Source organism: Streptomyces sp. NPDC007863, assembly GCF_040633895.1.
In the GTDB taxonomy this organism is placed as follows: Bacteria; Actinomycetota; Actinomycetes; order Streptomycetales; family Streptomycetaceae; genus Streptomyces.
This window is the reverse complement of record NZ_JBEYEI010000027.1, coordinates 1-108,930: the sequence shown is the minus strand read 5'-3', so window position 1 is coordinate 108,930 and position 108,930 is coordinate 1. Positions and strand designations below refer to the sequence as shown.

Genomic DNA, 108,930 nt, shown 5'->3' with positions numbered 1-108,930 from the left:
GACGCGGAGAGAACACGGGCGACCAGGACACCCAAAACCGTTCGGGATGTCCGCAGTGAACAGGCACGGGCCCAGGACCCACTCCTGCTCACTGACTAGGAACGGTCCATCACGCCGGCGGTGACGCTGTAGCCCAGGACGGCGAGCCGCTGCCATGGGTGGTGGCGGAGCAGTTCGGCGGCGGTGTCCGGGGGCACGCAGTACGGGTCGGACGACTCGGCGGTGAAGTCGGGGCGGTCGGGGCGGTCGGCCGGCGGGTCCTGGACGGGGGTCCGGTCCGGCTGCGGGGTCATCGCGGGTCTCCTTCGGGGACGCGAGGGGCGGGCGCGGACGCGGGCTGCGAAGGGGGCTGGGGCTCCGGCTGCGGCTTGGCGCGCAGGGCGAGGGCGCCGAGCGCTGCGGCCACGTTGACGGCGGCGGCGAACCAGTACACGGCCGCGTACGGCTCCGCTCCCGTGCCCGGGACCTCCGCGATGATCACGGCCGTGGCGGCGATGCCGAGGCCGCCGCCGACCTGACGGGCCGCCATGACCATGCCGGTGGCGGCGGCGAAGTGCTGCGGCGCCACGGAGAGGGCGGCGGCGCTGGAGACGCCGACGGTGACCAGTCCGACGCCGACCCCCATCACCGCTCCGGCCGGGAGCCACAGCGTCCAGAAGCGGGGCTCGGTGCCGATCAGCAGGGCCAGTACGGCCGTCGTGGCGGCGACCACGGCCGAGCCGGCCACCACCATCGCGCGCGGGGTGAGGGGGAGCGAGAGCCGTCCGACGCCGACGCCGACCACGGCGGTGACGAGCGCCGCCGGGCTCATCGCGAGGCCCGCCTCCAGGGCGGAGTACTTCCAGGCGTCGGTCATGAAGAGGACGCCGAGCAGCATCGTGGAGAAGAGGGCGGCGCCGTAGGCGACGGAGACGGCGCTCGCGACGGCGAAGGGGCGGCTGCGGAAGAGGTCGAGCCGGAGGGCCGGCCGCGGGTGCCGGAGCGAGCGCGTCACGGCGGCCGCCGCCGCGAGCACGGTGACCCCGGCTGCGACCAGGACGTGCGCCGAGGACCAGCCGTGCTCGGGGCCCTGCGTCAGCCCGTACACCGCCGCGCCGACGCAGAGGGCGAGCAGCACGCTGCCCGCGAGGTCGGGCGCCCGGCCGGTGCGGGACTCGCCGGTGAGCAGCTTCCTGCCGGCGATCAGCACCGCGACGCCGACGGGCAGGTTGAGGCAGAACAGCGCGCGCCAGTCGAGGACGTCGACGACGACGCCGCCGAGCGCGGGCCCGGCGGCGGCGGCCAGGGCGCCCGCGGCGCTCCACAGGCCGATCGCGGCGCGCCTGCGTTCGGCGGGGATCTCCGTGAGCACCAGACCCAGCGAGGCGGGCACCAGCAGGGCCGCCGCCAGGCCCTGGACGGCTCGGGCGCCGAGCAGGACGGGCAGGTTCGGGGCCACGGCGATCAGCAGGGACGACGCCGTGAAGGCGGCGACGCCGATCAGGAAGAGGCGGGCGCGGCCGACGGCGTCGGCCAGCGGGCCGGCCGGGGCGAGGAGCGCGGCGAAGGGGATGACATAGGCGGTGGCGACCCAGGAGACGGTGGTCAGCGAGGCGTCGAAGGTGTCGGCGATCGGCGGCACGGCCAGGTTGGTCACGGTGGCGTCGAGGAAGCTCAGGAAGGTGCCGGCGCCGGCGAGTAACAGGGCGAGGCGGGCTCGGCGGGGGTCAGCGACAGGCGTCATGGCGAGGAGTTAAGAGTACGATCGTTCGTACGTCAATAGCGTACGGTCGTTTGCTAAACTCCCTGGCATGGCAGGACGAACCTCGGCTCAGGCAGCCCTCGAAACCCGGCGGTCGGTACTGCGCGCCGCCGCCGACCTCGCGTCCCTGGAGGGCCTGGACAGCGTCACGATCGGACGGCTCGCCGACCGGCTGGGGATGAGCAAGGCCGGGGTCATCGGCCAGTTCCGCAGCAAGGAGAAGCTGCAGCTGGAGACCGTGGAGCTGGTCCTGGAGGACTTTCGCACCCGGGTCTGGCTGCCGGTGCGCCACCTCGACGCGGGGCTGCCGCGCCTGCTGGCCGTCTGCGCGGCCTGGGTGAGGTACGCCGCCGACCCCGGCTACTCCGGCGGATGCCTGCTCACCCAGGTGACGTACGACTACGACGGGCGCACCGGCTCCGTGCACGACCGGATCGCCGAGGGGCGCGCCCGCTGGCGGGAGGTCCTGCGCCACGACATCGACGCCGCCGTCGCCGCCGGGGAGCTGCCGCCCGCGACGGACACCCCCCGGGTCGTCTACGGCCTGGAGTCCCTGGCCGCGGGGATCACTCCCGCGCGGCTCCTCCACGGCGACGACCAGGCGGACGGCTGGGCGCTGCACGGCATGCGCACGATCCTCGGCGTCCCCACGGCGGACTGACCGCCGGCGGCCCGTTCCCTCCGGTGCCGTCCCCTGCGCCGGAGGGTGGGACGCCCCGGTCCCGCGTCACCCTCCGGCGAGCAGCTCCGGGAGCCGGCGCATGTCGTCGAAGACGACGGTGCCCGGCCCTTCGAGGCGTCCGGCGGGCGTGGGGCCTCCGGCGTACCCGAAGGCACGCATCCCGGCGGCCCGCGCGGCCTCGACGCCGGGCCCGCTGTCCTCGACGACCGCGCACGCCGCCGGGTCGACGCCCATGCGACGGGCGGCGTACAGGAAGAGGTCGGGCGCGGGCTTGCCCCGGGCCACGTCGCTCGCGCTGTGGATCCGGCCCTCGAAGTGGGCGTACAGCCCGGTGCGGCCCAGGGTGTGACGCATCTTCTCGTGGGACCCGCTGGACGCGACACAGGTCGGCAGGGTGAGGGCGGCGAGCGCCTCGGGCAGCCCGTCCACCGGGTCGAGGCCGATGTCGACCGCGTCCCGGTGGCGCCGGACGAGCAGGCTCCACCACAGCGCGGCCGTCTCCGCGCCGAGCCGCTCGGCGATCTGCCCGACGATCGACTCCCTGGAGCGGCCGATGAACCGTTCGACCACCTCGTCGGCGGTGAGGGGCCAGCCCAACTCGGCGCCGAGCGCGACCTGGAGGCGGACGGCCAGGCGTTCGGTGTCGACGAGGACGCCGTCGCAGTCGAAGATCACGAGTTCGACCGGCCTCCTCGATCCCTCCGCGCTCACGTCGCGTCGTCCGTCAGCGGTGACAGGGGCCGCTCGAAGAAGGTCTCCAGGACGACGGTGGCCTGGGTGCCGCTGACCCCGTCGATGGCGTAGATCCGCCGCAGCACGTCCTGGAGTTGCTCGGTGGTCGCGGTCCTGACCTTGACCAGGACCGAGGCGCTGCCGGCGATGACGTGCGCCTCCAGGATCTCGGGGAGCGCGGCGAAGTCCCTCGCCGAATCGCCCATCCAGGACGTGGAGTCGACCATCACGTAGGCGAGGACGGCGCTGCCCACGGCGGCCGGGTCCACGTCGACGGTGGTACGCCGGATGACGCCGCGCTCCCTCAGTTTGCGCACCCGCTCGTGGGCGGCGCCGGCGGACAGGCCGACGGCCTGGCCGAGGGCGGCGTACGGCTGGGTGGCGTCCTGCTGGAGCAGGGCCAGCAGTGCGCGATCAATGTGATCCACAACTCTCCGTTCGTCGACTTATGGCGATGACCGTATCTCATCCTGCAGTATCGGGTTCAGGCCGACTGACATTCAGTCATCGGCCTGGATGCGACAGGTGATGTCTCTCGTGAGGAGTGGACCCTATGAGCAGCGAGCGCCCGGGACTGTACGAGATGCTCGACGAGCGGTTCCGGACCGGCCGGTGCATGAACGGCGACGAGGCGCTGGAGGTCCTCTTCACCGGCTGCCGCTGGGCCGAGGGGCCGGTCTACGTGCCCGCCTGGCGGCAGGTGGTCTGGAGCGACATCCCCAACGACAGGATGCTGCGGTGGGACGAGGAGACCGGCGCGGTCGCCGTCTTCCGCCGCTCCGCCGGCCACACCAACGGCAACACCCTCGACCGCGAGGGCCGGTTGATCACCTGTGAGCAGGGCAACCGCCGCGTGACCAGGACCGAGCACGACGGCACCGTCACCGTGCTGGCCGACCGGTGGCGGGGCAGGCGGCTGAACAGCCCGAACGACGCCGCCGTGAAGTCCGACGGCTCGATCTGGTTCTCCGACCCGGACTTCGGCATCACCAGCGACTACGAGGGGTACCGCGCCGAGAGCGAGATCGGCTCCAACAACGTCTACCGGATCGACCCGGCCACCGGTGAGGTGCGGCTGGTCGCGGACGGCTTCGGCGCGCCGAACGGGCTGGTCTTCTCGCCCGACGAGCGGCTGCTGTTCGTCTCCGACACCCGCGCCGGCGTCATCCGGGTCTTCGACGTCCGCGAGGACGGCACCCTCTCCGAGGGCACGGTCTTCGCGAAGGCCGCGGACCGCGCGAAGGCCCGCTTCGACAACCTCCGCTTCGACGACGGCGGCAGGCTCTGGGTCGCCGCGATGGACGACGGCGTGCACTGCTACGACCCCGACGGCACCCTGATCGGCCGGCTGAACGTCCCCGAGGCGGTCGCCAACGTCTCCTGGGGCGGCGCCAAGCGCAACCGCCTCTTCATCACCGCGGAGACCAGCCTGTACTCGGTGGTCATGGGGGTCACCGGCACGCACCCGACGGGGCCGGGCCGCCGCCCCTGGCTGTAGCCGGGCCCTCCCGAGGCCGGAACCCTCCCGAGGCCCGGGCCCTCCCGAGGCCGGGGCCCGCGCTCATCCCGTCGGCGCCGACGCCCCCCGGAAGGTGCGGCGGTACGCCATCGGCGAGACGCCGATGGCCGCGTGGAGGTGCTCGCGCAGGGAGGTGCCGGTGGCGAAGCCGACCTGGCCGGCGATGTCGTCGACGGCCAGGTCGGTGGTCTCCAGGAGGTGCTGCGCCCGGGACACCCGCTGCTGGATCAGCCAGCGCCCCGGGCTCGTCCCGACCTCCTCGCCGAAGCGCCGCGCGAAGGTGCGCAGGCTCATCCGCGCGTGCCGGGCGAGTTCGCTCAGCGTCAGCGGCTCGTGGAGGTTCTCCAGCGCCCACTGGCGGGTGGCCGAGGTGCCGCTGTCGGCCGCCGGGGGCACGGGGTGCTCGATGTACTGGGCCTGCCCGCCGTCCCGCCACGGCGGTACGACGCAGACGCGCGCCACGTGGTTGGCGACCGCCGCGCCGTGGTCCCGTCGTACGAGGTGGAGACAGACGTCGACGCCGGACGCGGCGCCCGCCGAGGTCAGCACCGTGCCGTCGTCCACGAAGAGCACGTCCGGGTCCATCGCGACCTCGGGGTACCAGGTCCGGAAGAGGTCGGCGACGGCCCAGTGGGTGGTGGCCGGGCGGCCGTCGAGGAGCCCCGCCGCCGCCAGGACGAAGGCGCCCGTGCAGATGGACACGATCCGGGCGCCGGGGCGGATCGCCGCGAGGGCCTCGCCGACCGCCGGCGGCAGTTCGCGCGAGAGACGGGAAAGGTCGAACGGCGGGAGCAGGACGGTGTCCGCCGTCGCCAGGACCTCCGGGCCGTGCCCCACCGTCACCGAGAAGTCGGCGTTGGTGGCGACGGGCCCGCCGTCGACCGAGCAGGTCAGGACCTCGTAGCGGTCCTGGAGCGCGCCGAAGATCCGGCTGGGGATGCCGAGCTCGAAGGGGTACACGCCGTCCAGGGCGAGGACGACGACGCGGTGGACAGTCATGGCACGATCCCGTCGGAAGTTGGCATTCATGCCATGGTACCGGGGCGTGCTCCACGGCGAGGCTGGACGGCATGACGAACACCACCGCCCCCACCATGCGCGCCATCAGCCAGCACACCCACGGCACCCCCGAGGTCCTGGAGCAGGTCCTCCTCCCCCGTCCCGTCCCCGGCCCGGGCCAGCTCCTGGTCGCCGTCCGCGCCGCCGGCGTCAACCCGACCGACTGGAAGCACCGCGCCGCGGGCCTCTTCCTCGACCGGCTGCCGCTCGTCCTCGGCTGGGACGTGTCCGGCGTGGTCGAGGCCGTCGGCTTCGGCGTCACGCTGTTCAAGCCGGGCGACGAGGTCTTCGGGATGCTGCCCTACCCGCACGGTGTGGGCTCCCACGCCGAGTACGTGACGGGACCGGCCCGCGCCTTCGCCGCCAAGCCCGCCGGCATCGACCACGTGCAGGCCGGCGCCCTGCCACTCGCCGCCCTCACCGCGTACCAGGCGATCGTCGACACCGCCGGCGTGCGCTCCGGGCAGCGCGTCCTGATCCACGCCGCCGCCGGCGGGGTCGGCCACCTCGCCGTCCAGATCGCGAAGGCCCGCGGCGCGTACGTCATCGGCACCGCCAGCGCGCCCAAGCACGCGTTCGTCCGCTCGATCGGCGCGGACGAGGTGATCGACTACCGCACCACCGACTTCCGCGACGCCGTCCAGGACGTCGACATGGTGCTCGACCCGCTCTCCGGCGACACCCGCGCCCGCTCCCTCGACGTCCTGCGCCCCGGCGGCGTCCTCGTCTCGATCCTGCCGGGCGGCGACCCCGACGAGGCCGCGAAGGCCGCGGCCCGCGGGGTCCGCGTGGAGTCCCTCCTCGTCGAGGCGGACCACACCGGCATGAACGCCGTCGCGGAGCTGGCCGCCTCCGGCGCCCTGCGCGCCCACATCGAGGCCGTCTTCCCGCTCGCCGAGGCGGCCAAGGCGCACGCCCTCGGCGAGACGGACCGCACGACCGGCAAGATCGTGCTGACCGTCCCGTAGCGGACCGCCCGTGGCGCGCCGGCCGGTCCCCGCACTCCGGGGACCGGCCGCCCGCCTCCACGGGGATCTTCTAGGCTGGGGCCCATGCGGGTACTTGTCGCGGGCGCCACCGGCGCCGTGGGCCGTCAGCTCGTCCCTCGCCTGGAGGCGGCGGGGCACGAGGTCGTGGGCATCTCCCGGCGCGGTCCGCGCCCGGTGGACGTCCTGGACGCCGGAGCCCTGTCGCGGGCGGTGGCCGAGGCCGCGCCCGACGCGGTGGTGCACCAGCTCACCGATCTCGGCGGGGCGGACGGGGCCGCGAACAACCGGGTGCGCGTCGAGGGGACGCGCAACCTCGTGGACGCGGCCCGGGCGGCGGGCGTCGGCCGGATCGTCGCGCAGTCGATCAGCTGGGCGTACGCGCCCGGCGACGCGCCCGCCGACGAGTCCGTACCGCTCGACGGGACGGAGGAACCGCCCCGGGCCCGGATCGTCGCCGGCGTGCGGGCGCTGGAGGCCACGGTGGCCGAACTCCCGACGGCCGTCGTCCTGCGGTACGGGATCCTCTACGGTCCCGGCACCTGGTACGCGCCCGGTGGCGCGGTCGCGGCCGCCCTCGCCGGCGACCCCGGGGCCCGCTTCCTGGGCAGCACGGCCGCCGACGCGTCGGTGAGCTCCTTCGTGCACGTCGCGGACGCGGCGGACGCCGCCGTACGAGCCCTGTCCTGGCCCTCCGGGACGTACAACGTCGTGGACGACGAGCCGGCCCCCGCGCACGCCTGGCTGCCGCTGCTCGCGGAGTCGCTGGGAGTGCACGCGCCGGAACGGACCGAAGGGCGGACGCCCTGGGCCCGAGGGGCGCTCAACACCCGGGCCCGCGGTCTCGGCTGGGCTCCGGCCCGGCCGTCCTGGCGGACCGGCTTCGCGGATCAGGGCGACGCGTAGGCCTCACCCCTCAGGCGCCCACGGCTCCGGATGCTCGGGCCCCTCCATGACGGCGGCGCGCAGTCTCTCCTTCATGGACTCCGGCGGAGCCCGCGCCTCCTCGCGCTCGTGCACGAGACGGGCCGTGCTCCCCGTATGCGGCACTCGCGGTGATGCTGCCTCACCCGGACCACCCGGTCCCCGCCCGTGGTCCGGAACGCCCACCGGGCCGGTACCGGAGCCGGAGCCGGTACGGGAGTCGGAGCCGGAATCGGAGTCGGATCACTCCGTGACGGGCAGGCACTCGGCGAGCAGGGCGACGATGTCGCCCCAGGCCCGCTGGGCGTGCCTCGGGTGGTAGCCGACGCCGGGACGCACGGTGTGGTCGACCGTCGGGTGGTGGAAGGCGTGCAGGGCCCCTCCGTAGACCACGAGGCGCCAGTCGACGCCCGCGGCCTCCATCTCCGCGGCGAACGCGTCCCGTTGGGCGGGCGGCATGATCGGGTCCTCCGACCCGACCCCGGCCCAAACCGGGCAGCGAATGCGGGCCGCCTCACCCGGCCGGCCCGTGATCAGTCCGTTGACCGTCGCGATCGCGCGCAGGTCGACGCCGTCACGGCCGAGTTCCAGGGCGACCGCGCCGCCGGTGCCGTAGCCGACGGCGGCGATCCGGTCGGGGTCCGTCCGTGGTTCGGCACGCAACACGTCGAGCGCGGCGTGACCGATGTCCCGCATCCGGTCGGGGTCGCCGAGCAGCGGCAGGCACCGGGCCAGCATCTCCTCCGGATCGCCCAGATAGCGTCCACCGTGGAGGTCGAAGGCCAGCGCCACGTACCCCAGTTCGGCCAGGGCCTCGGCGCGGCGGCGCTCGACATCGCCGAGCCCCACCCCCTCGGGTCCGATCAGGACCGCGGGCCTGCGCCCGGCACCGGCCGGGAGCGCGAGGTGTCCGATCATCGTCAGGTCGTCGGCCGGGTAGGTGACCGTGCGTGTGGTGACCGTCGTCATGTGGCTTGACGGTAATGACCGTTGGGCCCGTTCGGGGTCGTGTTCACCGATGGCAGACAGCGGTCCGCCGGGGTCGCGCCCGCCGTGCCGCCCGGGCGGCACGGCGGACCTCGTGACCGGCGGGTGGCTCATATCACGTTCCACGGGCCGGACTTCCGCCGACGGCCGGCGGGGCGGACCCGTAGGGTGGCCGGTGCAGCTGGTTCGCCCCGCACGCCATGCGGGAGCGTCGTAAGAGGGAACCCGGTGGGAATCCGGGACTGCCCCGCAGCGGTGAGCGGGAACGACCGCCGTCATACGCACTGGACGTGACGTACTACGTCTGGGAAGCGACGGCCAGTAGGTGGCCTCCACGAGGAGGACGTGCCCGCGAGTCCGAAGACCTGCCCGTTGCCCGCACGCGGACCGTTCCGCGCGCGGCCATCCGGTGACCTCGAGGGCGGGTCGGCGCACATATCGGACGGGCGGCCGTGCCATGCCGCACACGCCTGCCGTCCGGTCCGTCGCCCCTTCGCGTCCTCGTCCGGTCCCCGGACCTCAGGGATTCATCTCGCGAAGGAGATCTCCGTGACCACGAAGTCCGCAGTCGCGGCGGCACGCGCCACCGTGTACGGCTACCCCCGTCAGGGACGGAACCGCGAACTCAAGAAGGCGATCGAGGGCTACTGGAAGGGCCGGGTCACCGCCGACGCCCTCCGTGCCACCGCCGCCGAGCTCAGGAGCGCGCACTGGCGGCAGCTGGCCGGAGCCGGCATCCACGAAGTGCCCACCGGCGACTTCTCGTTCTACGACCACGTCCTCGACACCACGGTCATGGTCGGCGCCGTCCCCGCGCGCCACCGGGAGGCCGTCCACGCCGACGCCCTCGCCGGCTACTTCGCGATGGCCCGCGGCACGCAGGACGTCGCCCCGCTGGAGATGACCAAGTGGTTCGACACGAACTACCACTACCTCGTGCCGGAGCTGGGCCCCGACACGGTCTTCGCGGCGGACTCGTCCCGGCAGGTCACCGAGCTGAAGGAGGCCCTCTCCCTCGGGCTGACCGCCCGCCCCGTGCTGGTCGGTCCGGTCACGTACCTGCTGCTGGCCAAGCCCGCCCCCGGTGTGGCGGCGGACTTCGAGCCCCTGACCCTGCTGGACCGTCTGCTGCCCGTCTACGCCGAGGTCCTCGCCGACCTGAGGGCCGCCGGCGCCGAATGGGTCCAGCTCGACGAGCCCGCCCTGGTCCAGGACCGCACGCCCGCCGACCTGAACGCCGCCGCCCGCGCCTACCGCGACCTCGGCGCCCTCACCGACCGGCCCAAGCTGCTCGTCGCCTCCTACTTCGACCGGCTCGGCGACGCCCTCCCCGTCCTCGCCAAGGCACCGGTCGACGGCCTCGCCCTGGACTTCACCGGGCCGGCCGCCGCCAACCTCGACGCGCTGGCCGCCGTGGGCGGCCTTCCCGGCAAGCGGCTGGTCGCCGGCGTGGTCGACGGCCGCAACATCTGGATCAACGACCTGCACCGGTCCCTCACCACCCTGGGCACCCTCCTCGGCCTCGCCGGCCAGGTCGACGTCGCGGCCTCGTGCTCCCTGCTCCACGTACCGCTCGACGCGGCGGCCGAGAAGGACGTCGACCCGCAGATCCGGCGCTGGCTGGCCTTCGCGAAGCAGAAGACCGGCGAGATCACGACGCTCGCCACGGGCCTGGCCCGGGGCACCGACGCGATCACCGGCGAACTGGCCGCCAACCGCGCCGCCCTCGCCTCCCGTGCCAACTCCCCGATCACCCGGGACCCGGTCGTACGCGCCCGCGCCGAGGCCGTCACCGACGCGGACGCCCGCCGTCCCCAGCCGTACGCGGAGCGGGCCGCCGCCCAGCGGGCCCACCTCGACCTGCCCCTGCTGCCGACCACCACCATCGGCTCCTTCCCGCAGACCGCCGAACTGCGCGCCGCCCGCGCCGACCTGCGCGCCGGACGCATCGACGCCACCGGCTACGAGGAGCGCATCCGGGCGGAGATCCGGGAAGTGATCTCCTTCCAGGAGAAGACCGGGCTCGACGTCCTGGTGCACGGCGAGCCCGAACGCAACGACATGGTGCAGTACTTCGCCGAGCGGCTGGACGGCTACCTCGCCACGCGGCACGGCTGGGTCCAGTCGTACGGCACCCGCTACGTCCGCCCGCCGATCCTCGCCGGCGACGTCTCCCGCCCGGCGCCGATGACGGTGCGCTGGACCACCTACGCCCAGTCCCTCACCGGCAGGCCGGTCAAGGGCATGCTCACCGGCCCGGTCACCATGCTCGCCTGGTCGTTCGTCCGCGACGACCAGCCCCTCGCCGACACCGCGCGGCAGGTGGCCCTCGCCCTGCGCGACGAGGTGCACGACCTGGAGGCCGCCGGGACGTCGGTGATCCAGGTCGACGAACCCGCGCTGCGCGAGACCCTGCCGCTGCGCCGCGCCGACCACCCCGACTACCTCGCCTGGGCCACCGGGGCGTTCCGCCTCAGCACCGGCGGCGTGCGGCCGGACACCCAGATCCACACCCACATGTGCTACGCCGAGTTCGGCGACATCGTCCAGGCCATCGACGACCTCGACGCCGACGTCATCAGCCTGGAGGCCGCCCGCTCCCACATGCGGGTGGCCCACGAGCTCGCCGCCCACGGCTATCCGCGCGAGGCCGGTCCCGGCGTCTGGGACATCCACTCCCCGCGCGTCCCCTCGGCGGAGGAGGCCACGGCCCTCCTCCAGGAGGGACTCGGAGCCATCCCCGCCGAGCGGCTGTGGGTCAACCCCGACTGCGGCCTGAAGACCCGCGGCTGGGCCGAGACCCGCGCCTCGCTGGAGCACCTCGTGGCCGCGGCCCGCACGGTCCGCGACCGGCTGTCGCCTTCCTGACCCGCAGCCGGTTCGCCGCCGCGACTCGCGAAGGAGAGATCACGTGGCCGATCCCACCGTCACCGGCCCCGCCCCCGTGTCCCGTCCGGTCAAGACGCCGGACGACTCCCGGGTGGCCCTCGCCCACATCATGAGCGAGCACGACACCAACCTCTACGGCACCATCCACGGGGGTGTGGTGATGAAGCTCATCGACGACGCCGCCGCGGCGGCGGCCGGACGTCACGCCGACGGCCCCGCCGTCACCGTCTCGGTCGACCGCATGACCTTCCTCGCCCCCGTCCGGGCCGGGGACCTCCTCAGCGTCCAGGCGGGACTCGAACGGGCCGGGCGCACGTCCATGACGGTCGGCGTCCGGGTCACCGCCGAGCGGTGGAACAGCGCCGGCCCCGCCACCGAGGTCGCCACGGCGTTCCTGACCTTCGTCGCCGTCGGCGCCGACGGGTCCCCGCGTCCCGTCCCCGCGCTCGACGTGTCCCTGCCCGGCGTGAGCTGACGCCCGTCAGCCCTGGCCGGCCGGACGCAGTTCGCGTTCGAGCGCGGCCAGGGCGAACGCGTGCGGGGAGGCCTGCTGCCAGCGGGAACGTCCGAACATCACGTCCTCGGAGAGCCCGCTCAGCATGGCCACCGCCCGGACGGTGAACTCGGGGAGGTCCACGTCGGCGAAGTGCCCGAGGTCACGGCCCTCGCGCACGATCGCCTCCAGGCGCTCGTCCCAGCCGTCAAGGAGTTCGGTGAGGACGCGCCGGCCCGCTTCGTCGTGGCGCTGCGCGAGCACCTGCGTCCACAGCGCGTACCGTTCGTCGGCCGCGTCGCGGGGCAGGTAGAAGCGGACGAACAGGTCCAGCTTCTCGGCGGGAGTAGCGGCCTGGTCGAGGGCCTGCCGGAGCCGGTCCCAGAGGTCCGCCTGGCTCCAGGCGAGGACTTCGAGCAGGAGCCGGTCCTTCTTGCCGAAGTGGTACAGGATGTGCCCGGTGCTCATGCCGGCCCGCTCGGCGATGTCCGACATGCGCAGGGCCGCCGTGCCCTTCTCGGCGATGACGCCGATGGCGGCCCGCATGGCCCGCCCCCGTGCCTCGTCCCCGCTGGGCTGACGCTTCCTGTCGGTCGGGACCCGGGCCGCGGGCCGCGAGGGCCCGGTCTCTGACGTCGGCATGAGCTCACTTTCCAGGTCCGGAGATCCAGGTGCCCAGTCTAGGTTCCGAAAACCTAGACTCATAGTCTAGATTGAAAATCTAGTCAGTGCGATGGGGTGTGTGACGGCCGGCTGTGCCCGGTCGCCCCGACGGCCACCGGGCCCGCCTGCCCTACTCACCACCCGGGAGACACCCTCATGACGCGCGGATTCGATGTCGTGGAGACCTGTATCGCCGACCTTCGCGCGGCGCTGGAGCAGGGCAGGACGACGGCGGTCGAGCTGCTCGACGCCTACCTCGCGCGCATCGACGCGTACGACCGGCCCGGTACGGCCACCGCCCTGAACGCGATGGTCGTGATGAATCCGCACGCCCGGGCGGAGGCCGAGGCCTCCGACGCCCGCCGCGCCCGCGGCGAGACGCTGGGCCCGCTGGACGGCATCCCGTACACCGCCAAGGACAGCTACCTCGCCAAGGGGCTCACCGCCGCGTCCGGCTCCCCCGCCTTCGAGCACCTCGTCGCCCAGCGCGACGCCTTCGCCATCGAGCGGCTGCGCGCGGGCGGCGCGGTCCTCATCGGCCTGACCAACATGCCGCCGATGGCGAACGGGGGCATGCAGCGCGGCGTGTACGGCCGCGCCGAGAGCCCGTACAACGCCGACTGGCTCACCAGCGCCTACGGCTCCGGCTCCTCCAACGGCTCCGGCACGGCGACGGCCGCCTCCTTCGGCGCGTTCGGCCTCGGCGAGGAGACCTGGTCCTCGGGCCGCGCACCCGCCTCCAACAACGCGCTGTGCGCCTACACCCCCAGCCGGGGCGTGATCTCGGTCCGCGGCAACTGGCCGCTCGTACCGACCATGGACGTCGTGGTCCCGCACACCCGCACCATGGCCGACCTGCTCGAACTGCTCGACGTCATCGTCGCCGACGACCCCGAGACGCGCGGGGACCTGTGGCGCGCCCAGCCGTGGCTGGAGCTGCCCTCGGCGTCGCGGGTGCGCCCCGCCTCCTACCCGGCGCTCGCGCCCGCCGACGCCGGGTCCGCGTCCGCGGCGCTCGCCGGCAAGCGCGTCGGCGTGCCCCGGATGTACATCAACGCCGACCCCGCCGCCGGCACGAACCCCGACGGAGGCATCGGCGGCCAGACCGGGCAGCGCGTCGACACCCGCCCCTCGGTGATCGCCCTGTGGGAAGCCGCGCGCCGCGACCTGGAGGCCGCCGGCGCCGAGGTGGTCGAGGTCGACTTCCCCGTGGTGTCCCACTACGAGTCCGACCGCCCCGGAGCGCCGTCGCTGCTCACCCGCGGACTCGTCGGCCGCGCCTACCTGACCTTCGAGATCGAGGACCTGTCCGCCTGGGCCTGGGACGACTTCCTGCGCGCCAACGGCGACCCGGCGCTCTCCACCCTGGCCGACGTCGACGGCGACCTGATCTGGCCCAAGCGGGAGGGCGAGCTGCCGGACCGGTACGACGGCTTCGACGACACGATCGGCGAGTACCCGCGCTTCGTGCGCGAGCGCCCGTACGCGTCCCTCGCCGACATGCCGCTCCTGGAGGAGGGGCTGCGCGGCCTCGAGGAGACGCGCCGCGTCGATCTGGAGCTGTGGATGGACGGACTGGGCCTGGACGCGGTGGTCTTCCCCGCGGTGGCGGACGTGGGCCCCGCCGACATGGACGTGAACCCGGCCTCCGCCGACCTCGGCTGGCGCAACGGCGTCTGGGTCGCCAACGGCAACCTCGTCCCCCGCCACCTCGGCATCCCGACCGTGACCGTGCCCATGGGCACCATGACGGACACCGGGATGCCCGTCGGGCTGACCTTCGCGGGCCGCGCCTACGACGACAACGCCCTGCTGTCCCTGGCGGCGGCCTTCGAGAAGACCGGCAGCCGGCGCACGGCACCGCCGCGCACCCCGCGCCTGCCGGCCGAGTAGCCCGACGCGCCGCGCGACCCGCACCGGAGGACCCCGGCCGGCCTCGGCCCGGCCGCCGTGCCCGCTATGCGGGTGCGGCCGCCCTGGCGGCCCGCTCGATCATCGCGCGGTGGGCGGCCCGGGCGTCCTCGTCGATCCGCTTCTCGTGTTCGGCGCGCAGCCCGGTCCGGCCGTCGAGGCCCTCGCGCAGGATGTCGGCGTGCCCGGCGTGCCGGACGGTCTCGCCGAGGACGTGGACCATGACGGCGAACAGGTTGGTGTCGGCATGAGGCTCCGGCCACCACGGCACGTGGCCGGGGGCGTCGAGGGGAAGCGCGTCGATCGTCGCGTCCGCGTGCTCCCACGTGCGCCGGCAGAACCCGGTGATCCGCTCGCGGGTCTCGTCCCCGGCCGCCCACAGATCGCTGCCGTCGGAGTCCTGCCACCGGGGCAGCGCCTCCGGGGAAGGGCGGCCGAAGACCTCGCCGAAGTACCTGGCCTCGACGGTGGCCACGTGCTTGACCAGGCCGAGGAGGTTGGTCCCGGTCACCGTGAGCGGCCGGCGGGCGTCGTACTCGGACAGGCCGTCGAGCTTCCAGAGCAGCGCCTCGCGGTCCCGCCGCAGCCTGCCGTGCAGATGGTCCTTGGCGAAGTCGTCGATCATGCGGCATGCACCTTCCGTGGGCCGGTCATGGGCCGGTCGCCCCGTGCGGGTCCGGCGGTCGCGGTCGTGGCGCTCAGCCTCGCCGTGCGCCTGCGCCGCCCACCAATGATTCGTCGCTGCACGAATCCGAGGGGGAGGCCCGCGGGTAGCATCACGGCGTGCTCCGCTTCGAAGTCTCCGTCGAGGACCTGCTGCGCAGCCGCTTCGCCCTGTCGCCCGCGCTGGACCTCTGCCTGCTGCTGCGCTCGCTCGCCGGCCTCGGCCGGCCGCTGCCGCGCGCCTGGGCCGCCCGGCTCGCGCCGGCCTTCGAACGGCTCCGCCGCGAGACCGAACTGGACGCCGCCCTCGCCCTGCAGGCCCCGCGGGGCGGACCGAACTTCGTCGCCCCGCCGCCGCGCGGCCTCGGCCAGACCTGGGCGGACGACCTGGCCACGATCCGGGCCACGCCGCCGGAAGCGGCCCGCCACGAGTTCGCCGCCACCGCGACCGGCCCGTCCGCCCGTGATCCCCGCGTCCGCGCGGTGCTGGACGCGCCGGACGCCGTCTCCAGGATCGCCGCGGCGATGGACCGGGCGTGGCACGAGCTGCTCGCCCCGGACTGGCCGCACCTGCGCGCGATCTGCGAGCGCGACGTCGTGCACCGGGTGGGCCTGATCGGCGAGCACGGATGGGCCACGACCATCGAGAGCCTGCACCCGGGCATCGCCTGCCGCGACGGCGGTATCGAGATCGGCTCCTTCCGGGGCGGAACGGTCCGCCTCGCCGGCGACGGGCTCCTGCTGATCCCCTCGGTCTTCGTCGGGCACATCGCCGCCCACCTGGAAGACCCCTGGCCCAGGACCCTGGTCTACGGTGCCCGCGGCACCGCCGCCCTGTGGGACGAACCGGCGACCGTCCCCCGGCCGGACACGCTGACCGCCCTGGTCGGCCGGGCCAGGGCCCGGCTGCTGATGGCGCTGGACGCCCCGGCCAGCACCAGCCACCTCGCCCGAACCCTCGCCATGGCACCCGGCGCGGTGGGAGACCACCTCGCCGTCCTGCGAGGCGCGGGACTCCTCGTCCGCGCCCGGTCCGGACGGTCGGTGCTCTACCGGCGCACCCCGCTCGGCGAGGCCCTGGTCGCCGGTTCGGGCTGAGGACAGGCCCTCGTCCCCCGGCAGCCGCTCCCTGCGTGCCGACCGGCCATGGAGGGACGCGACGACGGCACGGCCCGGGTCACCAGGGGACGAAGAAGTCCTTGAGTGCCGTGAAGGAGGAGCAGCTCGTGATCAGCCTGTGCGACCGGGGAGCGTAGGTTCCCGCCAGGTTGCCCATGCTGTTCTCGGGGCTGCAGCCGGTACGTTGCGCCAGTCGGCGCCGGTCCGCGTCGGCGGGCTGGTAGTCGGCGCCCCGGAAGTAGGCCACGGCGCTTCGTTCGCCGCCGAGGTTGTTGAAGATCGACCGCACGGGGTGGGTGGAGGCCCAGGAGCAGACGTCCTCGCCGGCCTGCCAGTCGGGGTCGTCCCCGAACCAGACGCACAGGTCACCGGTGCCGTTGTGCCCGCCGAAGAAGCAGAGGGCGTCCTCGGGGCAGCGGTGGTAGCCGTAGAGGACCTTTCCGTCGGGCCCGGTGGGGAAGGCCTCGTCGCGGGGCAGGGCCGCGTACACGGGCGTGCCGTCGTGGCGCGTCACATGGCGATGGGCGCTGAAGGCTGTCGCCGTGGTGAGGAGGAGGGTGACGGCGAGCAGCGCCGCGGCGGCCGGGTGCCGCTGGACGAGGCTGGGGCGCAGGCGTGGCAGACGGACGGACCGGGCGGTGCCCGCGGCCTCCTCCACGTCGCGGAGCAGTGCCTTCGCGGTGCCCCGCCGGTTCTGGGCGCGGGCCAGACACCTTGTGATGATCTTCCGCCAGAGCGGCGGCAGTTCAGGGGCCAGCCTCAGTTCCTCCGCGCCCCGGGCGTAGCGTTCCGCGGCCTCGCCGCGCGCTTGGGGAGTCGTGCCGGGCAGCGGGTGGCAGCCGGTGAGCACCTGGTGCGCCAGGACGCCGAAGGCCCAGATGTCACTGGTCGGCCGGATCAGCGTTCCCCGTTCGGTGAGCTCGGGCCAGAGCAGTTCGGGCGGGGCGTAGTCGGGCGTGGCGAAGGCAGGGGCGTAGGCGTGCGTCCCCTCCATCTCGGCGGCCATGTTGAAGTCGGCCAGCCTGACCGATCCGTCGTCCATCAACAGCACGTTCGCCGGCTTCAGATCGCCGTGCACCCAACCCGCGTGATGGAGCTGGTGCAGCCCTTCGCAGATCTGGGCGAGGAGGGCGGGGCCCGCGGCCGGGACGGGGGTGCGTTCCAGGAGCGCGGCCAGGGACGTGTCGGCCCGTTCGAGCACGAGGACGGTCGCGCCGTCCAGTTCGGGACGGTCCGCGTCGTCGACGGTCAGCGCGTCGAACATGCGGATCAGCCGGGGGGTGCGGAGTCGCTTGAGGACGTCGAGCTCGCGATCGGCCAGTTCGCGCAGGTGGCGCAGTTGACGCGGCGTACGGGTGCCGGTGGGCAGGATCTTCAGCGCCACCTGTCGCGGAAGGTCGGCCGTGTCCGGCGCGTCCGGTGCGCCCCCCATGGTCCGGCGGGCCGCGTAGACGGTGGCGAAGGCTCCGGACGCCAGTCGTTCGCGCACCTGCCAGGGCCCGATGCGGTAGCCCTTGTCGACGGTCACCGGGTCCGCGCCGTCGGGGTGTCCGGTCATCGGGCCGACCTCGTGGGGGCCGCGGCGAGGACCACGAGATCGTCTTCACGGACCAGGTCGAACCGGAGCGCCAGCGACACCAGCGTTTCCTTCTTGCCGTTGGTTCTGCGCCCGGCTTCCGTCTCGTGCGGACCGGGCCGCAGCCGCAGCTTGACGGCGAGGTAGTCGATGTTCCAGTAGACGGCCGAACGGGTGACGCCCGGCCAGACGGGGCCCAGCCGTTCCACGAGCTGCTCGACCGCGGGCAGGGCGGCGTGAGGTTCGCCGCGCAGGCGGGGTTCGCAGAGGGCGACCAGTACCGCGAAGTAGCGCTTGGTGTGGTCGAGGGCGAAGGCCGGCGCGGTGGCGGCGCCGGACAGTCCGTCCCGGCCGGCGTTGCGGAAGGTGTGGCGTGGTGCCCACACGTCGAACGCGAGCAGGTCGCCGGCGGCGGGCAGCACGATGCGGGAGAACTCGAACGGCACCGGCGCCTCGACGCGACCGGGCGCGACCTTGATGTGTTCGCCCGCGCCCTCCGGGTTCTCCACCACGTACGTCTGGTCGTCGCTGAGGTTGCTCAGCAGCCAATAGGCCGGGAACGCCGTGATCTCACCGGCGACCCTGGGGACGCCCTCGTGGGCGATGACGAGGTCGCGGCCGTCCGGGTCGCCCGACCGTCCGAACCGCAGACGTTCGCCCGGCGCGAGCCGGACCTGTTCGTCCTGTGCTGTCCCTGGTGGTGGCACGACGACGATGCTGTACATGAGCCGGTCCCCCCTGCCCTGATGCCGCTCTCGCTTGATCGATCAGTCGAAGAGTAGTGACATCGCCGAGCGGGTTCGAACCGTTGTGCATGCGGCGTGGCCTCCGAAGGGCCTTGGGCGGGGGGCCGTTCGAGAACGGGCAGAGCTCCGGAACCGCCCGCCGGGCGGTTCCGGAGCTCTGCCCGGTGGTCCTGGGGATCACGCCCTGGCGCATCCGTTGCGCAGGTACGGCCAGCTCTTCGGACCGATCAGTCCGTCCACGACGAGACCCGCGCGGCACCTGGAGTTGGCGGCCTCCTGAGCTTCCCTCGCCGCGGCCCGGGACTTGCTGCCGAAGATCCCGTCGACGGTGCCCGGGTCGTGGCCGAAGTACTTGAGCAGGCACTGCGCTTCCTTGCCTGCTGCTGTCACCTGGGTCGACGACGGCTGAACGGTGTCGCCGGTGTAGTAGTTGCTGTAGTGCCGGCCGGCGTCGTCGACGCCGATGGGGCACGGGTACGTCGCCGCCTCGGCTTCACCGGTGGCGGTGACGGTGCCGCTCAGGGCGATGAGCGAGGCGATCGCGATTCCGACGGCCCGTCGTCGTGCGGTGGCGAGTCTCATGGGTGTCCCTTTCCGCTGGACGTCACGCATGGGTGAGGTAGACGTACTCGCCGGAGCCGCAGTAGTCGTAGAAACGCCAGAGGCCGGTCGAGTGGTTGTAGGAGAGGCTCATCTTCCTGCCGGCCCCGTAGGTCGCGCTCGCGCTGAAGCTGTACGTGTACTCGTTCGAGGTGGTTCCAGAGGAGACCAGCACCAGGCGGTTCCTGACGGCGGACCACGTCTTCGGGCCCACGATGCCGTCGTCGTCGACACCGAGCATCCTCTGGGCCCTCTTGGTCCAGTCACGGGTGTTCGGCCCGAAGGAGCCGTCCACGAAAGAGCAGTTCATGCCGTAGTAGGGCCCGTAGTAGTGGGCCATGACGATGGTCTGCCAGGCCCTGACGAGGTTCCCCTCGTTCACGGTGCAGCCCGAGCAGATCGTGTGGAAGTCGGCCCAGTTGCCCTTGGCCGCGTGCGCGCGCGCCGGCGGCGCCGTGGACAGCAGCGTGAACGCGAGTGCCAGTGCGGTGAGCACGGCGAGCACGGCTGAGCGTGATCTGGAAGGGGCGGACGATGTCATGGTGTGAGTCCTTCCGGCCCGGCGGAGCGATCAGTGCGCTGGTCACCCCGCCGGGCAGAGCGAATCGATGGAAAAGGGATGTTCCGGGTGGTGCATCGAGCAGGGCGGGCAGGGATGCCCCTGGGAGAGCCTCCGAAGGACCTCCCTCTCAGGAAGGGTCCGCGTCCCTGATGGTCAGGAGTTCAGTCCGTTCTCCAGCGCCCGTGCGAAGAGGGCCGCCCCCGCGGTCTTGGGGTGGAACGACTTCATCAGGGGCGTGCTGTCCGCCCGCGCCGCGCCTTCGCTGAGCACCTCCAGGCCCCAGATCGCCTGGTCGGTGTCACAGATGCGACGGCCCGTGAAATACGAGTCGGGGTCGATGAACTCCGCTCCGGCGTCCTGCGCGGCCTGGCGCATGCGGTCGGTGAGCCGGGGGGCGAGCGTGTTGTTCAGCCAGTCCTGCTCATCGCCGTGCAGGCCCAGCTGGATGGGGACGAAGATGCCCAGTGCCGGGTTCCACACCTCCACGGTTCCGCCGTCCATGCAGGTCTTGTCGCTCTGGGAGAGCAGGGCGGGGTAGCCCATGAGAACGACCCTGGCGTTCGGGGCGCGCTCCTTGATCTGCCGCAGGACCTCCGTGACGCGCGGTCCGACCGAGTCGTCGATCCAGGCCGGAACGTAGGTCTCCAGGTTCGAGGTCGGGACCGTGTCCCCGGCATCCGTTTCGATCGGCTTCCCGTTGTCCGGGTTGATCGAGTCGAGCTCTCCGTCCTTGCAGTGCCACGCCGATTCCGGATCGAAACCGTCTTCGAACCACTCCACGGGGGTACCGCCGGTGACGCACTTCGTGAACAGATCGGAGAACCGGGCGTCGTTGCCGCCGATGGACAAGGTGACCAGGTCGGTGTTCTGGTCGAGGTAGCCGAGGTCCACCTGGGGAAGCGAGGTGCCCTGCCAGAGGCCGCCCGTCTTCACGTGGTAGGTGCGGGCACCGGAGCAGGCGACGAAGGACAGCTCGACGGAGCCGTGGGCGTCGGTGATCTCGCCGACGCTCTGCGACCTGCCCGGGAGCTTCGCCTCCCGGACCCAGGCGTTCTTCGAGCGGTGGCAGGTGTTGCGCAGCTTGCCCGACCCCCACTCCTCCTCGTAGTCCGTCTCCGGGAGGTAGGTCAACCCACCGTCCACCGAGGCGCCCTCTCCGGAGGCGTAGGAGTCGCCCATGCCGACCACGTGGTACGGCTCGGCGCCGAGCGGCTGGAAGGCGACGGCGTCCCAGGCGATGGGGACGTTCTTCTCGGGGCCCTCGAAGGTCACGTTCGACAGGGACACCTGCGCGCGGGAGGTGAAGTTGAACGCGCCCAGGGAACGCCACTCGTTGCGCTTGACGGGCTGTGGTGCCACCCGTTGCGGCGAGCTGCTGTCCGTCCCGGAGACGGTGTACTTCGCCTGCTGGGAGCGGGCGGAGACGCTCGGCATGTGCACCAGGACCCGGTACCAGCCCCGCACGCTGTCCGGTGCGGTCCAGGTGCCGGTCACCGCCGTGGGCCAACTGTGCGACGGGGCCGTGTGGGAGAACCACATGTGGTTCAGATGGCCCCCGGACAGCTGGTGCACGTCCATCCGGGCGGAGTCGGTGCCGCCGGCGAAGGAGAAGGAGAACTGCCCGGCGGAGGAGGCGCTGCCCTGGCAGAAGCGTTCGGGTGTGGACGCGATCGGCTGTCCGGCGTCGAGGTTGTCGACGACGACCGTGCCGCTGGGCAGGCCGGCGGTGCAGCGGTTGGGGTGCGCGACGCCGTTCGGCTGCGGTGCGTAGCCCGGGTCGAACCGCAGCAGCTCATAGCCGCACTCACTCTTGGAGCAGTCCTTCCACCGCACGTCCTTCGTCCACCAGCAGCGGAAGTCGGAGCGGCGCAGACAGGGTGAGGTGGAGTCGTCGTGCTCGTCCGCCGACACGATCAGGGCCGGGTCGCAGGAGTTCGAGGCATCGCAGAAGGCGTCCACCGGCGGCTTCGCCCTGGACCGGTTCTCGCTGGTGGTCCACCACGCGGGGCGATAGCCGGCGACGTACTCGCCGGGCGCGTCCATGGCGGAGAGCGGGCGGGCGGCCCAGCCGATCACCTTCTCCTGGTACGGCCAGTCCTGCGGATGCGCGGCGTGCGAGTAGTCGTCGCTGTAGGCGGTGGAGCACGACATGGTGCCGCAGACCAGCTCCTGCTTCTCCAGGAACGGCAGCCGGTTCGCCTTGTACCAGGGCATCGCCGGGTTGTTGGTCCAGCCCAGCCCCCACTGGCCGGCGTTGTCGCCCGCGTCCGACTCCGGATGGAAGCCGCTGTTGTACGCCCACAGCGCCATGGTCCAGTTCTCGATGTTCAGCGGGTCACCGTCGTTGACCTGCATCCCGGCGGCGTAGACCTGGTTCCACTTCTCGGCGAGGATGTTGACGCCGAAGGCGATGTTCGCGGCGTAGTCGAGCGCGATCGCCTTCTGCGCCAGCGGAGCCTTGGCCGTCTCGCCCGGCTTCTCCTTCCCGGCGAGCCGCATGCCGTCGGTGACCTGGGTGACGCCGTAACCGCAGTCGGCCTTCGTCCAGTCGATGAACCAGACGTGCTCGGTCGCACCGCTCGGGTCGTACTCGACGCCGTAGTAGTTGCCGATCAGCGGGTTGCCCATCATGCCCGGTGCGGCGAACCGGCTGGCCTGCCACATGTTCGACTCCTGCGCGGTGATCCCGAGCATGATCTGCGAGGGGATGCGCCGGTTGGCGAACGGCGAGCGGATCGCGGTGAGCCCGCCGGCGAGGGCCTGTGGGCTGTACGCGGGCAGACCGGTGTTGTTCCAGTCGGCCGGGCGCGAGGCGCCCTGGTCGAGCGTGCCGGTGATGGCCTGGTCGACCGCCCACTCCACCTGCCGGGGCCGGGGCTGCATCGCCTGGAGTTCCGGATTCCCGCGCTCGACCGCGCAGGTGCGGACCGACTCGGGTTCGCCGATCGACAGGGTCTGGGCAGCCGTCGTCGACGACGATGCCGTCGCCGAGGCCGTTCTGGCTTGCGGCTGAGACAGGACGGGCGACGGGGCCGAAGCGCCCTGCGGCTTTGCCTGCGCCTCCTCCTCCGTTTCCGGCGTCACCTCGAACACCGTCTTCTCGCCCGTGACGAGGTGGGTCATGTCGATCCGGGCGGGGCGGGAGCCGAGCTCCTCCGGGGACTTGCCGCGCGGGTCCACGGCATCGGCCCACACCGCGTTCACCGCGGCGTGCCCATGGGTGGAGACGCGGGCGTCCTTGTCGATACCGCCGGGGTTCTTCAGCGCGGCCGGGAGCTCGGCCTTGCTCTCCGCGCGGCCGGTGACGACGACGGTGCCGGTCGCGGTGCGGGAGAGGTCGAGGGCGGTCAGATCGCCCTCGACCAGCGTCGGCGCCGCGCTCCCGGCCCGGGACCTTCCGCTGATCCGGTCCGCGGTGACCCGCTTCACCTGGCCCTTCGCTGTCTGCTTGCCGGCGGCCCGGGTGCGGTCGAGGAAGGTCACGCCGCCGTCGGAGTCGGCGGTGAGCTGGAAGGGGGTCTGACCGGTGACGGCCACCGTCCGCCGCTGCCCCCTTTGGTCGATCTTCACGAGCCGGTTGCCGTCGGCCGCGACCCACCCGTCGTCGACCGGCACGGCGGACGTCACCTGTCCCGCGAGGGTGAGCGGCTTGCCCACCTTGCCGGTGCGGACGTCGACCGGGATGAGTCGGGTCTCGTTCTTCTTCGACGTCGTCTCGTCGGAGAACTGCGACAGCACCGCCCGGCCGTCGGCTCCGCAGCCGGGAGAGAAGTACGCCAGGGACGCGGTGTGGCCGAGTTTGGTGACCTTGCCGGTGGTCAGGTCGACGGTGGCGGCGAAGGCACCCCGGGCCATCAGCCGCGGCTCGTTGGTGAACGTGCGCGGCGCGTAGGTGACCACGGCGTGCCCGGCGTCGGCCAGACAGGCGTTGCCGATCCACATGTCCGTCTCGATGCCGGGTTCGGACAGGGAGGCGGCGGTCCGCCAGGCGTACCCGCTCTTCTCGTCCGCCACGAGGAGGTGGAATCCGGCGGCGTCGGACGAGGTGTCCCAGGCCAGGTCGGGCGACGTGGTGTAGTCGTCACCGAGGACGGAGCTCCGCTGGGACGCGGGTATGCGGTCCGGCCCCGCCTTCTCGCCGGTGCTCCGCGCCGGGCCCGCTTCACCGGAGGCGGCGGCCTTCGGTGGCTTCGGGCTCGGCGGCGGCGCCGCTGCGGCGTGTTCGATGAGCGGTCCGGCCGCGAGCAGACTCGCGGCGACCAGGACGGCCCCTCTCGCCCGTCTTGTCAACCAGTGTCTCACCGTCAATCCCCTTTCCATCGGCTTGGCTTCGAGAGCGAGTGGTCCCTGGGGGACAGCCGTGAGCCGTCCCCCAGGGACCAGTGATCGGCGATCGGCGATCGGTCAGGCGAAGCCGCGCTTCGACTCGCCGAAGGAGGACGAGTCCGCTTCGTCGCTGAACCACAACTCGATGTAATTTCCCTCGGGGATGTCGAGGTCGAGGACCCGGTAGTCGACCTCGTCGGAGGTACCAGGAGGCGCGTACGTGCCGACGAGCTCGACCCCCTTGGAGGCGGGCGTGCGCTGGACCCAGACGTCGACGTAGAAGGTGTCCCCGTCATTGGCCGTGTCGTAGATCCACAGCTTCTCGCCGTACGGGTGGAACTCGACCTTCCCGACGAGCTTTCCGTCGTGGTAGACGAGGCTGCGCAGCCCGGCGCCGCCGACGTCCTTCTGGAAGTACGTGCCGTCCACGTCGTCGTGGTGCGTGCAGGGGCAGTTGTCGGTGTACTGCAGGAGGTTGTACACCTCCGGATCGGGGCTGTAGGCCTGGGCCGTGCCGGTCGACGCGATCAGAGCCAGCCCGGCCCCGGCGGCCAGGGCCGAGAAGAGTCCGCGGAGTTTCATGACGGCACCCTCGCTCGGCGGAGGAGACGAGGGAACCTCGAACATTGCAGGTAGCGGTGGGCCGCCCCCGGCACGAAGGTGGTGCCCCTGACCGAGGAACCGTGTTCGACGGCAGTGCGCCGGCGACACCCTGGGCATCAAGGGCTCGTCCATGACGTCACGACCCGCACGAAAGGAAACACCCCTCGCCATGCGCAAGCGCAGCATCATCGGCACCGTTCTGGCCGCCGCCACCCTCGCCCTCGGCCTCACGTCCTCCGCCCAGGCCGGCAGCAGCACGGTATGGGGCTGCAAGCCGGGGAACGTGTGCGTGTACTACTACACGTCCATCCCCAGCGCGGAAACCCCCCGCTACCAGACCGGCTCCGGCTTCGACCAGACCATGCGGATCCAGCGGCTCCTCAACAACGGCCGCACCCACCACATCACCTACAGCGGCTCCTACTCCGGCGGCCACAGCTTCCGGGGATGCCTGCCCTACAACACCGCCAGCGGGTCCCCCACCTCCGCGTCGTACGTCAACCTGACCGGCTACCTCGGCCAGGACGTGTGGATCAACGAAGCCTGGTTCGGATCCGGCAGCTGCGGCCTGCCCAAGCTGCAGATCCACCGCGTGGCGCAGGACACCAACCCCTATTGGGTCACCCTCGTCAAGTAGGTCACGCCGGCAAGGCGATAAGGAGTCGTGCGAAGCCCCAGGTCAGCGACCTGGGGCTTCGTCGTTGTCTGCCTCGTACGGTGCCGTCCTCCGGTGGTGCGTCAGCTCTGTGCGGTGTCGTCGTCGTCCGTCTGCCCGGCGCCCTCAACCGCGTGCGTCTTCTCGCGCATCTTGCGCACCAGCTCCGCCTTCCGGTCGGCAGCACCCTGGCGGTCAAGGTTGCGGTGCGGACCGTTGTTCTGCCGTTCGGCGCGGGACAGCTTCTTGCGCTGACCGCCGCCCTGACCCACGGGGTTGTCGATGTTCTTGCTGTCGGGCATGGGTTCTCCCTGGGTTGGTGTGAGGTGATCTACGGATTCGTCGGTGGGGACGGGGGCGGCGACACGGAGGGGCGTCAGCAGGGGCCCGTCACGCCTTCACTCGTGGATCGGCGTCTGGACGAACATGACCAAGACGTTACCCCGATTGATCGTCGTAGCGCTCCTGATCGAAGCCCCAGGTCATGTACCTGGGGCTTCGCCCTCGGTCGACGTGTGACCCCGGAGGCCGGCCGCCGCGATGCTGTCCTCCAGATGAGCGACCGAGGAGGTGCCGGGGATCGGGAGGCCGGGGTGGCTCCGTGCCGGGCGGCGATCCGGGCGAGTGGTCCCGTCGGCTCGGGGCGGTCCAAGGATTCCAGAGAGGAAGAAGGGGACGAACGTGATGCCCTGCCGAGTACCCGAGGGAAGTGGCTCGAAACGAGCGTCCCGATGGTCGCCGAGAAGCGGGTGATCGCAGAACGGCACCACACCACCATGCTGCGCGCGATGTGCCCCGTGATCGCCGGCATCGGATTCAGGGAGGGAGGCCACCAGAGACTGCATGCGCGCCCGTCGGCCGGTTCCCCGTAGGCTCCGTCGTGCCGTGCAGAGCCGAAGGGCGCAGACTCCTGTATGAGGGCCGGCACATCCTCGTCCCGGCCTTGGCGAAAGCGAGCCGTCGTGCTCGATGTCCCGTTCTGGCTGTGGGGGGCGTTCGCCGCGACGGTGGTGGTGTCGCTCGCGGTGGACTTGTTCGCGCACCGAACCGCGCACGTCATCGGCTTCAGGGAAGCCGCCGCCTGGAGCGCGCTGTGGGTGAGCCTCGCCCTCGTCTTCGGCGGCGTCGTCTTCCTCGTCCTGGGGACGACGGCCGGGACCGAGTACACGACGGCCTGGCTGCTGGAGAAGAGCCTGTCGGTCGACAACCTCTTCGTCTTCGCCGTGATCTTCGCCTACTTCAAGGTGCCCCGCGCCTACCAGCACCGCGTGCTGTTCTTCGGCGTCATCGGCGCCCTCGTCTTCCGCGGGATCTTCCTCTCCCTCGGCGTGGCTGTGGTCAGCCGCTTCACGGCGGTGCTGTTCGTCTTCGCGGCCGTGCTGTTCTACAGCACCTACAAGCTCCTCAAGGACGAGGAGGAGAGCTTCGACCCCGGCCAGAGCCTCGCCGTACGGATGCTCCGCAAGATCGTCCCGGTCCGGAACGAGTACGCGGGGACGAGGTTCTTCGTCAAGGAAGCCGGCAAGCGCGTGGCCACCCCGCTGCTCGCGGTGGTCGCGGCGATCGAGGCGGCCGACCTGATCTTCGCCGTGGACAGCGTCCCCGCCGTCCTCGCCGTCAGCGACGACGCGTTCATCGTCTACACCAGCAACGCCTTCGCCATCCTGGGCCTGCGCGCCCTCTACTTCATGCTCGCCGGCCTCCTCGACCGCTTCCACTATCTCAACGTGGGCTTGGCGATCATCCTGTCCTTCATCGGCGTCAAGCTCATCCTCCAGGCGTCGCACAAGATGATCAGTACCGGCATCCCGGAAATCCCCTCACCGGTGAGCCTCGCCGTGATCGTGGTCGTCCTGGCCGGATCGATCTTCCTCAGTGTCAGGAGACCCGTCGAGCCGCCTGCCGCCACGCCCCCAGCTCCCGAAGCGGGCTCGACTCCGCGAGCGGAAGCCGAGTCCGGCCGCGCCGCCTCACCGGAGAACGGCGCACCAGAGGTCGATCCTCCCGACGTCGACAGATAGCGCCCGCGCCCACTTCCCCACTCCGTATTGCGCGCATATCGTAAAAATATGGTCAAAAAAGAGCGTGACCGTGACTCGTACACGTGCCCGGCCTGCGGTCGTCCCGTCACCGCCGAGATCACACGCCACAAGACTCTCGGCGTGTTCGTCCCTGTGTGGGGTGCGGGCCCTTGTCACCACCCCGACTGCGCCGCGTACGTACCCAAGCCGCACCACGCACCGGGGCCCCGCCACTCGAAGGCCTGAGGCCGCCCTTCGACGCTGCCCGCCGCGCGCGCCGAGGCGAGCCGGCCTGCCCGGACGGCGAGCGGCGCCGGGCGCAGGGCGTGGCTGCCCCGAACCCGCACTGCGGCGTACCGCGTCCGCGGGGGGTGTGATCGACCGCGAGGAACCGCCGGACCGCCCATGCGATCGATGAGCGCCGCGATCCGAGAGGTGAGGTGTCCGGACGGGCAACGGCAAGTTCCGATCTGCGTGACCTTCGCTGTCACAAGGTCGATACTGACCACAGGGGGGCCGGTCGAACCGCCGGCGTCCCCGAGGATCCACGCCTGACGCACCGTCACCAAAGTCGGCATCCACTCGGCGTCGACACCGACAGAAGCCGTCCCGGACCGCTGCGGACCGCCAAGGTCGCCTTCCACACACATAGCTGATGACCTGCAGAAACGCTGGTCGGACACTGATCTGCCAGCCACGCGAGGAGACCTCTTGAAAATGCTGATCAATGTGCCGGAGAGTGTCGTGGCCGACGGGTTGCGGGGGCTTGCCGCGGCTCATCCGGAGCTGACCGTGGACGTCGAACAGCGGGTGGTGGTGCGGAGGGACGCGCCGGTGGCGGGGAAGGTGGCGCTGGTCTCGGGGGGCGGGTCGGGGCACGAGCCGTTGCACGCGGGGTTCGTGGGGCCGGGGATGCTGGACGGGGCCTGTCCCGGGGAAGTGTTCACGTCGCCTGTTCCGATGCAGATGGTGCGGGCGGCGGCGGCCGTGGACAGTGGGGCCGGGGTGCTGTTCGTGGTGAAGAACTACACCGGGGACGTGCTCAACTTCGAGATGGCCGCCGAACTCGCCGAGGACGAGGGCATCCAGGTGGCCAAGGTGCTCGTGGACGACGACGTGGCCGTGACGGACAGTCTGTACACGGCGGGGCGGCGCGGGACCGGGGCCACGCTGTTCGTGGAGAAGATCGCGGGGGCGGCGGCCGAGGAGGGCGCGCCGCTGGAGCGGGTGGAGGCGCTGGCGCGGCGGGTGGTCGCGCGGTCGCGGTCGTTCGGGGTGGCGCTGAGCGCGTGCAGCACGCCCGCGAAGGGCGGTCCGACCTTCGATCTTCCGCCGGGAGAACTGGAGTTGGGGGTCGGGATCCACGGCGAGCCCGGGCGGGAGCGGCGCGGGATGATGACCGCCGGGGAGATCGCCGAGGTCGCCGTCGACGCCGTCCTGGACGACCTGCGGCCCTCGGACCCCGTCCTGCTGCTGGTGAACGGCATGGGCGGGACTCCGCTCCTGGAGCTGTACGGGTTCAACGCGGAGGTGCGGCGCGTGCTGGACGCCCGGCGGGTGCCCGTGGCGCGCACGCTGGTCGGGAACTACGTGACCTCGCTCGACATGGCGGGCTGCTCGGTGACCCTGTGCGCCGCCGACGAGGAACTGCTGCGCTTGTGGGACGCGCCGGTGGCCACGCCCGCACTGCGCTGGGGACGGTGAGCGGGCGATGAGCACGGAGACGTACGGCGCCGCGTTCGCGGTGCGGTGGATGGAGGACGTCGCGGCGGCCGTCGACCGGGAGGCCGGGCGGCTCACCGACCTGGACGCGGCGATCGGCGACGCGGACCACGGGGCCAATCTGAAGCGCGGGTTCGCCGCCGTGGCCGAGGCGCTGGCGAAGGAGCCGCCCGCGACACCGGGCGCGGTCCTCGTCACCGCCGGCGGGCTGCTGATCGCGACCGTGGGCGGGGCCTCCGGGCCGCTGTACGGGACGCTGCTGCGGCGCGCCGGGAAGGCGCTCGGCGAGGCCGGGGAGGTCTCGCGGGCGGAGCTGGCGGACGCGCTGGCCGCCGGAGTCGCGGCGGTCGGGCAGCTCGGCGGCGCGGTCCCCGGGGACAAGACGATGCTGGACGCGCTGACACCGGCGGTGGAGGCGCTGCGCGAGTCGTTCGCCGCCGCGCGCTCGGCGGCGGAGGCGGGCGCGCTCGCGACCGTGCCGCTGCGGGCCCGCAAGGGCCGGGCCAGCTATCTCGGCGAGCGGTCGGTCGGGCACCAGGACCCGGGGGCGACGTCCTCGGCGCTGCTGTTCGCCGCTCTGGAGGAGGTGGCGGCCCGATGAGCGGGGAGCGGGTCGGGATCGTGCTGGTCTCGCACAGCGCGGCCGTCGCCGCCGCCGTCGCGGAGCTGGCCCGCGGGCTCGCGGGCGGCGGCGACCTCGCTCCGGTCGCGCCGGCCGGCGGCACCCCCGACGGCGGTCTCGGTACGAGCTCCGAGCTGATCGCCGCGGCGGCGAAGTCCGTCGACGCGGGCGCCGGGGTGGCCCTCCTGGTGGACCTGGGCAGCGCGGTCCTCACGGTGAAGGCCCTCCTCGCGGAGGGCGACGAACTCCCGGCGGGGGCCCGGCTCGTGGACGCCCCGTTCGTCGAGGGCGCGGTGGCCGCGCTGGTGACGGCGAGCGCCGGCGGCGACCTCGACGCGGTCGCGGCCGCGGCCTCGGAGGCGTACGACTACCGCAAGGTCTGACCCGCCCGCCGCCGCCGACCGCCCGCCGCCGTCACACTCCCGCCGTCGCGGGTGCGTGACGGCGGGAGCGGCCCGGCGGGAGGCCGTGCCGGCGGGAGAAGGCGCGGGAGAAGGCGAACTCGGAGGCGTAGCCGACGGATCGGGGGCGCGTACGCCACCGACTGGGGCGGGGAGTCGGCCGTCCACTCGGAGCCGATCCCGGCGTACGACGGCGCCCGCGAGGCGCTCGGCGCGTTCGTCGCGACGCTGGACCTGGGCGACCCGGCCGCCGCCGGGCGGGCGTTGCCGGAGGTCGTCGACGCGGACGAGCCGCCGCTGCGCGTCTTCCTCGGCACCCAGGGCAACGAGATGCCGCCCCGGGTCCACGCCGACCGGCTGGAGACCTGGGCGCAGTGGCAGGAGCTGTCGGTGCGGGCGCAGGGCTGAGCACGGAGGCGCTGGGCGCCGGCGCCATGGTCAGGCGTTTCAGAGCGCAAGTGACCGACCCCGCATTGTGATGAAGCAGGTCAACACACTAATGTCACAGGGCCTTGGTGTTCGGGAAACCGGTGCAGTACCGGTGCGGCCCTCGCCACTGTGATCGGGAGGTCCGGCTCCGTCCCTTCGGGGAAGCCACTGCTCCGCCGCGGGAGACCGTCGCGGGGTGGGAAGGCGGAGTCGGGCGGCACTACCGTCAGCCAGGAGACCGGCCAGGGCGCGTTGTCCATCCACGAGGTGCTGGAGAGGGTCTCCCGATCATGCATATCGCCGAGGGGTATCTGCCCCCCGTCCACGCGGCCGCCTGGGGCGTCGCGTCGGCTCCGTTCGTCGTCCACGGCGTCCGCGCGCTCACCCGCGAGGTGCGCGCCAACCCCGAGTCCACCCTGCTGCTCGGCGCCTCCGGCGCCTTCACTTTCGTCCTGTCCGCGCTCAAACTGCCCTCGGTGACCGGCAGTTGCTCCCACCCTACGGGTACGGGGCTGGGCGCCATCCTGTTCCGGCCACCGATCATGGCGGTGCTCGGAACGATCACCCTGCTGTTCCAGGCCCTGCTGCTCGCCCACGGCGGGCTGACCACGCTGGGCGCGAACGTCTTCTCGATGGCGATCGTCGGACCGTGGGCCGGCTACGGCACGTATCTGCTGGTCCGGCGGTCCGGGGCGCCGCTGATGGTGGCGGTGTTCTTCGGCGCGTTCGTCGCCGACCTCTCCACCTACTGCGTGACCAGCGTCCAGCTGGCCCTCGCCTTCCCCGACCCGGGCAGCGGCGTGGCGGGCTCGCTCGCCAAGTTCGGCGGGATCTTCGCGGTGACGCAGATTCCGCTCGCGGTGAGCGAGGGGCTGCTGACCGTCCTGGTCATGCGGCTGCTCACCCAGTCCAGCAAGGGCGATCTGCTGCGGCTCGGCGTGCTCGGCGCGCCGAAGACGGCGGAGCGGCGCGAGGAGGCGACGGCGTGATGAGCAAGAACGCGAAGATCAACGGTCTGCTGCTCCTGCTGGTGGCGGCGCTGGCCGTGCTTCCCCTGGCGCTGGGGCTCGGCGACCACAAGGAGGAGCCGTTCACCGGCGCCGACGGCGAGGCGGAGGCGGCGATCACGGAGATCGAGCCGGACTACGAGCCGTGGTTCTCGCCGCTGTACGAGCCGCCGTCCGGCGAGATCGAGTCGGCGCTGTTCTCGCTGCAGGCGGCGCTCGGCGCCGGTGTCCTCGCGTACTACTTCGGGCTGCGGCGCGGGCGGCGGCAGGGCGAGGAGCGGGCGGCGGCCCGTGCCGGGGGCGGCGCGTCCGCACCGCACGCGGACAAGGACGCGTAGCCGCCGATGCTGCCGATCGACGCGGCGGCGCACAGCAGTCGCTGGCGCCGCCGCCATCCGGCGGAGAAGGCCCTGCTCGGTTTCGGTCTGACGCTGTGCGCGGTGTGCCTGCCGCCGTGGCCGGGGGCGCTCCTGGTCGCCGCGGCGACCCTCGCCGTGCTGCTCGGTCCGGCCGGTGTGCCGGGCCGGCAGCTGTGGCGGGCCTTCCGGATCCCGCTGGGCTTCTGCGTCACGGGAGCCGTTCCGCTGCTGTTCTCGGTGGGCGGGTCCGGTGGTCTCGTCGCCTGGGCACCGGACGGTCCGGTGCACGCCGGCGAGCTGTTGCTGCGGACGGCGTCGGCCTCGCTGGGCGTGCTGCTGTTCGCCTTCACCACGCCGGTGTCGGACGTGCTGCCGCGGCTCGTTCGGGCCGGGGTGCCGGCGCCGGTGGTGGACGTGGCCCTGGTGATGTACCGGATCGTGTTCCTGCTGCTCGACGCGCAGAGCAAGGTGCGGCAGGCGCAGGCGGCGCGGCTCGGGGCGACGACCCGGGCCGCGGTGTGGCGCTCGATGGCGGGGCTGGGCGCGACCTCGTTCGTGCGGGCCTTCGACCGGGCGCAGCGGCTCCAGACCGGACTCGCCGGGCGCGGTTACGACGGCACCCTGCGGGTCCTGCTGCCCGAGGCGCCCGTCTCCCGTCCGTTCCTCGCGGCGACGGGCGTCCTCCTCGCGGGGCTCGTCGCCCTCACCCTCGTACTGGAAAGGCTTCTGCCATGACGACCCCCACCCCGGTCGTGGAGTTGGTCGGCGCGGGTTTCGCGTACGAGGACGGCCCCGCCGTCCTCACGGATGTCGGGTTCGCCGTGCACGAGGGGCGGGCGGTCGCGCTGCTCGGGCGCAACGGCGGCGGGAAGACGACGCTGCTGCGGCTGCTGAGCGGCGGACTGCGGTGCGGGAGCGGGGCGCTGCTCCTGGACGGCGCGGAGGTGGCGTACGACCGGAAGGGACTGACCCGGCTGCGGACCTCCGTGCAGCTGGTGGTGCAGGACCCGGACGACCAGCTGTTCGCCGCCTCGGTGGCGCAGGACGTGTCCTTCGGGCCGATGAACCTGGGCCTGCCGGAGGACGAGGTGCGGCTCCGGGTGGCGGAGGCGCTGGAGGCTCTGGACATCACGGCGCTCGCCGACCGGCCGACGCACCTGCTGTCCTACGGACAGCGGAAGCGGGCGGCGATCGCGGGCGCCGTGGCGATGCGCCCCCGGGTCCTGATCATGGACGAGCCGACGGCCGGTCTCGATCCGCACGGTCAGGAGCGGCTCCTGGAGACCCTGGAGCGGCTGCGGGCGGCGGGCACGACGGTGGTCATGGCCACGCACGACGTGGACCTGGCGCTGCGCTGGGCCGACGAGGCCGCGGTCCTCTCCCCCGCCGGGCTGCGCACCGGCCCGGCGGCCGAGCTCCTCGCCGAGGACGCTCTCCTCGACGCGGCGCGGCTGCGCCGCCCGTGGGCGGTGTCGGTCGCCCGGCTGCTGCGGGCCCAGGGGCTGCTGCGGGAGGGCGTCCCCGTTCCCCGGACGGCGGAGGAGCTGGACGCGCTGCTGGACCGGGTGGGCTGAGCGTCGGCGGGGCCGGGGCCACCGGTGGCGCGGGCACGGCGGACGCGGATCCGGAGGGGGACGGTGCGCCGGCGCCCGTGTCAGACGGCGCCCGTAGTCTTCGGCCATGCAGACGCGACTGATGATCTACGACGGCCCCGCGGCGGCCGACTCCGACGTACCGCGGACCGGGGGCGTGCCGCTGGCTCCGGCGGGCTTCGACTGGCCGGTGTGCGGTTCCTGTTGCGGAGATCCGCTGCAGTTCTTCGCCCATCTTCCGGTCGAGGACGGCGTCCTGTCGGTGTTCGTGTGCCAGAACGACCCCGGCGCGTGCGAGTTCTGGGCCGCGGACGGGGGCGCGAACAGGGTCCATGTGTTCCCCCGGGAGGGGCTGCGACCGGTCGCCGTGCCGGCCACGGGGCTGACGCTGCTGCCCACCGCCTCGGCCATCCGCACCCAGGTCGTCACCATCGACCCCGAGGAGCTCGAGGAGGACGACGAGGGGACGCCGGACGCGTACGACCTGGCCCGGTCGGGGTGGTCGCGGGAACCCGGCGAGCGGTTCGGGAAGCAGCGCGAGGTGCTCGGCTCGCTGGGCGGCGCCCCCTCCTACCTGGAGGAGGACCGGGTGCCGGCGTGCCCCTCCTGCGCCGGCGCGATGGAGTTCGCGGCGCACCTGGAGGAGGGGATCGACGCGCGGACCGCGATGAACCTCGGCGGGCAGCTGGGGTACGTCTTCGTCTGCCTCCCCTGCCGCGAAGGCGCCTTCCTCACCGACTGAGCACACGCCGGCGTCTTCCGGACCCGTTCTACCGAGTAGTAACCATCACACCCCGATCCTTCTGCAACTAGTTGCATAACAGAGGGCGGGTCGCCTACAACAGGATCCGACGATCCCTGCGCGAGGAGGCGCCCCGTGACCGCGACGACCCCGTACCCGCATCTGCTCAGCCCGCTCGACCTCGGCTTCACCACCCTGCCCAACCGGGTGATCATGGGGTCGATGCACGTCGGCCTGGAGGAGACCGAGCACGGCTTCGAGCGGATGGCCGCCTTCTACGCCGAGCGGGCTCGGGGCGGCGCCGGTCTCATCGTCACCGGCGGCATCGCGCCCAACGAGGCCGGCCGGCCGTGGGACGGCGGCGCCAAGCTCACCACCGGCGAGGAGGCGGCCGAGCACCGGCTGATCACCGACGCCGTGCACGCCGAGGGAGGCAGGATCGCGATGCAGATCCTGCACTTCGGCCGGTACGCCTACCACCCCGGCCTCGTCGCGCCGAGCGCGATCCAGGCGCCCATCAGCCCCTTCGTGCCGAACGAGCTGACCGACGCCGAGGTCGAGCAGACCGTCGAGGACTACGCCCGCTGCGCCGAGCTCGCCCGGGAGGCCGGTTACGACGGCGTCGAGGTCATGGGCTCCGAGGGCTACCTCATCAACGAGTTCATCGCCGCCGCCACCAACCACCGCACCGACCGCTGGGGCGGCTCCTACGAGAACCGCGTCCGCTTCCCGCTGGAGATCGTCCGCCGGATCCGCGAGCGGGTCGGCACCGACTTCATCATCGTCTACCGGCTCTCCATGCTGGACCTCGTCCCCGGCGGCTCCACCCTGGAGGAGGTCGTCCGGCTCGCCCGGGAGATCGAGGCGGCCGGCGCCACCATCATCAACACCGGCATCGGCTGGCACGAGGCCCGCATCCCCACCATCGCCACCTCCGTGCCGCGCGGCGCCTACACCTGGGTGACGAAGAAGCTGATGGGCTCGGTCTCCGTGCCGCTCGTCACCTCCAACCGCATCAACACCCCCGAGGTCGCCGAGGAGATCCTCGCCGACGGCCGCGCCGACCTCGTCTCGCTCGCCCGCCCCTTCCTCGCCGACCCCGCCTTCGTGAACAAGGCCGCCGCCGGCCGGGCCGAGACCATCAACACCTGCATCGGCTGCAACCAGGCCTGCCTGGACCACACCTTCAACCTCAAGATCACCTCCTGCCTGGTCAACCCGCGCGCCTGCCACGAGACCGAGCTGGTCCTCTCCCCCACCCGCCTCGCCAAGCGGATCGCCGTCGTCGGCGCCGGCCCGGCCGGCCTCTCCTGCGCCGTCTCGGCGGCCGAGCGCGGCCACACCGTCACCCTCTTCGACGCGGCGGACGAGATCGGCGGCCAGCTGAACGTCGCCAAGCGGGTCCCCGGCAAGGAGGAGTTCGACGAGACCCTCCGCTACTTCCGCGTCCAGCTCGCCGAGCACTCCATCGACGTCCGCCTCGGCACGCACGTCTCCGCCGCCGACCTCGACGGCTACGACGAGGTCGTCGTCGCCACCGGCGTCACCCCCCGCGACCCCGGCATCGAGGGCCAGGACCACCCCAGCGTCCTCAGCTACCTCGACGTGCTCCGCGACGGCGCGCCGGTCGGCGAGCGGGTCGCCGTCATCGGCGCCGGCGGCATCGGCTTCGACGTCGCCGAGTACCTCACCGACGGCGGCGAGGGCGCCAGCCAGGACGCCGAGACGTACTTCCGCCAGTGGGGCGTCGACACCTCGTACGAGAACCGGGGCGGCCTGCGCAAGCCCGAGCGGAACGCGCCGCCGCGCCAGGTCCACCTGCTCCAGCGCAAGACCACCAAGGTCGGCGCCGGACTCGGCAAGACCACCGGCTGGATCCACCGCACCGAGCTGAAGCACCGCGGCGTCGCCATGGTCGCCGGCGTCACCTACGACCGGATCGACGACGAGGGCCTGCACCTCACCGTCGAGGGCGAGTCCCAGGTCCTGCCGGTCGACACGATCGTCCTCTGCTCCGGCCAGGAGCCGCGCCGGGGCCTGTACGAGGAGCTGGTCGCCGCCGGCCGGACGGCGCACCTCATCGGCGGTGCCGACGTCGCCGCCGAACTGGACGCCAAGCGGGCGATCGACCAGGGCACCCGGCTCGCGGCCACCCTGTGACCCGCTGACCCGTCCGAGCGGCGCGCGACCCGAACCTAGGATGCCCGCATGTCCCTCCCGCACGCGATCCTCACCGCGCTGCTCGAGAAGCCGTCCTCCGGTCTCGAACTGACGCGCCGCTTCGACAAGTCGATCGGCTACTTCTGGTCGGCGACGCACCAGCAGATCTACCGGGAGCTGGGGCGCCTGGAGGAGGCGGGGCAGATCCGCGCCCTGCCCTCCCCCGTGCCGGTGCGCGGGCAGCGCAAGGAGTACGAAGTGCTGCCCGCGGGGCGGGAGTTCCTGCGGGAGTGGGTGGGCGCGGCCGAGGACCCGAAGCCGCTGCGGTCCGCGCTGCTGCTGCGGATGCGGGCCGCCGCCGTGGTCGGCTCGGCCGGGCTGCGGGCCGAACTGGAGCGGCACCTCGCGCTCCACCGGGCCCAGCTCGACGAGTACTTCGGCATCGAGGAGCGCGACTTCCCGGCCGAGCGGCGCAGCGACGAGCCCGGCCGGCTGCGCCATCTCGTGCTGCGCGGCGGGATCGACCTGGAACGGTTCTGGGTGGAGTGGCTGACGGCCGCGCTGACGGAACTGGGGCCGGAGGACCGCGCCGAGCCCGCGGAGCCGGGGCCCGGGGACTGATCCGCGCCCGGCCCGGGCCGGCGGATGCCGGCCCCGCGCGCCCGTGCCGCGCCCTTCCGCCCCCGGCGCGCGCCGGTGCGCGGTCCCGCCGCCGTGGATACTGGTCGGTATCGGTTCATGGTCCACAGAGGGAAAGGGCGGGTATGGCCGACGACTTGGGGCGCCGCGGGACACGTCACGCGGTGGTCATCGGGGGAAGTCTCGCCGGACTGCTGGCGGCGCGGGTGCTCGCGGAACACGCGGAGCGGGTCACGGTCGTCGAGCGCGACCGGCTGCCCGAGGGGCCGGACGCCCGGCCCGGGGTGCCGCAGGGCCGGCACCTGCACGTGCTCATCGAGGGCGGCCAGCGGGCGCTCGACGAACTGCTGCCCGGCTTCATGGACGAGCTGCGGGAGCTGGGCGCGCCGAAGGTCGCGATGCCGACGGACATGGTCCAGTGGCAGGCGGGCCAGTGGTTCACCCGCTCCCCCGCCTCCGCGCACTTCTACAGCGGTCCGCGGCCCCAGCTGGAGTGGCTGGTGCGGCAGCGGGTGCTCGCCGACCCGCGCGTCGAACTCGTCGAGGGCACCGAGACGGTGGGCCTGACGGGCACCTCCGCCCGGGTGACGGGGGTACGGCTCCGGGAGCGGGGCGCCGGGAAGGAGACGCGTACGCTCGCGGCCGACCTCGTCGTGGACGCCTCCGGGCGGTCGACGAAGGCGGCGGACTGGCTGGCCGGGATCGGCGCGGAGGCCCCGCACGAGGAGACCCTCGACACCGGACTCGCGTACGCCTCCCGGATCTACAAGGCGACGGACGCGGTGCCCGCCACCGACGCGCAGGGCTACTACATCGTGCCGGGCCCGCGGCAGACGTACGGCGGGGTGATCGTGCCGCTGGGCGACGGCCACCACATGGTCACCTTCTCGGGGCTGCGCGGGGAGGCGCCGCCCACCGAGGAGGAGGCGTTCGAGGCGTACGCGAAGCGGCTGCCGCACCCGGTGCTCAGCGACTGGGTGGCCGCGGCGGAGCCGGTGACGCCGGTCCACGGCTTCCGGCAGACGGCCAACATCCGCCGCAGGTACGACCGTCCGGGCCGCCGCCCGGCCGGTTTCCTCGCCACCGGCGACGCGCTGTGCGCGTTCAACCCGATCTACGGGCAGGGCATGACGACGGCGGCGCTGGCCGCGGTGGCGCTGCGCCGGGTGCTGGCGGACACCCGCCGGGTCCCCACGACGCAGCGGGTGCAGCGGGCGCTCCTGGAGTCGTCCCGGCAGGCCTGGGACATCTCGGCGGGCGCGGACAAGAAGATGCCGGGCGCGACGGGCGACGCGGCCCGCCTGCAGCCGGCCGACAAGTTCGCCGACTGGTACTTGGGCCGGATCCAGGAGCTGGCGGCCGGTGACCCGGAGGTCGGGACGCCCTTCCGGGCGGTCCTGAGCCTGACGGCCCCGCTGAGCAGCCTCTTCGCCCCGTCGCTGGTCCGCGCGGTGCTCTTCTCGCCGGTGCCCGAGACCCCGGCGGAGCCGCCGCTGCGCCGGGACGCCTGAACCGTCGGGACGCCGGAGGGCGGGCGGCGCGTCCGCCCGCCCTCCGTCAGACGCCCGGGGCCGCCGTGATCATGCCGGCGGCGATGCCGGCGCCGAGGGTGGCGTAGTCGTCGGCGTTCTGGCCGGCGTAGGTGAGGGAGAAGTCGGCGACGGCGCGGTCGAAGACGTCGGAGGAGCCGAGGTAGGCGGCGATGGCGAGGCGGTCGCCGGAGCGGGCGTGGGCGCGGGCCAGGGCGCGGCCGCACAGCCGGGCGTACTCGCGCAGCATGGCGGGGGTCATCGTCTCGACCTCGGCGGAGCCCTTCATGTCGCGCAACTGGCGCCAGTAGAAGTGGCGTTGCTCGGGTCCGGTCATCCAGCCGAGGAAGATGTCACTGGCGGCCTGGGTGAGGCGCTGGCCGCAGACGACGCGCCGGCCCTGGTGGGGGTAGACGGTGGGCGGGAGGTACGCCTCCAGGACCGAGCGGCTCGCCTCCTTGATCTGGAGGATCAGCGGGTCGCCGTCGTCGCGGCCTTCGAGGAGGACGACGAAGCAGCGGGTGCCGACGCTGCCGACGCCGACGACCTTGCGGGCGGCGTCGCGGAAGCGGTAGCGGTCGAGGAGGACGCGTCGCTCCTCGGAGAGCGAGCTGCGGTAGTCGCCGAAGATCTTGCCGAGGGTGACCCGGTCGAGGTCGGGGACGCGTTCCAGGAGCGGCGGGTCCTCGGCGATCCGGCGCCCGCCGTCGCCGTCCCGGGTGGTGAGCTTGTCGAGGGCCTGGAGGCTGGTGCGGCGGCGCGCCTTGGCGAGGCCCCGGCTGACCCGTTCGCGTTCGCGGGGGCGGGCGAGGGCGGTGAGCTCGTCGGCGGCGATCCGCTCGTACCAGACGGTGAGTTCCCCGAGGCCGGCGAGGCGGCGCATGGTGGTGCGGTAGGCCTCGGCGGCGGCGAGCGCGGCGCGGTGGGCCTTGGGGCGCGGGCTGCCGTTCTGGAGGGCGGCGACGGCGACGCTGGCGGCGAGGCGCTTGACGTCCCACTCGAAGGGGCCGGGGAGGGTCTCGTCGAAGTCGTTGACGTCGAAGAGGAGCGTCCGTTCGGGTGAGGCGTAGACGCCGAAGTTGAGCAGATGGGCGTCGCCGCACAGCTGGACGGTGAGGCCGGTGTTCCGGGTGGCGCCGAGGTCGGCGGCCATGACGGCGGCGGCGCCGCGCAGGAAGGCGAAGGGGGAGGCGGCCATCCGTCCGTACCGGACGGGGGCGAGGTCGGGCAGCCGGTCGGCGGCCTGCTTCTCCAGGACGGTCAGCGGGTCGGGGCGCTGCGAGCTCGGTATCCAGCGGCCGTGCGAGGACCTCGGGACCCGCTTGCGGGCCGCCCGGCCGCGCTCGACGCGCTCGGAGGGCGTCGTCATCCGGCCTCACCCCTCTTCCACACCGGCCGCGGCCGGTCCTGTCGCCTGGTCCCCATTACAAGGCGGCGCGCGGGTTTCGGCCACTCTGCACGGTCGCCCTAGCGAAATGGTTTAGACCAATGATAGGAATTGATCACCCATACGGCCCACGCGGTGACGCTGAGCGAAGAAGGGGTCCATCATGGCCGTACCCGATTCCGAGCCCCCGGAGGGGGTGGTCCCGCGCTATCTGCGGGTGGCCGCCGCCCTGCGGGACGACCTCGTCCGGCACGCCCTCGCCCCCGGGAGCAGGCTCCCCTCGGAACGTTCCCTGGCGCAGCGGTACCACGTCAACCGGCAGACCGTCCGCAGCGCGCTCCAACTGCTGCGCGAGGAACGGCTCGTGGTCACCGACCGGCGCGGCACCTTCGCCGCGCACGGTCCGTCGCACGGGGAGGTCCCGCGGCCCGCGCCGCCGCCGTCCCCGTCCGCCGCGCGACCGGTCTTCCCCGGCGGGCCGCGCGCGGCGGAGGCCCTGGTGCGGGCCTCCCTCGGCTGGGAGCCGCCTCCGTCGGCGCTGGCCCCGCGGCTGCACCTGACGCCGGGCGAGCCGACGCTCGTCCACCGCCACCGGGTGCTGGCCCCGCAGGGTCCCGAACTGCAGCGGGCGGTCTCGTGGTTCTCCCGGGCGGCACTGGACGAGATCCCGCAGCTGGCCCGCTACCGGCGGGCCCGGTACGGCGTGCGCCAGCCGGACCTGCGGCTGCTCTACCACTGGATGCACGAGGCGGGCCTGCGGGCCACCCACCGGGAGTCGGTCCGGGTCCCGCCCGGCGCCGCGGGGGCGGCGGCGGGCGGGACGGCCCGGCTGAGCGTCCACCGGGTGGTGAGCGATCAGCACGGGCACGTCCTGGAGGTCACGGACATCGACTTCACGGCCCAGGAGGCGGCCTGGACGTACGAGTACAGCCTCTGACCGTGCTCCTGACGAAGGATCAGACGATGTTCTCGGCGAGCTCCGCCTCCTCGCGGGCCGTACCGCCGTACGGGGTCGGCGTGCCGTACGACCGGCGGGCGGCGTACCACCAGACGGTCGCCAGGAGGAGGACGACGGCGAGGGCGATGACCGCGTAGTTCATGGTGTCGACGGTCACCGGGCTCTTCTGGGGCAGGCAGAAGAGGACGGTCACGATCGCGACCCATCCGACGGCGGTCCAACCGACCGGCCGGCTCCAGCGGCCGAGGGTCCACGGGCCGGGCGTGAAGTCGCGCCCGGCCCGCAGCCGCAGGTAGATGGGGATGGCGTAGGCGGGCGTGATGCCGATGACGTTGATCGCGGTGACCGCGCCGTAGGCGGTCGGCGAGTACAGCGACGGCAGGGCGAGCACCGCGGCGGCGCCGACCGACAGCCAGACCGCCGGCACCGGCGTCTGGGTCCGGGGGCTGACCTTCCGCCAGGTCGCGGACGCCGGCAGGGCGTTGTCCCGGCTGAAGGCGAAGACCATGCGGCTGGCCGCGGCCACCTCGGCGTTGCCGCAGAAGAGCTGGGCGACGATGACGACGAGGAGCAGGGCGGTCGCGCCGCCGGTGCCGAGGGCGTCGAGGAAGATCTGCGCGGGCGGCACGCCGGTCGCGCTGCCGACGGTGCCCGCGTAGTCCTGGATGGCGAAGGTGAGCCCGGCGAGCAGGGCGAAGCCGGCGATCCAGGAGACCCAGATGGCGCGGACGATGCCCTTGGCCGCCGTGACCGAGGCATTGGCGGTCTCCTCCGAGAGGTGGGCGGAGGCGTCGTAACCGGAGAAGGTGTACTGGGCGAGGAGGAGTCCGATCGCGGCGACGTAGAACGGATTGGCCCAGCCGGTGTCGTTGACGAACTCGGTGAAGACGAAGCCGGCCGACTGGTGGCGGTCGGGGACGATCGCGAGGGCGCCGACGATCACGGCGACGCCCGCGAGGTGCCACCAGACGCTGATCGAGTTGAGCACGCTGACCAGGCGCACGCCGAAGAGGTTGAGGGCGGCGTGGAGCAGCAGGATCGCCAGGAAGATCAGGAAGGTGGAGCCGGGCGTCGGCTCGAAGCCCCACTGGAGGTTGAGGAAGGCGCCGGTGAAGAGGGCCGCGCCGTAGTCGATGCCGGCGATGGCGCCGAGCAGGCCGAGCAGGTTCAGCCAGCCGGTGTACCAGCCCCAGCGGCGGCCGCCGAGCCGGTCCGCCATGTAGTACAGCGCCCCGGAGGTCGGGTAGGCGCTGGTGACCTCGGCGAGGGCGAGGCCGACGCAGAGGACGAAGAGGCCGACGCCCGCCCAGCCCCAGAGCATCACGGCGGGGCCGCCGGTGCCGAGCCCGAAGCCGTAGAGGGTCATGCAGCCGGAGAGGACGGAGATGACCGAGAAGCTGATGGCGAAGTTGCCGAAGCCGCCCATGCGGCGGGCGAGCACCGGCTGGTAGCCGAGCTCGCGCAGCCGGGCCTCCTCGTCGGGTAACGCCGGGGACGGGTGGCGCGGTGCCTCGGGTGGGGTGGCGCGGGACATCGGGGAACCTTTCGGGAGGGGTGGGCCGCTCAGTCGGCGAGGCAGCGGGCGCGGGCCCGCAGGAAGATCTCCTCGGCGAGGGCGCGGTCGGCCGGGCGCGCGGTGCGGTGGGCCCAGGGGACGGTGGTGTAGTACGGGCCGAGGGCCTCGAAGACCCGTGCCGCGTCGGCGAAGCGCAGGGCGCCGAAGAGGGCGTGCGCCAGATGGTTGAGGTCCAGCTGGGAGGCCTCCGGCACCGCGCAGAAGAGGAACCAGGCGTCCATCGCCCGCCGGGCCTCGCGGACCGCGTCCTCGGCCACCCAGTGCAGGTCCAGGGCGTGTTCGTGCCCCCGGTCGCGCCGGTAGCGCTCGACCCGGACGTAGAGCGGCAGGGCGTGCAGGGCGGAGCCGCGCGGAGCCGCCGCGGCCGCCCACTGGGCGTAGTTGACGGCCTCGGAGAGCGGGCCCTCGCTGCGCCCGTACATGAACTGCAGCATGCGGTGGTACGCCTCGCGGTTGTACGGGTCGCGCCGCTCGGCCTCGGCGAGCAACCCCCAGGGGCCGGGCGGCAGCATCGGCGCGGGCGGCGCGGCGCGGTGCTCGGGGGCGTCCTTGCGGGGGTCGAGCGCGGCGAGGGCGAGGAGGCAGACCCACGGCACCGGGTCGGCGGGGGCACGGTCGGCGGCCTCCCGGCAGGCGGTCCACGCCTCCCGCCGGAGGGTGCGGGCGCGCGGGTGGCCGGCGCGGTGGGCGCGGACGGCGCGCTCGACGGCGACGCGGGCGTGCATGACGCAGGCGGCGGCGCTGCCGGGCCGTTCGGCGCGCCAGGTGTGGACGACGTCGGTGCCGGCGGCGACGGTGGCGAGGACCTGCGTGCGCCGCGTCCAGCCGTCCCAGTGTCCGGCGCCGGTCCGGTCGTCCGCGCCGCCGACGGCCCGGGTGTCGGGGCCGTCGGCGCCGTCCGGGCCTTCGAGGAGCCGCGCCATCTCGCCCCAGCGGCCGGTTCGCAGGTCCTGGAGCGCGTGGCGCAGGGCGTGGTCGTGGCCCGCCGGGTGGAAGACGGGCCGGAAGCCGTGTCCGGGCATCAGCGGTCGGGACGGGGTGCGGGCGGGGCGGTGGGCGTGGTCATCGGTCCTCGGTCGGGCGCGGTCGGGCGGCGAGCGGCGCCCGCGCGTCCGTCGGCGAGCGGCGCTCACTATAGGCGCGACCGAAGGTGATCGTCCGGATCATTCTTGTGACCGTAACTATCAGGCCAGTGCCTGCTTTTGAGCTACCATCAAGTAATCGTGAGTGACCTGACAGGCTCGCCGGGAGAGGGTTGACGGCGGACCGTCCGCCCACCAGCCTGACCCCTTCCCTCCGGCGAACCCCACGACGGGAGCAGGCACATGACGGGCGGCCCGGTACTCGCCGTCGACCAAGGCACCTCCGGAACCAAGGCACTCGTCCTGTGCCCGGAACGGGGCGTGCTCGGCACCGGCACGGCACCGGTGAGACCCCGCCATCTGCCCGGCGGCCGGGTCGAGGCCGACCCCGCCGAACTGTACGGCTCCGTGGTCGCGGCGGGCCGCGCGGCGCTCGCCGAGGCGGGTGTGCCGGTGGTCGCCGTGGGCCTCGCCAACCAGGGCGAGACGGTCCTCGCCTGGGACCCCGCCACCGGCGCGCCACTCACCGACGCCCTCGTCTGGCAGGACCGCAGGGCGGCCGGAATCTGCGCGGAACTCACCCCTCGCCACGAGGAGCTGAGGGACCTGACGGGCCTGCCCGTCGACCCCTATTTCGCCGCGCCCAAGATGGCCTGGATCCGTCGCCACACCACCGGCGCCGGGGTGGTGACGACGAGCGACGCCTGGCTGACGCACCGGCTGACGGGCGCCTTCGTCACCGACGCGGCCACGGCCGGCCGCACCGGCCTCCTCGACCCGGCCGCCGTCGCCTGGTCCGAACCCGCCCTCGACCTCTACGGCCTCGGCGGCGAGAAACTGCCGCACATCGTCGACTGCGACGAACCCGTCGGCACCACCACGGCGTTCGGGCCGCCGCTGCCGCTCACCGGACTCGTCGTGGACCAGCAGGCCGCGCTCCTCGCGCAGAGCGCCACCGCGCCGGCCGCCGCCAAGTGCACCTACGGCACCGGGGCGTTCCTCCTCGCCCGCACCGGACCGCTCCCCCGCCGCACCACGACCGGCCTCGTCGGCTGCGTGGCCTGGCGGCTGCGGGGCCGCACCGAACACTGCCTCGACGGGCAGGTGTACACCGTCGCCTCCGCCGTCCGCTGGCTCACCGACCTCGGGGTCGTCTCCGGCGCCCGGGACCTCGACGCCGTCGGCGGCTCGGTGCCCGACAGCGGCGGCGTCACCTTCGTGCCCGCGCTCGCCGGGCTCGCCGCCCCCTGGTGGCGCGCCGATGCCCGTGGCACCGTCACCGGCCTCGGCCTCGACACCGGCCGCGGGCACCTGGTGCGGGCCCTCGTCGAAGGCATCGCCGCGCAGGTGGTCGACCTCGCCGAGGCGGCGGCCACGGACCGGGGCGCCCCGCTCGACGCCCTGCGCGCCGACGGCGGCCTCACCCGCTCCGCGCTGCTGATGCAGACCCAGGCGGACCTGCTCCAGCTCCCGGTGGAGGTCGCCGCGCTCCCCGACGCGACCGCCCTCGGCGTCGGCGCGATGGCCGCCCTCGGCCACGACCCGCGCCTCACCGTCGCGGAGGCCGTCCCGGCGTGGAAGCCGTCCGCCGTGTACGAGCCCGCGATCTCGGCGGACGAGGCGGCGGACCGGCTCGGCCGCTTCCGGGCGGAGGTCGCGGCGCTCCTCGACCGCCCGGCGGCCCCGGAGGAGTCGGCGTGACCCGCCCGGGGCACCGCCGGCCGGGCGGCACGGACGCCGCCCGGGCCAGGGGCGCGAGCGGGCGGGGACCACTGCCGGGCACCGCCGGCCCGGCGGAGGGCGGCGGGCACGTCAGCCGGCGCGGGCCGCTGCCCGCCGGGGCGGAGGACGCGTACGACGTCGTCGTGGTCGGGGCCGGGGTCGTCGGCTGCGCGATCGCCCGCGCCCTGGCGCGCCACCGGCTGCGGGTCGCTCTGGTCGACGCGGCGGACGACGTCGGCGAGGGCACGTCCAAGGCCAACACCGCGATCCTCCACACCGGCTTCGACGCCGCCCCCGGCACCCTGGAGGCCGGACTCGTCCGGGCGGGCCACCGGCTGCTCACCGCCTACGCCGCCGAGACGGGGATCCCCGTCGAGCCCCTCGGCGCGCTGCTCGTCGCCTGGGACGAGGAGCAGCGGGCCGCCCTGCCGGGCCTCGCCGCGAAGGCCGCCCGCAACGGCCACCACGCCACCCGGGTCGTCGGCGCGGACGAACTCCGCCGCCGCGAGCCGCACCTCGGCCCCGGCGCGCTCGGCGCGCTGGCCGTCCCCGGCGAGTCGATCGTCTGTCCCTGGAGCACCACCCTCGCCTACGCCACCCAGGCCGTCCTGTCCGGCGTGGACCTGCTGCTCGGCTGCCGGGTGACGGACGTCGCCCCCGGCTCCCGCGCCGACGCGCCGCACCGGCTGGTCACCACACGGGGCCCGCTCACCGCGCGGTTCCTGGTCAACGCCTGCGGCCTGCACGCCGACGCCTTCGACGCGCTGCTCGGCGTACGGGACTTCACGGTCACGCCCCGCCGGGGCCAGCTGCTCGTCCTCGACACGTACGCCCGCCCGCTCGTGCGGCACATCCTGCTGCCCGTGCCCGGCCCGCTCGGCAAGGGCGTCCTCGTCACGCCCACCGTGTACGGCAACGTGCTGGTCGGTCCGACCGCCGAGGACCTCGACGACCGCACCGCCACCGGCACGACCGCCGAAGGGCTCACCGGACTGCGGGAACAGGGCGCGCGGATCGTGCCCGCGCTGGCGGAGGAGGAGGTGACGGCCGCGTACGCGGGCCTGCGGGCCGCCACCGGACGGGAGGACTACCGGTGCGCCGCCCACCCCGCGCTGCGGTACGTCACGGTCGGCGGGATCCGCTCCACCGGCCTGTCCGCCTCCCTGGCCCTCGCCGGGCACGTCCTCGGCCTGCTCGCCGAGTGCGGGCTGCGGACCGGCCCCGAGCGGCCGCTCGCCCCCGTCCGGGTGCCGAACCTCGGCGAGGCCTTCCCCCGCCCCTACCGGGACGCGGCGGCCGTCGCCCGCGACCCCGGGCTCGGCGCGGTCGTCTGCCACTGCGAGCACGTCACGCGCGGCGAGGTGCGCGCCGCACTCGCCTCGCCCGTCCCGCCCGCCGGCCTCGCCGGCCTGCGCCGCCGCACCCGCGCCGGTGCGGGACGCTGCCAGGGCGGCCACTGCCGGCCGACCCTGCGCGCCCTGCTTGAGGAGTACGGGAAGGGGGCCGGGGCCCGGTGAACGCGTGGTCACGGGAAGCGCGGGCCGTCGACGTGCTGGTCGTCGGGGCGGGTCCGGCCGGGCTCGCCGCGGCGGCGCGGCTCGCGGCGCTCGGGACCGGGCGCGTCGAGGTCCTGGAGCGGGAGCCCGAGGGCGGCGGCGCGCCCCGCTTCTGCGCCCACCCGGGCTTCGGCGCGGACCCGCGCGGGCGCGCCCTCGACGGCCCCGGGTACGCGCGGCGCGCCGTGCGGGCGGCGGGGCGGGCCGGGGCCGTGCTGCGCACCGGCGTGTCGGTCGTCGGCTGGGCGGGACCGCTCGCCCTGGAGACGGCCACACCGACCGGGCCGGAGACCCTCGCGGCGCGGGCGGTGGTCCTGGCGACCGGTGCCCGCGAACGGTCCCGCCCGGCCCGGCTGCTCCCCGGCACCCGTCCCGAGGGGGTCCTGACGGCCGGTGAGCTCCACCGGACCGTCGCCCTCTTCGGCCCGCGCCCGGAGCGGATCGGCCGGCGCGCCGTGGTCGTCGGCGGCGGCCCGACGGGCGGACACGCCGTCAGCCTGCTGCGCCGCGCCGGGGTCACGGTGGCGGCCGTCGTCCGCGAGGAGCGGTACGCGGCCGCCCTCGGGGTCCCGGTGGCGGCGGAGACGGTGGTGACGGAGCTGACCGGCCGGGGGCGGCTCGCCGCGGTGACCGTCCGGAACCGGCACGGACACACCCGCTCGATCCGCTGCGACACGCTCGTCCTCACCGGCGACTGGATCCCGGAGCACGAACTGGCCCGCGCGGGCGGCCTCCCCCTCGCGCCCGGCACCCGCGCGCCCCTGGTGGACGCGACCCTGTGCACCGCCGTCCCGGGCGTGTTCGCGGCGGGTGGCCTGCTGCGCGGCGGCACGCCCGCGGTCCGGGCGGCGGCGGAGGGCCGGCGGGCCGCCGAGGCCGTCCGGGCGTACCTGGAGGGGGGCGCCCGGGACGGGCGGCCGGGGTCCCCCGGCTGACGCGGCGGGGCGCGTGGCCGTGCGCGTCCCCTGCGGGTCGGCGAGACTGACGGCATGACGGTCAGGCGCAGCGCGGGTCTGCTCGTCTTCCGTCGCACGGGGGCGGAGGACGGCGCGGTCGAGGTGCTCATCGGGCACATGGGCGGCCCGTTCTGGGCGCGCCGGGAACAGGCCGCCTGGTCGGTGCCGAAGGGGGAGTACGGGCCGGAGGAGGCGCCGGAGGAAGCGGCCCGGCGGGAGTTCCGGGAGGAGCTGGGGCTGCCGGTGCCGGAGGGCGAGTGGCTCGCCCTCGGGGAGGTGCGGCAGTCCGGCGGAAAGACCGTCACCGTGTGGGCGGTGGAGGGCGACCTCGACCCCGCGGCGGTCGTGCCGGGGACGTTCTCGATGGAGTGGCCGCCGCGCTCCGGGGTCCTGGCGGAGTTTCCGGAGCTGGACCGGGTGGGGTGGTTCACCGCGCGGGAGGCGGCTCCGCTGCTGGTCACGGGGCAGCGGGAGTTCCTGGAGCGGCTTGTCACGCGGGTGCGCGGGCGGGCCTGAGGGGCGTTGTCAGACCCGTGCGAGAGGGTGGGGTGCGTCAAGCCGTCGAGAGGGAGCCCGACATGACCACCATCACCGCCACCGAGCGCGCCGCGGCCCAGGCGTACCTGCGCCTCCTCGAATCCACCCAGGCCGTCATGACGGATCCGCGCCTCGCCCCGTACGCGGGGGTGATGCTGACGAACCCGATGGCGGAGGCCGACGAGGCGCTGCGCGCGGCGGGCCTCGCGGGGAACGAGGACCGGCTGCTGCGGCTCGTCTCCACGCTGCGGGCCTCCCCCACACCACCTCCCGGCGTGCCGGCCCCCGCCAGGGACCTGGACCTGGGCCGGGGCCGGCGCGGCTGAGCGGGGAGCGGTTACCGCGCGGCGGGGCCGAGCCGGACGGGCAGGGCGCGGACGCTGTTGCCGACGAAGCCCGCGTGGCGGCTCAGTCCCGCCTCGGGGACGGCGAGGTCGAGGTCCGGGAAGCGGGTGAAGAGCGCTTCGAGGGCGACGGCCGCCTCCATGCGGGCGAGGGGGGCGCCCAGGCAGTAGTGGGGGCCGTGGCCGAGGGACAGGTGCTTGGCCGCGCCGGCCCGCGTGAGGTCGAAGCGGTCGGCGTCCGGGCCGTGCGCCTCCGGGTCGCGGCCCGCCGCCGAGTATCCGGCGAGCACGGGGGTGCCGCGCGGGATCAGGGTGCCGTCGACGGTCAGGTCGCGGGTGGGGTAGCGGAAGGGGAAGTAGCTGACGGGGCTGTCCCAGCGCAAGGTCTCCTCGACGGCGTCGGCCCAGCTCGCGCGTCCCCCGGTGACGAGGGCGAGCTGCTCGCGGTGGGCGCACAGGGCCCGGACGGCGTTGGTGACCAGGTTGAGGGTGGTCTCGTGGCCCGCGATGATCATCAGCAGCAGGGTGCCGATGAGCTCCTGCTGGGCCAGCCGGTCGCCGCCCTCGTCGCGGGCGGCGATCAGGGCGCTGGTGAGGTCGTCGCCGGGCCGCGCCGCCTTGGCCTCGGCGATCGCGGCGAGCAGTCCGAGGAGTTCGCGGTTGGCGGCGACGGCCTGCGCGGGCTCGGTGTCGGTGGCGACGACGAGGCTGGACAGGCGGTGCAGCCGGTCCTGGTGGCCGGGGTCGACGCCGAGGAGTTCGCAGATGACGCCGAGGGGCAGCGGGAGGGCGAAGTGGCGGCGCAGGTCGGCGACTCCGTCACCGGCCGCGGCGGCCTCGGCGAGGCCGTCGAGCAGACCCTCCGTCACCGCCGCCACGCGCGGGCGGAGCTCCTCGACGCGGCGGGCGGTGAAGGCGCTGCTGACGAGGGTCCGCAGCCGGCGGTGGTCGGCGCCGTCGGCGGTGGTCATGCCGGGCACGGTCGCGAAGGTGCGCAGCGGCCAGCCCTCCGGTATGCGTCCCTCGGCGAGCGCGGTGAAGTGCCGCGGCCCCTTGGCGACGTCGGGGTCGGCGAGGAAGTCCCGCAGGGCGTGGTGCCCGAGGACGACCATGCCCTCGATGTCCCCGGGCAGGAGCACCGGGGCGACGGCCCCCTGGGCCCGCAGCCGCGCGTTCACCGCGTGCGGACAGCCGCCGGCCGGATCAAGCCGGTACGCCTCCGGCGCTCCGGCGTGGCCCTTCGGCTCCGGCGTCGTCCGGGTGGGGGCCTCGGTGGCTTCGGTGGCCTCGATGGCGTCGGTGGCCTCGGTGGCTTCGGTGGCTTCGGGCTGTGCGTCCATGTGCGCTCCTGACGACGGGTGGGCTGCCGGGCGGGCGGGGCGGGTCGGCCGCATCCTAGGGTCAACGCGCGGGTGCGCGCGCGGAGTTGCCGTCGGCGGAGGCCGGGGCAGGCGGGGCTCACCCGCCCGGCGGAGCGCGACCACCCGCCCGGCGTCACGACGCGCCGCCCGCCGTCGCGTTCTCTAGGCCGGGTGGCGCACTTCCTCCTGCGCTCCGCGCACCCCCTTCCTACGGTGGCCGAATGATCGTCACGTCAGCTGTTCGCCATGCCGCCGCGGGCTCCGCCGCGATGCTGCTCGTGCTCTCCGCCCCCGTCGCCGGCGCCGCGACCCCGCCCCGCGCCCCGGTGGCCGCCCCCGCCGCCCTGCCCGCCCTGCCCGCCCTCGGCCCCGGCTCCCCCACCGAACCGACCCCTCCCGCACGGCGGTTCATGGACCGGGCGCGGCTCGACCGGAACGGGACGCAGGTGCAGCCGCTGGCCGGCGCTCCGGCCGTGCCGACGCCCTCGGCGCTCTCCTGGGTGGTGGCCGACGCCGGCACGGGCGAGGTGCTCGCCGCCCGCGCCGCGCACCGCAAGCTGCCGCCGGCCAGCACGCTGAAGACCCTCTTCGCGCTGACGCTGCTCCCGCACCACGAGGCGTCCGCGCGGCACACGGTGACCGACGAGGAGCTGACGGGGATCGGCGAGGGCAGCAGCCTCGTCGGAGTGAAGGAGGGGTACACCTACCGGGTCTCCGACCTGTGGAACGGCGTCTTCCTCAGCTCGGGCAACGACGCCGTGCACGTCCTCGCGGCGATGAGCGGCGGCTGGGAGTCGACGGCCCGCCGGATGCAGGAGAAGGCGCGGGCGCTGGGGGCGGTGGACACCCGCGTCGTCTCCCCGGACGGGTACGACGCGCCGGGCCAGGTGTCGTCCGCGTACGACCTGGCGGTCTTCGGCCGGGCGGGGGTGCGCGATCCGGAGTTCACCCGCTACTGCTCGACCGCCTACGCCGACTTCCCGGCCGGCTCGTGGTCGTACGGCATCGCCAACACCAACCGCCTCGTCACCGGGGCGGACGGGGTGGGCCGCTACCCGGGGATCATCGGCGTCAAGAACGGCTACACCAGCAACGCGGGCAACACCCTCGTCGCCGCCGCCCGTCGCGGCGACCGCACCCTGGTGGTGTCGGTGATGAACCCGCAGGCGGGCGGCGGGCTCGCCGTCTACGAGGAGGCCCGCGACCTCCTCGACTGGGGCTTCGCGGCGGCGGGCAAGGTCGAGCCGGTCGGCTCCCTGCTCCCGGCGAAGTCGGAGGAGTCCCGGGAGGCCGTCGGGGCCGCAGGAGCCGCAGGGGCCGGGGGCGGCAAGCGGACCGACGCCCGGGGCGTCTCCGTGCGCGGTGGAGCCGGTGCCCCGGCCGCCGCCCTCGGCGCCACGGCCGCCGGGCCCGGCGCCGCCGCCGAGGAGCCCGCGGGCGCGGGACCGTCGGTGGCGCTGCCGCTCTCCCTCGTGGGCTCGGCCTGCGCGGCGGCCCTCGTCCTGTGGGCGTGGCGGCGCCGGGTGCCGCGCGCCTGACCCCGCGGTCGCCACCACCACGGCGACGGCCCCCGGCCCGACGTTCAGTCCGCGCCGGGGGCCGTCGCCGTGCGCGCGCGACGGTGCGCGGCGACCCGCTCCCGGGTGGCGCACCGGCGGGAGCAGTAGCGGCGCTCGGGCCCGCTGCCGTGGGCGACGAAGACGTTCCCGCAGCTCGCGGAGGCGCAGGTGCGGCCGGGTGGGGCCTGCCGCTCCCAGAGGAGGACGGTCAGGGCCAGACAGCCGGAAGCGCGGAACCACGCCGTCCAGGGCGCGTCGTCGTCGGCGTCCGCGTGGGGGTGCCAGGGGGCCGTGCCGCCGTGAGAGGTGAGCCGGAGGGGGCCGGTGTGGGCGGCGAGCAGGGAGTTGAGGAGGGCGGCGGCCTCGTCGGCGGAGCCGGCGGCGAACACCTCCCGCAGGTGCACGGCGGCGGCCCGCAGCCCCGTGACGTCCTCGGCGGTCACCTCGACCGGCGCGGGTTCGCCGTGCGCGAGGAGCACGGCGGCGATCTCCCCGGGCCCGGCCGAGGGGTCGGCCAGGGCGTTGACGAGGGCGGCGGTGCGCAGGGCCATGGCGACGGTGGAGTGCCGGGTGGACCGGTCGGGGAGCACGGGCATCGGCCGAATGTAACGCATATTGCGAGGTTTTGAGTTACCTCCGTAGCCTCTGCCGCCATGCGCAGCCCTTCGTTACGCCCCTTCTCCCGACCCTTCTCCCGGCCCTTCTCCCGCCCTTCCGTCGCGGCACATCTGACGGGTGCGCTCGCCGCCCGGACCGGCGACGAGGCGGCCGGTCCGGCCCTGGCGCTCGCCGGCTTCGCCGCCGCCGGCTCGACCTCCGGGGCCGCCGCGCTCCTCGCCTGTGCCACGGTCGCGGCGGCCGTCGGCGGCCCCGCGTTCGGGGCGCTCCTCGACCGCTCGCCCCGGCCGGGACGGCTCCTCGCCGGCGCCCTCGCCCTCTACGCGGCCGGGCTCGGAGCCGTCCTCCTCGGGCTCGGCCGGCTGCCGTTCGCGGTGACGGCGCTGCTCGCGGTGGTCACGGGCCTGATGGGCCCGGCGCTCTCGGGCGGCTGGACGGCGCAGCTGCCGGGGCTCGCGCCCGCCGACCGGATGCCGCGCCTGCACGGCCTGGACTCGCTCACCTTCTCCGTCGCCGCGCTGGCCGGGCCCGCGCTCGCCGGTGGCGCCGCGCTGCTCCTCGGCGCGCCGGCGGCGGTGGTCGTCGCGGCCGCGCTGGTCGCGGCGGCGGTGCCCGTCGCCTGGGCCCTGCCCCCGGCCGCCCCGCCGTCCGGGGAGCGCCCCCGGGGCGGACGGGTGCGGGCGGTGCCGGTCCGGGGGCCGCTGCTGCGGGCCACGGTCACCTCGGTGGGCTGCGCCACCGCGCAGGGCGTGGTCGCGGCCTGCCTCCCGGCGCTCGGGGCGCGGGCGCTGGGCGCGCCCGGCCAGGGGGCGCTGCTGCTCTCGGCCGCGGCGGCGGCCTCCCTCGTCGCGACGGCGCTGCACGCGCGGCTCGCCCGCACGGTGCCGGCGGCGCGGGTGCTGTGGGGCGCGGCGCTGGCCCAGGCGGGCGCGTGGGCGGTGGCCGCGACGGGTGCGCCGGGCGGGCCTGTCGCCCTGGTGGTGGCGTTCGCGGTCGCGGGGGCGGCGGAAGGCCCGCAGCTCACCGCTCTGTTCGCGGTCCGGTACGAGGAGACGCCGGAGCGGCTGCGGGGCCGGGTGTTCGCCACCGGCGCCGGCTTGAAGATCACCGGCTTCGCGCTGGGCGCGGCGGCCGCGGGCCCGGTCGCGGCCCGGTCCGTCCCGGCGGCCCTGCTGCTCGCGGCGGTGCTCTGCGCCGCCTCGGCGCTCCCTTACGCGGGGCCCCGGAGCCGGCGGGGCGTCACAGGGACGCCCGGGGCGCGACGTACCGCTCGGCGGCGCGGAGCGCCTCGGCCGTCGAGCGGACGCCCATGAGCACGCAGAGCGTGTATCCGGTGTCCTCGAAGCGGCGGCGGACGGAGAGGTCGCAGGGGCCGGCCAGGACGCACTGTTCCTGGGCGCGGTAGTGCCGGAGGAGCCGTTCGACGGTGTTCCGGTCGGGCAGCAGCATGGGTTCCTCCGTTACGGCCCCCTGTCGTGCGTCGCTCCATGGTGCTCGCGACCGGCCACCCGCGCGACCCGCACGGTCACCCTCCGTGATGCCGTGCGGGCCGAGGTGCGGGGGCCGCCCGGATGGCGGAGGGTCGGAGACATGAACACGAGTACCGGGCTGAGGGTGGTCGTCACCGGCGCCACCGGGAACGTGGGCACCAGCGTCGTACGCGCCCTGGCCGCCGAACCGGGCGTCGGTTCCGTCCTGGGCCTGGCGCGCCGGCTGCCGGAGCTCGACGTCCCCGGCGTCGAGTGGGCCGCCGTCGACCTGTCCCTCGACGGCGACGAGCCCCGGCTCGCCCAGTACGTCGCCGACGCCGACGCGGTCGTGCACCTGGCCTGGCGCTTCGGGCCGACGCACGACCCGGTGACGACCTGGCGGACCAACGTCCTCGGCGCGCTGCGGGTCGGGGACGCGGTCGCGGCCGCCCACGTCCCCGCGCTGGTGTGCGCCTCGTCGGTGGGGGCGTACTCCCCCGGGCCGGAGAGCGGCGCGCCGGTCTCCGAGGCCTGGCCGACGCACGGCTGGCCGGGCGCCGCCTACAGCCGCGAGAAGGCCTATCTGGAACGGGTCCTGGACACCTTCGAGCGCGATCACCCGCAGACCCGGGTGGTGCGGATGCGGCCCGCGTTCCTGTTCAAGGAGGAGTCGGCGAGCGAGCAGCGCCGGCTCTTCGCCGGCCGGTTCGTGCCGGGCCGGCTCATCCGCCCCGACCTGCTGCCGCTGCTGCCGGAACCCTCCGGGCTCCGCTTCCAGGTCCTGCACACCGACGACGCCGCCGACGCCTACGTGCGGGCCGTGCTGCGGGACGTGCGCGGCGCGTTCAACCTGGCGGCGGACCCGGTGGTCGACGCGGCGCTGCTCGGCGGGATGTTCGGCGCACGGCCGGTGAAGGTCCCGGCGGGCGCCGTGCGCGGCGCACTCGCGACGGCCTGGCACCTGCGCCTCGCCCCCGCCTCCCCCGGCCTCTTCGACCTCCTGCGCCACCTTCCCGTGATGTCCACGGACCGGGCGCGCGAGGAGCTCGGCTGGGCGCCGGCGGCGAGCTCGGTGGAGGCCCTGGAGGCGTTCCTGCGCGGCGTGCGCGCCGGCGCGGGCGACGACACGGCGCCCCTGGCCGGGCGCCGCGCCGCCTGAACCGCCGCCCCCTCAGCGGCCGGTGCCGCCCGCGCCCCAGTCGACGATCCCGATGGCGGCGCCGGCGGCCTCCCGGCCCGCGCAGTGCGCGCGGTGCCGGCGCAGGACGGCGGCCACGTCGAGGTGGCGGGCGAACTCCGGCCGGGAGGCGAGCCGTTGGGCGTACGCCCAGAGGGCGCGGTGACCGGCGACACGGCGCACGGCCTCGGCGTCGAGGTGCCAGCGGTGCACGGTGTCCAGCCGGACCAGGGCGCACCACACGTACACGTCGGCGAGGGTCGGCGCGTCCCCGAGGACGTACGACCGCCCCGCGAGCCGCGCGTCGAGTCCGCCGAGCGCCGCGAGGAGCGCCCCGAGCGCCTCCGCCGCGTCCCCGCGGGCGCCGGGCGCCGGGTCGAGCCCGAGCTCCCCGGCGCGCTGCGCGGCCCGGTGGATCCCGTCCGCGCAGAGCGCCGCGAGCGCGTCGATCTCCCGCCGGTGCTCCTCCGGCAGCAGATCGGGTCCGTCGCCCCGGAAGCGGAGGGCCAGGTCACGGAGGATGTCGGGGACATGGGTGCTGACGATCCGCCCGGTCCAGTCGTCGCCGAGGACGGGCGCGGCGGCGGGACCGGCGTAGAGGTGGGCGCTGGCCTCGTACAGCGGCCGGAGCGCGTCGTACGAACCGTCCGGGGCGTCGGGCAGCTCGGGCAGCGGCCGCAGCGGCAGCGTGGTGTCGAGGCCCAGGAGTCCGTGGGTGACGGCGATCCCCAGACAGTCGGGGTCGGCCGGGGCGACGTGGAGGCGATAGCGGTACGGCACGGCGTAGTGGCCGCTGGCCGCGTCGCGGCCGATCCGCCCCCGGAAGGCGGGCGCGGCGGAGGCGGGCAGCAGCGAGGACGGGACGACGACGGACATGGTGCTCCCAGGGTTGGAACGCCCGCACAGCGGCGGCGACGACGGAGTGACGGGAAGGCGGTGCGAAGCGACCGGCCCGGGGGCGCGGTCAGCCCGCGCTGCACACCCGCAGCAGGTCGATGTGGCGCCGCGAGGTGAGCCCGAGCGGGCGCGGCAACACCCGCGCCGGCGGAAGCGGCAGAACCCGGACCGGCCGCACGGCAGGGCCCGGACGGACGGCGGGGACCAGACGGGCTCCACGCGCCGCACGGTCCGCACGGGCGGAACGGTCCGGACGGACGGAACGGCCAGCACAGGCGGAACGGTCAGCACGAGCGGAACGGCCAGCACGGGCGTGGCGGTCCGCACCGCCTGGGCGGGGCGGTCGGACCGGTGGAGTCCCGGCCCCGTCACCCCCGCCGACCCGTCGCATCATTCCCTACCCATCCACTCGGATTCCTGCCCCGAGTGTCGGGCGGTCCGAGGGCGCCGTCAAGGGCGCGAACACGACGGCCGGCCGCATCCCGCCCCGGCCCCCGGACCGCTCCGCCGACCCCTCGAACGGCGCCCCGTCACACCCCGCGCCGGCGGAGTCGCGCCCTCGGCCCGGCCGTCCGACGCCCCTCGGAGTCGTACGGAATAATGCGCCGCATGCGCATTTCAGCCAGGGCCGACTACGCCGTGCGGGCCGCCCTCCAGCTCGCGGCCGCCCGGGACTCGGGGCCGTTGAAGGCCGAGGCGATCGCCGAGGGGCAGGGCATCTCGCACAAGTTCCTGGAGGGGATCCTGGGCGACATGCGCAAGGGCGGGCTCGTGGAGAGCCAGCGCGGCGGCCGGGGCGGGTACTGGCTGGCGCGGCCGGCCGAGGCGATCTCGGTCGCCGACGTGATCCGCTGCGTGGACGGCCCGCTGGTCTCGGTGCGCGGCGAGCGCCCGCCCGCGCTCACCTACACGGGCCCCGCCGAGTCGCTGCTGCCGCTGTGGATCGCGCTGCGGGCCAGCGTCCGCGAGGTGCTGGGCGTCTCGCTCGCGGAGGTGGCGTCGGCGCGGCTGCCGGCCGGGATCACGGAGCGGGCGGACGACCCGGAGGCCTGGACCAACCCCTGACGGACGTCCGGCCGCCCAACCCGCCCCCACCTGCGACGACCTGACGCGACCCCACTCCGGCCTGTCTCCAGCCTCACCCCGCCCTCACTCCGGTCTCACACCTCGAAACCCTTGCGCCCGCATGATGGACGCCTCTTGGGGCCCGGGACCCCGCTCTGCCACTATCCCTACTAATTCGGTGGGATTAACGGGTGGGCAGGAGGGGTGGGATGAGCACACAGCAGACGACGCCGAGGGACGACACGCTCTGGCGGCGGATCGTCCGGGAACTCGCCGACGACCTGGCCGTCGACGCGCAGGCCCGCGACCGGGCGGGCAAGGCCCCCGGCGACGAGGTCGGACGCCTCCAGGAGGCGGGGCTCCCCGCCTTCCTGACGGCGGCGGACCCCGACCCGGCGCTCGGCGGGGGCGGCCACGGCGCCGACCTGCGGACCGCGTGTTCCGCCGTGCGGGAGCTGTCCGCCGCCGACAGCTCGGTCGGCGAACTCCTCGCCCACCACTACGCCCTGTCCTGGACGAGCCGCTTCCTCGCGACGCCGTCAGGGCTCACCGGATCCGCGGGGCCCGCCGGCCGGCCAGGCGAAACCTTCCCTCGCCTCGACGCCCGCACGGCGGCCGAGGGCTGGCTGCTCGCCGGCTCGACCGACCCCACGCCGCCCGCCGGCTCCCCCGGCCTCGCCCTCACCCGCGCCGACCGCGGCGGCTGGCTCCTCGACGGCCGCCGCGCCTTCGACTCGGCCGTGACCGTCGCCGACCGCCTGGTGGTCGCCGCCCGCCCGGCGGGCACCGGCGACCTGGTGGTCGTGCTGGTGGACCCGGCCCGGCCCGGCGTGTTCACGGAACCGGCGGCGGACCGGGTCGGACAGCGGCTCGCCGGCGCCGGCACGGTCGTCTTCGAGCACGTGCCGGTCCCCCGGTCCCGGGTCCTCGGCATCCTCCCCGCCGACGAGCACGCGGTCGCCCCCTTCACCACGCTCGCCCCGCTGGTCCTCCGGCTGCTCCTCGTGCACGTGGCGCTCGGCATCGCGGAGGGCGCGCTCGCCGAGGCCCGGGACGTCAACCGGACGGCCCCGCCGCCGGAACCGGCCCCCCGCGCCACCCCCGCGCAGGACCAGCCCGTCGACCCGTACCTGCTGCTCTCCTACGGCGAACTCGCCACCGCCGCCCACACCGCCGCCGCCGTCGCCGAACGCGCCGCCGACGCCCTCGCGGGCGGCCTGCGGGCGGGCTGGACGCTCGGCTTCGAGGAACGCGCCGACCTCGCCGTCCTGGTCGCCGCCGCCGAGACCGTCACCGGCCGGGCGGCCGTCCAGCTGACCACCCGCATCCTGGAACTCGTCGAGGGCGCCCCGCCCGCCGCGCCGGGCGCCGGGGGCGGCGGCCCCGGCTTCGACCGCTTCTGGCGCAACGCCCGCGCCCTCACGGCCCGTACGCGCCCCGCCCACCGGCTCCGCGACATCGGCGACCACTACCTCCACAACGGCCACACCCGGCTGGCCCGCAGCGCCTGACCCCGGGGACGGACGGTCCGGCATGTCGGGACCTCCGTCCCTCACCTCCGACGGCCGATGGGCCCAAGCTGGGGGGTGGAAGGGGACCGGCCGCCGGGCCGGACCCGACGCGCGCTGTCAGGGAGGACGTCGGATGAGTCGCGAGGCCCAGGAGTTCCGTACGGGGACGGAGATCGTGGCCGGGGTGGACGGATCGCCGGAGAGTCTCGCCGCCGCGGAGTGGGCGGCGCGGGAGGCCGGGCACCGGGGGGTCGCGCTGCGGCTCGGGCACGCCTGGCGCTGGGAGCCGCTCGACCTGCCGCTGGTCCAGGACGAGGGCGCGCAGGAGCAGGCGGCCGAGGAAGTGCTGCGGGCCGCCGAACGGGAGATCACGGAACGTCATCCGGGCCTCCCCGTCACGGCCGAGGTGCTGAAGGACACTCCGGTCGCGGCGCTGCTCGCCGCGCAGGAGAACGCCGGGATGCTGGTCATCGGCTCGCGCGGGCACGGGGCGGTGGCCGGGTTCCTGCTCGGCTCGTACGGGCAGCAGATCATCGCCGCCGCGACCCGGCCGGTGGTCGCCGTGCGCGCCCGCGACGACCGGGCGGCCGAACCGCCCACGGGCGAGATCCTGGTGGGCCAGCAGGGCACCCCGGAGGACAGCGAGGGCGTGCTGCGCTTCGCGTTCGAGACGGCCGACGCGCGGGGTGCCTCGATCCGCGCGGTGCGCGCCTGGAGCCTGCCGTCGCTGTACGCGTTCAGCCCGGCCTCGCTGCGGCTGGCCGACGACTCCGGCGGCCTGGTGCCCTTCGAGGAGAAGGCCCTCCGCGAGGCGCTCGCGCCGTGGCGCGAGCGCTACCCACACGTGCCGGTGACCGAGCACGTCGAACTCGGCAGTGCCGGCCAGGTCCTCCTCACCACCTCCGGGGCCGCGCAGCTCCTCGTGGTCGGCCGCCGCGCCAAGCGCGGCGCGCTGGGCGGACGGATCGGCTCGGTGGCCCACGCGGCCCTGCACCTCGCCCCCTGCCCGGTGGCCGTGATCCCCCAGGGCTGAGAGCGGGCCGACGCGCTGCACCCGTGCGGCCGCCGCGTCAAGCCGGCGCGGCGGGTTGACGCGCGGAGTTGACCCGCCGGGTTGACGTCGGGTGTCGGGGCGCGGGCGGGCGGAAAGCCTTGACCCCGTCGCCCCGGGACCCACCGGCCCCGGACCGGACGGCGGCGCAGGCGAGAGAGCGGAGCCCCATGCGGTACGAAGGTCCCCCCGGTCCCGACCCCTCCGACCCCCACGAACACCCCCACCACCCCGGCCCCCGCTCCCCCGCCTCCGGCCGCCACCGCCGCGGCGGTCCGGTCCGGCGCCGCGGGCTCCCCCGGCCGGGCTTCGCCGCGTCGGTGATCACCGCGGGCACGGCCGCCACCGTCGTCACCGTCCTCCTCGGTCTGTACGCGGCCCACCCGCCCACGGCTCCCGCTCCCCGCGCGGCCAGGCCCCCCGCCCCCGAGGCCCCACCCCCGTCCCACCCCACCCGGCCCCCCGCCTCGCCCCCGGCCCGCGCCGGGGCGCAGGACGGGACGGCCTCCGACGGGCTCGCGCCCCAGACGGGGGCGGTGCCCGCCGCTCCGGTGACGGTGCCGGCGCGCGCCTCCGGCTACGTCCAGGACGTCGTCGCCCTCGCCAACGCCGAGCGGGAGCGGGCGGGTTGCGGCCCGCTGCGGCCGGAGGCCCGGCTCGCCAAGGCCGCCCAGGGGCACGCCGACGACATGGCGGCGCGCGACTACTACGCCCACGACAGCCCCGAGGGGCGCGACGGCGGGGACCGGATGACGCGGGCGGGCTACAGCTGGTCCGCGTGGGGCGAGAACATCCACAAGGGGCCGAAGACCCCGCAGCGGGCGATGGACGACTGGATGGAGAGCCCGGCGCACCGGGCGAACATCCTCAACTGCTCGTTCCGCGACATCGGGGTCGGCGTGGCCCTGACGGCCGACGGGCCGTGGTGGGTACAGGACTTCGGCACGAAGAACTGACCTCGCGCCGGGGTCAGTTGGCGGGCGCGGCCAGTTTCTGCACCCAGACCGTGCCGCGCGGGCCGGGCGCGGCGGCCACGCCGGTGTCGCGGTAGGCGCAGTCGAGCATGTTGCGCGCGTGCCCGGCGTCGTCCCGCCAGCCGGCGACGACGGAGGCCGGGTCCTTCTGTCCCTCGGCGAGGTTCTCCGCCCAGGCCGACCAGCGGTAGCCGGCCTCGGTCATCCGAGTGTCCGCGAACTCGCCCTCGGGGCTGGCGTGGCCGTAGTAGCCGCGGGCCGTCATGTCCCTGGCGTAGGCGCGGGCGGCGGCGGTCAGCCGGGGGTCGGTGCGCAGCGGGGCGCAACCGGCGTCCGCCCGGAGCCGGTTGACCAGCTCGGTGACCTCGTCCCCCGGGTCGGCGGGGGGCGGTGGGGTGGTGCGGGTCGGGGCGGGCGGGGCGGTCGTGGGCGTGCGGGTGGGCGGCGCCGGGCGGGTGGTGGCGGCGGCGCTCGGCGTGGAGGTGGGCGGGGGCGTCGTCGCCGCGGGGGTGGTGGCGGGCGGTGCGGCGGCGGGCCGGGGTGCGGGCGGGGGCTCGGTGGCCTCGGGGAGGGTGAGGACGAAGACGCCGAGCACGGCGACGGCCGCGACCCCGGCCGCTCCCACGGCTCCGGTGCGGCGCCCGGTCGCCGCGTAGGGCGCGGCATGGGCGCCGGCGGACCCCGCCGTGCCCGCCGGGTCGGCCGTGCCCGCCGGGTCCCCGAGGGCGGCCGCATCCGTGGCTCCCGCCGGTTCCGCGCCTCCCGCCGGTTCCGCCGCTCCGGCCGGTTCCGCCGCGAGCGCCGGGGTCGTACCCGCGTCGAGGAGGGCGCCGGCCACGGGCGGGACCAGGCCGATGCCGACGAGGAGGCCCTCGACGGGGGCGAGGCCCCGGCGGGCGGTGCCGGTGGCGCAGGTGCGGCAGTCGCGCAGGTGGCGGGCTATGCGTTTGCGCCACAGCGGGGAGGGGTTGCCGTCCCAGGGGGCGAGGGCGGCGGCGAGGTCGGGGCAGCGGGGGTCGGCGTCGAGGGCGCCGACGACGGTCCGGCCGGTCTCCAGGCGTTCCTTCATGCGCTGGACGCGGACGGCGGTGTGGGCCGGGGGCAGTCCGAGGGCCTCGGCGAGTTCGGCGCGGGTCAGTTCCCCGGCGGCCTCCAGCCACCACAGGGAGAGCAGCTCGCGGTCGTCCTCGTCGAGCCAGCGGGTGGCGCGGGCGACGTCGCGGCGCTGTCCGGTGAGGCCGAGGCGGAGGATGGTGAGGTCGGTGAAGTCGCCCGCCGGGTCGGCGAGGTCGACGGCCCGGTCGAGGCCGGGCACGGGCGCCTGGCTGCGTTCCCGCCAGCGGCGGCGCACCCCGTTCATGGCGATGGCGACGAGCCAGGACCGGAAGCGCTCGGGGTCGCGCAGGCCGGGAAGGCCGTCGAGGGCCCTGACCAGGGTCTCCTGCACGATGTCGTCGGTGTCGGCGTGGCCGTCGAGGGCGCGGCCCACGATGTTGTGGACGAGCGGCAGGAAGGCGCGTACCAGCTCCTCCCTGGCGTGCGGATCGCCCGCGCGCGCCGCCTCCACCAGGGCGGTGGTGCGCTGCTCGTCGCTGTGCATGGATGGTGCTCCCTCGTGCCCGGTCCTGTCCCCGTCCTGCTGGAGACGCGCGGTGCCGGGTGGGGATAACACTTTTTCTAGCCGGTCGGATGCGGCAGGCGCGGGACGGTGGCCCCGGCGCCCTCCCTCACCGCCTCCACGACCGCGTCGTGGAGCTCACGGCTCTCCTCCTCCGAGGAACAGGGGACAGGACTTCCCGACATGGTGAACCAGTCGGAGGCGCCGCTGTACTGCACGGCCACGCGTGCCTCACCGTCGGCGAAGGTCGTGTGCACGGTCAGGTCGCCCGTGACGATTCCGCCTTCGACGGTCAGCACCCCACCACGCCCGGTGTACACACCGGCGGTCGTCCAAGATGCCCAGCTCATGCCCTCCAGGGTCACACCCGGATGGCGTACGCGCCACCGACGCGACCGCCCCGGCCGGAATCGCTCCGGCCGGGGCGGCGTGCGTCGCGTGCCGGATCAGGCGAGGGACGCGATGGCCTCGTTGAACGTGGCGGACGGGCGCATCACGGCCGCGGCCTTGGCCGGGTCGGGCTGGTAGTAGCCGCCGATCTCGGCCGGGGAGCCCTGGACGGCGTTCAGCTCGTCGACGATCTTCCGCTCGTCGGCGGTGAGCGTCTCGGCGAGCGGGGCGAAGGCCTTGGCGAGCTCGGCGTCCTCGGTCTGCTTGGCCAGCTCCTGGGCCCAGTACAGGGCCAGGTAGAAGTGGCTGCCGCGGTTGTCGATGCCGCCGACGCGACGGGTCGGCGACTTGTCCTCGTTGAGGAAGGTGCCGGTGGCGCGGTCCAGGGTGTCCGCGAGGACCTGGGCGCGGGCGTTGCCGGTGGTGGTGGCCAGGTGCTCGAAGGAGGCGGCCAGCGCGAAGAACTCGCCGAGGGAGTCCCAGCGGAGGTAGTTCTCCTTGACGAGCTGCTGGACGTGCTTCGGGGCGGAGCCGCCGGCGCCGGTCTCGAAGAGGCCGCCGCCCGCCATCAGCGGGACGACCGACAGCATCTTGGCGCTGGTGCCCAGCTCCAGGATGGGGAAGAGGTCGGTCAGGTAGTCGCGCAGCACGTTGCCGGTGACGGAGATGGTGTCCTCGCCGCGGCGGATGCGCTCCAGGGAGAACTTGGTCGCCTCGACCGGGGACAGGATCTTGATCTCCAGGCCCTCGGTGTCGTGCTCCGGCAGGTACTGCTTCACCTTGGCGATGATCTGCGCGTCGTGGCCGCGGTTCTCGTCCAGCCAGAAGACGGCCGGGGCGCCGGTGGCGCGGGCGCGGGTGACGGCGAGCTTGACCCAGTCCTGGATCGGGAGGTCCTTGGTCTGGCAGGCGCGGAAGATGTCGCCCTCGGCGACCTCCTGCTCCAGGAGGACGGTGCCCTCGGAGTCGACGATGCGGACGGTGCCCGCCTCGGCGATCTCGAAGGTCTTGTCGTGGGAGCCGTACTCCTCGGCCTTCTGCGCCATGAGGCCGACGTTCGGGACGGAGCCCATGGTGGCCGGGTCGAAGGCGCCGTGGGCGCGGCAGTCCTCGATGACGGCCTGGTAGACGCCGGAGTAGCTGTGGTCCGGGAGGACGGCGAGGGTGTCGGCCTCCTGGCCGTCGGCGCCCCACATGTGGCCGGAGGTGCGGATCATGGCCGGCATCGAGGCGTCGACGATGACGTCGGACGGCACGTGCAGGTTGGTGATGCCCTTGTCGGAGTCGACCATGGCGAGGGCGGGGCCCTCGGCGAGCTCGGCGTCGAAGGAGGCCTTGATCTCGGCGCCGTTCGGGAGGGCGTCGAGGCCGCCGAGGACGGTGCCGAGGCCGTCGTTGGCGGAGAGGCCGGCGGCGGCGAGCGCCTCGCCGTACCGGTCGAAGGTCTTCGGGAAGAAGGCGCGCACGACGTGGCCGAAGATGATCGGGTCGGAGACCTTCATCATCGTGGCCTTGAGGTGCACGGAGAAGAGCACGCCCTCGGCCTTGGCGCGGGCGACCTGCTCGCTGAGGAAGGTGCGCAGGGCGGCGGCGCGCATGACGGCGGCGTCGACGACCTCGCCGGCGATCACCTTGAGCGGCGCGCGCAGCTCGGTGGTGGTGCCGTCGGCGGCGGTGAACTCGAAGCGCAGGGTGTCGTCCGCGGCGATGACGACCGACTTCTCCGAGGAGGCGAAGTCGTTCTCGCTCATGGTGGCGACGTTGGTCTTGGACTCGGGGGTCCAGGCGCCCATGCGGTGCGGGTGGTTCTTCGCGTAGTTCTTGACCGAGCCGGGGGCGCGGCGGTCGGAGTTGCCCTCGCGCAGGACCGGGTTGACGGCCGAGCCCTTGATCTTGTCGTAGCGGGCGCGGACGTCCTTGTCCTGGTCCGTCTTCGGGTCGTCCGGGTAGTCCGGGAGGGCGTAGCCCTGGGCCTGGAGCTCGGCGACCGCGGCCTTCAGCTGCGGGATCGAGGCCGAGACGTTCGGCAGCTTGATGATGTTGGCCGCGGGCGTCTTGGCCAGCTCGCCGAGCTCGGCGAGGGCGTCGCCGATGCGCTGCTCCTCCTGGAGGAACTCGGGGAAGCTCGCGATGATGCGGCCCGCGAGCGAGATGTCACGCGTCTCGACCGTGACACCTGCCGTGGAGGCGTACGCCTGGATCACGGGCAGGAACGAGTACGTCGCCAGGGCAGGCGCCTCGTCGGTGTGGGTGTAGATGATGGTCGAGTCAGTCACCAGGTGCTCCGCTCCACGTCTGCGTATGCGAGATTGCTCGACATCAAGATATCTCGTGATCGTGGTTCTCCGTAAAGGGCCCCACGAGCTCACCTTGGTCGGGGGCTCCGGAGTCCTCCACGAAGGGGCCTCCGAGCCGGTACGAGGCGGGCCCGCCGTCCAGGTCGACGTGGCGGACGAGGATGAGCAGGGCCAGTCCGGCGGCGGCGCCGACCCCGGCGGCGAGGCCCTGGCCGCAGCGGTGGGCGAGGGCGAGCTCGTCGGGGTCGTACGGGGCGGCTGCGGGCAGTCCGAGGGTGTCGCCGAGGAGCAGGAATCCGGCCACGAGGCCGCCGGCGGCGACGAACGCGAGCGGCAGGGTGGCGGGGAGGCCGCGCAGGGTGGTGCCGCGCCGGGCGCCGGGGCGGACCTTCCCTCGGCGGGCGAGCAGGGCGATCAGTCCGCACTGGACGGCGAGGGCGAGCAGGGCGGCGGCCATGACGTCGCCGGGCCGGTGGTCGCCGGCGGCGATCGAGTACGCGCCGAGGAGGACGGCCCACAGGGTGGCGGCGCCGGTGACGAGGCCCCGGGAGCGCCGGGGCACGACCAGGGGGAGGGCGAAGGCGACCCCGAAGGCGAGGGTGGCGGTGGCGCTGGGGAAGCCGCTGGGCACGAGCGCCCCGGCGCCGTCGGCGAGCCGGGGGCGGGGGGCGTACCGCTGGAGGAGTCCGGTGACGGCGAGGGAGACGGCGACGGCTCCGGCGGCGGCGCCGGTGAGCGCGTACCGCTTGCGCAGCGCGCCGAGGCCGACGAGGAGGACGCAGGCGAGGACCAGGGAGAGGGTGGCGGCCCCGGCGAGCGAGGGGTGGTCGCGGACGAAGGCGGCGACGCGGGTGTCCGCGCGCCGGCCGGTGACGGCGGCGTCGCCCCAGCGGCGGCCGGTGGCGGTGAGCACGAGCCCGGCGTAGACGAGCGTGAGGAGCAGGACGGCCCCGAGGCAGGCACGCCGGGTCCGGGTGCGGACGCGGGTGCTGAAGGAGTCCGCGGCCTCGCCGGCCACGGCGGCGTACCACCAGGTGTCACCGGCCTTCGGCGGCCTCGGGGAGCCGCCTATGCGCCTGTCGTAGGAAGCCATGCCCCGATTCGAACCCACGCGCGCCCGGGCCGCCTGCTGGGATCACCCGAACGACACGCCGGGCGTGGATTCAGTCGCGGCCGGAGCCGAGTTGGGCGACGAGGAGGAGGACGAGGCCGGCGAGGAGGGCGAGGACGGAGGCGAGGCCGAGGGCGGAGCCGGCGGCGGGCTCGCCGGCGAATCCGCCCGCGCTCTGGAGGAGAAAGGATCCGGCCATGATCAGCTGTGCCCAGCCGTAGAGCGGGACCCGCCGGACCCGGTGGCGGAGCCAGGGCAGGACGAAGCCGGTGCGGAGGGTGGCGCCACCGCTCACGGCGAGGAGGAGCGCGAACGCCCCGGGTATCAGGTACCACTCCATGACGGCCCCCCGGTCGTCGCCGGCCCGGTGCCGACGGTGACGCGATCATGCCACGGCCGGGTGAACCCGACGGGGAAGCGCGCGGGGGAACGGGCCGGTGAGCCGGGGGTCTCAGGAGGACGCGCGGGCCGGCGAGGCGGGCGGGGCCTCAGGAGGACGCGCGCACGACGAGTTCGGTGGGGAGCATCCGGCGGGGCTGGTCGTCGGGTTCGCTCGGGGCGGCGATCTCGGCGAGGAGCATGCGGGCCATGGTGCGGCCCATCTCCTCGATGGGCTGGCGGACGCTGGTGAGCGGCGGGTCCATGAGGCGGGCGACGGCGGAGTCGTCGACGCCGACGAGGGCGACGTCCTCGGGGACGCGCCGGCCGGCCTCGCGCAGCACGGCCCGGGCGCCGGCCGCCATCACGTCGGAGGCGGCGAAGACGGCGTCCAGGTCCGGGGCGCGGTCGAGGAGTTCGCGCATGGCGCGGCGGCCGCCCTCCTCGGTGAAGTCGCCCGTGGCGACGAGGGTGTCGTCGGCGGGGAGCCCGGCCTCGGCGAGGCCCTCGCGGTAGCCGTCGAGGCGGCAGCGGGCGCCGTACATGTCGAGGGGGCCGGTGACGGTGGCGATGCGGCGGCGGCCGCCGGCGGCCAGGTGGGCGACGGCGGTGCGGCCGGCGCCGGTGTTGTCGGAGTCGACGAAGGCGACGGGCTCGTCCTCGCGGCGGCGGCCGTTGAGGACGGCGGGCAGGCCGAGGGCGCGGACCTGGTCGGGCAGCGGGTCGTCGGCGTGCACCGAGACGAGCAGGACGCCGTCGACGCGCTGGGCGGCGAGGTACTGCTCGAAGCGCTGCCGCTCCTGGTCGCTGCGGATCAGGGTGAGCAGCAACTGCTTGTCGGCGGCGGCGAGTTCGCCGCTGACGCCGCGGATGATGTCGAGGAAGTACGGTTCGGCGAAGAGCCGGGCCTCGGTCTCGGGGACGACGAGGGCGACGGCGTCGGTGCGGCTGCCGGCGAGGGCGCGGGCGGCGCGGTTGGGGACGTAGCCGAGTTCGGCGACGGCCTGCTCGACGGCCGCCTTGGCCTGTTCGCTCACCTTCGGGGAGCCGTTGATGACCCGGGAGACCGTGCCGCGGCCGACTCCGGCCCGGGCCGCGACCTCCTCCAGGGTGGGCCTGCCGGTCTGTCGCCCGCTCACCGCCATGTGCCGCTTCTCCCCTCGGCCCGGGCCCGCCGCCCGCTCGACCGCCCGTACTGTGCGGCGAACCTATCAGGCGGGCGGGCGGGCCCCGGCGGGATCAGGCGTCGGCGGGCGCGAGCTCCGCCATCGGGCCCCAGCCCGGCTGTTCCGTCTTCACGTTGATGATCTCGGGGGTGGTGGCGACGGCCCCCGCCATGGCGGCGAGGCCGGCGGCGAAGTGGTCGGAGGCGACGTGGACGGCGCCGGCCTCGTCGTCGGCGAACCCCTCCAGGAGGGTGAAGACGTTCGGGTCGTCGACGCCGCGGGACCAGTCGAAGAAGAGGTTGCCCGGTTCGGCGCGGGTGGCGGCGGTGAAGTCGGCGACGAGGTCGAGCCACTGGTCGGCGAGGTCGGGACGGACGGTGAAGCGGACGGCGATGAAGATCATGCCGTCAGGCTGCTCCGGGCCGCCCGGTGCGGGCCAGGCCGGCCGGTCAGGATTCCGGCAGGGCCGGAAAGTCCGGCACCGCGCGGGCCAGCGCGGCGCGGACGGCGCCCTGGCGGCGGGCGAAGTCCGCGGTGGGCAGGGAGACGGACAGGGCGTGCACGATGCCGTCGCCGCGGTCGGGCACGGCGACCGCGAGGCAGGTGTACGCGAGGTCCGCCTCGCCGACGGAGACGGCGTAGCCCTGGCCGCGGACGGCGGCCATCTCGGCCTCGAAGCGTTCGGCGCCGGTGATGGTCCGCTCGGTGAAGCGGGCCATGCCGTGCTCGGCGAGGTAGCGGCGGCGCCGGGCGCGCGGCAGGGCGGCGAGGAGCGCCTTGCCGTGCGCGGTGGCGTGCGCGCGGGCCTCCGGGCCGGGGGTGAAGGGGTGGGCGGTGTCGGTGACGGGGGCGGTGGTGTCGACGACGGTGATCAGGCCGTCGCGGTAGGCGGTGTGGTACGCCTCCGCGCCGGTCGCCCGGCGCAGCCGCCCGAGCAGTTCGCCCGTGGACGCGCCGAGGCCGTGGTGGCGGAGGTGCGCGCGGTGCAGGGCCGGGACGCGGGGCCCGGGGGCGTATCCCTCGGCGGTACGGACGAGGTGGCCGCGCGCGAGCAGCGGCCCGGCCAGGTGGTAGACGGTCGAGAGCGAGCAGCCGAGGCTCCGCGCGAGCGCCTTGGCCCCCACGGCCCGTCCGGCGTCGGCCACCAGATCCAGCAGCTCCAGCGCCCGCTCCACCGACCGCGGCCCGGCGGGACCCCGCTGCGGCTCGGAGGGGAGGTGCGGTCGCGGAAGCGGGGCGTCGGCGGGCATCGGACCAGGGTAGCCAGCGGGACGGGTTCGCAGCGGACCCGGATCGGTTCGGGGCGGGCTCGGATCGGTTCGGGGCGGGCCCGGGGCGGTTCGGGGCGGGCCCGGGGCGGTTCGGGGCGGGCCCGGGGCGGTTCGGGGCGGGCCCGGGACGGCGGCCCACGCGACCGGCTCCGGGGGGCGAGTGAGGAACGGGCTCCGGCGGGCGGCCGACGGACGGGCTCCTGCGGGCCCGAGGCGGCCCGCCCACCGGGCCCCGGCCTGGCCCCTGTACGGCCCGCGCGGGCGCGGACCGCACCCTCTGTGGCGGGGGCGTCGCAGGGGGTATCGGCGCAGGTCAGCAGGGCTTTATGTGCATTTGACACTCTTTCGACGTACCGTCGTGAGGATCCCCTTGTCCCCGACGCACCGGGAGAGCGTGTGCCCCGCCCCAGGACCGACCATGCCCCGACGCCCGCCGCCGCGAACCGCCCACGGTGGCGGACGGCCGCGATCGCCACGGGCGTCGTCGCCGTCGTGGCGGGCGGTCTCTACGTGGCCGGACTCGTGGCCACCGGCGACGACATATCCGCCGGCACCCGGGCCGGCGGCATCGACATAGGCGGCCTCAGCAAGGCGGAGGCCGCCGAGCGGCTGCGGGCGCAGGCGCCGGCGGCGTGGACGGCGCCGATCGCGGTGCGGGTCGGCGAGCGCACGGAGAGCGTCTCCCCGGCCACCGCCGGGCTCACGGTCGACGCGGAGGCGACGGCCGAGCGGGCCGCCGACCCGTCCAAGGACCCCTTCACCGTCATCGGCCGCCTCTTCTCCTCCGGCGACCGCGAGATCGAGCCGGTCCTCGCCCAGGACACCGCGAAGACCGACGCGGCCGTCGCCGCGCTGGCGAAGCGGAACGACCGGGCCGTCAAGGAGGGCTCGGTCTCCTTCCGGGACGGCGAAGCCGTCGCCGCCCGGCCCGTCACCGGGCAGAAGCTGGACACCGCGAAGGCCGCCGAGGCCCTGCGGGCCGCCTACCCGGCCGCCCCCGGCGCCGCCGCCGTCGCCCTGCCGGTGTCGCTGACCGAGCCGAAGCTGCCCGCCGCCGAGCTGACCCGCTTCCTCGACGCGTACGCCCGCCCGGCCGTCTCCGGGCCGGTGACGCTCACCGTGGACGAGGAGCGGCTGCGGATCTCCCCCGAGACCCTCGGCGACCACCTGACCGTGAAGAACGAGGGCGGCCGGCTGACCGGCTCCCTCGACTCCGCCGCACTGCTGCGCGACCCGGACGTCGCACGGCCTCTCGCCGCCATGACGGGCGCGCCCGTGGAGGGCACCCTCGGCGTGCGGGACGGCAAGGTCGTCGTGGTGAAGGAGGGCAAGCCGGGCCGCGAGGTGACCGAGAAGTCGCTGGCCGCCGCCGTGGACCCGCTGCTCACCCGTACCGGCGACGCGGCCCGCACCGGCGCCGTCGCCACCAAGGTCACCCAGCCGCAGGTGAGCTCCGCCACCCTCGACTCGCTCGGCGTGAAGGAGCAGATGTCGACCTTCACCGTGAACTTCCCCACCGCGCCCTACCGGACGATCAACATCGGCCGGGCCGCCGAGCTGATCAACGGCTCGCTGGTGCGGCCGGGCGAGGTGTGGAGCTTCAACGAGACGGTCGGCGAGCGCACCGAGGAGAACGGTTTCGTCGACGGCACGATGATCCTCGACGGCCGCTACCAGGAGGCACCCGGCGGCGGTGTGTCGGCGGTGGCGACCACCGTCTTCAACGCGGTCTTCTTCGCCGGCGTGCAGCCGGTCGAGTACGGCGCCCACTCCTTCTACATCGAGCGCTACCCGGCCGGCCGGGAGGCGACCGTCGCCTGGGGCAGCCTGGACCAGAAGTTCCGCAACGACTCCGGCAAGCCGATCTACATCGCGGCGAGCGCCACGGACTCCTCGGTGACCATCACCTTCTACGGCACCAAGAAGTACGACTCGGTGGAGGCGGTGGCCGGGCCGCGCACGAACATCACGAAGCCGGAGAAGCGCGAGGCCACCGGCAAGACGTGCGTGCCGCAGGAGCCCCTGGAGGGCTTCGACATCGCGGTCGACCGGGTCTTCAAGAACGGCGGCGAGGAGGTCGAGCGGCAGACCTTCAAGACCCACTACACGCCGCGCGACGAGGTCGTCTGCGAGCCGGCCACCGACTGACGCCGTCCGGGCCGGAACGGTGTCCTCCCCGCCCCGGGCGGGCATGCATCCCGGGTGCGGCCGGACCGTGGCCGCTCCGAGCCCTGCCGGAGGCGTCCGTGGCGGAGCGCAGCGAAGTTCCCCCCTACGCCCGGCTGCTGGCCGGGGCGGTCCAGGACGGCGTGTGCCCGGGGGCCGTGTGGGCGGTCGGCGACGCCTCCGGCACCCGCTCGGCCGGCGCGGTCGGCGTCCTCGACCCGGAGCTGCCCGGGGAGCCGGTCCGCCCGGACACCCTCTTCGACGTGGCCAGCCTCACCAAGATCCTCACGGTCTGGGCGGTGACCGGGACCCTGGTCGACGCGGGGAAGCTGGACCCGGCGGCGCCGCTCGGCTCGCTCTGGCCGGCGGCGGCCGGCCGGCCGGTGGGCCGGGTCACCGCGCACCACCTGCTCACCCACACCGCCGGGATGCCGCTGCGGGCCAATCTGCGCTTCCTGTACGGCTCCGATCCGCAGGACATCAGGGACGGGGTGCTCTCGGAGCCGCTGCGGCACCCGCCGGGCTCGGCCGTCGCGTACACCGACCGGGCGGCGCTCGTCCTCGGCTGGCTGGCCGAGCACCTGACCGGCCGCCCGCTGGCCGAGCTGGCGCGCGAGCGGGTGTGGACGCCGCTGGGCATGCGGGAGACCCGCTGGGGACCGCTGCCGTCGGCGGAGGCGGTCCGCTGCGCGCCCACCGAGTACGACGAGGAGTCCGGCCGCCGGCTGCGGGGCACGGTCCACGACTTCTCCGCCCGGCTCCTGGGCGGGGCGTGCGGGATCGCCGGGGTGTTCACCACGGCCGGGGACACCGGCCGCTTCCTGCGCGGGGTGCTGTCCCCGCCGCCCGGCACCTTCTCCGCCGCCTGGACGGCCGCCTCCCTGCGCGTCGGCACGGGCGCCCTGGACCCGCCGCGCGGCCTCCTGTGGCATCCGGCGCCCGGCACCGGGCCCGCGGACGACGTGTGGGCGCACTTCGGCTTCACCGGCACCGCGATGTGGGTCTCCCCCGCCCGGTCCCGCTGGGCGGTGCTCCTCACCAACCGGCTGTACGTGACCCGGGACCCGGCTCCGCTGGCCCGGGTCCGCGAGGCCTTCCGGGCGCACGCCTTCGCCTGAGCGGAGGGCGGTTGCGGAGGGCGCCACCGGCGGGCGCTGTCGGTGGCCGCCCCTACCGTGCTGCCGTGGCGAACTCCTATACGACGCTGTGGACCAACGAGCTCTGCCGGGAGCTGGAGCGCTCCGGGGAGGAGGGCCTGCGGCCGACGATCCTCTTCGGCGGGCCCTACGCCTCGCAGCCCAGCTTCCGGCGGGCCGGGGTGCGGCCCGGCGACACCGTCTATCCGGTGCGGGCGCACCGCACCCGGCTCCATGTGCTGGGGTCGATGGAGGTGTCCCGCGTCCTCACCCACGAGGAGGCGGGCGCCGAGCTCCACGACGACGACTACGCGAAGCTCCTGTACTGGCGGCGGCTCAAGACCGGCTTCGTGACGGAGGTGCTGCTCGGCCCGCCGGGTTCACCGCTCTCCTTCGACACGGTGGTCCCCGGAGACCTGCTCGGCCGGCTGACCTACACCTCCCGGCGGGGCGAGCGGACGCTGAAGTACGTGGAGGACGGCAGGCTCCTGCGCGCGAACAGCCTCCACGGCATCTACCGGCTGGCCCCCGGGTCGGCTGAGGAGCTGCGGCGGCTGGTCGCCGACCGGTTCCAGGGGCCGGACGTGTGAGCTCGCGGACAGACGTTCGGGCCCCCCTGTCGGGGCCGAGGACCTGCGGGTTACCATATGAGCGCCGTCTAGCTCGAAAGATAAATCTTGTGACTGTCAATGATGACTCGTTCACCAGCTGGAAGAACCGTGAGGAGATCGCGGAGTCGATGATCCCGATCATCGGGAAGCTGCACCGTGAGCAGGACGTCACCGTCCTCGTTCACAGCCGCTCCCTGGTGAACAAGTCGGTCGTCAGCATCCTCAAGACGCACCGCTTCGCCCGCCAGATCGCCGGCGAGGAGCTCTCGGTCACCGAGACGCTGCCTTTCCTGCAGACGCTCACCACGCTCGACCTCGGTCCCTCGCAGATCGACATCGGCATGCTCGCCGCCGAGTACAAGGCCGACTCGCGCGGCCTGACGGTCGAGGAGTTCACCGCGGAGGCCGTCGCCGGCGCCACGGGTGCGAACAAGATCGAGCGCCGTGACGGCCGGGACGTCGTCCTCTACGGCTTCGGCCGCATCGGCCGCCTCGTCGCCCGCCTCCTCATCGAGAAGGCCGGTTCGGGCAACGGCCTGCGGCTGCGCGCCATCGTCGTGCGCGGCGGCGGCGAGGCCGACCTCGTCAAGCGCGCCTCCCTGCTGCGCCGGGACTCGATCCACGGCCAGTTCCAGGGCACGATCACGGTCGACGAGGCGAACAGCACCATCGTCGCCAACGGCAACACGATCAAGGTCATCTACGCCAACGACCCCTCCGAGGTCGACTACACGGCGTACGGCATCGAGAACGCCATCCTGATCGACAACACCGGCAAGTGGCGCGACCGCGAGGGTCTGTCGAAGCACCTGCGTCCGGGCATCGACAAGGTCGTCCTCACCGCGCCCGGCAAGGGCGACGTGCCGAACATCGTGCACGGTGTCAACCACGACACGATCAAGCCGGACGAGCAGATCCTCTCCTGCGCCTCCTGCACCACCAACGCCATCGTCCCGCCGCTCAAGGCGATGGACGACGAGTACGGCGTGCTGCGCGGTCACGTGGAGACCGTCCACTCGTTCACGAACGACCAGAACCTGCTGGACAACTACCACAAGGCCGACCGCCGCGGCCGTTCCGCGCCGCTCAACATGGTGATCACCGAGACCGGTGCCGCCTCGGCCGTCGCCAAGGCGCTGCCGGAGCTGAAGGCCCCGATCACGGGCAGCTCGATCCGCGTCCCCGTCCCGGACGTCTCGATCGCCATCCTCAGCCTGCGCCTGGGCCGCGAGACCACCCGCGACGAGGTCCTGGAGTACCTCCGCGACGTCTCGCTGCACTCGCCGCTGAAGCGCCAGATCGACTTCACCACGGCTCCCGACGCCGTCTCGATGGACTTCGTCGGCTCGCGCCACGCCTCCATCGTGGACGCCGGCGCGACCAAGGTCGACGGCGACAACGCGATCCTGTACCTGTGGTACGACAACGAGTTCGGCTACTCCTGCCAGGTCATCCGCGTCGTCCAGCACGTCTCGGGCGTCGAGTACCCGACCTTCCCGGCCCCGGCGGCCTGACCCCGCCCGCGCCACCACGCGAACGGCGCGCCGCGCTCCCCGAGGGGAGGGCGGCGCGCCGTTCGCGTGTGCCGGGGCGTCAGTTCTTGCGCACGGAGCGCAGCGCGCCGGCCGCCGGTTCGACCGGCTCGTCCCGGGCCTCGGCCCAGAGCGAGCGGACGTGGCCGAGGTGGCGCATCATGCACGCCTCGGCGCCCGCCCGGTCCCGGGCGATCATGAGGTCGAGGAGTTCGACGTGCTCCTCGGCGGAGCTGATCAGCTTGCCCGCCTCGTCGAGCCCCGTCAGGCCGTAGAGCCGGGACCGCTTGCGCAGATCGCCCACGGTCTCCACGAGCCGGTCGTTGCCGGACAGGCCGAGCAGGGTGAGGTGGAACTGCCGGTCGGCCTCCAGGTAGCCGATGAGGTTGTGCTCGCGGGCGTTGACCACGATCTCCTCGGCCAGCGGACGCAGCGCCTCCAGCTCCTCGGCCGTCGCGGTCTCGGTGACCCGGCCGACCGTGGGCACCTCGATGAGCATCCGCAGCTCGGTGCACTGGTCGAGCTCGCGCTCGCTGACCTCGGTGATCCGGAAGCCCTTGTTGCGGACCGGCTCGACGAGGCCCTCGCGGGCCAGGTCGAGCATGGCCTCGCGGACCGGGGTCGCGGAGACGCCCAGTTCGGCCGCGAGGCCGGGGGCCGAGTAGACCGTGCCCGGCTTCAGCTCCCCGGCGGTGAGCGCCGCGCGCAGCGCGTGGCCCACCTGGTCGCGAAGCCGCTCCTGGGCCTTGATGAGACTGTGCTGCTTCAGGTCACCCACGCCGTTCCTCCGAGAATCCGCAGACGACCAGCGTACAATGTCACGTTGCTCAGCCGGTGGCCGCCCGGTGGACCGCGACGGCCACGGCGAGATCCTGCCAGGCCATCCCCACGCTCTTGAAGAGGCGGGGAGCGGGTCCCGGCGCCGGCAGGGCCGGTCCCCTGACGAGATCGGCGAGCGTGCCGGTGAGGTGTCCGGCTCCGATCGCCCCCTCCGCCTCGGGGATCAGCAGGTCGCCGGCCTCGCGGAGGGCCGCCGAGCGGGCCTCGACCCACACCTCGGAGCGGCGCACGAGCGCGGTGTCGGTCTCCCGGGCGTCCGGCTCGTGCGAGCCGACCGCGACGACCACCGTGCCCGGCGCCACCCGCCGTCCGTCGAAGAGGGGTTCGCGCGCGGTGGTGCAGCAGACCACCAGGTCGGCCTCGGCCACCTCGCCGGCGGTGCCGGTACGGCCCTCCGGCACGCCGATCCCCCGGGCGTACGCGGCGAGCCCCTCGGCGCGCCGGGGGTCGCGGGCGACGACGGTGACGGAGGCGAGCTTCCGCACCGCGAGGAGCGCGTCGACGTGACCGTACGCCTGCGGGCCGGAGCCGAACACGACCACCCGCAACGGCCCGTCCCCCGAGGTGAGGTGACGGACCGCCAGGGCGGAGACGGCCGGGGTGCGCAGCGCGGTGAGCGCGGCGCCGTCGAGGAGGGCGCGGGGTCTGAGGGTGGCCCCGTCGAGGAGGAGGTAGCTCCCGGTGATCCGGGGCAGCCCGAGGGCGGTGTTGCCGGGCGCCACCCCGGCGATCTTCACCCCGGCCCACCCCCCGGCGGCGGCCGGCATGAGCAGCAGTTCGCCGGCCGGGACGGGGACGGCGGAGCGCGGCGGGCAGGTCTCGGGGTCGAGGCCGTCCCGCAGGACCTGGGCGAGCGCCTCGACGGCGGCGGCCGGGGCGAGCGCCCGGGTGACGGCGCCGCCGTCGAGGTACGGCACCGGCGGGGTGCTCACAGCAGGAACCCCGCGCCGAGCGTGTCGTCCGGGTCGAGCGTGAAGTGCGCCGTGCCGGTGCGGTGGGCGGTGCCGGTGACCTCGGTGACGAGTCCGCCGGCGGGGTCGCCGCCGGGGACGGCGCGGCCGGTGAAGACCGTGCCCGCGACGGACTCGTGGGTGAGGACCTCGCCCTCCTCCAGGCGGCCCTCGTCGGCGAGGAGGGCGAGCCGGGCGGAGGTGCCGGAGCCGCACGGGGAGCGGTCGGTCTGGCCGTCGGCGAAGACGGTGACGTTCCGCTGGCGCGGCCCCCGGTCGGTGTCGGGCAGGTCCTCGTACAGGATGACGCCGTAGACGCCGGAGAGCAGCGGCCCGTCGGGGTGCCAGGTGGCGGGGTGCCCGGCGAGCGCGGTGCGGATCTCCCGTCCCACCCGGGTGAGTGCGGGCAGGGACGCCTTGTCCACGGTGAGGCCGAGGTCGCGGGCGCGGACGGAGGCGTAGCAGGCTCCGGCGTGGGCGAGGTCGGCCTCGACGATGCCGAGGCCGGTGGCGACGGGGACCTTGCGGGCGGTGACCCGGGCGGGCACGTTCCGGAAGGTGACGCCGGTGGTGCGGCCGGCGGCCCGGTGGACGGTGGCGGTGACCCGCCCGGAGGGCACGTCGACGCGGACCGGGACGTCCCGGTCGCCGTCGCCGGACGGGACGAGTCCGCTGTCGACGGCCCAGGCGGCGAGCGCCATGGTGCCGTGGCCGCAGGCGGTGGAGAAGCCGTCCTTGTGCCAGAAGAGGACGCCGAGGTGGGCGCCGTCGTCGTCGGGCGGGACGACGAAGCCGCCGTACATCCCGGCGTGGCCGCGCGGCTCCTGGACGAGGAGGCGGCGCAGCGCGTCCAGGGGGCCGGGGCGGGGGGCGGTGCCGGAGCCGCCGGAGCCGATGGCGGTGGCGCAGCGCTCGGCGACGGTGTCGCCGGGGGCGGGCGGCAGTCCTTCGGCGACGATCCGGAAGGGTTCGCCGGCGGTGTGGTAGTCGGTGACGCGGATCCCGTCCGCGGGGAGGGCGGTCACAGCAGGAATCCGGCGGGGAAGGGGTCGGTGGGGTCGAGGAAGTACTGGGCGGTGCCGGTGATCCAGGCCCGTCCGGTGACGGTCGGGACGACGGCGGGCCGGCCGCCGACGGTGGTCTCGGCGACGAGTCGCCCGGTGAACTCGGTGCCGATGAAGGACTCGTTGACGAAGTCCGTGCCGAGCGGGAGGAGTCCGCGGGCGTGCAGCTGGGCCATGCGGGCGCTGGTGCCGGTGCCGCACGGGGAGCGGTCGAACCAGCCGGGGTGGATGGCCATGGCGTGCCGGGAGCGGACGGCGTCGGAGCCGGGGGCGGCGAGGTAGACGTGCTTGACGCCCGCGACGGCCGGGTCCTCGGGGTGGACGGGCCGGTCCTCGCCCGCGTTGATCGCGTCCATGATCGCCAGTCCGGCGGTCAGCAGATCCTGCTTGTGGGCGCGGTCAAAGGGAAGGCCGAGGGCGTCGAGTTCCACGAAGGCGTAGAAGTTGCCGCCGTAGGCGAGGTCGTAGGTGACGGTGCCGTACCCGGGGACCTCGGTCTTGAGGTCGAGTCCGACGCTGAAGGCGGGGACGTTGGTGAGGGTGACGGAGCGGGCGGCGCCGTCCTCGACGCGGACGTCGACGGAGACCAGGCCGGCCGGCGTGTCGAGGCGGACGGTGGTGACGGGTTCGACGACCGGGACCATGCCGGTCTCGACGAGGACGGTGGCGACGCCGATGGTGCCGTGGCCGCACATCGGGAGCAGGCCGGAGACCTCGACGAAGAGGACGCCGTAGTCGGCGTCGGGCCGGGTCGGGGGCTGGAGGATGGCGCCGCTCATGGCGGCGTGGCCGCGCGGTTCGTACATGAGCAGGGTGCGCAGGGAGTCGCGGTGCTCGATGAAGTGGAGCCGCTTCTCCGCCATGGTGGCGCCGGGGATCACCCCCACCCCGCCGGTGACGACCCGGGTGGGCATGCCCTCGGTGTGGGAGTCCACCGCGTGGTAGACGTGTCGGGTGCGCATGGGCTGTGTCTCTCTCCCTGGGGTCAGCGGAGGCCTTCGGCGAGGACCTTCTCGGTGGCGGCGCGGACGGCGGTCTCGACGGCTCCGGTGAGCGGCAGGCGCGGGGCGCGGGTGGGCCCGCCGTGACGGCCCGCGATGTCCATGGAGAGCTTGATGGCCTGGACGAACTCGATCTTGGAGTCCCAGCGGTAGAGGCTGTGCAGCGCCTTGTAGAGCGGGAGCGCGGTGGTGAGGTCGCCGGCGACGGCGGCGCGGTAGAGGGCGGCGGCGGACTCGGGCAGGGCGTTGGGGTAGCCGCCGATCCAGCCGACGGCGCCGGCGACGGCCAGTTCCAGGAGGACGTCGTCGGCGCCGGCCAGGAGGTCGAGTCCGGGGGCGAGTTCGGCGATCTCGTAGGCGCGGCGGACGTCGCCGCTGAACTCCTTGACGGCGACGATGGTGCCGTCGGCGTGGAGCTTGGCGAGAAGGGCGGGGGTGAGGTCGACCTTGGTGTCGATGGGGTTGTTGTAGGCGACGATCGGCACCCCGGCCTGGGCGACCTCGGCGTAGTGGGCGCGGACGGAGGCCTCGTCGGCGCGGTAGGCGTTGGGCGGCAGGAGCAGGACGGATCCCGCGCCGGCCTCGGCGGCCTGCTCGGCCCAGCGGCGGGACTCGGCGGAGCCGTAGGCGGCGACGCCGGGCATGACGCGTGCTCCGTCGCCCGCGGCGGCGACGGCGGTGCGGACGACGGCGGCGCGCTCGGCGTCGGTGAGGGTCTGGTACTCGCCGAGGGAGCCGTTGGGCACGACGCCGTCGCAGCCGTGGGCGATCAGCCACTGGACGTGCTCGGCGTAGGCGTCGAGGTCGATGGAGAGGTCCTCGCGCAGCGGCAGCGTGGTGGCGACCATGATGCCGTGCCAGGGGCGGATGCGGGTGTCGGTCATGATGGCGTACTCCTTTGTAGTGTGTGACATTTTACTAAGGGGTGTGCGGCGGCCACAAGGGTGTGACCACCACGGAAAACGGCTAGTCGGCGGGGAGTTCGGCGAGCTCCCCGAGGCGCACCGGACAGGCCAGCGGGCGCCGGTCGGCGGCGGGTTCGCCGCCGGCGAGCGCGGCCACCGCCGGACCGCACATGCGGCCCTGGCACCAGCCCATCCCGGCGCGGGTCAGCAGCTTGACCGTGCGGGCGTCGGTGGCGCCCAGCTCCTCCACCGCCTCGCGGACCCGCCCGGCCGGCACCTCCTCGCAGCGGCAGACGGCGGTCTCCTCGCGGAGCCAGCCGGTCCACCCGGCACCGGGCCGGTGCGCGGCGCCCATCGCGTCGGCGAAGGCCCGCAGCCGGGCGCGGCGCCGGGCGAGGGCCGCCGGGACGGCCCGTCCGGCGATCGAGTGGGCCGCGATCTCGCCCTCGGTGAGGGCGAGGGGGGCGCCGCCGACCCCGCCGGTCTCGCCCGCCGCCCACACGCCGGGCACCGAGGTGCGCAGCGCGGGGGTGAGGACGAGGGCGGCGGTGCCGTCGGCGGCGGTGCGGGTGGCGCAGCCGAGGGCGGTGGCGAGGGAGAGTTCGGGGACGAGGCCGTGGCCGACGGCGAGCGCGTCGCAGGGGACGCGGCGGCCGGTGCCGGGCACGGGACGCCAGTCGCGGTCGAGCCGGGCGACGGTCACCGCCTCGACGCGGTCGGTGCCGTGCGCCTCGACGACGGCGTGCCGGAGCAGCGGGCGGACCTGGTGGCGGAGCAACGCGCCGCCGTAGAGGGCGCCTTCGGCGAGCTTGGCCGGGTTGCGCAGCAGGGTGCCGGTGTGGCGGGCGTACGCCCCGTATCCGGCGGCCTCGACGACGGCGGGCACCCGGGCGCCCGCGGCGGCCAGCGAGGCGGCGACGGCGAGCAGCAGCGGCCCGCTGCCCGCGACGACCACCCGGCGCCCGGGCAGCACGAGCCCGCTCTTGAGCATGGCCTGCGCTCCCCCGGCGCCGACGACGCCGGGCAGGGTCCAGCCGGGGAAGGGGAGCTGGCGCTCGTACGCCCCGGTGGCGAGCAGCACGGCGCGGGCGCGTACGGGCCGCCCGGCCCGGTCGTCGGTGCGGGAGTGGACGGTCCAGTCGGTGCCGGAGCCGGTGACGCTCCAGACCTGACGGTTCGCCAGGTACCGGATGCGGCCTGCCCGTTCGTAGGCCCGCAGTTCGGCCTCGCGGCCGGCGAAGGCGGCCCAGTCGTGGTGCAGGGCCTGGGGGCGGGTGGCGCCGAGGGCCGGGTCGGGGTGGCGGTAGTACTGGCCGCCGGGGCCGGCGCCCGCGTCGAGGAGGGTGACCGTGCGGCCGAGGGCGGCGGCGGTGACGGCGGCGGCGAGGCCGGCGGGCCCGGCGCCGACGACGGCGAGGTCGGCGCCCTCGGTGGGGTCAGACGGCGAGGTCGTCATGGCCGGTTCCCTCCTGGCTGGTGACGAGGCCGCCGGGGCGGGCGGGGACGAGGCAGGCGCGGCGGTTGGGGGTGCCGTCGACGGTGACGAGGCAGTCGAAGCACTGGCCGATCCCGCAGAAGGCGCCCCGGGGTTCGCCGGTGCCCCGGGTGGTGCGCCAGGCGAGGACGCCGGCGCCCCACAGGGCGGCGGCGACGGTCTGCCCGGCGGCGGCCGGGATGTCCCGGCCGTCGAAGCGGAAGGTGAAGGTCTCCTGCGGTGCGCCGCCGACGAGGGCGCGCGGGGTGCGGCGGCTCAACTCTGCTGCTCCTGGGTCGGGACGTCGGCGGGGCCGAAGTCGCGCTCGGGACGGAAGGGCGCCGGGTCGAGCGGGGGTTCGGCGCCGGTGAGGGCGGCGGCGACGAGCGCGCCGGTGGCGGGGGCGAGGCCGATGCCCGCCCCTTCGTGGCCGCAGGCGTGGTGGAGGCCGGGGACGCGCGGGTCGGGGCCGATCGCCGGGAGGTGGTCGGGGAGGTAGGGGCGGAAGCCGTGGTAGGCGCGGAGCACCTGGACGCCGGCGAGCACCGGGAAGAGCGCGGCGGCCTGGGCGGCGAGCCGGCGCAGGGCCTCGGTCGAGAGCGAGCGGTCGAAGCCGACGCGTTCGCGGGTGGCGCCGATGAGGACGGGGCCGCCGGGGGTGCCCTCGACGACGGCGGAGGACTGGAGGGCGGCGGAGCCGCTGGCCACGTCGGCGATGTAGTCGGCGGCGTAGACCTTGTGGCGGACGACCCTCGGGAGGGGCTCGGTGACGAGGACGAAGCCCCGGCGGGGCAGGACGGGGAGGTGGACGCCGGCGAGCCGGGCGGCCTCGCCGCCCCAGGTTCCGGCGGCGTTGACGACGGCGGGGGCGAGGAGTTCGCGGCGCGTGGTGCGCACGCCCCGGACGGCGCCGGCCGGGCCGCGGAGGATCGCGGTGACCTCCTCGCCGAGGTGGAGCGCGGCGCCGGAGGCGGCGAGCAGCCGGGCGGCGGCCTGCGCGGGCTGCACCTGGGCGTCCTGCGGGTAGCGGAAGCCGCCGGCGAGGCCGGGGGCGAGGTGGGGTTCGAGGTCGGCGAGCCGGTCGGCGGGGATCTCGGTGGCCGTGACGCCGGCCTTCCGCTGGCCCTCCGCGAAGGCGCGGAGGGCCTTGAGGGCGGGCTCGTCGGGCGCCACGACGAGCCCGCCCTTGGGCTCGTACTCGGTCTCCGGCGGGAGTGCCGCGGAGAGTTCACGCCAGAGTCTCGTGGACAGCAGCGCGAGGTCGAGCTCGGGGCCCGCCTCCTTGTCGGAGACGAGCAGATTGCCTTCCCCGGCGCCGGTGGTGCCGCCCGCGACGGGACCGCGGTCGACCACGGCGACGGTGAGTCCGGAGCGAGCCGCGTAGTACGCGCAGGCGGCTCCGACGACGCCGGCGCCGATGATCACGACGTCCGGGGAGTGTCTGTTGGGCACGGCAGTAATATGTCACATTCTTCAGGCGTTGCCCAGGGGCCGGCGGCCCCTGGACAGGACGGGTGTGCGGTCAGCTGCGCAGCGGGCCCTCGCAGCGGAAGTCGGACGTGCCGGCCACGCGGTTGCTCCAGATGTCCACCGGGCCGAACGAGCAGTTCATGTCGGCCAGGTTGTTGGAGGCGGCGCCCGCCCGGTCGAGGATGAAGTAGTCGACCGTCTCCGACATGTCCTTGAAGACCCGGTCGGGGCTGCCGGCGTCCGCCAGGTTGGCGGTGATCCGGCCGGTGCAGACGAAGCGCCGCTTGCCCGCCTCGCCCGCCTCCACGCAGTCGGGGTTGTTGTAGGTGGCGGTGGCGAAGGCGGAGCGGACCGCGGCGACGTCCCAGTCCTTCAGGGAGCCGTTGGCGGTGTAGGTGGTGTTCGGCACGAAGAGCTCGTCGACCTTGGCGATCTGCGCGTCCAGGAAGCGGTCGTACGCCTGCTGGAGGCCGGGGTCGGAGCTGAGCCGCTCGCGCCAGGCGTCGTAGCCGGCCACGTCGTCGTTGCGCAGGTGGGTGTACATCTCGCGGATCAGGGAGGGGCGCTCGGTCCACAGGAACTCGAAGAAGGTGCCCGCGTAGTTGTAGAAGCGGAAGCCGTCGCCGTCGTAGGTGGCGTGCAGGATCTGGCGGAGGTTCATCCGCGGGCCGCCGCCGGCCGTGTCGTTGATGATGCCCCGGACCAGGGACTTGCGGACGGCGATGCCGTTGTCACGGGTGGCTCCGTCGAAGAACTCGGCGGTGCCCTCGTCCATGAAGGTGGTCCGGTCGCCCTGGTACCAGGGACCCTGGCCGAAGAAGCCGGGGACGGCGAAGCGCCCGTTGAGGTAGTGGGCGTACTCGTGGCGGAACAGCTCCTCCAGCGTGAGGGAGGAGTCCTGCGGGACGCGGCGCTGGTACGTGTAGAAGGTGGCGCCGTTCTCGATGTAGATGCCGCCGTTGTTCGTGTCGTACCCGGTCAGGATGGGGTGGTAGTTCTCGTAGTCGGCCCGGGAGCCGTACAGGACGATGTTCAGGGTGGTGTTGGGGTCGCCGGCCAGCGGCTGCTCGCTGCCGACCACCCGGTGGAAGTGCGCCTTGACCTGCTTGCTCGCGTAGTACAGCTGGTCGACGGTGGCGCGGTCGAGGCCGGTGCGGACCTTGAGGGCGGCGCCGGTCCCGGTGTCGTAGGTGTAGGTGTACGGGAAGATCCGGGCCTCGATGTCGGCCTTGCAGACGTTGTACGGGGCGCAGGCGTCGTAGAAGTTCAGCCAGGAGACGATCTTGGCCCAGGGCTGGCTGCCGGAGCCCCAGGCGGACTCGACGGGACCGATCATCGCGCCGAGGTCGGCGACGATGCCGTCCCGCAGGCCCGCGACCTCGCCGAAGCGGCCGTACTCGCTGAGCGCGTCGCGGGCGACCCAGGCGTTGGCGGTGCCCTTGAGGTGGGTGTAGCCGGCGAAGGCCTTGAAGACGGCGCGGTAGGCCGGGTCGGCGGCGACGGCGGCGTGGAAGGCGGCGTCCTGGTTGCCGGAGTAGATGCCCAGGTAGTTGACGGAGAGTCCGGCGAGGGCGGCGCCCGCCCAGGTCGGGTCGAGGTTCGTCGCGGGGTGCGACGGGTCCATGGTGGCGAGCACCTTGGTGATGAGGCCGAGCTGGTGCTGGCGCAGGCCGGGGGCGCTGCCGATGTAGAGGGCCTCGCGCAGGGTGCGGGCGTTGGACGCGGTGACGTCGAAGGTGCGGGCGGCGGAGCCGAAGGCGGCGATGGCGCGGCGGACGGCGTCGACGGTCGGGGCGTCGGTGATGTCGATCTCGTCGCGCGAGAAGTCGTGGTAGGCGACGGCGTGGAGATAGGTGAACATCTCCTCCAGGTGGGAGGAGTTGCGGCCGTCGTGGGCGGCGGCCAGGCCGGATATCCGGTTCGCGACGGCCTGGACGTGGGCGTCGGACATGACCGGGGCGAGACGGGCGTCCCAGGTCCAGATGAGGCCGCTCAGACAGCCGTCGGCGGTGACGGCGGGATCGGCGAGGAAGTCGGCGAAGGCCGCCGGGGAGAGGCCGGTGATGCCGTCGAGGGTGCAGGGCACGCCGGCGGCGACCAGCGCGGGCGCCGCCTGCGCCTTGCTCTTCCCGGCCGTGGCCTTGGTGTCCTTCTTCGCCTGGCCGGGGACGCGGGCCTTGGTGTCGCCGGTGCCGCCGGGGGCGGGCGCCGGGGCGGGCGTGGCCGTACGGGCCTTGGCGAATCGTTCCACCTCGTCGAAGGGGTTCGGCTCGGCGGCGGCGGCGGGCGCGAAGGCGCCGGGCACGGCGGACGGAGCGGCGGCGGCGCGCGGGGCGGGCGTCTCGGCGGCCTGGGTCGCGGCCTGGCCGGCGGAGGCCACGAGGGTCACCGCGATCGCGGTGGCGAGGAGGGAGGAGCGCACGACTCTGTGCTGGGACACGAGGTCTCCTGGATGAGGGTGGGGATGAGGGGGGTCGCGCGGCCGATCAGCGGAACCTGAACGCGAGTTGACGGAGAGACAGCCGTCCGCCGCACGAGGTGTAACATAGTAATGTGAAATTGCACTGACAACCCCTGTGCACGGGTCAGTTGCGACGGCCGGGCGTCCGCCTCCGCGAGGGAACGGGGGGAGGCGGCCGCCCGGCCCCTCATCCGGGGCCGAACCCGCAGGTCAGCGCGGTGCGTTCGGTACGGCTCCGAGCCCGGGCGCCGCCGGCCTCAGCCCCTTCGCCGCACCCTCCGCCCGCTCGCGCGCCACCGCCGCGAGCGCCGCGTCACCGATCGCGTCGGCCAGCCGGGCCCTGCCCAGCCAGTTGTACGGGCTGTCCGGGCGCAGCCCGTCCCGCTCGCTCAGCAGCAGCCGCGCCCGGTCGTGCTCCCCGGCGGCGAGCGCCGATTCGAGGAGCGTCCGCTGGACGGCGTCGCGCTGCGCGTGGCTGCCGCCGAAGACCTGGATCCGGCGCCGCAGCGGCCACAGCAGCTCCACCACGGCGGCGTGGTCCCCGCGCCCGTGCGCCACCAGCGCCTCGCAGACCGGGAGTCCGACCTCGGCCGTCATGGCGTGGTTGGAGAGCGTGCGCCGGTCCCCGCCGCCGTCTCCGTCGGCCAGCCACCGGCGGCGGTCGGCCACCAGCGCCTCCGCCTCCGCGATCCGGCCCGCCCCCACGTACGCCATCACCGCGTGGGCGTCGTTGAAGGCGTAGAACGGCGGATCGGCCCGCGCGGCCCAGGCGTCGGCGAGCCGCTCCCAGCGCTCCGGCTCCTCCCGGCCCGCGAGCCGCAGCCGCCACAACAACGCGGCGGCGTCGAGGAGTTCCATGGCGAGCCCCGCCGACTCCTCGTGGTGGACGGCCGCGTCGTAGACGCGCAGCGCGGTCTCCTCCGCGCCCGCCTCCAGGGCGTACAGCGCGTAGTGCCACCAGTTGTGCACCGTCAGGTAGTTGCCGCGCGCCCAGTCGTCCGCGCGGCCGTCGAGGAAGGCGACGCCCTCGGCGACCCGGCCCTGCATCTCGTACACGTGGGTCACCGCGTGCACCGCCCACACGTCCCTGGGATGCCGCTCGACCGCCGCGAGCCCCGTCTCCTCCGCGCGCCGGTAGTGGCCCGACTCCTCCAGGCCGAAGGCGTACATGCCGAGCAGCGGCCCCCGGTGCTCGTCGGCCCTCCCCCACGCCGACAGGGCGCCGCCGATCCGGTCCCGCAGCCGGACGGCGTCCCCGGTGAGGAAGTCCAGCTGGTGCCCGGCGAAGAGCGCGAGGACGTCCCTCGGGTACGCGAGGGACAGCTCCTCCAGGAGGCCGCCCGCCCCGTGCAGGTCCCCGGCGAGACAGGCGCCGGCGGCGGCCATGTGCAGCCGCTCGCGCGCGGGCAGCGCGGAGGTGTCGCAGCCGGCGAGGAAGCGCTCGAAGCCGGACCGGGCCGCCGCGGCGCCGGTGTGCTCGGTGCCGAGCACCCCCAGATAGGCGGCGAAGGCCTGGGCGTCGGGCGACGCGGGGCTCGCCGCGAGGGCGTCCACGACGGCCGGGGTCACCTCGGGCCGGAAGAAGAGCAGGGCCTCCACGGCCCGGTCCAGATGGGCGGCCCCCTCGGGGGTGCAGGCGTACAGGGTGTTGCCGTAGCGGTCGGTCGCCAACGCGGATCCTCACCTCGGTTCCTCGGATGCTGCCTGGTGCCCGGACGGGCGGGGCGCGGCCCCTCCCGTCGGCACCGGAAGCGTGCCCCGGCCGCTCGCGCGCCACTCTGCCCGCGCCTCGACGCGCCCCCCGCTCCGCCCCGTCCGGCGGCGTGATCCACTGGTCCCGCACCACAGCACGCAGCACGAGGAGAGTGAACGTTCATGTCCGTCGCCGACGACGCCGTCCGGGTCCGTCCGGTCCGGGAGGACGACTTCGAGCAGTGGCGTGCCCTGTACCGGGGCTACGCCGACTTCTACCGGGTCGAGCAGAGCGAGGAGGCGGCGGCGCTCGTCTGGTCGTGGCTCCACGACCCCGGCCACGAGGTGGAGGGGCTGGTGGCCGAGGGGGCCGACGGGCGGCTCGTGGGGCTCGCGCACTTCCGGGCCTTCGCCCGGCCGCTGTCCGCGTCGGTGGGCGGCTGGCTCGACGACCTGTTCGTGGACCCGGCGAGCCGCGGCACCGGCGCCGCCGACCGGCTGCTCGCCGCCCTGCGCGGGATCGGCGCGGAGCGCGGCTGGAGCGTCGTCCGCTGGATCACGGCCGACGACAACCACCGCGCCCGCTCCAAGTACGACCAGGTGGCCACGCGCACGATGTGGATCACGTACGACATGGCCCCCGGGACCCAGGACCGCTAGGGCCCTAGCGCAGCTCCTCGGCCACGATCGCCGCGGCGGCGGCCACCAGTTCGTCCACGCCCGGGGCCGCCTGCTCGAAGCGGGTGGTGAGGACGGCGAGGAGGATCGGGCCGCCGTCCGGCGGCCAGGTGACGCCCACGTCGTTGTTGCCGCCGTACGAGCCGCCGCCGGTCTTGTCCGCGACCGTCCAGTCCGCCGGCAGGCCCTTGCGGAAGCGGGTGGGGCTGGTGGTGTTGCGGAGCAGCCAGTCGGTGAGGAGGCCCCGGTCGGCGGGGTCGAGGGCGCGGCCGAGGACGAGCCTGCCGTAGGTGCGGGCGATGGCGCGCGGGGTGGTGGTGTCGGTGGTCCGCCAGGGCTCGCCGGAGTTCAGCTCGGGCTCCCAGCGGTCGAGCCGGGTGACCGGGTCGCCGAGCGAGCGGGCGAAGCGGGCGATCGCGGTGGGGCCGCCGAGCTCGCGCAGCAGGAGGTTGGCGGCGGTGTTGTCGCTGAAGCGGATGGCCGCGTCGCAGAGTTCGGAGACGGTCAGGCCGCCCGCGATGTTCTCCGGCTGCTTGGTCACCGGGGACCAGCCGGACTTCTCGACCTCGGCGGCGGTGTAGTGGAGGCGGCGGGCCAGGAAGGTGCCGTCGTGGTCGAGGTCGCGCAGGACGGCCGCGGCGGCGAGGGTCTTGAAGACCGAGCACATCGGGAAGCGTTCGCGGTCCCGGTGGGCGATCGTGCGGCCGGTGCGCACGTCGTGGGCGTGGACGCCGAGGCGGGCGTCGTACCGCTCCTCGAGGGCGCGCAGTCGGGCGGCGATCCGGTCCTCGGCCCGGCCGACCGGCCGGGCCGCGGCGTGGGCGGTGCCCGCGCCGGTGAGGCCGAGGGTGGTGAGCGCCGTCGCGGCGCCGAGGGTGAGCGCGGTCCGGCGGGAGGCGCCGGGATTCTGCGGGTGCACGGACGTCCCTTCGCAGGCGATCGTCAACGATCGCTGGTGATCGATTCCGCAGTGCACCACGCAGGGCCGGCGGGGGTCGGTTCCGACACCCCGGGTTACCTGACGGTATGTAATTCCGGCTTCACTGTCCGATCATGGTCCCGGAGCACAGTGCTCCGCGCAGTGCGAAAGGACACGCATGCCATATCGCGAGGGGGAGAGCGGCACGGCACCGACCCTGATCCAGTCGGTACGCCGGGCCGTACGGCTGCTGGACGAGCTGGAGCGGCGCGGGGGCACCGGGAGTGCCAAACAGCTGGCCCGCGACGCGGTGCTGCCGCTGCCGACCGCGTACCACCTGCTGCGGACCCTGGTCCACGAGGGCCTGGTCCGCAACGACAACGGCGCCTACCGGCTGGTCTCGCCGCTGCGCCGGGGCACGGACACCGCCGCCCACGCGCCGGCGCTCGGCATCCAGGCCTGGGTGGACACGCTCAGCCGGGAGCTGGACGCCGCCGTGTACTTCGTGCAGTACCTGGACGGCGAGGTGCGGCTCGGCGCCGTCTCCGGCAATCCGGCGCGGCCGCCCGTCGAGGAGTGGGCCGACTTCCGGGCCACCGCCCACGCCCACGCCGCCGGCCAGAGCCTGCTGCTCCAGCTGGAGCCGGAACAGCGCGACGACCATCTGAGCCGCCACCGGGTGACGGCACTCACCCCGCACACCGTCGCGACGCACGGCGACTTCGAGCGACGCCTCGCGGCGGCCCCGCGGCGGCTGCCGGTCCTGGAGCACCAGGAGTACGCGCTGGGGACCGCCTGCGCGGCGGTGCCGATCACGGTGGGCGCGGAGACGGCCGCGGTGGCCCTGTCGATCCCCGCCGCCGAGGGGGCGCGGCTGCGCGGGCTCGCGGACCGGCTCCAGAAGCGGGCGGAGCAGGTGCTGATCGCGCAGACCTTCGCGGTCGCCGCCGCCGGTCACGAGCCTTGACCCGGCGACCCTCGGGGCGGGCGGTCGGGCCTCCATCGCCGCGAGCCTGCTGCGCCGGCGCGGCTTCGAGGACCTCTCCGACCACCTCGGCGGCTACTCGGCCTGGGCCCTGACGGCGGCGGAGAGCCCGGCCGCCTGAACGCCCGCCCGACCCGCCGCATCCACCCCCACGAACGGAGCCCACCCCGCCACGACCATCCCTCCTCCCTCTCCCCCGCCGTGCTGCACCGCCTCGTGCGGGAGGGCCGCGCCACCGCGCCTGCTCGACGTCCGCACGCCCGGCGAGTTCCGTACGACGCACATACCGGGCTCGTACAACGTGCCGCTGAACGCCCTGCGCGAGCACCGCACCGAGCTGCTCGCCCACCCGGACGAGGAGGTCGTCCTCGTCTGCCGGTCCGGGCAGCGGGCGCGGGAGGCGGAGCGGTCCCTCGCCGACGCCGGGCTGCCGAACCTCCGGGTCCTGGAGGGCGGGATCGTCGCCCGGGAGGAGTCGGGCGCGCCCGTCGAGCGCGGCCCGGAGCGGTGGGACATGGAGCGTCGGGTTCGGCTCGTCGCCGGCTCGGTGGTCCTCGCCACCGGCCTGATCGGCATCGCGGTCCCCGGCATCCACCTCGTCGGGACCTCGATCGGCGCGGGCCTCACCTACGCCGCGCTCAGCAACACCTGCGCCATGGGCGTCCTGCTCTCGAAGCTGCCCTACAACCGCGGGCCCCGCACCGACCTGCGCACCGTCCTCGCGGAGCTGCGGAGCACCCGGTGACGGTGCTCGCCGTCGCGGCCTCGCTGCTGGTGGGCGTCGCCCTCGGCGTCCTCAGCGGCGGGGGCTCGGTCCTCACCGTGCCGATCCTGGTCCACCTGGCCGGGCAGGACGCGAAGGAGGCGATCACGACCTCGCTGTTCGTCGTCGGCGTGACCAGCCTCGCCGCCCTGGCGCCGCACGCGCGGGCGCGGCGGGTGCGGTGGCGGACCGGTCTGCTCTTCGGCGCCTTCGGCATGGCGCCGTACCGCGACCGTCCGCGAGTGACCGGAATCAAGGGACACCGACCGTTTTGATACCCCATGGGGTATTCTGGGGCGGCGGGGGTGACGACGCGAAGGAGGCGGCCGTGCAGGTCGACGAAGAGGCCATGGCGCCCGTGCTCAACCGGCTGCGGCGGGCGCAGGGACAGCTGGCCGGAGTGATCGCGATGGTCGAGGCGGGCCGCGACTGCAAGGACGTGGTGACCCAACTCGCGGCCGTCTCCCGGGCCCTGGACCGGGCCGGGTTCAAGATCGTGGCGAGCGGGATGCGCCAGTGCCTGGCGGAGGAGCCGGCGGGCGGGCCGCCGATGACGGAGGCGGAGCTGGAGAAGCTCTTCCTCGCCCTGGCATAGCGCCCTGGCATCGCGCCCCGGCGCGGCGCCCCGGCTCGGCACTCCGGGCCCGCCGCCGCCCATCGGACCCCCGCGCGACGGGGTCGGGCGGCCTCCGCGCCTCCTATGCTGACCAGGTACGGAATCACCAGGCCAGACATGGCGCAGGAACAAAGGGGCACCCCGCTCGATGAGCCGGAAGCAGCAGCGCGGAGAAGTCACCGTCGAGCGCGTCCTCGACGCCGCGCTGGACCTCTACGCGCGCGAGGGCGAGGCGGGCCTCACCGTCGCCGCCCTCACCCGGGAGAGCGGTGTCAGCACCGGCAGCGTCTACCACCATTTCGGCAACCTCCACGGAGTGGTCTCGGCGCTCGCCCTCCGCTGGCTCGGCCGCCTCCTCGGCGAGCTCGGCACCGCCCTGCTCTCCCACCAGGACGCCCGTTCCGGCATCGAGGCGGTCGTCCACGCCTATCTGGGCTTCGTCCGCACCGAACCGGCCGCCTCCCGCCTCCTGCACTCCCCCTTCGCGGACCAGGAGGGCACGGCCCACGCCGCCGAGATCCGCGACAGCCAGGAGGCCCGGCTCACCCCCATCGAGCTCTGGCTCGACGCCCACCGCAAGGCGGGCGAGCTGGCCGACCTCCCGACCCCGGTCATCGAGGGGCTCGTCCTGGGGCCGGTCGTCGCCATGGCCCGCCGCTGGCTCACCCTCGGCGACGTCGACCTCGAAGAGGCGAGCCGGATCCTCCCCGACCGGATCTGGCGCTCGGTCGGCCCCTGACGGCGGCCGGCCCCGGGGTCAGCGGGGTCCGCCCCCGGCGGGCGGGGCCGTCGGCGCCGGCGGCGCGCCGTCCGGGGTGCCCGGGCCGATGCGCAGCTCGAAGTCGCCGTCGTACCGCTGGTGTCCGGCGATCACCGCGACCCCGACGACCTCCTCGCCGACCTGGCCGCGCACGATCAGCGGATCCTCCCGCAGGTCCCGCATGAGGGCCACGCACATGCCGATCATGACGAGCACGAACGGGGCGGCGACCAGGATCGTCAGGTTCTGCAGGCCCGCCAGGGCGTCGCCCTGCCCGTCGCCGATGAGCAGCATGATCGCGGCGACGGCGCCGGTGACCACGCCCCAGAAGATCACCACCGGGCGGGTCGGCTCCATCGCGCCGCGCTGCGACAGGGTGCCCATGACGATGGAGGCGGCGTCCGCGCCGGAGACGAAGAAGATCCCGACGAGGACCATCACGAGCAGGCTCATCACGCCCGTCAGCGGGAACTCCTGGAGCAGCCCGAAGAGCTGGCCCTCCGGCGTCGTCTCGCCCGCGAGCTCGCCCTGCTCGGCCAGCCGCATCGCGGTGCCGCCGAAGATCGCGAACCAGACCAGGCTGACCGCGCTCGGCACCAGGATGACGCCGCCGATGAACTGACGGATCGTCCGGCCCCGGCTGATCCGGGCGATGAACATGCCGACGAAGGGCGTCCACGAGATCCACCACGCCCAGTAGAAGACGGTCCAGCTGCCCAGCCAGTCGTGGATGTTCTCACCGCTGGTGGCCTCGGTGCGGCCGGCCAGCTGCGGGAGGTCGCCGACGTACGCGGCGATCGAGGTCGGCAGCAGGTCGAGGACGATGATCGTGGGTCCGGCGACGAAGACGAACAGGGCGAGCAGCAGCGCCAGCACCATGTTGATGTTGGACAGCCACTGGATGCCCTTCTCCACGCCGGAGACGGCGGAGAGCACGAAGGCGACGGTGAGCACGGCGATGATGCCGACCAGCAGGCCCGTGCCGGTCTTCGCCATCCAGCCCAGCTCCTCGACGCCGCTGCCGATCTGGAGCGCGCCGAGGCCCAGCGAGGCGGCGGAGCCGAAGAGGGTGGCGAAGATGGCGAGGATGTCGATGACCCGGCCCGGCCCGCCGAGCGCCCGGCGCGCGCCCATCAGCGGCACGAAGACGGCGCTGATGGTCTGGCGGCGCCGGCGGCGGAACGTCGAGTAGGCGATGGCGAGGCCGACGACGGCGTAGATCGCCCACGGGTGGAGGGTCCAGTGGAAGAGCGTGGTGGCCATCGCCGTCTCCATCCGCTCGGCCGAGTCGGCCGGGGAGGTGCCGGGCGGCGGGGTGCCGTAGTGGGCGAGCGGCTCGCTCACCCCGTAGAACATCAGGCCGATGCCCATGCCGGCGCTGAACATCATGGCGATCCAGGAGACCGTGCGGAACTCCGGTCCCTCGCCCTCCTGTCCGAGCGTGATCCGGCCGTACCGGCTGATCGCCAGCCAGAGCGCGAAGACGACGAAGCCGGAGGCCGCCAGCATGAACGCCCAGCCGCCGTCCCGGATCAGGCCGTCGAGCAGGCTGCTGGAGACCGACTCCAGACTGTCCGTGGCCGTCGCGCCCCAGACGACGAACGCGAGGGTGAGGACGGCGGTGACGCCGAAGACGACCGGGTCGGTGCGGGCGGGGTGGCGGTGGCCGAGATCGGGCAGGTCCGCCGTCACCGGCAGCGCGCCCCTCCCGCTCCCGCCCTTGCCGCCTCCGTCGTCACCCGCGCCCGGATCCTGTCCGACTTTCGCCATCTACAACCCCTTTCCCCACCAAACGGGACAAACGCGTTATGTCCTCGTAAGGCAGTACCACAGGAGGAGTCCAACTCGGGGGACCAACAGGCCCGGTCGGCTTCTGGACACCACCGAGAGGGGATGGTTAGGTTAGCCTAACCTAAAAGTCGATCGAGGAGTCCTCGTGCGCGTCGCCCCCTCCCCCGCCCTGCCCCAGCAGACCGCCGCGGAACAGGTCCGCTCCGTGCTGGCCCGGGCAATCTCCCTCTCCCTCACCCTCGACGGCGAGACCTACGACCTCCTCGGCGCGCACACCGTCGGAGCCCGCGGCCGCATCACCCTCCACCCGCCGGCCGACACCCCCCTCTCCGACCACCTCGCCCGCGCCCCGCACGACGGCGTCGACGCGCGGATCGAGCTCACCGACATCGCCCCGACCGCGCTGCGCGACCGGGTCCGGGCCCGCGTCACCCTCACCGGGCGGCTCGCCCCCGCCACCCCCGGCGACCTCGGCTCGCTCCGCCTCGACCTCGCCCGCGTCGTCCTGCGCACCGGCACCGGGACCCAGGAGGTCGCCCCCGGCGCGTACACCCTCGCCGCCCCCGACCCGCTCGCCCTCGAAGAGGCCGCCCTCCTCACCCACCTCGCCGACGCCCACGCCGACCTCGTCTCCGACCTCGTCGTCCTCGCCGGCGCCCGCCTCCCCCACGGCGCCGTCCGCGCCCTCCCCCTCGCCATCGACCGGCACGCCGTCTCGCTGCGCTGCGAGTACGGCGAGGGCCACTGCGACCTCCGCCTCCTCTTCCCCGGCGAGGCCCGCGACGCCGCCGAGGCCGGCGACATGGTCCGCCGGCTGCTCACCGCCCCGCGCTGCGCCCACCACCACGACCACCACTGACCGGACCCCCGCGGCGGAAACCGCACACACGCGCGGGCGCGTCCCCTCCCGCATGGACCAGATCAGGCACGGATTCCGCCAGCTCCTGCGCTTCGCCCTGCTGGAGGCGCGCTGCTGCGCCTTCGCCGTCGCGCTCGTCGGCGGCATCGCCGTCTCCGCGCTCCTGCCCGACCTGCCCGTCGCCCGCTACGACCTGCTGCTCGGCTACGGGATCCTGCTCACCGTGCTGGCCTGGCGGCTCGGCTGGGACAGCGGGCGGGACGTCGTGGTCATCGCCGTCTGCCACCTGATCGGCCTGGTCTTCGAGCTGGTCAAGGTCCGCATGGGCTCCTGGAGCTACCCCGAGGACGCGGTCACCAAGTTCGGCGGCGTCCCCCTGTACGGGGGCTTCCTGTACGCGGCCGTCGGCAGCTACGTCTGCCGCGCCTGGCGCCTCTTCGACCTGCGGATCACCGGCTACCGGCCCCGGATCATGGCGGTCCTCGCCGGCGCGGTCTACCTCAACTTCTTCAGCCACCACTGGCTGCCGGACGCCCGCTGGTTCCTCGCCGGGCTGCTGCTCCTCGCCACCGCCGGCACCTGGGTCCGCTTCCGCGTCGGCGAGGAGGACCACCGGATGCCGCTGGCCCTCTCGTTCGTCCTCATCGGCTTCTTCCTGTGGATCGCCGAGAACGCCGCCACCTACGCCGGCGCCTGGAGCTACCCCGACCAGCTCGACGGCTGGCAGCCCGTCTCCCTGGCCAAGTTCGGCGCCTGGGCGCTCCTCATCTCCGTCACCTTCGTCCTGGTCTACGGGACGGGCTCCTCGCCCCGGCGGATGCCGAGCGTGGCCAGCAGGTCCTCGTGAAGCTCCATCCAGACCGTGTGGCAGGAGTCGGCGCGCGGGCGGTCCACCCAGGACAGCTCGCCGCGCCGCACCCGGGCGAGCGCGCCGGTGAAGCGCTCCCCGTAGCCGCCGAAGCGCGGCAGCAGGGTGGCAAGGTCGGCCGAGAGGGTGTCGATGACCCCGCCGAGCACGGTCAGTTCGTCGAGGACGCGCCGGTCCCAGACCGGGTCCCCGTGGGTGTTGACGGCGAGGCGTCCGCTGTCGTCGGGCCGTAGCTGCCAGTCGGTGCAGGCCGTCAGACAGCGGGCGTTGTACGCCAGGAAGGTCGTGTACCGCTCCCGTACGGCCGCCTCGTGCCCGGCCCCGGCGAGCTCCTCGGCCAGGAGCCGCTCCCCCTCGGCCCGCCCCCGGTCGGTCAGGCTCCAGCCCGAGGTGCCGGCGAAGGCGGACCGGCTGACCCGCCCGTACGCCTGGAGGTCGAGCAGCAGCTCGCCCACGGCCTCGGGATCGAGCCCGTAGCGTGCCGCCGCCTCCTCCTCGGTGGTCATGCCCCGCAGCCGTACGGCGTGCAGGACGAGGAGTTCGGGAGCGGAGGGAATCGAGGGCGTCGCCATGGGGAGAGCCTAGGCAACCCGGCGGGGGTCGTGGGCGTCCTCCCGGGCAGGAAGTCCACGACCGAGCCAAGGACATGTCATGAGTGACAAGGCCCGCCTCCTCTTCGACGCGCTCGACCTCGACCAGGACGGCACGCTGACCCGTACGGAGGTCATCCGGGCCCTGCGCGAGAAGGGTCCCACGCTCGCGGCCCGCGGGGTCATCCCGTTCTGGGGCGTGGGCGGCGACGACGCGTCCGCCGCGCTGTTCGACGCGGCGGACCAGAACGGCGACCGGGTCCTCAGCTACGAGGAGTTCGCCGCCGTCGTGGACCGCCGCTTCGGCTGGTGACCCCAGGGGATTTTGAGTAATTCAGTCGACTTTTTGCGACCACTGTCGGCGCAGACGCGGCGGCAGCAGAAGCCGTACGAGCTCCGCTACGCGCGGGCCGGCGGCGGCGCGGTCGAGCCGCGCACCACGAGCTCGGGCTCGTAGAGCAGCTCGCCGGGGTGCGACTGGACGCCCTGGATCTGGGCGCAGAGCAGTTCGACGGCGGCCCGGCCCATCGCCTCGATGGGCTGACGGACGGTGGAGAGCGGGGGCTCGGTGCAGTTCATGAAGGCGGAGTCGTCGAAGCCGACCACCGACACGTCCGCGGGGACGGCGAGTCCGCGCCGGCGGGCGGCCCGGATGGCGCCGAGGGCGAGCGGGTCGCTGGCGCAGACGATGCCGGTGACGCCCTGTCCGAGCAGCTGGTTGGCGGCGGCCTGGCCGCCTTCGAGGGAGAAGATCGAGCGGACGACGCGCTCGTCGGGGAGCGGGGTGCCGAGCGCCTCGGCGGCGGCCCGGGCGGCCTGGAGCTTCCGGCGGGAGGGCACGTGGTCGGCGGGGCCGAGGAGGAGCCCGATCCGCTCGTGGCCGAGGGAGGCGAGGTGACGCCAGGCCTGTTCGACGGCGACGGCGTCGTCGCAGGCCACGCAGGGGAAGTCGAGCCCCTCGATGGAGGCGTTGACGAGGACGACCGGGATGTTGCGCTCGGCGAGCCGGTGGTAGTGCTCGTGCGGGGCGTCGGCCTGCGCGAAGAGCCCGCCGGCGAAGACCACGCCGGAGACGTGCTGCTGGAGGAGGAGGTCCACGTAGTCGGCCTCGGAGACGCCGCCCTTGGTCTGGGTGCAGAGCACGGGGGTGAGCCCCTGCTGGGCGAGCGCCCCTCCGATGACCTCGGCGAAGGCCGGGAAGATCGGGTTCTGCAGCTCGGGCAGGACGAGTCCGACCAGCCGGGCGCGCTCGCCCCTGAGCTGGGTGGGCCGCTCGTAGCCGAGCACGTCCAGGGCGGTGAGCACGGATTGCCGGGTCGCCTCGGACACCCCGGGCTTGCCGTTGAGGACGCGGCTGACCGTCGCCTCGCTGACCCCCACCTTCTTCGCCACCTGAGCAAGTCGTCGCGTCATGAGCGCAAGGCTAGCGCAAGTCCCGCAAGAGAATGACGGTCCGTTGCAGTTCCCGCGCAAACGCACGGGCGGGGGCCCCGAAAGGGACACGGATGGGTAACGGACGGGCCGAGCCGGATCCCACACCTTGTCAGTGCAATTTCACATTACTATGTTACGGGTCACATTCCGGCCGCTCTGGCTGTCCGACCGCTCTTCCGCTCTCCTCGGAGTGACCCATGACCAAGCGCACCCACACCCTGGCCATCGCCCTGGTGTCGACCCTGACCCTCGGCCTCGCGGCCTGCTCCGGCGGCTCCTCCGGCGGGACCGGTGGCCCCGAGCGGAAGAACCCCGCCGCCGCCAACGCCGGCGCGGTCCTCGGCGGCACCCCGCAGCGGGGCGGCACCCTCACCGTCCTGTCCAACCAGGACTTCTCCCACCTCGACCCGGCCCGCAACTGGGTCATGCCCGACATGGACTTCGGCACCCGGCTGCTCTACCGCACCCTCGTCACCTACCGGGCGGCGCCCGGCGCCCAGGGCAGCGAGCTGGTCCCCGACCTCGCCGAGGACCTCGGCACCCCGTCCAACGGCGCCAAGACCTGGACCTTCCGCCTCAAGCCCGGACTGAAGTACGAGGACGGCACCCCCATCACCGCCCAGGACGTCAAGCACAACGTCGAGCGGTCCTTCTCGCCCGACCTGCCCGGCGGCCCCGACTACGCGGCCCGCTACCTGGCGGGCGCCGAGGGCTACCAGGGCCCCGCCCAGGGCAGGCACCTCGACTCGGTGAAGACCCCCGACGCCCGCACGATCGTCTTCGAACTCCACAAGCCCTTCGCCGAGTTCCCCTTCGCGGCCACCCTGCCGACCTTCGCCCCGGTGCCGCCGAAGCAGGACAAGGGCCCCCAGTACGACAACCGCCCGTTCTCCTCGGGGCCGTACAAGATCGAGAGCTACGCCCGCGACAAGCGGATGGTCCTCGTCCGCAACACCCACTGGGACCCGAAGAGCGATTCCGTCCGCAAGGCCTACCCGGACCGGATCGTCGTCACCATGGGGCTCAAGGGCAACCAGGTCGACGACCGCCTCATCGCCTCCTCCGGCGCCGACGCCTCCGCGATCTCCTGGGCCCAGCTCCGCCCGGAGTCCCTCTCCAAGGTCCTCACCAAGGCCGACGTGAAGGCCCGGCTGCTCGCCGAGTCCAGCAGCTGCACCGAGATGCTCCAGATGCACACCGGCCGCGCCCCCTTCGACGACCTGAAGGTCCGCCAGGCCGTCCAGTGGGCCCTCGACCGGGAGGCGATCGTCACCGCCGCCGGCGGCCCCGCCGTCGCCGAGGCCGCCGGCGCCGCCATGCCCGGCGCCCTCTTCACCGGCGGCAAGCAGCCCGACACCCTGAGGATCCCGCTCGCCGGCGACCCCGAGAAGGCCAAGGGCCTGCTCAAGGAGGCCGGGAAGCCCGACGGCTTCGCCACCCGCCTGACCGTCTCCACCGGCGACAAGGCCATCGGCGAGGCCGTCCAGCAGGCCCTCGGCAAGGCCGGCATCGAGGTCACCATCGACACCGTCGACCCGTCGGCCTTCTACGACACCATCGGCGACACCAGGAACCGCACCGACCTCGTCTACACCGGCTGGTGCCCCGACTTCCCGTCCGGCACCACCTTCCTCCCCTTCGTCTTCGACGGCCGCTCCATCAAGGAGAAGGGCAACTCCGGCAACCACTCCCTCTTCGAGGACGACGCCACCATGAAGCGGATGGACGAGATCGCCGCCATGACCGACGGCGCCGCCGCCAACAAGGCCTGGCAGGAGCTCGACGGGCAGATCCTCGCCAAGGCCCCGGTCGCCCCCGCCGCCACGAAGCGCCGCTCCCTCCTCGTCGGCACCAACGTCGCCGGCGCGTACGGCCACACCTCCTGGGGCGGCCAGATCGACTACGCGACCGTCGGTCTCAAGGACCCGTCGAAGAGCACGGACTGAGGAACGGCGCCCCGATGACCACCACCACACCCAAGCCCGGGCCCGGCCCCGATCCCGCCGCCACGTCCGGTCCCGCCTCCGCGCCCGGTCCGGCGGCCACGTCCGCGCCGGCCGCCGCCGCTCCGGTGCACCCGACCGACGGCGCCTGGCGGCTCGTCCGCGCGGAGCTGGGCCGCCGCGCCTCGCTCAAGATCTCGCTCGCCGTCGTCGCCCTCTTCGCGGTGATGACCGCCGCCGCCCCGCTGATCAGCGCGCTGGGCGGCTGGGGCCCGGAGGAGTTCGACAAGTCCGCCGTCGACCCGTACCTCGGCGGACTGCCGATCGGACCGCTCGGCGGCGTCTCCGCCGAGCACTGGCTCGGCGTCGAGCCCGTCACCGGCCGCGACCTGTTCGCCCGCGTCGTGCACGGCGCCCAGGTCTCCCTGCTCATCGCCTTCGCCGCCACCGCGATCGTCGTCCTCGCCGGCACCACCGCCGGCATCGCCGCCGGCTACTTCGGCGGCCGCACCGACACGGTCCTCTCCCGGCTGATGGACCTCACCATGTCCTTCCCCTCCCTCATCTTCATGATCGCGATGATGTCGGTGGCCAGGGACGTCGACCGGATCCTGCTCATGACCCTCGTCATCGGCCTCTTCGGCTGGCCCGGCGTCGCCCGGGTCGTCCGCGGCCAGACCCTCTCCCTCAAGCACCGCGAGTACGTCGACGCCGCCCGCGTCGGCGGCTCCGGCCCCTGGCGGATCCTCGCCCGCGACATCCTCCCGGGCGTCGCCGGACCGGTCATCGCGTACACCACGCTGATGATCCCCGGCATGATCGCCACCGAGGCGGCGCTGAGCTACCTCGGCGTCGGGGTCCGCCCGCCGACCCCGTCCTGGGGCCAGATGATCGCCGAGAGCGTCGCCTACTACGACACGGACCCCATGTACTTCCTCGTCCCGAGCCTCTGCCTCTTCCTCACCGTGCTCGCCTTCACCCTCCTCGGCGACGCGCTGCGCGACGTCCTCGACCCCCGGGGGAGCCGTACGTGATCCTCTACCTCGGCCGCCGGCTCCTCGGGATGCTCGGCGTCCTCCTCGCCATCGCCGCCGTCACCTTCACCATCTTCTACGTCCTCCCCTCCGACCCGGCCGCCGCCGCCTGCGGCAAGGCGTGCAGCGACGAACGCCTGGAGGCGATCCGCGCGAACATGGGCCTGGACGCCCCCGTCTGGCGGCAGTTCGCCGACTTCGTCACCGGCATCTTCACCGGCCGCACCATGGGCACCGGACAGTACGCCCTGCACTGCGACTTCCCCTGCCTCGGCTACTCGTACGAGAACAGCGAAGGCGTCTGGGACCTCCTCGTCGACCGGCTGCCCGTCTCCGCCTCGCTCGCGGTCGGCGCCGCCGTCCTCTGGCTGGCCCTCGGCCTGACGGCCGGCGTCACCGCCGCCCTCCGCAAGGACAGCCTCACCGACCGGGCCCTCATGGTCGGCGCCGTCGCCGCCGCCTCCCTGCCCGTCTACTTCACCTCCGTCCTCCTCATCTACGGACTGATCCGGCTCACCGGGCTGCTGCCCTACCCGAGTTACGTCCCCCTCACCTCCGACCCGCTGTCCTGGGCGTCCAACCTGCTCCTGCCCTGGCTGGCCCTGGCGATCCTGTACGCCGCCATGTACGCCCGGCAGAGCCGCGGCGCCATGATCGAGTCCATGGCGGAGCCGTACATCCGCACCGCCCGCGCCAAGGGCCTGCCGCGCCGCACGGTCGTCGTCAAGCACGGCCTGCGCGCCGGCATGACCCCCGTCCTCACCATCTTCGGCATGGACCTCGGCGGCCTCCTCGCCGGCGCCGTCATCACCGAGTCCCTCTTCGGACTCCCCGGCGTCGGACGCCTCTTCTACGGCGCCCTCACCACCGGCGACCAGCCCGTCATCCTCGGCGTGACGCTGCTCGCCGCCACCTTCATCGTGGTCGCCAACCTCGCCGTGGACCTGCTGTACGCCGTCGTCGACCCGCGAGTGAGGTACTGATGACCGCCCTGTTGTCCGTCCGGGACCTCAGCGTCACCTTCCGGACCCCGCGCGGTCCCGTCCGCGCCGTGGACTCCCTCTCCTTCGACGTCCCGCACGGCCGCACCCTCGGCATCGTCGGCGAGTCCGGCTCCGGCAAGTCCGTGACCTCGCTCGCCGTCATGGGCCTCCACACCGGCGCCGAGGTCAGCGGCTCCGTCGCCCTCGACGGCCGCGAACTCGTCGGCCTGCCCGACCAGGAGCTCAACCGGCTGCGCGGCCGCCGGATGGCGATGATCTTCCAGGACCCGCTCTCCAGCCTCCACCCGTACTACACGGTCGGCGAGCAGATCGCCGAGCACCACCGCGTCCACTTCGGCACCCGCAGGGCCGCCGCACGCGCCCGCGCCGTCGAGGCGCTCGCCGAGGTCGGCATCCCGGAGCCGAAGCGGCGGGCCGGCGAGTACCCTCACCAGTTCTCCGGCGGCATGCGCCAGCGCGTCATGATCGCCATGGCGCTGGTCTGCGAACCCGACCTCCTCATCGCCGACGAACCGACCACCGCGCTCGACGTCACCGTCCAGGCCCAGATCCTCGACCTGCTCACCCGCATCCAGCGGGAACGCCGGCTCTCCGTCGTCATGATCACCCACGACCTGGGCGTGGTGGCCCGCGTCGCCCACGAGGTCCTCGTCATGTACGGCGGCCGGGCCGCCGAACAGGCCCCGGTGGACGACCTGTTCGCCGCCCCCGCGCACCCGTACACCCGCGGGCTCCTCGACTCGCTCCCCCGGCTCGACGACCCCGACGACGTACCGCTCCGCGCCATCCCCGGCACCCCGCCGTCCCTCCTCGCCCCCTCCCCCGGCTGCGCCTTCGCCCCCCGCTGCGCCCGCGCGGCGGCGGGCACGCCGGAGGAACGGGCCCGGTGCGCGGACGACCGGCCGGCCCTCACCGGACGCGACGGCCACACCGCCGCCTGCCACTTCACGGCCCTCCCGGCCGCCGCCTCCTCCGAAGGGATCGCCAAGTGAGCACGCCGACCCCTCCCGGTACGCCGCCCCTGCTGCGGGTCCGGGACCTGGCGATGACCTTCCCGGGCCGGCGCGGCTCGGCGCCCGTGCGGGCCGTCGACGGCGTCGGCTTCGACCTGGCGGCCGGGGAGACCCTGGGTCTGGTCGGCGAGTCCGGCTGCGGAAAGTCGACCACCGGCCGGATGATCGTCCGGCTCCTCGAACCGACCGCCGGCTCCGTCGAGTACGACGGCCGTCCGATCGCCCACCTCTCTCAGCGGGCCCTGAAACCGCTCCGCCGCGAGATCCAGATGGTCTTCCAGGACCCCCACTCCTCCCTCAACCCCCGCCAGTCCGTGGCCCGGATCATCGCCGACCCCCTGCTCGTACAAGGGAGTTCGGCGGAGGATGCCCGCAAGCGGGCGCTGGAGCTGATGGAACTCGTCGGCCTCATCCCCGAACACGCCGACCGGCGCCCGCACGAGTTCTCCGGCGGACAGGCCCAGCGCATCGGCATCGCACGGGCGCTCGCGACGGGCCCCCGGCTCGTCGTCGCCGACGAGCCGGTCTCCGCCCTCGACGTGTCCGTCCAGGCGCAGATCGTCAACCTGATGGAACGGCTCCAGGACGAACTCGGCCTCGCCTACCTCTTCATCGCCCACGACCTGTCGGTGGTGAAGCGGGTCTGCGACCGGGTCGCGGTCATGTACCTCGGCCGGATCGTCGAGATCGGCGCCAAACGGCAGGTGTACGAGACCCCCGCCCACCCCTACACACGGGCGCTGCTCTCCGCCGTACCGCTGCCGGACCCGGCCGCCGAACGCACCCGCGAGCGCATCACCCTCCTCGGCGACCCGCCGAGCCCCGCCGCTCCCCCGCCCGGCTGCACCTTCCACCCCCGCTGCCCGAAGGCTCAGCCGATCTGCCGCACCGAGGCACCGGCCCTGCGGACGCTCGCGGCGGGCGAACCCCGGGAGGTGGCCTGCCACTTCCCCGAGGAGGGCTGACGGGCCGGCGGTGTCAGCCGGACGCCATCGCCAGGACCATCAGCACGGCCAGCGCCCAGGGCGCCGCGAGCAGCAGGAGGGCGGTGGAGGCGGCGGCGGTGCGGACCCACCGCAGGGCACGACGGTGGGGCAGCAGCCAGGCCATGGCGAGGAGGACGCCCGCGAGGGTGAGGAGGATCTCGAAGCCGCTGGTGTACCCGTCGGCCCAGAAGGTCGCGAACCCGCCGACCAGGAGCGGGAGTCCGGGGAGCGTCGCCACGAGGGGCGCCTTCCACCAGGTCGGGTCGGTGTGGGCGTGGGTGCGGGGGTGGGTGCCGGTCGCCGTCGTCATGGCCACAGCTCACCACGGTCGGTGCGGCCCGGGATCCGGGCCGGTACTCAGTGCGGTGGCGGTACGTACTCAGGTACGGGGCCACCGGGGCAGTCATCGGTCCCGCCGGGAGCGCCGGGAGCGCCGGGAGCGCCGGGAGGCACCCGTTTCCCTCGCCCCGCCGGTGGCACCGAACCCCCGTCACTCGCCCCGCTCGTGGCGCCGGGACGTCTTCTCGGCCGCCTCGGCGGCGGACCGGGCCTTCTCCACCGCGCGCTCGGCGGCCCGGAGGTCCGTGGCGGCCCGCTGCGCGGTCTTCTCGGCCGCGGCGGCCGCCGTGCGGGCCTCCTCGCGCTCCCGCTCGGCGCGGCGGAGCCGGTCGGCGGCCTCCTCGGCCGCCGCCGTCGCGGCCTGTTCCGCCTCCCGGGCGGCGTCCCGGTCCCGCTCCCGCCGGGCGAGGCCGGCCCGGGCCTCCTTCGCCTGCGCTTCCGCCGCTCTGGCCTCTTCCGCCCTTCCCCCGGCCTTCCGGTCGTGCCCCTTCGGCTGCTCCTCCGGGGCGGCCGGGGTGCGGGCCGTCAGGGTGCCGGGAGGGACGGCGGGGAAGCCGACGGCCGTCTCCGGCATCGCGGCGAGCCTCCCCTTCGCCCACGGCCCGGCGGCGTCGGGGAGGGCGAGGACGGCGTGCAGGATCCGTTCGACGTCGCCGAGCACCGCGTCGCTCACGGGCTGACCGGCCTCCTCCGCGAGAGCCGCGGTGGTCCGGACGAGCGCGGCGACGAGCCGGTGCTGCTGCCGGCTCGCCTCCCGCAGCCGCTCGCCGTCGAGCGTCCGGTGGGCCTCGCGCAGCGCCTCGCCCAGGGCGAGGAACCGCTCGGCCTCCTCCGGCCGTTCACGGGCCAGGAGGTTCGCCGCCCAGACGGCGAGCGGCGGCCGCCGCAGCGCCGCGATCGCCTTCGCGGCGGCCGTGTCCTCCGCCCGGCGCGCCTCGGCCGCGTACGCGTCCCGGGCCGCCGTGAACTCGGACGGCCGCAGCCCGTACAGCTCGTCGGTCACCTGCTCGACATCCATGCGGCCCACTCTGCTGCTCCGGGCCCGCGGGACCGCGGCGAACCTCCGCCGGTCGTCCCGCCGTCACCCGCTCGACGTCATCGTCAGGCGTCCTGGATCCGGCGGAAGGGCCGCTCGGCCTCCAGGGCGAACGCGGCCTCCAGAAGGGTGCGTTCGCTGCCCGGCCGGCCGGAGAGGAGGACGCCGATCGGCAGGCCGTCGGCCGTGGCCCGGGCGCTGGGCAGGGAGAGCGACGGGGTGCCCACCACGTTGTCGACCGGCGTGTAGGCGACGTACTCCAGGATCCGCTCGACCAGGACGGGGTACGGGACGTCCGGCGCGAGGTGCCCGAGCGGGGGCGTGGTGCGGGCGAGGACCGGGGTGAGGACGAGGTCGAGGCCGCGCAGCGCCGCCGCGTACGCCAGTCTCGTCCGGCGCAGCCGGCGGACGACGCCCGGGGTGCCGCGCCAGCGCTTCACGTACTCCTCGCGCAGTCCGCGGCTGAGGCCGTCCATGCGGTGCCGGTCGAAGTCGGCGCCGAAGGTGCGGCCGGTGGCGCCGATGAGGAAGGAGAGCAGCCCCCAGTAGGTGAGGAAGTCCTCGGTGAAGCGGGGGTCGATGTCCATGGTGACGGGTTCGACGGTGTGGCCGAGGCCCCGGAGGGTGGCGACGGTGTCGGTGACGGCGGCGCGGGTGTCGTCGTCACAGCGGACGCCGCTGGGCGAGTCGAGCAGGTAGCCGATGCGCAGCCGCCGGCCGGAGGGCCCTTCGACGAGGCCGACCGGGGGCAGCTTCGGGTTGCGGTGGTGCCGTTCGGCGGCGGCGAGGAAGGCGGCGGAGTCGCGGACCGTGCGGGTGACGACGCCGTCGACGACCAGGTCGACCGGCAGGTGGCGGCTCTGGTCGTTGGGGACGACGCGGCCCCTCGTGGGCTTGAGGCCGACGAGTCCGCAGGCCGCGGCGGGGATGCGGATGGAGCCGCCGCCGTCGTTGGCGTGGGCGAGGGGGACGGCGCCGGAGGCGACGAGCGCCGCGGCTCCGCCGGAGGAACCGCCCGCGGAGTGGGCGGTGTGCCAGGGGTTGCGGACCGGTTCGGCGGACTCGTACTCGGTGGTCGGGCTGAAGCCGAACTCGGGCAGCCGGGTCTTGCCGAGGACGGTGACGCCGGTGCTGAGGAGCTGCCGGACGAAGGGCGCGTGACGGCGGGCGGGCCGGGGGGTGAACGCGGCGCTGCCGTGGCCGGTGGGCAGCCCCGCGAAGTCGGTGTTGTCCTTGACGAGGGTGGGGACTCCGGCGAAGGCCCCGCCGTTCCCGCCGCCGAGGGCTTGGGGCCTCCCCTCGCTCGAACGAAGTCGAGAGCTTGGGGAAAGGTCGAGCGTGGTCTGCACCGCGTTCAGCCCGGCGACCGCCCGGAGCCGGGCGGCCGCGTCCCTGGCCGCCTCGGCGGGACTCACCTCGCGCCGCCGGATCGCCTCCGCGAGCCCGACGGCGTCGTGCTCTCCGAGGGAGTCGTCCCGGAAGGCGTGCACCCTGTTCCGCTTGTCGTCGCTCACCGCTGCCTCAGCCCCCGGGGTGGTCGTGGTCACCTGCTGCCGCCATCATGGCGTACCCGCGGGTAACACGCGAGGGGCCGGGGCGACGGAGGCCGGGGCGAGGGAGGGCACGGCGGACGGCTAACGGCCCTGGAGCCGCTTGACGTTGTCGCCGAAGGTCCAGTTCTTCGACCCGTCCCAGTTCGCGGACCAGGTCATCAGGCCCTTGAGCTTGCCGCCGTAGTGGTTCCACGCCTGGGCGACGAGCGAGGGCGCCATGTGGCCGCCGCCCGCGCCGGGCTGCGCGGGCAGACCGGGGACCTGCTTGTCGTACGGGACGCGGATGGTGGTGCCCTGGATGACGAGGCCGCGGTCGAGGCAGTCGGTCTGCGCGGTGAAGCCGGCGACGGTGCCGGCGGAGTAGGAGTCGCCGGAACATCCGTACATGCTGCCGTTGTAGTACTGCATGTTCAGCCACCACAGGCGCCCGTTGTCGGCGTACTTCTTCACGATGGGCAGGTACGCGCCCCAGATCGAGCCGTACGCGACGCTGCCGCCGGTGACGTACGCGGTCTCGGGCGCCATCGTCAGCCCGAAGCCCGCGGGCATGCGGGCGAGGACGCCGTCGATGATCCGGATCAGGTTGGCCTGGGAGGCGGAGAGGGTGGTGATGCTGCCGCTGCCGACGAGGCCGGTCTCGATGTCGATGTCGATGCCGTCGAAGTTGTACCGCTGGAGGATCGGCACGATCGTCTCGACGAAGCGGTCGGCGACGGCCGCGGAGCCGAGGTCGATGCCGGCGGCGGCACCGCCGATGGACATGAGGAGGGTGGCGCCCGCGGCCTTGGCGCGGCACATCTCGGCGGGGGTGGCGACCTTGACGGTGTTGTCCATGCCGTCCTCCCACAGCACGGTTCCGTCGGAGCGGATCACGGGGAAGGCGGCGTTGATGACGTTGTACCCGTGGGCGGCGAACCGGGGATCGTCGATCGGGGCCCACCCGAAGGGCGGATGAACGCCGTTCGCGGCGCCGTCCCAGTTCTCCCAGTAGCCCTGGAGGACCTTGCCGGCGGGACGGGGCTTGAGGGCGCAGGTGTCGGCGGCGGCCTCGGTGGTCGCGGCGGGGGTGGCGGCGGCCTGGGAGGAGGTGGCCGCGACAGCGGCGAGCAGGGCGGTGAGGCCCGCTCCGAGGGCGCGGGCGATCCGTGAGCCTGGCATGCGTGTGCTCCTTGGGACGTGGGGGGTCGGTCCGGGGCGTGGCGCGCGCTCCAGGAGACCGTAGATTGGTCCAGACCTACCGTCAACCATGTACGGAAAGAGGGGAGTTGACGATATGGAAGGAGGTGCGACGGCGGGCCCGACGGGCGTGGGCGCCATCTGGCGACACCAGGTGGCACCGGGCGACACCCAATGGCGCCACTACGGCACCGCATGGCGCCATGCGGTGCCGCGTAGCGCCACATCCGACACCGGTCGACACATCGAAGGCACCTCGCTGGCACCATTCGACGCCACATGGCACCACTAAGGGTTGCGCATGGCGCCATCGTGGTGCCATGATGACGTCATGGACCTCACCCCGTATGTCGACACCCTCCGCCGCGAACTCGCGGTGGCCGCCGAAGCCGGTGGCGACGCGGCCCGCGAGCTGGCCGAGCGGCTCACCGCTCCGCTGGAGTCGGCGGCCCGTCTGACCATGCTCAACGTGCTCTCCGCGGCGACGGACGAGATCACCCGCGAGCTCGCCCCCGGTTCGGTCGACGTACGCCTCCGCGGTCTCGACCCGGACTTCGTGGTGACGCGGCCGCCGGCCGACAGCGACGCGGCGCCCGTGGAGCCCTCGGAGCCCGCCGAACCGCCGGCGGCCCCGGCGGTCCCCGAGACGGACGAGGGGGCGGTCGCCCGGGTGAACCTGCGGCTGCCGGCCCACCTCAAGGCGCGGGCCGAGGAGGCCGCGAGCCGCGAGGGACTGTCGGTGAACGCCTGGCTGGTACGGGCCGTGTCGTCGGCGCTCGACGGCGGCGGCGCGGCCCGCCCGCGCACGGCGGAGCGACCCCGGTCCGTCGGCCAGAGCATCACGGGCTGGGTGCGCTAGGCCGCCCGCCCGGCCCGCCCGCCCGGCACCGACGTGCCACTCCACCACCCCACTCCACCCCCACCACGTCCCACCAGCGGGGACGTTCCAGAGACCCAAGAGGACGGGACAGCCATGCCTTCTTTCGACACTCCCGCAGCGATCTCGGCCCTGGCCCGCGTGGAGGCCGGTTCCATCCAGTTCGTCGCCGGCGACCGTACGGACACGGTGGTCGAGGTGACTCCGCGCAATCCGAAGAAGGACCTGGACGTACGGACGGCCTCTCAGACCGAGGTGGCGTACGCCAACGGCACTCTGACCGTGCGGACGCCCAAGTCGAACCTGTTCGGCCGCACCGGCGTCGTCGACGTGACGGTGGAGCTGCCGACCGGTTCCCGGGTCGAGGTCGACGGCGCCTGGACCCAGATCCTCGGCGAGGGCAGGTTCGGCGAGGTCCGCGTGAAGACCTCCGCCGGCGACGCCCGGCTCGACACCACGGGCCCGCTGCACCTCGTCGCCTCGCACGGCTCCATCACCGTGGACCGAGTCGAGGGGGCGGCCGAGATCACCACCAGCTCCGGCAGCATGCGCGTCGGCTTCGTCGACGGCCCGGCCGTCCTGAAGAACTCGTCCGGCACCACGACGGTCGGCGCCGTCACCGGCGAGCTCCGCGTGAGCGGGGCGCACGGCGACATCACCGTCGACCGCGCCGAGGACTCGGTCACCGCGACCACGGCCCACGGCACGGTCCGCATCGGCGAGATCGCCCGGGGGACGGCACAGCTGGAGACGAGCTACGGCGCCATCGACGTCGGCATCCGCGAGGGCACCGCGGCGTGGCTCGACGCCGTCTCCGGCAGCGGCCAGGTACGCAACGGCCTGACGGCCTCCGACGCCCCCGAGGCGACGGAGGAAACCGTCAAGGTCCGCGCCCGCACCCGCCACGGCAACATCGACATCCGCCGCGCCCGCCCCTGACCCGCCCCGGCCCCTCCCGGCCCTTCTCGGACGGGCACGGCGCGACCTCTCCTCCCACCCCCGCCCGGGCTCCGGCCCGGCGGACCCCATCCGCCCCCAGGCTCACACGGCCTCAGCCCCGCGCAACGAGACGCAGGCTCCGCCCCGCCCGATCCGGCGGGCCCCGAGCCTCCCCGCACAGCCGCGCCCCACGGGCGCCGTCCAGGCACCGCCCCCACACGACACGGCCCCGGCCGGCCCCGGCCGACCTCGCCGAGCGGCATCAGCCCGCACCCACCCCGGACCGTCCCGACCTCCATCCGGACAGGCACCCGCACCCACCCCGGCCCGGCCCGGCCCGGCGCACTCGGCCCCGCCGCTGCCCCGTCCGGCCGCCGCCGGCTACGCACCGCCCTCAAGGCCCGACGCGACGCGGACCCAGCGACTCCAGCTCCCTCCTCCCTTCCTCCCTTCCTCCGCTCCCCCCTTCCGCCCCTCCCCCTCTTCCCACGCCCACCTCAGCCTTCGATCGGAGGCCCCCATGCCTTCTTCTGTCATGCCCACGCCCATTCCTCAGCCCCTCCCGAGCCAGGGGAACGGTCACGCGGCACCCGCCGCCATCACCGCCACCGGCCTCCGGAAGTCGTACGGCGACAAGGTCGTCCTCGACGGAGTCGACCTCCACATCCCGGCCGGCTCCGTCTTCGCCCTGCTCGGTCCGAACGGCGCGGGCAAGACCACCGCCGTGAAGATCCTCTCCACCCTCGTCACCGCCGACGCCGGCCACGCCGCCATC

General features: G+C 74.3%; 102 protein-coding genes, 2 pseudogenes and 2 riboswitches. Of the genes and pseudogenes, 56 read left to right on the top strand and 48 right to left on the bottom strand.

All coding sequences use genetic code 11. The features are described 5' to 3' along the window. Positions 1-95 precede the first annotated feature (95 nt). Positions 96-293 carry a hypothetical protein gene (locus ABZ621_RS33485; RefSeq protein ID WP_360610312.1) on the bottom strand — a complete coding sequence of 66 codons (198 nt, stop codon included), beginning with the start codon at positions 291-293 and terminating at the stop codon, positions 96-98. After that, positions 290-1,723, bottom strand: coding sequence for a DHA2 family efflux MFS transporter permease subunit (locus ABZ621_RS33480; RefSeq protein WP_360610310.1), 1,434 nt, complete (start codon positions 1,721-1,723; stop codon positions 290-292). Before ABZ621_RS33480 ends, ABZ621_RS33485 begins: the two co-directional genes overlap by 4 nt. A gap of 67 nt (positions 1,724-1,790) precedes the next feature. Here ABZ621_RS33480 and ABZ621_RS33475 point away from each other — a divergent pair, with 67 nt between their 5' ends. Next, on the top strand, positions 1,791-2,402 hold the full coding sequence (locus ABZ621_RS33475) for a TetR/AcrR family transcriptional regulator (RefSeq protein WP_360610308.1): 612 nt from the start codon (positions 1,791-1,793) through the stop codon (positions 2,400-2,402). Positions 2,403-2,468: 66 nt separating this feature from the next. Here ABZ621_RS33475 and ABZ621_RS33470 read toward each other — a convergent pair whose 3' ends face one another. After that, entirely contained in the window at positions 2,469-3,134 is a 666-nt protein-coding gene (locus tag ABZ621_RS33470) for an HAD family hydrolase (RefSeq protein ID WP_360610306.1), read from the bottom strand. Beyond that, entirely contained in the window at positions 3,131-3,583 is a 453-nt protein-coding gene (locus ABZ621_RS33465) for an Lrp/AsnC family transcriptional regulator (protein WP_360610304.1), read from the bottom strand. The genes ABZ621_RS33470 and ABZ621_RS33465 overlap by 4 nt, the downstream gene beginning before the upstream one ends. Positions 3,584-3,708: 125 nt before the next feature. Between ABZ621_RS33465 and ABZ621_RS33460 the strand changes: the two genes are divergently transcribed. Beyond that, positions 3,709-4,653: an SMP-30/gluconolactonase/LRE family protein gene (locus ABZ621_RS33460; RefSeq protein ID WP_360610302.1), complete on the top strand. Its 945-nt coding sequence runs from the start codon at positions 3,709-3,711 to the stop codon at positions 4,651-4,653. Positions 4,654-4,716: 63 nt separating this feature from the next. Here ABZ621_RS33460 and ABZ621_RS33455 read toward each other — a convergent pair whose 3' ends face one another. After that, the gene (locus tag ABZ621_RS33455; protein ID WP_360610300.1) at positions 4,717-5,673 is read right to left on the bottom strand and encodes a helix-turn-helix domain-containing protein; all 957 of its coding nucleotides are present in this window, start codon (positions 5,671-5,673) and stop codon (positions 4,717-4,719) included. A 71-nt stretch (positions 5,674-5,744) separates the two neighbouring features. Between ABZ621_RS33455 and ABZ621_RS33450 the strand changes: the two genes are divergently transcribed. Together ABZ621_RS33450 and ABZ621_RS33445 are read left to right on the top strand one after the other, a co-directional pair. Continuing rightward, complete coding sequence (locus ABZ621_RS33450; RefSeq protein ID WP_360610298.1) at positions 5,745-6,701, top strand: NADP-dependent oxidoreductase; 957 nt, start codon at positions 5,745-5,747, stop codon at positions 6,699-6,701. An 84-nt stretch (positions 6,702-6,785) separates the two neighbouring features. Further along, positions 6,786-7,625, top strand: coding sequence for an NAD(P)-dependent oxidoreductase (locus ABZ621_RS33445; protein ID WP_360610296.1), 840 nt, complete (start codon positions 6,786-6,788; stop codon positions 7,623-7,625). 261 nt (positions 7,626-7,886) lie between these two features. Here ABZ621_RS33445 and ABZ621_RS33440 read toward each other — a convergent pair whose 3' ends face one another. Beyond that, on the bottom strand, positions 7,887-8,612 hold the full coding sequence (locus tag ABZ621_RS33440; protein ID WP_360610294.1) for a dienelactone hydrolase family protein: 726 nt from the start codon (positions 8,610-8,612) through the stop codon (positions 7,887-7,889). A gap of 198 nt (positions 8,613-8,810) precedes the next feature. Beyond that, positions 8,811-9,004, top strand: a riboswitch (cobalamin riboswitch). Positions 9,005-9,179: 175 nt separating this feature from the next. Here ABZ621_RS33440 and metE point away from each other — a divergent pair. Both metE and ABZ621_RS33430 read left to right on the top strand, forming a co-directional pair. After that, entirely contained in the window at positions 9,180-11,498 is a 2,319-nt protein-coding gene (gene metE, locus ABZ621_RS33435) for a 5-methyltetrahydropteroyltriglutamate--homocysteine S-methyltransferase (protein WP_360610292.1), read from the top strand. 130 nt (positions 11,499-11,628) lie between these two features. Further along, positions 11,629-11,967: pseudogene (locus tag ABZ621_RS33430) on the top strand (acyl-CoA thioesterase); the annotation flags it as partial. Between the two features lie 33 nt (positions 11,968-12,000). On the opposite strand, the gene ABZ621_RS33425 reads toward ABZ621_RS33430, so the two are convergent. Beyond that, complete coding sequence (locus ABZ621_RS33425) at positions 12,001-12,654, bottom strand: TetR/AcrR family transcriptional regulator (protein WP_360610290.1); 654 nt, start codon at positions 12,652-12,654, stop codon at positions 12,001-12,003. 177 nt (positions 12,655-12,831) lie between these two features. Between ABZ621_RS33425 and ABZ621_RS33420 the strand changes: the two genes are divergently transcribed. Then, complete coding sequence (locus ABZ621_RS33420; protein ID WP_360610288.1) at positions 12,832-14,568, top strand: amidase; 1,737 nt, start codon at positions 12,832-12,834, stop codon at positions 14,566-14,568. A 64-nt stretch (positions 14,569-14,632) separates the two neighbouring features. On the opposite strand, the gene ABZ621_RS33415 is transcribed toward ABZ621_RS33420, so the two are convergent. Next, complete coding sequence (locus ABZ621_RS33415) at positions 14,633-15,211, bottom strand: DinB family protein (protein ID WP_360610286.1); 579 nt, start codon at positions 15,209-15,211, stop codon at positions 14,633-14,635. A 158-nt stretch (positions 15,212-15,369) separates the two neighbouring features. Between ABZ621_RS33415 and ABZ621_RS33410 the strand changes: the two genes are divergently transcribed. Next, positions 15,370-16,347: a winged helix-turn-helix domain-containing protein gene (locus ABZ621_RS33410; RefSeq protein ID WP_360610284.1), complete on the top strand. Its 978-nt coding sequence runs from the start codon at positions 15,370-15,372 to the stop codon at positions 16,345-16,347. Between the two features lie 79 nt (positions 16,348-16,426). On the opposite strand, the gene ABZ621_RS33405 is transcribed toward ABZ621_RS33410, so the two are convergent. The 6 genes from ABZ621_RS33405 to ABZ621_RS33380 form a co-directional block, all read right to left on the bottom strand. Then, positions 16,427-17,926, bottom strand: a complete 1,500-nt coding sequence (locus ABZ621_RS33405; protein WP_360610282.1) for a serine/threonine-protein kinase — start codon at positions 17,924-17,926, stop codon at positions 16,427-16,429. Further along, positions 17,923-18,669: an FHA domain-containing protein gene (locus tag ABZ621_RS33400; protein ID WP_360610280.1), complete on the bottom strand. Its 747-nt coding sequence runs from the start codon at positions 18,667-18,669 to the stop codon at positions 17,923-17,925. The genes ABZ621_RS33405 and ABZ621_RS33400 overlap by 4 nt, the downstream gene beginning before the upstream one ends. Before the next feature lie 198 nt (positions 18,670-18,867). Beyond that, on the bottom strand, positions 18,868-19,272 hold the full coding sequence (locus ABZ621_RS33395; RefSeq protein ID WP_360610278.1) for a peptidoglycan-binding protein: 405 nt from the start codon (positions 19,270-19,272) through the stop codon (positions 18,868-18,870). A gap of 22 nt (positions 19,273-19,294) precedes the next feature. Beyond that, positions 19,295-19,831, bottom strand: coding sequence for a peptidoglycan-binding protein (locus tag ABZ621_RS33390; RefSeq protein WP_360610276.1), 537 nt, complete (start codon positions 19,829-19,831; stop codon positions 19,295-19,297). Between the two features lie 174 nt (positions 19,832-20,005). Next, positions 20,006-24,142 (bottom strand): GDSL-type esterase/lipase family protein, encoded by a 4,137-nt coding sequence (locus ABZ621_RS33385; RefSeq protein WP_360610274.1) that lies wholly within the window; start codon positions 24,140-24,142, stop codon positions 20,006-20,008. A 114-nt stretch (positions 24,143-24,256) separates the two neighbouring features. Continuing rightward, positions 24,257-24,760, bottom strand: coding sequence for a hypothetical protein (locus ABZ621_RS33380; protein WP_360610272.1), 504 nt, complete (start codon positions 24,758-24,760; stop codon positions 24,257-24,259). Positions 24,761-24,950: 190 nt separating this feature from the next. Here ABZ621_RS33380 and ABZ621_RS33375 point away from each other — a divergent pair, with 190 nt between their 5' ends. Next, on the top strand, positions 24,951-25,418 hold the full coding sequence (locus ABZ621_RS33375; RefSeq protein WP_360610270.1) for a hypothetical protein: 468 nt from the start codon (positions 24,951-24,953) through the stop codon (positions 25,416-25,418). Between the two features lie 101 nt (positions 25,419-25,519). Here the strand turns inward: ABZ621_RS33375 and ABZ621_RS33370 are convergent, their stop codons facing one another. Then, a complete protein-coding gene (locus ABZ621_RS33370; RefSeq protein WP_360610268.1) occupies positions 25,520-25,738 on the bottom strand; it encodes a DUF6243 family protein in 219 nt (72 codons plus the stop codon). A gap of 660 nt (positions 25,739-26,398) precedes the next feature. On the opposite strand from ABZ621_RS33370, the gene ABZ621_RS33365 reads away from it, so the two are divergent. The 13 genes from ABZ621_RS33365 to ABZ621_RS33305 all read left to right on the top strand — a co-directional run bounded on the left by ABZ621_RS33365 (position 26,399) and on the right by ABZ621_RS33305 (position 38,641). Then, a complete protein-coding gene (locus tag ABZ621_RS33365; RefSeq protein ID WP_360610266.1) occupies positions 26,399-27,457 on the top strand; it encodes a TerC family protein in 1,059 nt (352 codons plus the stop codon). Between the two features lie 717 nt (positions 27,458-28,174). After that, a complete protein-coding gene (gene dhaK, locus ABZ621_RS33360) occupies positions 28,175-29,161 on the top strand; it encodes a dihydroxyacetone kinase subunit DhaK (protein WP_169093465.1) in 987 nt (328 codons plus the stop codon). A 7-nt stretch (positions 29,162-29,168) separates the two neighbouring features. Further along, positions 29,169-29,780: a dihydroxyacetone kinase subunit DhaL gene (gene dhaL, locus ABZ621_RS33355; protein WP_360610263.1), complete on the top strand. Its 612-nt coding sequence runs from the start codon at positions 29,169-29,171 to the stop codon at positions 29,778-29,780. Next, positions 29,777-30,184 carry a PTS fructose transporter subunit IIA gene (locus ABZ621_RS33350; protein ID WP_360610261.1) on the top strand — a complete coding sequence of 136 codons (408 nt, stop codon included), beginning with the start codon at positions 29,777-29,779 and terminating at the stop codon, positions 30,182-30,184. Before dhaL ends, ABZ621_RS33350 begins: the two co-directional genes overlap by 4 nt. A gap of 51 nt (positions 30,185-30,235) precedes the next feature. Beyond that, positions 30,236-30,610, top strand: coding sequence for a hypothetical protein (locus ABZ621_RS33345; RefSeq protein ID WP_360610259.1), 375 nt, complete (start codon positions 30,236-30,238; stop codon positions 30,608-30,610). Between the two features lie 60 nt (positions 30,611-30,670). Continuing rightward, positions 30,671-30,893, top strand: a riboswitch (cobalamin riboswitch). Positions 30,894-30,921: 28 nt separating this feature from the next. Next, positions 30,922-31,620 carry an energy-coupling factor ABC transporter permease gene (locus tag ABZ621_RS33340; RefSeq protein WP_360610257.1) on the top strand — a complete coding sequence of 233 codons (699 nt, stop codon included), beginning with the start codon at positions 30,922-30,924 and terminating at the stop codon, positions 31,618-31,620. Continuing rightward, on the top strand, positions 31,620-31,976 hold the full coding sequence (locus ABZ621_RS33335; RefSeq protein ID WP_360610255.1) for an energy-coupling factor ABC transporter substrate-binding protein: 357 nt from the start codon (positions 31,620-31,622) through the stop codon (positions 31,974-31,976). Before ABZ621_RS33340 ends, ABZ621_RS33335 begins: the two co-directional genes overlap by 1 nt. 6 nt (positions 31,977-31,982) lie before the next feature. After that, complete coding sequence (gene cbiQ / locus ABZ621_RS33330) at positions 31,983-32,732, top strand: cobalt ECF transporter T component CbiQ (protein WP_360610253.1); 750 nt, start codon at positions 31,983-31,985, stop codon at positions 32,730-32,732. Beyond that, complete coding sequence (locus tag ABZ621_RS33325) at positions 32,729-33,571, top strand: ATP-binding cassette domain-containing protein (RefSeq protein WP_360610251.1); 843 nt, start codon at positions 32,729-32,731, stop codon at positions 33,569-33,571. The genes cbiQ and ABZ621_RS33325 overlap by 4 nt, the downstream gene beginning before the upstream one ends. 106 nt (positions 33,572-33,677) lie before the next feature. Beyond that, positions 33,678-34,331 (top strand): hypothetical protein, encoded by a 654-nt coding sequence (locus tag ABZ621_RS33320; protein ID WP_360610249.1) that lies wholly within the window; start codon positions 33,678-33,680, stop codon positions 34,329-34,331. A gap of 135 nt (positions 34,332-34,466) precedes the next feature. Then, positions 34,467-36,491, top strand: a complete 2,025-nt coding sequence (locus ABZ621_RS33315) for an NADPH-dependent 2,4-dienoyl-CoA reductase (RefSeq protein ID WP_360610247.1) — start codon at positions 34,467-34,469, stop codon at positions 36,489-36,491. A 48-nt stretch (positions 36,492-36,539) separates the two neighbouring features. Further along, positions 36,540-37,112: a PadR family transcriptional regulator gene (locus ABZ621_RS33310; protein WP_360610245.1), complete on the top strand. Its 573-nt coding sequence runs from the start codon at positions 36,540-36,542 to the stop codon at positions 37,110-37,112. Positions 37,113-37,255: 143 nt separating this feature from the next. Then, on the top strand, positions 37,256-38,641 hold the full coding sequence (locus ABZ621_RS33305) for an FAD-dependent monooxygenase (protein ID WP_360610243.1): 1,386 nt from the start codon (positions 37,256-37,258) through the stop codon (positions 38,639-38,641). A gap of 46 nt (positions 38,642-38,687) precedes the next feature. Here ABZ621_RS33305 and ABZ621_RS33300 read toward each other — a convergent pair whose 3' ends face one another. Next, positions 38,688-40,028: a DUF2252 domain-containing protein gene (locus ABZ621_RS33300; RefSeq protein WP_360610241.1), complete on the bottom strand. Its 1,341-nt coding sequence runs from the start codon at positions 40,026-40,028 to the stop codon at positions 38,688-38,690. Positions 40,029-40,209: 181 nt separating this feature from the next. On the opposite strand from ABZ621_RS33300, the gene ABZ621_RS33295 reads away from it, so the two are divergent. Then, positions 40,210-40,983: a GntR family transcriptional regulator gene (locus tag ABZ621_RS33295; protein ID WP_360610239.1), complete on the top strand. Its 774-nt coding sequence runs from the start codon at positions 40,210-40,212 to the stop codon at positions 40,981-40,983. A gap of 19 nt (positions 40,984-41,002) precedes the next feature. Here the strand turns inward: ABZ621_RS33295 and ABZ621_RS33290 are convergent, their stop codons facing one another. Both ABZ621_RS33290 and ABZ621_RS33285 read right to left on the bottom strand, forming a co-directional pair. Further along, positions 41,003-42,538 (bottom strand): amino acid permease, encoded by a 1,536-nt coding sequence (locus tag ABZ621_RS33290; protein WP_360610237.1) that lies wholly within the window; start codon positions 42,536-42,538, stop codon positions 41,003-41,005. A 29-nt stretch (positions 42,539-42,567) separates the two neighbouring features. Then, a complete protein-coding gene (locus tag ABZ621_RS33285) occupies positions 42,568-43,602 on the bottom strand; it encodes a hypothetical protein (RefSeq protein WP_360610235.1) in 1,035 nt (344 codons plus the stop codon). 303 nt (positions 43,603-43,905) lie between these two features. Between ABZ621_RS33285 and ABZ621_RS33280 the strand changes: the two genes are divergently transcribed. The 5 genes from ABZ621_RS33280 to ABZ621_RS33260 all read left to right on the top strand — a co-directional run bounded on the left by ABZ621_RS33280 (position 43,906) and on the right by ABZ621_RS33260 (position 48,759). Next, positions 43,906-45,363, top strand: coding sequence for an FGGY family carbohydrate kinase (locus ABZ621_RS33280; RefSeq protein WP_360610233.1), 1,458 nt, complete (start codon positions 43,906-43,908; stop codon positions 45,361-45,363). 128 nt (positions 45,364-45,491) lie between these two features. Beyond that, positions 45,492-46,901: an FAD-dependent oxidoreductase gene (locus ABZ621_RS33275; protein WP_360610322.1), complete on the top strand. Its 1,410-nt coding sequence runs from the start codon at positions 45,492-45,494 to the stop codon at positions 46,899-46,901. After that, on the top strand, positions 46,898-47,875 hold the full coding sequence (locus ABZ621_RS33270) for an FAD-dependent oxidoreductase (protein ID WP_360610231.1): 978 nt from the start codon (positions 46,898-46,900) through the stop codon (positions 47,873-47,875). Before ABZ621_RS33275 ends, ABZ621_RS33270 begins: the two co-directional genes overlap by 4 nt. A gap of 54 nt (positions 47,876-47,929) precedes the next feature. Continuing rightward, entirely contained in the window at positions 47,930-48,412 is a 483-nt protein-coding gene (locus ABZ621_RS33265; protein ID WP_360610229.1) for an NUDIX domain-containing protein, read from the top strand. A gap of 62 nt (positions 48,413-48,474) precedes the next feature. After that, positions 48,475-48,759 carry a hypothetical protein gene (locus ABZ621_RS33260; RefSeq protein ID WP_360610227.1) on the top strand — a complete coding sequence of 95 codons (285 nt, stop codon included), beginning with the start codon at positions 48,475-48,477 and terminating at the stop codon, positions 48,757-48,759. Between the two features lie 11 nt (positions 48,760-48,770). On the opposite strand, the gene ABZ621_RS33255 is transcribed toward ABZ621_RS33260, so the two are convergent. Further along, positions 48,771-50,117, bottom strand: coding sequence for a cytochrome P450 (locus ABZ621_RS33255; protein ID WP_360610226.1), 1,347 nt, complete (start codon positions 50,115-50,117; stop codon positions 48,771-48,773). Positions 50,118-50,359: 242 nt separating this feature from the next. On the opposite strand from ABZ621_RS33255, the gene ABZ621_RS33250 reads away from it, so the two are divergent. Continuing rightward, positions 50,360-51,676 (top strand): D-alanyl-D-alanine carboxypeptidase, encoded by a 1,317-nt coding sequence (locus ABZ621_RS33250; protein WP_360610224.1) that lies wholly within the window; start codon positions 50,360-50,362, stop codon positions 51,674-51,676. Positions 51,677-51,720: 44 nt separating this feature from the next. Here the strand turns inward: ABZ621_RS33250 and ABZ621_RS33245 are convergent, their stop codons facing one another. Further along, positions 51,721-52,293, bottom strand: a complete 573-nt coding sequence (locus ABZ621_RS33245; protein WP_360610222.1) for a CGNR zinc finger domain-containing protein — start codon at positions 52,291-52,293, stop codon at positions 51,721-51,723. A gap of 57 nt (positions 52,294-52,350) precedes the next feature. Between ABZ621_RS33245 and ABZ621_RS33240 the strand changes: the two genes are divergently transcribed. Continuing rightward, positions 52,351-53,628: an MFS transporter gene (locus ABZ621_RS33240; RefSeq protein ID WP_360610220.1), complete on the top strand. Its 1,278-nt coding sequence runs from the start codon at positions 52,351-52,353 to the stop codon at positions 53,626-53,628. Here ABZ621_RS33240 and ABZ621_RS33235 read toward each other — a convergent pair. Next, a complete protein-coding gene (locus tag ABZ621_RS33235; protein ID WP_360610218.1) occupies positions 53,555-53,764 on the bottom strand; it encodes a DUF5133 domain-containing protein in 210 nt (69 codons plus the stop codon). The genes ABZ621_RS33240 and ABZ621_RS33235 overlap by 74 nt on opposite strands. Positions 53,765-53,905: 141 nt before the next feature. Here ABZ621_RS33235 and ABZ621_RS33230 point away from each other — a divergent pair, with 141 nt between their 5' ends. Further along, entirely contained in the window at positions 53,906-54,943 is a 1,038-nt protein-coding gene (locus tag ABZ621_RS33230) for an NAD-dependent epimerase/dehydratase family protein (RefSeq protein ID WP_360610216.1), read from the top strand. Between the two features lie 12 nt (positions 54,944-54,955). Here ABZ621_RS33230 and ABZ621_RS33225 read toward each other — a convergent pair whose 3' ends face one another. Then, positions 54,956-55,837, bottom strand: coding sequence for a glutathione S-transferase C-terminal domain-containing protein (locus tag ABZ621_RS33225; protein WP_360610214.1), 882 nt, complete (start codon positions 55,835-55,837; stop codon positions 54,956-54,958). 630 nt (positions 55,838-56,467) lie between these two features. On the opposite strand from ABZ621_RS33225, the gene ABZ621_RS33220 reads away from it, so the two are divergent. From ABZ621_RS33220 to ABZ621_RS33205, 4 genes are all read left to right on the top strand, one after another. After that, positions 56,468-56,923: an Rrf2 family transcriptional regulator gene (locus tag ABZ621_RS33220; RefSeq protein WP_360610212.1), complete on the top strand. Its 456-nt coding sequence runs from the start codon at positions 56,468-56,470 to the stop codon at positions 56,921-56,923. Between the two features lie 209 nt (positions 56,924-57,132). Then, positions 57,133-58,434, top strand: a complete 1,302-nt coding sequence (locus ABZ621_RS33215; RefSeq protein WP_360610210.1) for an acyl-CoA dehydrogenase — start codon at positions 57,133-57,135, stop codon at positions 58,432-58,434. A 133-nt stretch (positions 58,435-58,567) separates the two neighbouring features. Continuing rightward, the gene (locus ABZ621_RS33210; RefSeq protein WP_360610208.1) at positions 58,568-59,467 is read left to right on the top strand and encodes a universal stress protein; all 900 of its coding nucleotides are present in this window, start codon (positions 58,568-58,570) and stop codon (positions 59,465-59,467) included. A 188-nt stretch (positions 59,468-59,655) separates the two neighbouring features. Next, positions 59,656-60,441: a CAP domain-containing protein gene (locus ABZ621_RS33205; protein ID WP_360610206.1), complete on the top strand. Its 786-nt coding sequence runs from the start codon at positions 59,656-59,658 to the stop codon at positions 60,439-60,441. A 13-nt stretch (positions 60,442-60,454) separates the two neighbouring features. Here the strand turns inward: ABZ621_RS33205 and ABZ621_RS33200 are convergent, their stop codons facing one another. The 8 genes from ABZ621_RS33200 to ABZ621_RS33165 form a co-directional block, all read right to left on the bottom strand. Then, complete coding sequence (locus ABZ621_RS33200; RefSeq protein ID WP_360610204.1) at positions 60,455-62,059, bottom strand: sigma-70 family RNA polymerase sigma factor; 1,605 nt, start codon at positions 62,057-62,059, stop codon at positions 60,455-60,457. Between the two features lie 77 nt (positions 62,060-62,136). Beyond that, entirely contained in the window at positions 62,137-62,427 is a 291-nt protein-coding gene (locus ABZ621_RS33195; protein ID WP_360610202.1) for a hypothetical protein, read from the bottom strand. Between the two features lie 96 nt (positions 62,428-62,523). After that, the gene (locus tag ABZ621_RS33190; protein ID WP_360610200.1) at positions 62,524-64,743 is read right to left on the bottom strand and encodes an NADP-dependent isocitrate dehydrogenase; all 2,220 of its coding nucleotides are present in this window, start codon (positions 64,741-64,743) and stop codon (positions 62,524-62,526) included. 43 nt (positions 64,744-64,786) lie between these two features. After that, positions 64,787-65,857: a phosphatase PAP2 family protein gene (locus ABZ621_RS33185; RefSeq protein ID WP_360610198.1), complete on the bottom strand. Its 1,071-nt coding sequence runs from the start codon at positions 65,855-65,857 to the stop codon at positions 64,787-64,789. Between the two features lie 70 nt (positions 65,858-65,927). After that, positions 65,928-66,215, bottom strand: a complete 288-nt coding sequence (locus ABZ621_RS33180) for a hypothetical protein (RefSeq protein WP_360610196.1) — start codon at positions 66,213-66,215, stop codon at positions 65,928-65,930. 148 nt (positions 66,216-66,363) lie between these two features. Continuing rightward, entirely contained in the window at positions 66,364-67,398 is a 1,035-nt protein-coding gene (locus ABZ621_RS33175) for a LacI family DNA-binding transcriptional regulator (protein WP_360610194.1), read from the bottom strand. Positions 67,399-67,492: 94 nt separating this feature from the next. Then, the gene (locus ABZ621_RS33170; protein ID WP_360610192.1) at positions 67,493-67,822 is read right to left on the bottom strand and encodes a putative quinol monooxygenase; all 330 of its coding nucleotides are present in this window, start codon (positions 67,820-67,822) and stop codon (positions 67,493-67,495) included. Positions 67,823-67,868: 46 nt separating this feature from the next. Next, positions 67,869-68,669 carry an IclR family transcriptional regulator C-terminal domain-containing protein gene (locus ABZ621_RS33165; RefSeq protein ID WP_360610190.1) on the bottom strand — a complete coding sequence of 267 codons (801 nt, stop codon included), beginning with the start codon at positions 68,667-68,669 and terminating at the stop codon, positions 67,869-67,871. Between the two features lie 417 nt (positions 68,670-69,086). On the opposite strand from ABZ621_RS33165, the gene ABZ621_RS33160 reads away from it, so the two are divergent. The 4 genes from ABZ621_RS33160 (at position 69,087) to ABZ621_RS33145 (ending at position 74,117) form a co-directional block, all read left to right on the top strand. Next, positions 69,087-70,838, top strand: coding sequence for a VanW family protein (locus ABZ621_RS33160; RefSeq protein ID WP_360610188.1), 1,752 nt, complete (start codon positions 69,087-69,089; stop codon positions 70,836-70,838). A 98-nt stretch (positions 70,839-70,936) separates the two neighbouring features. Beyond that, positions 70,937-71,974 (top strand): serine hydrolase domain-containing protein, encoded by a 1,038-nt coding sequence (locus ABZ621_RS33155; RefSeq protein WP_360610186.1) that lies wholly within the window; start codon positions 70,937-70,939, stop codon positions 71,972-71,974. A 65-nt stretch (positions 71,975-72,039) separates the two neighbouring features. Beyond that, positions 72,040-72,582, top strand: a complete 543-nt coding sequence (locus ABZ621_RS33150) for a hypothetical protein (protein ID WP_360610185.1) — start codon at positions 72,040-72,042, stop codon at positions 72,580-72,582. Positions 72,583-72,671: 89 nt separating this feature from the next. Further along, positions 72,672-74,117, top strand: coding sequence for a glyceraldehyde-3-phosphate dehydrogenase (locus ABZ621_RS33145; RefSeq protein ID WP_360610183.1), 1,446 nt, complete (start codon positions 72,672-72,674; stop codon positions 74,115-74,117). 79 nt (positions 74,118-74,196) lie between these two features. On the opposite strand, the gene ABZ621_RS33140 is transcribed toward ABZ621_RS33145, so the two are convergent. The 10 genes from ABZ621_RS33140 to ABZ621_RS33095 form a co-directional block, all read right to left on the bottom strand. Further along, complete coding sequence (locus ABZ621_RS33140) at positions 74,197-74,913, bottom strand: GntR family transcriptional regulator (RefSeq protein ID WP_360610181.1); 717 nt, start codon at positions 74,911-74,913, stop codon at positions 74,197-74,199. Positions 74,914-74,962: 49 nt separating this feature from the next. Beyond that, positions 74,963-75,907 (bottom strand): NAD(P)-dependent oxidoreductase, encoded by a 945-nt coding sequence (locus ABZ621_RS33135; RefSeq protein WP_360610179.1) that lies wholly within the window; start codon positions 75,905-75,907, stop codon positions 74,963-74,965. Continuing rightward, positions 75,904-76,959 (bottom strand): proline racemase family protein, encoded by a 1,056-nt coding sequence (locus ABZ621_RS33130; RefSeq protein ID WP_360610320.1) that lies wholly within the window; start codon positions 76,957-76,959, stop codon positions 75,904-75,906. The genes ABZ621_RS33135 and ABZ621_RS33130 overlap by 4 nt, the downstream gene beginning before the upstream one ends. After that, the gene (locus ABZ621_RS33125; RefSeq protein ID WP_360610177.1) at positions 76,947-77,951 is read right to left on the bottom strand and encodes a proline racemase family protein; all 1,005 of its coding nucleotides are present in this window, start codon (positions 77,949-77,951) and stop codon (positions 76,947-76,949) included. The genes ABZ621_RS33130 and ABZ621_RS33125 overlap by 13 nt, the downstream gene beginning before the upstream one ends. 23 nt (positions 77,952-77,974) lie before the next feature. Continuing rightward, positions 77,975-78,874 (bottom strand): dihydrodipicolinate synthase family protein, encoded by a 900-nt coding sequence (locus tag ABZ621_RS33120; RefSeq protein WP_360610175.1) that lies wholly within the window; start codon positions 78,872-78,874, stop codon positions 77,975-77,977. A gap of 82 nt (positions 78,875-78,956) precedes the next feature. Further along, entirely contained in the window at positions 78,957-80,351 is a 1,395-nt protein-coding gene (locus ABZ621_RS33115) for an NAD(P)/FAD-dependent oxidoreductase (protein WP_360610173.1), read from the bottom strand. After that, entirely contained in the window at positions 80,332-80,649 is a 318-nt protein-coding gene (locus tag ABZ621_RS33110; RefSeq protein ID WP_360610171.1) for a (2Fe-2S)-binding protein, read from the bottom strand. Before ABZ621_RS33110 ends, ABZ621_RS33115 begins: the two co-directional genes overlap by 20 nt. Beyond that, the gene (locus ABZ621_RS33105; protein ID WP_360610169.1) at positions 80,646-81,821 is read right to left on the bottom strand and encodes an FAD-binding oxidoreductase; all 1,176 of its coding nucleotides are present in this window, start codon (positions 81,819-81,821) and stop codon (positions 80,646-80,648) included. Before ABZ621_RS33105 ends, ABZ621_RS33110 begins: the two co-directional genes overlap by 4 nt. A gap of 70 nt (positions 81,822-81,891) precedes the next feature. Next, positions 81,892-84,279 (bottom strand): collagenase, encoded by a 2,388-nt coding sequence (locus ABZ621_RS33100; protein ID WP_360610167.1) that lies wholly within the window; start codon positions 84,277-84,279, stop codon positions 81,892-81,894. Between the two features lie 231 nt (positions 84,280-84,510). Further along, the gene (locus tag ABZ621_RS33095) at positions 84,511-85,971 is read right to left on the bottom strand and encodes a tetratricopeptide repeat protein (protein WP_360610165.1); all 1,461 of its coding nucleotides are present in this window, start codon (positions 85,969-85,971) and stop codon (positions 84,511-84,513) included. A 204-nt stretch (positions 85,972-86,175) separates the two neighbouring features. Here ABZ621_RS33095 and ABZ621_RS33090 point away from each other — a divergent pair, with 204 nt between their 5' ends. Continuing rightward, the gene (locus tag ABZ621_RS33090; protein WP_360610163.1) at positions 86,176-86,652 is read left to right on the top strand and encodes a GNAT family N-acetyltransferase; all 477 of its coding nucleotides are present in this window, start codon (positions 86,176-86,178) and stop codon (positions 86,650-86,652) included. A gap of 4 nt (positions 86,653-86,656) precedes the next feature. On the opposite strand, the gene bla is transcribed toward ABZ621_RS33090, so the two are convergent. Beyond that, the gene (bla, locus tag ABZ621_RS33085) at positions 86,657-87,589 is read right to left on the bottom strand and encodes a class A beta-lactamase (RefSeq protein WP_360610161.1); all 933 of its coding nucleotides are present in this window, start codon (positions 87,587-87,589) and stop codon (positions 86,657-86,659) included. A gap of 178 nt (positions 87,590-87,767) precedes the next feature. On the opposite strand from bla, the gene ABZ621_RS33080 reads away from it, so the two are divergent. From ABZ621_RS33080 to ABZ621_RS33060, 5 genes and pseudogenes are all read left to right on the top strand, one after another. Then, positions 87,768-88,556 (top strand): IclR family transcriptional regulator C-terminal domain-containing protein, encoded by a 789-nt coding sequence (locus tag ABZ621_RS33080; RefSeq protein WP_360610159.1) that lies wholly within the window; start codon positions 87,768-87,770, stop codon positions 88,554-88,556. 259 nt (positions 88,557-88,815) lie between these two features. Beyond that, on the top strand, positions 88,816-89,319 hold the full coding sequence (locus ABZ621_RS33075; protein WP_360610318.1) for a rhodanese-like domain-containing protein: 504 nt from the start codon (positions 88,816-88,818) through the stop codon (positions 89,317-89,319). Continuing rightward, positions 89,316-89,558 (top strand): annotated as a pseudogene (locus ABZ621_RS33070) (TSUP family transporter); the annotation flags it as partial. The gene ABZ621_RS33075 and the pseudogene ABZ621_RS33070, both read left to right, overlap by 4 nt. 128 nt (positions 89,559-89,686) lie before the next feature. Further along, positions 89,687-89,932 carry a metal-sensitive transcriptional regulator gene (locus ABZ621_RS33065; RefSeq protein ID WP_360610316.1) on the top strand — a complete coding sequence of 82 codons (246 nt, stop codon included), beginning with the start codon at positions 89,687-89,689 and terminating at the stop codon, positions 89,930-89,932. Between the two features lie 169 nt (positions 89,933-90,101). Then, positions 90,102-90,692 carry a TetR/AcrR family transcriptional regulator gene (locus tag ABZ621_RS33060; RefSeq protein ID WP_360610157.1) on the top strand — a complete coding sequence of 197 codons (591 nt, stop codon included), beginning with the start codon at positions 90,102-90,104 and terminating at the stop codon, positions 90,690-90,692. 18 nt (positions 90,693-90,710) lie between these two features. On the opposite strand, the gene ABZ621_RS33055 is transcribed toward ABZ621_RS33060, so the two are convergent. After that, positions 90,711-92,483 (bottom strand): BCCT family transporter, encoded by a 1,773-nt coding sequence (locus ABZ621_RS33055; RefSeq protein WP_360610155.1) that lies wholly within the window; start codon positions 92,481-92,483, stop codon positions 90,711-90,713. Positions 92,484-92,649: 166 nt separating this feature from the next. Between ABZ621_RS33055 and ABZ621_RS33050 the strand changes: the two genes are divergently transcribed. Both ABZ621_RS33050 and ABZ621_RS33045 read left to right on the top strand, forming a co-directional pair. Further along, a complete protein-coding gene (locus ABZ621_RS33050) occupies positions 92,650-93,363 on the top strand; it encodes a DUF2470 domain-containing protein (protein WP_360610153.1) in 714 nt (237 codons plus the stop codon). A 52-nt stretch (positions 93,364-93,415) separates the two neighbouring features. Then, a complete protein-coding gene (locus tag ABZ621_RS33045; RefSeq protein ID WP_360610151.1) occupies positions 93,416-94,210 on the top strand; it encodes a DUF817 domain-containing protein in 795 nt (264 codons plus the stop codon). Here ABZ621_RS33045 and ABZ621_RS33040 read toward each other — a convergent pair. Further along, positions 94,153-94,803, bottom strand: coding sequence for a transcriptional regulator (locus ABZ621_RS33040; protein ID WP_360610149.1), 651 nt, complete (start codon positions 94,801-94,803; stop codon positions 94,153-94,155). The two genes, ABZ621_RS33045 and ABZ621_RS33040, sit on opposite strands and share 58 nt — an antisense overlap. Before the next feature lie 79 nt (positions 94,804-94,882). On the opposite strand from ABZ621_RS33040, the gene ABZ621_RS33035 reads away from it, so the two are divergent. Next, entirely contained in the window at positions 94,883-95,134 is a 252-nt protein-coding gene (locus ABZ621_RS33035) for an EF-hand domain-containing protein (protein WP_360610147.1), read from the top strand. An 86-nt stretch (positions 95,135-95,220) separates the two neighbouring features. On the opposite strand, the gene ABZ621_RS33030 is transcribed toward ABZ621_RS33035, so the two are convergent. Further along, positions 95,221-96,234 (bottom strand): LacI family DNA-binding transcriptional regulator, encoded by a 1,014-nt coding sequence (locus tag ABZ621_RS33030; protein ID WP_360610145.1) that lies wholly within the window; start codon positions 96,232-96,234, stop codon positions 95,221-95,223. A 218-nt stretch (positions 96,235-96,452) separates the two neighbouring features. On the opposite strand from ABZ621_RS33030, the gene ABZ621_RS33025 reads away from it, so the two are divergent. Genes ABZ621_RS33025 through ABZ621_RS33005 form a run of 5 tightly spaced genes read left to right on the top strand, consistent with a single transcriptional unit; the run spans position 96,453 to position 102,214 of the window. Next, positions 96,453-98,201 carry an ABC transporter substrate-binding protein gene (locus ABZ621_RS33025; protein WP_360610143.1) on the top strand — a complete coding sequence of 583 codons (1,749 nt, stop codon included), beginning with the start codon at positions 96,453-96,455 and terminating at the stop codon, positions 98,199-98,201. 14 nt (positions 98,202-98,215) lie between these two features. After that, on the top strand, positions 98,216-99,232 hold the full coding sequence (locus tag ABZ621_RS33020; RefSeq protein ID WP_360610141.1) for an ABC transporter permease: 1,017 nt from the start codon (positions 98,216-98,218) through the stop codon (positions 99,230-99,232). Then, the gene (locus ABZ621_RS33015) at positions 99,229-100,215 is read left to right on the top strand and encodes an ABC transporter permease (protein WP_360610139.1); all 987 of its coding nucleotides are present in this window, start codon (positions 99,229-99,231) and stop codon (positions 100,213-100,215) included. The genes ABZ621_RS33020 and ABZ621_RS33015 overlap by 4 nt, the downstream gene beginning before the upstream one ends. Then, on the top strand, positions 100,215-101,228 hold the full coding sequence (locus ABZ621_RS33010; RefSeq protein ID WP_360610138.1) for an ABC transporter ATP-binding protein: 1,014 nt from the start codon (positions 100,215-100,217) through the stop codon (positions 101,226-101,228). The genes ABZ621_RS33015 and ABZ621_RS33010 overlap by 1 nt, the downstream gene beginning before the upstream one ends. A gap of 53 nt (positions 101,229-101,281) precedes the next feature. Further along, positions 101,282-102,214, top strand: a complete 933-nt coding sequence (locus ABZ621_RS33005) for an oligopeptide/dipeptide ABC transporter ATP-binding protein (protein WP_360610314.1) — start codon at positions 101,282-101,284, stop codon at positions 102,212-102,214. Between the two features lie 13 nt (positions 102,215-102,227). Here the strand turns inward: ABZ621_RS33005 and ABZ621_RS33000 are convergent, their stop codons facing one another. The 4 genes from ABZ621_RS33000 to ABZ621_RS32985 form a co-directional block, all read right to left on the bottom strand. Then, on the bottom strand, positions 102,228-102,545 hold the full coding sequence (locus tag ABZ621_RS33000; protein WP_360610137.1) for a hypothetical protein: 318 nt from the start codon (positions 102,543-102,545) through the stop codon (positions 102,228-102,230). A 180-nt stretch (positions 102,546-102,725) separates the two neighbouring features. Continuing rightward, positions 102,726-103,592 (bottom strand): hypothetical protein, encoded by an 867-nt coding sequence (locus ABZ621_RS32995; protein ID WP_360610136.1) that lies wholly within the window; start codon positions 103,590-103,592, stop codon positions 102,726-102,728. Between the two features lie 83 nt (positions 103,593-103,675). Beyond that, positions 103,676-105,157 (bottom strand): amidase, encoded by a 1,482-nt coding sequence (locus ABZ621_RS32990; RefSeq protein WP_360610135.1) that lies wholly within the window; start codon positions 105,155-105,157, stop codon positions 103,676-103,678. Between the two features lie 87 nt (positions 105,158-105,244). Next, the gene (locus ABZ621_RS32985) at positions 105,245-106,321 is read right to left on the bottom strand and encodes a chitinase (protein ID WP_360610134.1); all 1,077 of its coding nucleotides are present in this window, start codon (positions 106,319-106,321) and stop codon (positions 105,245-105,247) included. Between the two features lie 349 nt (positions 106,322-106,670). Here ABZ621_RS32985 and ABZ621_RS32980 point away from each other — a divergent pair, with 349 nt between their 5' ends. The 3 genes from ABZ621_RS32980 to ABZ621_RS32970 all read left to right on the top strand — a co-directional run. Next, entirely contained in the window at positions 106,671-107,198 is a 528-nt protein-coding gene (locus tag ABZ621_RS32980; RefSeq protein ID WP_360610133.1) for a hypothetical protein, read from the top strand. A 114-nt stretch (positions 107,199-107,312) separates the two neighbouring features. Beyond that, positions 107,313-108,155, top strand: a complete 843-nt coding sequence (locus tag ABZ621_RS32975) for a DUF4097 family beta strand repeat-containing protein (protein WP_360610132.1) — start codon at positions 107,313-107,315, stop codon at positions 108,153-108,155. Positions 108,156-108,690: 535 nt separating this feature from the next. After that, positions 108,691-108,930: ATP-binding cassette domain-containing protein (locus tag ABZ621_RS32970; protein ID WP_360610131.1), on the top strand; the 240-nt coding region annotated here is incomplete at its 3' end.

What these genes read in the sequence shown, in the direction of transcription:
- ABZ621_RS33485 (WP_360610312.1), bottom strand. Translation starts at nt 293, where the DNA reads ATGACCCCGCAGCCGGACCGGACCCCCGTCCAGGACCCGCCGGCCGAC.
- ABZ621_RS33480 (WP_360610310.1), bottom strand. Translation starts at nt 1,723, where the DNA reads ATGACGCCTGTCGCTGACCCCCGCCGAGCCCGCCTCGCCCTGTTACTC.
- ABZ621_RS33475 (WP_360610308.1), top strand. Translation starts at nt 1,791, where the DNA reads ATGGCAGGACGAACCTCGGCTCAGGCAGCCCTCGAAACCCGGCGGTCG.
- ABZ621_RS33460 (WP_360610302.1), top strand. Translation starts at nt 3,709, where the DNA reads ATGAGCAGCGAGCGCCCGGGACTGTACGAGATGCTCGACGAGCGGTTC.
- ABZ621_RS33455 (WP_360610300.1), bottom strand. Translation starts at nt 5,673, where the DNA reads ATGACTGTCCACCGCGTCGTCGTCCTCGCCCTGGACGGCGTGTACCCC.
- ABZ621_RS33450 (WP_360610298.1), top strand. Translation starts at nt 5,745, where the DNA reads ATGACGAACACCACCGCCCCCACCATGCGCGCCATCAGCCAGCACACC.
- ABZ621_RS33445 (WP_360610296.1), top strand. Translation starts at nt 6,786, where the DNA reads ATGCGGGTACTTGTCGCGGGCGCCACCGGCGCCGTGGGCCGTCAGCTC.
- ABZ621_RS33440 (WP_360610294.1), bottom strand. Translation starts at nt 8,612, where the DNA reads ATGACGACGGTCACCACACGCACGGTCACCTACCCGGCCGACGACCTG.
- ABZ621_RS33425 (WP_360610290.1), bottom strand. Translation starts at nt 12,654, where the DNA reads ATGCCGACGTCAGAGACCGGGCCCTCGCGGCCCGCGGCCCGGGTCCCG.
- ABZ621_RS33420 (WP_360610288.1), top strand. Translation starts at nt 12,832, where the DNA reads ATGACGCGCGGATTCGATGTCGTGGAGACCTGTATCGCCGACCTTCGC.
- ABZ621_RS33415 (WP_360610286.1), bottom strand. Translation starts at nt 15,211, where the DNA reads ATGATCGACGACTTCGCCAAGGACCATCTGCACGGCAGGCTGCGGCGG.
- ABZ621_RS33405 (WP_360610282.1), bottom strand. Translation starts at nt 17,926, where the DNA reads ATGACCGGACACCCCGACGGCGCGGACCCGGTGACCGTCGACAAGGGC.
- ABZ621_RS33400 (WP_360610280.1), bottom strand. Translation starts at nt 18,669, where the DNA reads ATGTACAGCATCGTCGTCGTGCCACCACCAGGGACAGCACAGGACGAA.
- ABZ621_RS33395 (WP_360610278.1), bottom strand. Translation starts at nt 19,272, where the DNA reads ATGAGACTCGCCACCGCACGACGACGGGCCGTCGGAATCGCGATCGCC.
- ABZ621_RS33390 (WP_360610276.1), bottom strand. Translation starts at nt 19,831, where the DNA reads ATGACATCGTCCGCCCCTTCCAGATCACGCTCAGCCGTGCTCGCCGTG.
- ABZ621_RS33380 (WP_360610272.1), bottom strand. Translation starts at nt 24,760, where the DNA reads ATGAAACTCCGCGGACTCTTCTCGGCCCTGGCCGCCGGGGCCGGGCTG.
- ABZ621_RS33375 (WP_360610270.1), top strand. Translation starts at nt 24,951, where the DNA reads ATGCGCAAGCGCAGCATCATCGGCACCGTTCTGGCCGCCGCCACCCTC.
- ABZ621_RS33370 (WP_360610268.1), bottom strand. Translation starts at nt 25,738, where the DNA reads ATGCCCGACAGCAAGAACATCGACAACCCCGTGGGTCAGGGCGGCGGT.
- dhaK (WP_169093465.1), top strand. Translation starts at nt 28,175, where the DNA reads ATGCTGATCAATGTGCCGGAGAGTGTCGTGGCCGACGGGTTGCGGGGG.
- dhaL (WP_360610263.1), top strand. Translation starts at nt 29,169, where the DNA reads ATGAGCACGGAGACGTACGGCGCCGCGTTCGCGGTGCGGTGGATGGAG.
- ABZ621_RS33350 (WP_360610261.1), top strand. Translation starts at nt 29,777, where the DNA reads ATGAGCGGGGAGCGGGTCGGGATCGTGCTGGTCTCGCACAGCGCGGCC.
- ABZ621_RS33340 (WP_360610257.1), top strand. Translation starts at nt 30,922, where the DNA reads ATGCATATCGCCGAGGGGTATCTGCCCCCCGTCCACGCGGCCGCCTGG.
- ABZ621_RS33335 (WP_360610255.1), top strand. Translation starts at nt 31,620, where the DNA reads ATGAGCAAGAACGCGAAGATCAACGGTCTGCTGCTCCTGCTGGTGGCG.
- cbiQ (WP_360610253.1), top strand. Translation starts at nt 31,983, where the DNA reads ATGCTGCCGATCGACGCGGCGGCGCACAGCAGTCGCTGGCGCCGCCGC.
- ABZ621_RS33325 (WP_360610251.1), top strand. Translation starts at nt 32,729, where the DNA reads ATGACGACCCCCACCCCGGTCGTGGAGTTGGTCGGCGCGGGTTTCGCG.
- ABZ621_RS33320 (WP_360610249.1), top strand. Translation starts at nt 33,678, where the DNA reads ATGCAGACGCGACTGATGATCTACGACGGCCCCGCGGCGGCCGACTCC.
- ABZ621_RS33310 (WP_360610245.1), top strand. Translation starts at nt 36,540, where the DNA reads ATGTCCCTCCCGCACGCGATCCTCACCGCGCTGCTCGAGAAGCCGTCC.
- ABZ621_RS33305 (WP_360610243.1), top strand. Translation starts at nt 37,256, where the DNA reads ATGGCCGACGACTTGGGGCGCCGCGGGACACGTCACGCGGTGGTCATC.
- ABZ621_RS33300 (WP_360610241.1), bottom strand. Translation starts at nt 40,028, where the DNA reads ATGACGACGCCCTCCGAGCGCGTCGAGCGCGGCCGGGCGGCCCGCAAG.
- ABZ621_RS33295 (WP_360610239.1), top strand. Translation starts at nt 40,210, where the DNA reads ATGGCCGTACCCGATTCCGAGCCCCCGGAGGGGGTGGTCCCGCGCTAT.
- ABZ621_RS33290 (WP_360610237.1), bottom strand. Translation starts at nt 42,538, where the DNA reads ATGTCCCGCGCCACCCCACCCGAGGCACCGCGCCACCCGTCCCCGGCG.
- ABZ621_RS33285 (WP_360610235.1), bottom strand. Translation starts at nt 43,602, where the DNA reads ATGCCCGGACACGGCTTCCGGCCCGTCTTCCACCCGGCGGGCCACGAC.
- ABZ621_RS33280 (WP_360610233.1), top strand. Translation starts at nt 43,906, where the DNA reads ATGACGGGCGGCCCGGTACTCGCCGTCGACCAAGGCACCTCCGGAACC.
- ABZ621_RS33265 (WP_360610229.1), top strand. Translation starts at nt 47,930, where the DNA reads ATGACGGTCAGGCGCAGCGCGGGTCTGCTCGTCTTCCGTCGCACGGGG.
- ABZ621_RS33260 (WP_360610227.1), top strand. Translation starts at nt 48,475, where the DNA reads ATGACCACCATCACCGCCACCGAGCGCGCCGCGGCCCAGGCGTACCTG.
- ABZ621_RS33255 (WP_360610226.1), bottom strand. Translation starts at nt 50,117, where the DNA reads ATGGACGCACAGCCCGAAGCCACCGAAGCCACCGAGGCCACCGACGCC.
- ABZ621_RS33250 (WP_360610224.1), top strand. Translation starts at nt 50,360, where the DNA reads ATGATCGTCACGTCAGCTGTTCGCCATGCCGCCGCGGGCTCCGCCGCG.
- ABZ621_RS33245 (WP_360610222.1), bottom strand. Translation starts at nt 52,293, where the DNA reads ATGCCCGTGCTCCCCGACCGGTCCACCCGGCACTCCACCGTCGCCATG.
- ABZ621_RS33240 (WP_360610220.1), top strand. Translation starts at nt 52,351, where the DNA reads ATGCGCAGCCCTTCGTTACGCCCCTTCTCCCGACCCTTCTCCCGGCCC.
- ABZ621_RS33235 (WP_360610218.1), bottom strand. Translation starts at nt 53,764, where the DNA reads ATGCTGCTGCCCGACCGGAACACCGTCGAACGGCTCCTCCGGCACTAC.
- ABZ621_RS33230 (WP_360610216.1), top strand. Translation starts at nt 53,906, where the DNA reads ATGAACACGAGTACCGGGCTGAGGGTGGTCGTCACCGGCGCCACCGGG.
- ABZ621_RS33225 (WP_360610214.1), bottom strand. Translation starts at nt 55,837, where the DNA reads ATGTCCGTCGTCGTCCCGTCCTCGCTGCTGCCCGCCTCCGCCGCGCCC.
- ABZ621_RS33220 (WP_360610212.1), top strand. Translation starts at nt 56,468, where the DNA reads ATGCGCATTTCAGCCAGGGCCGACTACGCCGTGCGGGCCGCCCTCCAG.
- ABZ621_RS33215 (WP_360610210.1), top strand. Translation starts at nt 57,133, where the DNA reads ATGAGCACACAGCAGACGACGCCGAGGGACGACACGCTCTGGCGGCGG.
- ABZ621_RS33210 (WP_360610208.1), top strand. Translation starts at nt 58,568, where the DNA reads ATGAGTCGCGAGGCCCAGGAGTTCCGTACGGGGACGGAGATCGTGGCC.
- ABZ621_RS33205 (WP_360610206.1), top strand. Translation starts at nt 59,656, where the DNA reads ATGCGGTACGAAGGTCCCCCCGGTCCCGACCCCTCCGACCCCCACGAA.
- ABZ621_RS33200 (WP_360610204.1), bottom strand. Translation starts at nt 62,059, where the DNA reads ATGCACAGCGACGAGCAGCGCACCACCGCCCTGGTGGAGGCGGCGCGC.
- ABZ621_RS33195 (WP_360610202.1), bottom strand. Translation starts at nt 62,427, where the DNA reads ATGAGCTGGGCATCTTGGACGACCGCCGGTGTGTACACCGGGCGTGGT.
- ABZ621_RS33185 (WP_360610198.1), bottom strand. Translation starts at nt 65,857, where the DNA reads ATGGCTTCCTACGACAGGCGCATAGGCGGCTCCCCGAGGCCGCCGAAG.
- ABZ621_RS33180 (WP_360610196.1), bottom strand. Translation starts at nt 66,215, where the DNA reads ATGGAGTGGTACCTGATACCCGGGGCGTTCGCGCTCCTCCTCGCCGTG.
- ABZ621_RS33175 (WP_360610194.1), bottom strand. Translation starts at nt 67,398, where the DNA reads ATGGCGGTGAGCGGGCGACAGACCGGCAGGCCCACCCTGGAGGAGGTC.
- ABZ621_RS33170 (WP_360610192.1), bottom strand. Translation starts at nt 67,822, where the DNA reads ATGATCTTCATCGCCGTCCGCTTCACCGTCCGTCCCGACCTCGCCGAC.
- ABZ621_RS33165 (WP_360610190.1), bottom strand. Translation starts at nt 68,669, where the DNA reads ATGCCCGCCGACGCCCCGCTTCCGCGACCGCACCTCCCCTCCGAGCCG.
- ABZ621_RS33125 (WP_360610177.1), bottom strand. Translation starts at nt 77,951, where the DNA reads ATGCGCACCCGACACGTCTACCACGCGGTGGACTCCCACACCGAGGGC.
- ABZ621_RS33120 (WP_360610175.1), bottom strand. Translation starts at nt 78,874, where the DNA reads ATGACCGACACCCGCATCCGCCCCTGGCACGGCATCATGGTCGCCACC.
- ABZ621_RS33115 (WP_360610173.1), bottom strand. Translation starts at nt 80,351, where the DNA reads ATGACGACCTCGCCGTCTGACCCCACCGAGGGCGCCGACCTCGCCGTC.
- ABZ621_RS33090 (WP_360610163.1), top strand. Translation starts at nt 86,176, where the DNA reads ATGTCCGTCGCCGACGACGCCGTCCGGGTCCGTCCGGTCCGGGAGGAC.
- ABZ621_RS33080 (WP_360610159.1), top strand. Translation starts at nt 87,768, where the DNA reads ATGCCATATCGCGAGGGGGAGAGCGGCACGGCACCGACCCTGATCCAG.
- ABZ621_RS33065 (WP_360610316.1), top strand. Translation starts at nt 89,687, where the DNA reads ATGGCGCCCGTGCTCAACCGGCTGCGGCGGGCGCAGGGACAGCTGGCC.
- ABZ621_RS33060 (WP_360610157.1), top strand. Translation starts at nt 90,102, where the DNA reads ATGAGCCGGAAGCAGCAGCGCGGAGAAGTCACCGTCGAGCGCGTCCTC.
- ABZ621_RS33055 (WP_360610155.1), bottom strand. Translation starts at nt 92,483, where the DNA reads ATGGCGAAAGTCGGACAGGATCCGGGCGCGGGTGACGACGGAGGCGGC.
- ABZ621_RS33045 (WP_360610151.1), top strand. Translation starts at nt 93,416, where the DNA reads ATGGACCAGATCAGGCACGGATTCCGCCAGCTCCTGCGCTTCGCCCTG.
- ABZ621_RS33040 (WP_360610149.1), bottom strand. Translation starts at nt 94,803, where the DNA reads ATGGCGACGCCCTCGATTCCCTCCGCTCCCGAACTCCTCGTCCTGCAC.
- ABZ621_RS33035 (WP_360610147.1), top strand. Translation starts at nt 94,883, where the DNA reads ATGAGTGACAAGGCCCGCCTCCTCTTCGACGCGCTCGACCTCGACCAG.
- ABZ621_RS33030 (WP_360610145.1), bottom strand. Translation starts at nt 96,234, where the DNA reads ATGACGCGACGACTTGCTCAGGTGGCGAAGAAGGTGGGGGTCAGCGAG.
- ABZ621_RS33025 (WP_360610143.1), top strand. Translation starts at nt 96,453, where the DNA reads ATGACCAAGCGCACCCACACCCTGGCCATCGCCCTGGTGTCGACCCTG.
- ABZ621_RS33020 (WP_360610141.1), top strand. Translation starts at nt 98,216, where the DNA reads ATGACCACCACCACACCCAAGCCCGGGCCCGGCCCCGATCCCGCCGCC.
- ABZ621_RS33010 (WP_360610138.1), top strand. Translation starts at nt 100,215, where the DNA reads ATGACCGCCCTGTTGTCCGTCCGGGACCTCAGCGTCACCTTCCGGACC.
- ABZ621_RS33005 (WP_360610314.1), top strand. Translation starts at nt 101,282, where the DNA reads ATGACCTTCCCGGGCCGGCGCGGCTCGGCGCCCGTGCGGGCCGTCGAC.
- ABZ621_RS33000 (WP_360610137.1), bottom strand. Translation starts at nt 102,545, where the DNA reads ATGACGACGGCGACCGGCACCCACCCCCGCACCCACGCCCACACCGAC.
- ABZ621_RS32995 (WP_360610136.1), bottom strand. Translation starts at nt 103,592, where the DNA reads ATGGATGTCGAGCAGGTGACCGACGAGCTGTACGGGCTGCGGCCGTCC.
- ABZ621_RS32985 (WP_360610134.1), bottom strand. Translation starts at nt 106,321, where the DNA reads ATGCCAGGCTCACGGATCGCCCGCGCCCTCGGAGCGGGCCTCACCGCC.
- ABZ621_RS32980 (WP_360610133.1), top strand. Translation starts at nt 106,671, where the DNA reads ATGGACCTCACCCCGTATGTCGACACCCTCCGCCGCGAACTCGCGGTG.
- ABZ621_RS32975 (WP_360610132.1), top strand. Translation starts at nt 107,313, where the DNA reads ATGCCTTCTTTCGACACTCCCGCAGCGATCTCGGCCCTGGCCCGCGTG.